The organism is Streptomyces sp. P9(2023) (genome assembly GCF_032436795.1).
Taxonomy (GTDB): domain Bacteria; phylum Actinomycetota; class Actinomycetes; order Streptomycetales; family Streptomycetaceae; genus Streptomyces.
In genome coordinates, this window is the sequence record NZ_JAUPWM010000001.1 from 1 (window position 1) to 110,738 (window position 110,738).

Genomic DNA, 110,738 nt, shown 5'->3' on the forward strand with positions numbered 1-110,738 from the left:
CCGCGGAGAAACCGATGAAGGACTTCGAGACACAGAACGTGGGCACCTGGACCACGTACGGCGCCCACCAGCTCGCCCGAGACATCGAACTGCCGGAGCTGGACGGGTGGGTCTGGGACCTACCCGAGGCCGGGTTCGGCATCGAGGTCTTCGGCGACGTGAAGGGGCTGCGCGTGCTCGACCTCGGCAGCGGACTCGGCCGGCACGCCGCCCGCATGGCCGCCCCTGGGCGCGACGGTCACCGCCGTGGACTCCTCCCCGACCCAGCACCAGCGCGCCGCCGTCCGCTACCCCGACACACCCGGCCTCCGCCCGGTCTGCGCCGACGCCGTCGCCCACCTGCGCGACACCGAACCGTACGACCTGATCTACTCGGTCAACGGCGTGCCCTTCACGGACCCGCGCCGGCTCCTGCCCGCGCTGGCCAACGGACTCAGGCCCGGCGGGCGCTTCGTATTCAGCGCGCTGCACACCAACTCCCACGGCACCGCCCCTCGGCCTCCGTGGTCGCACGGCCCGAGGTTCTGCGGCTGCCCGGCACCACCGAGGAGCACTCCGTGCACATGTGGGTCCTCACGCGGCAGCTGTGGGAGGACCTCCTCATCGAGCACGGCCTCATCCTCGACTCGGTCACCACGATCGACGCCCCGCAGCCGGACAACGCCCTCTCGTACCGGCTGTACATGGCCCACCGGCCGGAGCGGTTCCGAGCCGTCCCCGTAAGACCGCGCCTCCCCCGCGGAACACGGCGCTCGGGGTCGGCGTGATCGTGCACGGCCCGGACGGTGTCCTGCTAACGACTCCTAACAAAAGGAGGCTTCTGAACCTCCAGGAATGATGGTGTGTCAGTCCTCGTTGATGCTGGCCGAAGGGGCGAGCCAGTCGAGATGAGGAAGGCCGCCGCTGGGATTTCCTGGAGCTGGGCTTCGGCTCGGGGATGACCTGCTCGCGACGGCTGCGGGACTGGAACGAGGCCGGGGTCTGGCAGTGCCTGCACGAGCTGCTGCTCTCCGAGCTGCGGGCCGCAGACCTGCTGGACTTCTCCCGCGCGGCGGTCGACTCCAGCCACATCCGCGCGATGAAGGGCGGGCCGGCCACCGGCCCGTCCCCGGTGGACCGGGGCAAGGCCGGCAGCAAGCACCACCTGATCGTCGAGGCGCACGGCATCCCGGTCGCCGCGATCACTACCGGCGGCAACCGAAACGACGTGACCCAACTGATCCCACCGATCCAGGCCGTCCCGCCGATCAGCGGCAAGCGCGGCCAGCCACTGCGCCGTCCCAAGCACCTGTACACCGACCGCGGCAATGACCATGAGGTCTACCGGAACAAGGTCCGCCGGTTCCAGATCACCCCGCACATTGCCCGGCGCGGCACCGGGCACGGCTCTGGCCTGGGCGTGTACCGCTGGGTCGTGGAAGGAGCGATCGCGCTGCTGCACTGGTTCCGCCGCCTGCGTATGCGCTGGGAGATCCGCGACGACATCCACCACGCGTTCGTCACCCTTGGCTGCGCCGCCATCTGCTGGCGACGACTGCGCACCACACTTTGTTGAGAGTGAAGGCGGGCGATCGCCGGAGGGGACGGCCTGCTCGATGCGTCAGAACGCGTACGTAGCAGTCGTACCCGAGCAGCCTCACACCCGGGATCTCAGCACGTCGACCTCACAGCCCGGCGCGAACGGGTCGAAGCCGTGCTCGATCAGCCAGCGAACTGCCAGCAGGCTTCGCAACGACCACCAAGCGTGGATCACGTCGAGGTTGATGTCGGTGCCATAGCCGACGAGGACGTCGTCGAGGTGCTCCTCGTGTCCGAGCGTGAAGGTGGCGAGGTCGTACAGAGCATCACCCTGGCCCGCCTCGGACCAGTCGATAATGCCCGTCACCTCGTCGCCATCGACGAAGACGTGCGCGATCTGCAGGTCGCCGTGCGTGAACGCCGGAGCCCACGGCCGGAGCGCGGCCTCGGCGACCCGGCGGTTACGGGTGACCAGGTCAGCGGGCAGGAGGCCGTTCGTCACGAGCAACTCGCACTCGTCGTCGAGTTCCGCCGCCAGCGCGACGATGCTCCGCCCGGCCCGGCCGGGCCGGGGCGGCAGCGGCGCGTCGTGCAGCTTCCGGATTACGGCGCCCGTCGCGGCCCACGCCGCCGACGACCCGGTCGACGGCCCGCCGAGGCGCCCAAGCGTCGTCCCCGGGAGCGCAGCGATCGCGAGCACGGGCGGCTTGCGCCACAGGACCTCCGGGGTCGGGACCGGCGCGAGGGACATCGCCTCGACCTCGACGTCGATACGCGCCTGATCGGCGTCCACCTTCAGGAACACGTCGCCGACGCGCAGGGTCGCGCGCTCGGAATGGGCGACGACGACTTTGACCTCATCCATGGGCGACCAGTATCCCGGAGGTGATCGCCGACGTTGCCAGATTTATCGCATGCGATTACGCAGCTGACCGCGTCCCGCTACCCGACAGCCTCGTGCGCGACACTGCCCCTTGACCAGGTCAAGCCCACTACTTTTGTTAGGAGTCCTAAGGCCTGTTACGACAGTGGATCTTGAGTGACGAATGATCGTGGTTCATGGCACGGGGATATCTCACGGATGCACAGTGGGCGGTGTCGGAGCCGTTGTTGCCCAAGGGAGCGAAGGTGGGACGACCGCCCATCTGGCCCCGGCGGCAGCTGATCGACGGCATGCGGTTCCGGGTCCGGACCGGTGTTCCGTGGTGGGACGTGCCTGCCGAGTACGGGCCGTGGGGCCGGATCTACGACGTGTACCGCCGATGGCAGCGGGACGGCACCTGGCACCGGATCCTCATCCGGCTCCAGTCCCCGGCCGCCGCGGAGGGGGCGATCGTATGGGACCTGAGCGTCGACTCCACGGTGTGCCGTGCCCATCAGCATGCGGCCAGGGCTCGCAGCAGGGTGACCTTCAGAAAGAACCACCGGGCGGTGTCTCTGACGAGCCCTGTGATCACGGGCTTGGACGTTCGCGCGGTGGGTTCACCACCAAGTTGCACCTGGCTGTCGAGCAGGGCCAGAAGCCCATGTCGATCGTGGTGACCGCTGGGCAGCGCGGGGACTCGCCGCAGTTCGAACCGGTGCTGGAGAAGGTCCGCGTGCCCCGCATCGGGCCGGGTCGGCCACGCGTTCGCCCTGATCGCGTGCGGGCTGACAAGGCGTACGCCTCCCGGACGAACCGGACGTACCTGCGCCGCCGCGGGATCTGCACCATCCCGGACAAGGCCGACCAGGCGCGCAACCGCCAGAAGCTCGGCTCCCGTGGCGGTCGGCCTTTCGCATTTCGATGCGGTGGATTACCGCGAGCGCCATGCGCTGGAGTGCGGGATCAACCGACCAAAAAGGCACAGGGCAGTGGCCACGATGTACGACAAGCTCTCCGTCCGCTACGAGGCGACGGTACTGGTCGCAGCCGTGAACGAGTGGCTGGGACCAGCACCGTCGCAACGGCCCTCAGACGACGTCGAATTCGTTGCCCTCGGGGTCCTGCATGGCGGCGGCGTAGAGGCCCATGTCCGGCTCATCCTTGATCCGCAGCACGGTGGCACCAGCTTTGACCAGCCGTTCCACCGTAGCCTTGACCCGCTGCGTACGGACGTCCAGTGGAACGTCGCGGCCCCCACCGACCTTCAGGTCGAAGTGCCACCGGTTCTTGGCGACCTTCGGCTCCGGAACCTGCTGGAACCACACCCTCGGGCCACGCCCCGCGGGATCGATGATCGACTCCGGAATATCCCCAGCCCCGGCCGGCAACTCTGCCTCGGGCACCCCCACCGCCGCCCAGTAAGCACGCCACGTGGCGTGCCCGCCCGGCGGAGGCTCAGGCACATAGCCCAGGGCCTCGACCCAGAAAGTCACCATTCTCTGCGGATCGGAGCAGTCGATCGTCAGCTGCACTGTCATCTCCATGCTCGGAGCATCCCAGGCAGGTCTGACAGACGATCCACTTCGCAACAGGCCCTAGTCCGGCGGGTGCCGCCAGCCCCGCTAGAGCTAGTGGAAACCCTCCAAGCCCGGCTGCACATCGTTGTGCCAGGTCAAGATCACCGTGTTCATCCGCATGGCCGCAGACTTGCAGGACGGGGTGGCCGCGACGGCCTCCGCGGCCAAGTCCGTAACGACACTGGGACACCAAACGTGAGCGAACGCGTCATTGCGCCCAAGAGCCGGGGCTTCCTGTTCCTCGACTCCCACCCTGGCGGCTGCCGACAGCTGGTGGACGACATATGGCAGGCCGTCCCCACCCCGGCCCCCGCCGGGGGCGAAGGGCCGGTTGCCCTCGTCATCGGCTCGTCCGCCGGGTATGGCCTGGCCGCAACGATCGCGGGCCTGGCCCGGGTCGGGATCCGTGGCATCGGCGTGTGCTTCGAGAAGCCGCCCGCGCGGCGCACCGGCACGGCCGGCTGGTATCGCACCGCCGCCACAGCCCGGCTCGCCCAGCAGCATGGGCGGGACATGGTCTTCCTCAATGGCGACGCGTTCAGCGACACGATGAAGGAGCAGGTGGCCGACCTCCTGGCCGAGCGGTTCGGGGGACGACTCGACTACCTGATCTACTCGGTGGCCGCGCCTCGCCGCACCGACCCGGACACCGGCAACGTGTCTGCCTCGGTCCTCAAGCCGGTCGGCTCGCCGTACACCACCAAGACCCTCGTCTTCGACGAGCACGGCACCCCGGAGGTCAAGGAAGTCACCACCGAGCCGGCCGAGGGCGACGACATCAAGCAGACCGTGGCGGTCATGGGCGGCACCGACTGGGAGCGGTGGATCACATTCCTGGGCGGCCGGTCCCTGCTCGCCGACGGCTTCACCACCGCCGCCCTGTCCTACATCGGCTCGCCGCTCACCGCGGCGATCTACCGGCAAGGCACCATTGGCGCCGCGAAGTCTCATCTGGAAGCCACCGCACGCACGTGGGACGAGCGCCTCGGCAAGACCCTCGGCGGCCGGGCCGTGACCTCGGTCAACGCCGCTGCCGTCACCCAGTCCTCCACCGCCATCCCCGGCATCGCCCTGTACGTCGGGCTGCTGCGCGGCGTCCTCGGCGACGCCATGGTGACCCCGATCGGCCAACTGGTGGAGCTGTGGGACCAGCTGACCGGCTCCCGCCCCCTCGACCTCGACGACGAGGGCCGTGTCCGCCTCGACACCTGGGAGCTCGACCCCGCCGTGCAGAACGCTGTCGCCGATCGCTGGAGCACCGCCACCAGCGGCACCATCACCGAACTCGCCGACCTCGACTGGTTCAGCGACGAGGTTCGCCGCCTCTACGGCTTCTCCGTCCCCGGCGTCGACTACACCGCCGCCGTTGAAACCGACGTCCCCTGGCCCACTCTCACCATCTGACCCGCGCCACGAGCGCACCGATCGCGTCGTAGGACGCCTCACCCGAGCGGCTACCTCCCAGCCTGCGCGCCTCGCTCGCAGCTCAACACGCAGAACTTGGCAGGGAAGCAGTCCGAGACCATCGCACGGACGTGATCGAGCTCCAGGACCTGCGTGGACGACGAGGTGCTCGCCCAGGTGCTTTTTCCGCTTCGACCGGCACGGTGACCGGTTGTGGGACCAGGCCAAGGCCTTGCTGGACCACGAGCACGCCCCGGATGCGGATTGGGCAGGTCCCCGTACCCTTCGGGATCTGCGCCGCGCCCAGCAACGTCAAGGCCGGCGAGGCACGCTTGCCCATTCCGCATCCGCTGCCTGGGCTGTGACCACGTCCGCACCGATCCGTCCTACCTGCCGGAGCATGAGGGCCGCGCGTCACAGACACTCCGCAGTCGACTGCATGGCGCTCGCAGATCGCTGCCGCAGAAGACGCAGACGAGTCGTCCTCGCGCACGATGTTGTGCTCCTGGTAGCCGGGGCACCGCCGGAACATCACCTCGTGGGTGAAACCGGAAGGCCGCCCGAGCTCTACGTCGTCCAGAGCACGAGCGACCTCCGGCCAGGAGCTGACGTCCGGGCGGTACCCGGTGGACTGGTTGCTGACCTCGCCCACGGCCCACCGGTCTGCCTAGCGCATGAAGCCGATCTCGCCGGCACTCAGAACCATGTCTCCGCCGGCACAAACCACGTGCTCGCTTCGCCGCGGCGCCAGCCTAAGCACACCGTCCGCGCCGACCACGAAGGTGAACGGTTCGGCCGGCGCCGCCGCCGATCGCTCAGCGATCCAGCCGCCGAGGTCAGCCGCCGAACTGATCCAGCACCTAGGCTCCCGTCGGCTTGCCACGCGCCAACTGCATGCCTTACATCCCTCACGCTGTTACGGGGCTCTGAGCTGCGGTGAAGGCGCCGGAACCCGAGATGAACCAGGGTGCCGAGCGCGGTCGCGTCGAAGATCACGCGGATCCCTGAGACCTGGTAGTCCCGCAGCGCCGACGCTGTGGCGTGAGCGTCAGGCCATCGAACGCAGCCGGTCCAGTTCGCTGCCGATCGCGTCCCGCAGCGCGTCGTGCTGGGGGCCTAGCCTGAACCGCTCGTCACTCCACCGGTCACTCGGATACAGCCACACCGGTTTGCCCACCAGGTCGGCCGGCTCCCACTCGAACCGCGGCCAGACATGGGCATGCAGGAACGGGTCGGTGTTGCCGAGGATCTCCAGGTTGACCCGACGAAAGCCGGGGTCCAGCCGCCGGCAGGCCCGCTCAACCGCTTCTCCGAGCTGATCCATGTCGGACAGAAACGACAGTCGCTGGGCCCTCGGCAGGTCGGAGAGCCGTTGAACACCCAGTTCGTCCGCCAGGAGAACGGAGTACCCGGGTAGGAACTGAACGTCGCCGATCACCGCGAAGCCCGACCCGAGCCGCCGCAGCACAGTCGGGTTCTCCCCACGCAGAGCGGCCCCGATCCGGTCCCTCCGCCAGTCATCGTTCATGGCCCAGACGCTACCCGCGGGTGATCAACACCTGCTCTTCGCCCCGGCGAGCATGCATGGGCTCCGCCGGCCGTAGGCTCGGCGGAGCCCGGTGATCGCGAACGTCAGCTGGTGGCCAGTGTGATCAGCGCGCACTTCGACGTTCGTCAAGCGCCAGGTGGTGGAGCTGGGCCCACCACCTGGCCGTGCTCCACTCGGAGAACCGCAGGTAGGCCGAGGCGGCACCGACCGGTCTTCCCTGGCGACGCATCACCCGTTCGCTTCCTGGTTCAGTACGAGAAGATCGGGTGCCCCGCGGCTGGGCGGGTCCAGTGGTGGCCGGCCTGTAGGTGGGCGAGTACGGCCCGCTGGGTGTCGGTCTCGGCGGTCAGCGCCAGTGCATCGCCCAGGTCCCACACGTAGCGTCCGAAGGCGTACTCGATCGCGTCACGGTCGCCGCCCGTCAGCCCGAGCTGGTCCTGGGCGGGATGGAGGTCATGCCTGCGCGTGAAGGAGCCGAGCTCGGCGACGAACCGGCGCAGGTCGTGGTCCTCGGGCAGGTAGTCGTTCAAGTCCGGGTCGACCATCCAGCCCTCGACGTTGACGGTGAGTGCGCTCTGGCCCCATCGGATGCCCTGTCCGTACTCTTGCGGCAGGCGGCGGAAGAACGCGTGAACGCGATCCGCCCAGGCCTGGTCCGGTACGGTCGTCAGCGGATGCGCTCCGTGGGGGACGCGCACATCCACCTGGCCGTTCCACGCCAGGCAGTCGAGCTGTTCCAGCCGGTACAGACGCCCGCAGAAGGCAGCCATCACGTAGTCGTGCTGGACCAACCCGCCGTGGCCGCTGTCCCCCCGCCGGTAGACGGCAATCTTCTCCCCCAGGATCCCCAGAGTCGCCGCGGATGTCTCGGCCGGCACCTTGATCAGGCGGTGGAACCCCCTCACGGCAGGGGCGGCGGCCAGAAAGGCCACGACGTAGAACCACCAGCCCGCCGAACCGTGGTCACGCATGACGGGGCCGACGGGGATGTTCAGGCTGTTTCCCATCCGGGACCGGATCAAACTGAAGATCCGCTCCAGCAGCCAGAGCCATGAGGAGTCGACATCGGTCACGGCATCGACCGCGGCAGCGATGTCGGCGTGATCTTCCTGGGGAATCTCCAATTCTTCCATCAAAGCGATCAATTCGTCGCCCTCAGGTATGTCGGGTGACAGGAACGGTCCCGTCACCTCCTCCAGCGCCTCGGTCCACCCCCGGAACTCCTCGCCCAGCCCCAGCGCTTTCCTGATGTCGGCAGCCGTTAGCAACTGGCGGTCCGCTTGTGTCCACTTACCCACCTTGCTGCGCAGCTCCCGTCGCGCGCTGGGACGCCAGCCGAGCGCGGACCGCACCTCCTCGCGGAAATCGGCCTCCGCGGCGGCCTCAGCGTCCTGGTCGCCCTCCTCGCGGGCGGCCATCCAACGCTCGCGCCATTCATCAAGCCACACCATGTAGTAGTGCTCCGCCTGAGCCGAACTGGCGCCGGCGAGGAAGTAGGTGAGTTCTTGATGCAGATCCTTCCCCCAGTGGTCGGTGTCGGCGATCTTCACCAGCGCGCTCACCGCCCGCCGCGCCAACTCGGCATGGGTCGATGCGATCCCCGTCGTGTCGTCCGTCGATGTCATCCGTGTCTCCCAAAGTTGGTGGGTGTCGGTGCTCCCGTCCGGTCGGAGCACGTCTTCTGGTTCCGAGTTCATCCGCGCAGACGACCGAAGAGCACACCCGCGACGAGCACGAGAGGACACACGAGTGCGGCAGCGGCGAGCAGCGACGACCGGGTCCTCGGCGCGGTCCGAGCAGGAGGCCCGGCCGACGGTCGGGCTGTGGTCGTGGGACCGGAAAAAGGGGCGCCGGCCTGCGCGTTCAGACCCTGACGGGTGGCCAATTTCGCTCCGGTGGTATCACGTGCGCTGAGGGCCACCCCGGCCGAGCATGCCCCTGGACCTATTATCGTCGCCAGGACGATAATAGGTGATCTCGTGGCACGAGCGAAACGCCGAATCCGTTCGGACGACGGGCCGTCCGAACGCACAACAGGCATCGACGCAGCCACGGCTGACGAACGGCATGGGGGCCGATCAAGACGATGTCAGGTCGACGGGAGCAGACGACCGGGCCCCCCGGGGCGTCTTCGTCTGGACGGATATCGTCCTGACATGACACAGGGGTTCGATCTTGCCGCGTCGCTCGCCAGAGGCGTCGAAGGCCGCGGTGGCGCATGGGCCTTCGTCCAGAGCTTCGCCGCCCACTGGGCCGGCGCCGCCCTGGGAAACCATGACGGATGGACGGACGCCGATCTCGACGCTGCCGAGGAGAGGCTGGGTGTGCGGCTGCCGACGGCGTTGCGCGAGGCGTATCTGCTGTTCGGACGTCGGCAGGATCTCACCAGCAACCACGATGTACTGCTCGGCCCTGCAGAGCTGTTTGTCGATGACGCCAACGAGGCCCTGGTCTTCCGTCACGAGAACCAGGGATCCGCCTCCTGGGGCATCCTCCTCGACAGCCTCCAGGATGACGATCCTGCGGTGCTCATCCGGCTTGACCTTGCCGACAAGAGCGCCGAGCGGTGGGAGGGCTGGCTGGAGCGTCTTTCCCTCTGCTTCGTCGAGATCATCTTGTCGGAGTCCCTGCAGGCCGACGAAGAGCTCTGCGACTTCCTCGACCCGGGTGGCGACAGCCTCGAACTGCTGGAGACGACCTCCGTCCGACTGCCGTTCCCGGCCTACCCCATCGGCGAAGAGACCCGGTGGTTCCTTGGCCAAGACGTCCTTCTGCGCGATGACGACGGCGCGGCCATCCTGGCCCGCGGCCGGACGGCAGAAAGCCTTGACCGCGTTCGTGACCTGATCCCGGGCGACTGGCTCAACGACTATCGCTGACCACGTCCCAGAGCCATGCCGACACAGGTGCCCGCGTTGGAGTCAACCCGAGCTCTGGTGAGCGGTACTGACCTTCGGTCACCGCTCCTCCCCCTGCACGCAGGCGGCGTGACTCGACGGTTCGGCCGGACTGGCAGCCTGCGCCACGCATCTGCGCGCCGAGCCGGATCTTCCCGCGGGTGCCTTCGAACCCGACGCGCCGCCAGGATTCGGCGGTGCGCGCCCGGTCCGTGCCGTGGGAACGCAGCGCACCGGCGAGGACGGTGACCGTGTCGTAGCCCTCGAAGGCGACGAAGCAGGGCGCTTCGGCAAGCTGCCGGCGGAGGGCCGTCTCGACCCACGCACCGAGGAGGCTGAGGCACTCGGGCAGGTAGCGCAGGAACGGGATCGCGGCACCGTCGTCGCCCAGCAGCGTCGCCCGTTCAGCGAACTCCGGCCGCCCGGCCGGAGCCCCGATCAGGATCTCCGCGAGGTGCTGGTCGCGGCGGACGGACGTGACGATCGGCACGTCCGGCTCCGGATGGCCGACCAGAAGAAGAAGGAGGAGGGCTGTCGCGCGATGGTCGACGATGGCGTCGCACACGGCCGCAGGGGTGAGCGCGCTCATGTCGAAGTTCGATGACGGTGCCGCTGAGTACCGCAAGAACGCGTCCGCCGCGGCACCACCGACAGGTCCTCGTCCAGCACCGGTCTCCCGGCCGTTGAACGGAGATCGCAAGGACGCCCGCCTGGGTCACCTCGATGGGCGGACCCCGACCCCTGATCGTGATCCCGGAATCGGCATGCCCGTACTGGACCGGCTCCCCGCGCAACTACCCCGATGAACGTGAGCCATCGACCGGGCGCGGCGCGGCGGCGGCAGTTCACGCAGCGGCAGTTCACGCAGCGGCCGGAAGCGGGTGAGCCGCGTCGGCCCGACTCGATCAAAGTCAATACTCAAGCTGAGCCTTGACCCTGACCCACGGGTCAAGGCTTAGCGTCCGGCCATGAACACGACTCATCGCCTTGTCTGCCTTGTCCGCCGCCCCGCTGGATTGCCGACCCCAGACGACTTCACCCTGGCACAGGCCCCCATCCCCCGTCCCGAGGCCGGCCAGGTGCTCGTCCGCAACACCCATTTCAGTGTCTTTCCGGGCCTGCGGACCCTCATCGGAGGCGAGACCCGCGATGTCCCGCTGCCGCCGCTGCACCCTGGCGACACCCTGTTCGGCCCTGCGATCGGCGAGGTGGTCGATGGGCCGCTGGAGAAGGGTCAGCTGGTGCTGCACCTTCATGGCTGGCGGGACTACGCGACGCCCGCCGCTGCCGAGTGCAGGCCGCTGGACGGCACCCTGCCCGACCCGGTGGCCCACCTCGCCCAGGGCTCCGCGGCGTACGGCGCGCTGACCCGGCTGGCCGAGGTCCAAGAGGGCGACACCGTGTTCGTGACCGGCGCCGCCGGCGCTGTGGGCACCCTGGCGGGCCAGATCGCTCGGCTGTTGGGTGCCGCCCGGGTGGTAGGCAGCACCGGCTCACCGGACAAGGCTCGGCGGCTGCAACGGGAACTCGGCTACGACGCCACCGTGCTGCGCGGAGCGGCCCCGATCGAAACGCAACTCGCCAAGGCAGCGCCGGACGGTATCGACGTCGTCCTGGACACCGTGGGCGGCGGACAGTTGACGGCCGCCGTCCATGCAGCGAACCGGGGCGCCCGGTTCGCCCTGGTGGGCGCGCTGGACGGTCAGCTGTCCCCAAACCGGGCGGGCGGGAGCGCGCCGACCGTGCTCGACACGTACCGGTTGCTGACCAGGGGCATCACGATCGCCGGCTACAGCGGCGCAGACCACCCGGATGTCGGGGCGGAGTGGGAGGCTCACTTCGGGGACTGGCTGCGGGCGGGCGACATCCGTTTCCCGTACACCCCGGTCCGCGGAATGGAGCGCGCCCCGGGGGCGTTGCCCCAACTGATCGGCGGCCGCTCCTTCGGGGCGACAATCGTGGAGCTGTAGGACAGGGTGGAGCGGGCATGCGGATCGGCGAGGCAGCGGCGGCGGCCGGCACCACACCGCGCGCTCTGCGCCTGTACGAGGCCCGCGGCCTGCTCCAGCCCCCGCCACGTACCCCGTCCGGCCAACGTGAGTACGGCCCCGCCGAGGTGGCCCGCGTCCGCGTCATCCGCAACCTTCTCGCTCTGGGCCTCACCCTGGAGGACCTCCGCCGTCGCGCCCACCGCCTGGACCTCCTCGTCCAGGATCCGTCGGCATCCTGTGGCAGCCGCCCCGCCGAGTCCAACGACGTCGTGGCCGATCGCCTGGCAACCCTGGACGCGGAGATCGCACGCCTCACACACCTACGGCAGGGCCTCGCCGCAGCCGCAGGTGGGCCGCAGGGTGACCCGGGCTCGCCGGCCGCCGGCAGCGGCAGCGCTTCCTGCGCTTGAGCTTGAGCTTGAGTGTTGATCACTGCACCCCGGGCCGCACGCCTCCCGAACTCCTCGACAGACGACTCCCCAGGACGTCGCCCAGCCACCTCGGGGATGTTCGGGGAGCGGCGGCGCGGGAGGTGCGCACCGCGCAGCCGGCGCCGCTGGCGACGCAGCTGTCACCTGGCTCGCCCTATGACTCAAGAGCTGACCCCACAGAACGCAGCCCCGGTCTGAGCACGCCCGGGTCCCACCCGGCCCGCTGTCGGCAAGCGCAGCAACTCCGGGGAGCAGCAGCTTCGAATTGCACCCACCGCGGTGGGCGCACAGTGGGCCAGCCGGATGGTCAGGGGCAGGAACGCAGATCCCGCCCCACTGCGATGGGGTGCACAGCGGGGCGGGACATACGAGGGGGCGGTCTCCCAGCCTGAGGTGTCGTGGCTTCGTTATGGGCAATTGGTGACGGTGTCGCCGGTGCTGGTGACGCAGGTGTCGTTGCCGGGTCCGCCGTTGACGGTGTCGGCGCCGTTGCCGCCGACAAGGGTGTCGTTGCCGGCTTCACCGTCGAGGGCGTCAGCGCCGTTGTCAGCGCTGATGGTGTCGTTGCCGGATCCACCGTTGAGGGTGTCTGTGCCGTTGCCGCCGCTGACGCTGTCGTTGCCGGATCCGCCATAGACGGTGTCGTTGCCGTTGCCTGCGCTGACGGTGTCGTTGCCGCCGAGGGAGCAGAGCACGTCGTTCCCGGACGTGCCGACGAGGTTGTTGGCACCGCTCGTGCCGAGGACCGTGCAGCCGTGGGCGTTGTTCACGGTGGTGGTCACGCTCTCGGTGTCGTTGCCCGGTGTGAGGTCGGGCTCCGTGGCGTCGGCGGTGGCGGTGTCGGTGAGAGTGCCCGTGGCCGTGGGTTCGACCTCGACGGTCACGGTGGCGCTGGTGCTGGTGCTGGGCGCGAGGGTGCCCAGGGCGCAGGAGGCGCCGGTGGCTGTGGTGGTGCAGGTGCCCTGGCTGGGCGTTGCGGACAGCAGTTGGCCCGGTCCGGTGAGGGTGCCAGCCATCGTGACGTTGGTCGACTGCAGGGCGGAGCTGGTGTTGGTCACCGTCACGGTGTAGGAGGCTTGATCACCCAGGCTGACCGTGGCCGGCCCGGACTTGGTGACCGACAGGTCCACCCCGGCCGTGCCGTTCTGATAGCGGGCCAGTGCGAAGTCGGTGCCGCTCCGGCCGGCCGCGATGATCTTTCCGTCGGCCTGCAGCGCCACCGCGAACGCCTCGTCGTTGGGGGCACCGAAGTCGGTGGTCACCTTGCCATCGGCATTGAAGGAGGCGTCCAGGCTGCCGTTGACGTCGTAACGGGCCAGGGCGAAGCCGCCGGTGCCGGACCCGCCGGCGGCGACGATCTTGCCATCGGGCTGCAGCGCCATCCCGTTAGCCCGGTCGTTGGCACCGGTGATGGAGGTGGTCACCTTGCCGTCGGTGTCGAACGAGGGGTCCAGGCCGCCGTTGGTGCTGTAGCGCGCCACCGCGAATTGCCCACCTGACAGCCCAGCGGCGACGATCTTGCCGTCGGCCTGCACCGCCATCGCGGAACCCGAGAACCCTGAGCCGAAGGCGATGGTCACCCTGCCGTCGGTGTCGAAGGAGGAGTCCGGGCTTCCATTGGCGTGGTGGCGGGCCAGCGCGAGGCGGCTGCCGCTCCGGCCAACGGTGATGATCTTGCCGTCGGCCTGCACCGCCACCGCGAACGCCTCGTCGGTGGTGCCGCCGAGGTCGGTGGTCACCTTGCCGTCGGTGTCGAAGGAGGTGTCCGGGTCCCCTGGGGCGGCCAGGGCGAGCCCGGGACACAGCATCACAAGCGCCGCGGCCATGGCCGCTACCGCCCCCATCCGGCTGTTTCTCGACCGCTGCCGGTCTGTGGCGCGTCTGGTGCGTCGTCTGCGCGTGACGGGCGGATCGGGAAACAACCTGGGCATGGCCATTCGAGCTGCCTTTCGCGTTTGCGCCGCCACTCATGCAGTCCCGGCGACGGCATGTCTCGCGGGTACCTCGGGCACCCACTCGGGGCCGATCCCAGGAGAGAGGCACATGCCGACCCGGGACGCTCACAACCACCGCTTTTCCTCACCAAAGCGACGGCGCGTCACGGGTTCGGCCAAGTGGTAGCGCCCCACGAGACCCACACCGCAAGGAGCAGTTCAACGGCATGCCTGGAGCCACTCGATCTGCCCTCCCAGGACGAACGCAGCGTCGACGCCCTCACCAGGCCGCTGACACCGCTCCGCCCACCTGCGCAGGCCGGATCGGCAACACTTCCCGGCCGGAGTCATCAAGCCCGGCGGCAAGCCTGCGACCGCCAATGGGCTCCACCCCGTAACCGGTGTGCTGTGCACGTACTTCCTCTGCGGGTACCTGGCGGGCGAGGCCACCAACAGCGGCGAAGCCGAGAACATGACTCATGTGAGTCCCGACAGACTCGGCGCCCCGCTCCACCCCCGTCGATAGCCCTGAGCTCTGTCGGGAGGATGGCCCTCGGGGTTTGAGGGTGGCGGTGGCGTGGCTTGCGGCAAGAGGGGCGACGCAGTGCGCACGGGCGCGATGGCAGGATGACGGCATGGTGACGAATCAGCCGTGGACGGGGCTTCACGGCGACCTGCTGGCGGCGAAGGCGTTGGTGTACGACCCGAGTGGTTTCACCTGCTCGCTGCCGGTGCCCGAACCGGAGAGTGCCGAGTACGCGGCCTGCGCGTTCACGCTCGATGGCCTCTCGGTTCGGTTCCGCATTGCCAAGACCACCCCGACGAAGGTGGGACAGTTCGTCACCGTGTGGCAGCGGTCTGAGGAGGGGCCGATCCGGCCTTTCGACGCCGACGACGGAGTGGACCTCTTCGTGATCAGCAGCCGCGACGACGACGGCTTCGGACAGTTCGTGTTCCCGCGCGAGGCGTTGTGCGAGCGCGACATCGTGTCCCGCGACGGCTCCGGCGGGAAGCGCGGATTCCGCGTCTATCCCCCCTGGGTGACCACGACCAACCGGCAGGCCCGCAGCACCCAGGCATGGCAGGTGAACTACTTCTTCGACCTCGGCCAGGACTTGCCTGCCGACCTCACGCGCGGCCAGGCCCTCTACCACCCATAGGTGCCCGCTGCGGAGCTGCGCCGCCGTACGGTGCGTCAGCTGCTCAAGGAGGATGTCGGTGCGCGAAACGCGGTGACCGAACGCCTGGAGGAGTGGCTGGGGAAAGCCCTGCATGACCCGAAGTCCTCAGCTGTGAGTGACTTCCTGAGCCGCAAAATGCAGCGGCGTCCAGCCCGCCGCGTCGGCTGCCTCCGGGTCGGCGCCCCGGCCGACAGCACCCTCAGACCTTCCGCGTCCCCGTCGGCCGCACCGTAGTGCACCGCTGGCCGTCCCAACCGATCCGGGTCCGTCCTGCCGCCCATCGTCACCCGGCTCGACCAAACAGATAGGTCCCCCGCACCACCATCGTCGGCCTGTCCTCACCAGATCAAGCCGAAATCGGCAGAGTCGAGGCGTGCCGGAAATTCCTGTGGCCAGGCGGCACGGCCGACGCACTCGGACTCTGGCGACAGTTCGTTCACAGCCCGCACCACAGGCTCTGCACCGAGTGGGTGAAGGACTGCTGCGGTCGTCGGCAAGGCTGCGGAAGTCCACTTGAACCCGAGAGTTCCTGGACGCCGTGATACACGGCATGTCCCGCCGCAGAACTCGCGAGCTTCGGAACCTCGTACATCAACTCGACGACTTGTACTGAGCACGCGTAGGCCGGACGTCAAACGACAAGCTCAGCTGTTCTGGTGGTAGCGGCAGTACGGGTCATCGCATGAGGTGGGGACTTCCCACCGGGTGCTGATCCGGTGCAGCAGCCCCCGCTCCGGGGGCTGTGCGGGCAGGGAGCAGATGACGTCGGTCGGCGTGTACACCGGCCGGGCGTCCTCCTCGATGTGTTCGGGGTCGGTGAAGTAGAACTCGACCCGGCGGTCCCACGGCGGCGTGATACGGGGTTTCGGCAGACCGTTGCCGCCGGGGGTGAGGCGCCACTGGGTGCCGAAGGCCCGGTTGTGGACCTCGCCGAGGTACCAGGCGGCCACCGTGATTTCCGCCTCGCCGGCGTTCTCGCGTGCCTGGGCCGGGCTCGCGTACGTGGCGCGGACCATCGCCTCCAGCCGGGTCAGGGAATCGACGGTGAAGTCCCACGGCCCCCACCCGTCCTGATGCCGCTTCCACGTCTCGAACGCCTGTTTCTGGGCGTGCAGCCACGCCGCCAGGGCCGGGTTGTTGGCTGCTTCCTCCTCGGCCTGCTTCTCCTCGCGCAGGTATGCGGTGTACTCCTCGGGGCCCATGTCGCGGGGGTCTGTCCATTTCATGGGGCGCGAGCCTAGTCCCTCACCCCGCGCGAAGGCCGCGCGACGGCCGCACTGCCGTCGAGGTGTGTGCGGGGTGTGACGATCCGGTGGAACAGGAGAGTTGACGGTCGTCGCAAGCCAAATGGTTTATGTGCGGGGCCAGTTGAGGCCCTAGTGTGGGCTGTCGCTCGCACGGCACCGATCGACCACGGGGGCCCGTGGTGCCACGCGGAGCGATGTGCCGATCTGGGCCCCCTGGGGGTTTCGCGTGACCCGAGCGATACGTTCCCGCCGGCGAAGCTGGTGGGCGAAAACTGCAATAGCTGTGGCCTGTGCCGGGGCGCTGTCCCTGACCGGTCTGCCGTCGCTGACGGCCGCGGACGCGGCGCCGAAGGCCCTCAAGCCCGGCAAACGCTGCGACGAGATGTTCAGCGACCTCTACGACTTCGCCGACGTCGTCGAGGGCTCCATGCCCGACGACGGCTTCGAACGCAACAAGTCCGACTGGGACGAGTTCGACTACGTCAACGGGCAGAAGCAGTGGGACGGCCTGAAGGAACCCACCCAGGCTGAGCTGGACGCCATATCCGACAACCCCGACGACTACAAGAAGGGCGACAAGCGCCGCGTCTGGGCCTACTGGAAGCGGGCCAAGGAAACCAGCCGGTGGAAGGGCGCTTCCTTCGCCGATTACCGGGACGACTTCTACATTCCCCAGGGCGGTCACGACCCGCGCGGCCGTGCCTACATGGCAAAGCTCGTCTACGACCGCGGGCTCGTCGGGCCGGACTGGATCTGCGAGAAGGAGATCGAGGTCTACGACCCCGACACCAAGCAGAAGTACGTGCGGCGCCTGGACGCGTACAACACGCGCACCGGTGAGGTCGTCGAGGGCAAGTCGAACGACAAGCCCGACCGCACGCAGCGCCCCAAAGACGTCGCCATGCTCAAGGACCCTGCCCACAAGGGCAAGAGCCTGACCTACGCCTACGGTCAGGAGCCCAAGGGCGGGGCAAAGAACCATGACGCAGAGCTGCGGAAGATCGACCCGAACCGGGTGAAGAAGGTCTACTACCGGTCCGACGCCGTCGAGAAGGCCCCCAGCGGCACCCAGAACGCGCCCACTCGCCGCGTCGACCCGTACATGAACGCCAAGCCCGGCACCGCCACCGGCTCGCGCGGCGGCGGCAACGACCTCATCAACAGGTCCGCCCCCACCCCCGAGGACATGAAGAAGCGGCTGGAGCGGATCGGGAAGATCCCCAGCATGGACCGGGGCATGAAGGGCCCGGGCGGCGTCGACTTCACCACGATGGACCTCCAGTACGTCGGAAAGCCCGTCAAGGGCCAGGGCCTGGACTACTCGTTCGCCGCGAACGAAGCCCCCGAAGGCCAGGAGATGGGCTGGGGCGGCAAGACCCGCGCCCAGTTGATCTCGGATTCGTTCTTCACCTGGCTGGCCCTCACCCCGGACAAGTTCTGGGTCAACCTGAACCCGGACGAGCCCGGCAGGGTCATGGACACCAAGTTCGGCAAGACCGACGCCGGCCGTGTCCTGCTGGAGGCCGACCTGGAGATGAAGCACGACTTCTCCGAAGCCGTGAACCCCGACAAGCACGCCGGGGCCAAGCGGTACTGGGACACCGCACCGCGCCGTAACGGGATCCCGTGCTTCCCCGGCGTACGCATGTGGATCAGCCCCGAGACGGCGAAGGTCCGCGAACAGGACGGCGGCATCTACATCCTGGACGCACCCCTCAAGGTGGACGTCCAGTGGCTCGACGTCGACTACACGGTGCCCGGCAGCACCGAGTGCAAGGACCTGTCCGACGCCGAGAAGAAGGCCATCGAGCGGAGCATCAGCACCAACGTCATGCCCGTCGTCGAAGACCGCATCAACAAGGACGCGGACTACGCCGACCTGCGCGCCGTCTACACCGCCCGCGTCGCCGCCGAGTACATCCGCCAGCAGGACGCCAAGCAGCCCACCGACTACCACAAGATCATCAACAGTGATGACGCCTCCGCATGGCCGCTTCGCGCACCGAACCAGGACTGGACCCGCGAGGGCGTCTGGAACCGGTACATGAAGAGCATCCGCGAAGGTATCGAGTGGTTCGAGCTCCGCTACGGCGGCAAGGTCTACAACCAGGGCGTAGGCGGCGTCGACTTCTCCAAGCAGCCGAAGCGGAACGTCACGCAGGTCGAGTTCCGCGTCGAACACCCCCACCGGCCCCGCCAGACCAAGACCTCGGTCAAGACCCTCACCAACGACACCCGCACCGACAACCTGCTCCTCTTCGGCGGCAACAGTGCAGGCCGCAACGACGAAGGCGACACCACGCCCACCCCGACGCCGACCCCGACCGACCCCGGCAAGCCCACCGATCCGCCGTCGTCACCGGCCCCCACCACCCCCGGCCCCGGTGACACCGGCAAGCCGACCCCGCCGGCCAACAAGCCGGACCCGGACGGCGACCTCGCCGACACCGGATCCGACTCCCCCATCGGCCTCATCGCAGGAGTCGCCGCCGCCCTCGCGGCCGCCGGTGGCGCCCTGATGTGGTGGATGCGCCGCCGCAGGGCTGCCCCGGAGTAGCCTGACGGCACAGCGAGATGTACGTGAAGGGCCCCACCCGAGGGCGAGGGTGGGGCCCTTCACGTATCACCTTGCCCGCCACCGTCCCCGGCGCGATGAGTCAGGGCACCCGCCATCAACGACGACCCCACCAGGCGCAACCTCCGCGACAACGGCGAAGCTCGCCGATAACAGCACAAAAAGGAACTGCCGTGATCGGGCAGCCGGCGGGCAAGCCTGGACAGCTCAGTGACGTCACGGTGCGGAAGTGGCGCTCGGGCGAGACGAGATGACCGCAGATGAAGCCCCTCATCGCGCTGCAAGCCGTCTCCTGACTGTCACCGGGCGACTGACAAGGTGTTGCCTTTCCGGATGCGATCGGTGGGTTTCCGCTGGTCAGGCATGAACCCTGTGGTGTCGAGGAAGAGTCGGGCCGTCGCGTTCGTCCGGGATGACACGGAGGTGGTCAGTGGCGTCTGTCATGGGCTTGCGGGAGGCTCGGGAGGTGGCTGCTCGGGTGCGAATCGACGAGCTGCGCGGAGAGGCGGAGCGCGTGCCGGGCGAGCTGGCGCTGGCCGAGGCGGTGCTGGACCGGCGGGTGGTGGCCCTCGCGGAGTTGGCCGAGGCCCTGTCGGCGTCGTAGCCCGAGCCGCAGGTCGAGGAGCCGTCGGTGCCGGTCGCGGTGAAGGTGCCGGTGCAGGGGTCGATGGTGCCCGTCTGGCGGGAGGGCCTGACCGCGGAGGCGCTCGCGCTTGACTACTGCTGGCTCGTGGGCGTGTTGGAGGGCGGAGGGCGGTCTGGAGGGGCTGCGGGCACGGGAGTTGGCTGGCCGGCTGGGGCTGGAGTTGGTGCCGGGGAAGGTCGAGGGGGTGCGGTCGAAGGCGAAGCGGCTGGTGGAGCGCGGCTGGCTGGCGGAGGAGTGGCCGGGGGGTGTTCACGCCGTGGCGGTCGGCCGGCTGACCCGCCCGGCGGCAGGACGGGCCCGGGGGCACCATGCTGGGTCATGGTCAAGGGCGGCGAGCAGGTGGATCCTTCGGCCGGTTGCGCCGGCGCCGCCGCGCAGGCTCTCAGGAAGCGGGAACCCGCTTGGTCCGGCGCTGGTAGGACAGGGAGCACACGCCGAGAGACAAGCCGATGGAGAAGAAATTAAGGAAGCCGATGACGAACACCACCGGGGACATGCCGGCGGTGTTCACCGTGGAGAGACCACCGGTCACGATCACCAACAGGCCGAGGCTCCCGTAAGGCACGAGGGTCAGCGCAGAGGCCCAGCCGGGTGCCAACAGCAGCCATCGCGGGACCCGCCGCCCGCGGAGACCGGGCACCCAGCGCGGGACGGCCTGGCCCCATGGCCGGGTGAGGGCACCGAGCAAGGTGATGCCCAGAATGGTGCCGACAGCGGTGAAGTCGATGCCGTGCCTCTCCAGCCACACAAGAAACTGGGGAGCTCCGTTCCTGGCGAACTCATCGGCGATATTCATCCCGGCCGGCTTGCCTGCTGCGCCACCCCATGACCAGTAGATCGATCTTCATCGCCACATAGGGAAGAGCTCCGGCAGCTCCCGCAATTGCTGCCCGGGTGACGGCCGGCGAAGGGCTGAGGTACCACGTGCTGAATTCGGTTCGACGACTCATGTCATCACTCTGCCGAGACGGCCGTACGAGAAGCGTCCACCCACGGCACGGCGTGGCCCTCCCCTCAACGGGGGAGGCACAGAACCTGCGGGTCTGACCCGCCCGGCCGCAGGACGGGCCCGGTGTCGGGCGAGGCGGTGTCCCATGAGCATGGTCATCGACCACAGGGCGACGCCTTCACTGCTGGCAGGAAGGGTCTCGTAGTCGCGGACCAGCCGCCGGGAGCGCACCAGCCAGCTCAGTTCTCGCGGGCCCAGTCGACCCGACAGCCGATGCAGCCGCCATCGGCCCACGCCGGCGTGATCTTCCGGTAGCGGGCGCGGAGCCGTTCCAGCATGCCGCAAGCGGCGTCGCGGTCGGTGGTGTCGGCCGCCGTGACCAGCACCATCAGCAGCAGGCCGAGGTGTCCACGATGACGTGCCGCTTGCGTCCGTTGATCGTCTTGCCGCCGCCAAAGCCCCGTGCGGCGGCCGTCACCGACGCGGGCGCCTTTCACCGACTGCGAGTCGATGATCGCCGCGGTCGGCTCCGCGTTGCGTCCCTCGCGCTGGCGGATCTGCCCGCGCAGTCGGTCGTGGAACTCGGCGATCGGCTCGCTGTCGCGCCAGCGGCACGGGCAGCTGGTCGCGCACGGCCGCCCACTCGGCGTCCGTCATGGCGGAGGGGTAGGACCGCACCCGCCCCGGGCCGGTCGCCCGCGTTGCCGTACACGTGCGCGAGGCAATCACACGATCGCGAAGGCGAGTCGGACTTCGCCGGCGCGAGCGCGTACAACGGCGACAACAGAGCCTCCAGGCACGTCTCCGGCTTCAGTACCCACGAGATGCGTCAGAGGCCCTGACCTCATGCACCGCCCACCGAAGATCACCCGGCCGGGAACCAGCGTTCGAACGCCAAGCACGCCCTTCGGTACACCAACGGCTACTGAGACCGCCCGGGAATCGGGCTCTGATGTCACATTCTCGGCAGCTGTCCTGTCCTACCTCCAGAAGCATCCACCGGAAGCCTGGAGGCCCGCTATGACCGCACGCATCTCGCTCACCCCGCCCCGCACCCTGCTGAACCGCTTCGGCTCCTGGTACTCCCGGCGGATGTACGGCAAGGTGCTCGAGCCCGGGCTCGCGATCGGCCACAACCAGAAGGTCCTGCTCACGTACGTCAAGCTGGAGCGCTCCGTCGCCAAGTGGAACGCGCTCGAGCCGGCCCTGAGGCATCTCGCCGTGATGGCCACCTCCGCCCGGATCAACTGCTCCTGGTGCATGGACTTCGGCCACTGGGAAGGCGGCGAACTCGGCCTGCCGCTCGACAAGATCGCCCAGGTGCCGCAGTGGCGGGACCACCGCGAGGCCTTCACCGAGCTGGAACTCCAGGTCATGGAGTACGCCGAGGCCATGACGGAGACCGAGCCCGGCGTCACCGACGGACTCGCCGAAGCGCTGCTCCGGCGGCTGGGCGAGGCCGCCTTCGTGGAACTCACCGCCGTGGTCGCCCTGGAGAACTGGCGCTCCCGGATCAACAGCGCCTTCGGCCTGACCAGCCAGGGCTTCTCCGAGGCGTGCACGGTACCGTCGCGTACGTGATCGAGATCGATGTCTTCGAACAACACCGACCGATGCTCTTCGGCATCGCCTACCGGATGCTCGGCAGCGTCGCGGACGCCGAGGACCTGGTCCAGGACACCTGGCTCCGCTGCAGCCAGGTGTCCGGCGAGGTCGCCAACCCGGGCGGCTACCTGGCCCGTACGATGAGGTCTTCGGCTTCTCGTACCGGGAGATCGCCGAGACGCTCGACCGCACCGAGACCTCGGTACGTCAGGTCGGCTCCCGGGCCAAGTCGCACGTCGAGGCACGCCGGCCGCGCTACGTGACCCCGGCCGAGGTGAGGCGCCAGGCCACCGACGAGTTTCTCGCCGCGTGCCTCGGCGGCGACCTGAACCGCATGCTGGAACTGCTCGCCCCCGACGTCACCGCATGGAACGACGGCGGCGGAAAGGTCAAGGCAGCCTTGCGCCCGCTGCACGGCGCCGAGAACGTGGCCCGCTTCTTCGCAGCCGTGCTCGCCCAGCCGATGGAGGACCCGCGCCTCGTGTCCGTCGACGTCAACGGCCGGCCGGGCCTGCTGCTCACCACGGCCGGACGGCCGGACACGGTCGCCTGCGTAGAGGTCGAGAACGGCCGGATCACCGAGATCCGGGTCATCCGCAACCCCGACAAGCTCCGCCACCTGTCCTGACCCGCCGCCACAGACGCTCTCTGCGGCCCTGACCGAACTGCACGAGATCCGCGCCGACCACCCCGCCCAGGTCACCCGTCTGCTCCCTGCCCGAACCTGGTGGTGAGGGCACCCGACCGTATACACGCTTGCCGCGGTCGACTGGGGAGCCTCAAGTGACGCCTACCGCCGGTCGGTCTGAGGGTTCAGCCCACCCGGCCGCCGGACATCACGCACCACCCGGGAGGGCCCTGCGCGTCGGCGCACCTTCTCCGCAGCCTCCGACGGCATGGTCCTCGCCACAGCCCGGACGGCCGTCTGTGGGCACGAGCGACGTCCTGCGGCTTGCTTCGCCGACACTTGTGGACAACCTCTGCGATACGGAGAACGACCAGGCGGCGGGGGCCGTGCTACCCCTCAGCCGGCCGCAGCTGTGCCCGGTGCGCCCGGGCCGTGGTCATCAGCGCGTCGAGGGTGTCCCTGGTCCGTACGAGGTCGGCGATGTGCGTGGAGAGCCGCTCGCGCTCCAGTGCCATCCGCTCAAGGGCGGAGTCGGAGTTCTCCTTGCTCGGCGCGTCGACGCAGGGCAGCAGTTCGGCGATGGTGCGGCTGGACAGGCCCGCGGCGTAGAGGCGCTGGATGAACGCGACCCGCTCGACCTCGTCGCTCGTGTAGTGCCGTTGCCCGCTGGGGCTGCGGGTGCTGGTGAGCAGCCCCTGTTCCTCGTAGTAGCGCACGGACCGGACGCTGACCCCGGCCCGTGACGCGAGCTCCCCGATCCGCATGATGCCCTCCCTGAGCCGTGTGCCCTGCCTAAGCCGTGTGCCCTGCCTCACAACAGCTTGCCTCTGACGTCAATGTCAGGTTTTAGCGTAGCGGCTGTGCCCGACGCACGGGCACGGACGGGTACGACGTACCGCGAAGGAGTCCTGACGTGACGACCCTCTTCACCAGCTACCGGCTCGGCGACCTCACGCTGCCCAACCGTGTGGTCATGGCCCCGATGACCCGAGTCCGGGCCGCCACCGGCGGCCTGGCGACCCCGTCGATGGCGGCGTACTACGCCCAGCGGGCCACGGCCGGCCTGATCGTCAGCGAGGGCGTGCAGCCGAGCGTGATCGGGCAGTCCAACCCGGGTACGCCGGGACTGCACACCGACGAGCAGGTCGCATCGTGGCGTCCCGTGACCGGCGCCGTCCACGCCAACGGCGGACGGATCTTCGCCCAGCTCATGCACGGCGGCCGGGTCTCGCACGCCGACACCACCGGCCTGCGGCCCGTCGGCCCCTCGGCGGTCCCCGCCGTCGGCGACGTGTTCACGCCGACCGGCCCGCAGCCCGCCCCGATGCCGCGCGCGCTGGCCACCGCCGAGGTGCCCGAGCACGCGAACTCCTACGCCCGGGCCGCGCGCCTCGCCGTCGAGGCGGGCTTCGACGGCGTGGAACTGCACGGCGCCAACGGCTACTTGATCTCGCAGTTCCTCTCCTCCAACGCCAACCTGCGCACGGACCGCTACGGCGGCCCGATCGCTCACCGGATCAGGTTCGCCGTCGAAGCGGCCGCCGCCACCGTCGAGGCCGTGGGCGGGGCCAGGACCGGCATCCGGCTCTCCCCCGGCGGTACGTTCTGGGGAGTCGAGGAAACCGACGTCCTCGCGCTCTACACGGCGCTGCTGACCGAACTGGCGCCGCTCGGGCTGGCCTACGTACACCTCGAAGCCACCGCCGACGAGGAGGTACTGGTCGCGCTGCGCCGTGCCTGGCCGGGCACCCTCGTCATGAACCCGGTGCTTCCGATGGGCCCGAAGCAGACCGGCCGCGACGACGCCGACCACTGGCTCGGCCTGGGCGCCGACCTCGTCAGCTTCGGCCGCGCCTTCCTCGCCAACCCGGACCTGGTCGAGCGACTGCGCGGCGGGCTCCCGATCGCCCCGGTCGACGAGGCCACGTACTACCAGGGCGGCGACGCGGGCTACCTCACCTACGCGGCCCACCAGTACACGGCTTGAGCCCGCGGCTCCGACTGCATCGCTTCTCCGGCCTGGACTTGGACCGGAAGCTGGATCGGTTCCATGAACGATGGCAGGCTGCCGACGGATCGCGTCGGCGGCTCGGCCAGGGCTACCCGGGGGAAAACGGCGGGTGACCGTGGCGGCGATCTGGAGAAGTGCCAGCAGTGAGTGGGCCTGCCGGCACCCGCCATCACGAGACGGGCGCGGCGAACTCCTCGTCCGCCGCCAGCGCGCGGAGGAGGCCAGTGCTGAAGGCTCATCCTCAAGGCGGGGGACGAGGGTTGTCGGTGTCCTGGGTGGAGGCGATGTGTTAGACGAGGTCGGTCAGGAGGTCCGCGAAGAGCTGCGGCCTGCCGAAGTATCCGACGTGTGAGGTGTCCAAGGTGTGCCCGTCGAAGGGGTTGTGCGGGGTCAGGGCGTCCGCTCTGCGGATCATGTAGTCCTGGACGGGCGGGGTGAGGCCCCGGTCCGCGGCGAGGCGGACGTAGGTGTGTGGGACGCGGCCCCACCCGTCGGCCCGGACCAGCGCCGCCGGTTCCATCACCGAGTGGTTCTCGTCCGGGTCCATGGAGTCCAGTAGCAGTCGGAACTGGTGGTCGGTGGCGTCGGCCGTGATCGGGGCCTTCAGCTGGGCGAAGAGCGCCGGGTCGGCATACGCGCTGCGCCAGTTGAGCCGGACCACACCGGGGTCACGTACGCCGGACACGGCGATTCGCGCCGCCGCCGCGTCCAGCAGGTTGTCGTCGGTCACGTCCCATGGGTCCGTGAGCATGGCCGGGTCGCTCAGGCACAGCGCGGAGAGGTAGATCACGCGGTCGAGCAGCTCCGGTGCGGCGTTGGCGACGGCGCTGATGGTCAGTCCGCCGAGGCTGTTGCCGACCAGCACGGTCGGACCCGATTCCGCGAGCCGGCGCAGAGTGTCCACGACATGACGCACGTTGTCCTGCAATGTGACACCGCGCAGTGGGGATGGGGCGGAGGCCAGGGCCCTGAGGTCCTGGGGGTACCGGTAGTAGGCCGTCGGGCTGTCGGCGGTGATCCCGTGGCCGGGCAGGTCCACGGCGTACGAACGGTGTCCGCGCAGGGCCAGTTCGTTCTGCAATGGGCCCCAGGCCTGGGCGTTGCTGGATCCGCCGTGTACGAAGACGAAAGTGGGGCGCATGGTCACGCGCATGGTGAAGATCCTCGTCATCCAGAGGTGAGCGGTGGACGTGTGACCTGGCGTCGGAGGAGTCCGACACCGCGGTCAGCGCGTCGACCGGGTGCGCGTGGCGTGCCAGTTGTGGATGACGGAACGCATGGACCCGACCGTAACAGACGGCCTCGGGTGGTCGGCGCCCGCTCTTTGAAAGTGAAGAGTGCATCGCGGCCCGGAGGTCGGTGACACGCGTACTCAGTGCGCTCGCCCCAGCCGCGCGCGGATCAAGGCGGCCAGTCGCTGCCACGCGGCGAACGATGGACGTGTCCTGGATGAGCGCGGTGATCTCGGAGCGCGTATCCCCGCGCAGGGTCGGCCAGGGGGCTTGGCCTGGTCGCGGAACAGGGTGATCGCGTGGCCCGGGTGGGTGGCGAACACGAGGATCCGCAGGTCGCGTTGCAGGTCCACCATCGACTACGCGCCATATGCGCGCAGACTCCGTGCAGAAAGCCGGGGAGGGGGCCTGGGGCGTCGCGCCACGGGCGTAGTACCGCTGACTCGTGCCGTGCCCGGCTTCTCCGCTGTGTTCGCCCTCGTAGAGCTCCACGGAATCGAGCACGGCGTGCAATTTCATGCGCGGGAAGTCGTGGACCAGTGTGCCGGCGAATTCAACGGCGTCCGTGGGTTCGGTGAGCACAATGCCCCCGAAGACACTGCTTGACGACACTGATGTCAGGCTGGTGCGGGCCGACCAGTTGCGCGGGTCGCACGAGGGTCAAGACGGTTGACCAGCTCTGCGGCTTCCTTGAGAAGTCGATCCGGCTTACAGCACTTGCCGAGTCCCCTTGACCTCAAGTTGAGTTGAGGTCGTAACGTCATGTCATGTTGATCACCGCGGGATGACAGGAGAAGACCTCATGATCCTCGTGACAGGGGCCACCGGAAATATAGGAAGCGCCCTCGTGAAGGAGCTCCAGGCGTTCGGCGCCGGACCGGTGAGGGGGCTGACTCGTGACGCCGCACGGGCTGGGTTTCCGGAGGGGGTCGAGGCCGTTGAGGGCGACTTGGCTCAGGCTGTCTCGCTGAAGCCCGCGTTGGAGGGGGTGCGTTCGCTGTTTCTTGTGTCCCGTATGGGCTCGGACGCCGACATCCTCGATGCTGCCAGGCGGGCGGGTGTGGAACATGTGGTGTTGGTGTCGTCCATTACCGTCCAGACCCATCCGCACCTGGGTCCCGCCGGCGAGAACCTGGCTGTCGAGCGTCTGCTCAAGGACAGCGGCATGGCGTGGACGATCCTGCGGCCGACGCAATTCGCCTCGAATGCGTTGTGGTGGGCGGGAGCGATCCGCGAGCACGAAGCGGTCCGCGTGCCCTATGCGGACATCGGCCTTCCGACTATCCACCCTGCGGACATCGCATCGGTTGCTCGGGCGGCGCTGACCGAGTCCGGTCACCGAGAGCGGACGTACGCGCTGACCGGTCCGGAGCGAGTCACGGCCCGGCAGCAGGTCGGGGCCATCGCGGGAGTACTGGGGCGGGATGTGCCGTTCGCCGAGATCAGCCGACAGGAGGCCCACCGTCAGATGGCGGGCTTCCTTGGCGACGAAGCCGCTGACGCGGTGCTCGACCTGACAGGCGGCGACGTCAACGAGGAGCTGCTCATGGTGCGAGACACCGTTTCCCAGATCACCGGTATCCCGGGCAGGACGTTCCAGCAATGGGCCTCGGAGAACGCCGCCGCTTTCCGCTGAGCCGTCCGAGCCGGGGCACATTCACCGTCCACGGTGGGGCGGCCAGCCGCCCGTCGGACGGCCGGCCAGACCGTGCTGGTTTGAGAGCGCGGATCAGTTCCTGTTCGCCGCCCTCGCAGCGTCGAGTTCGACCTCCCGCCCCTCCAGGGCACGCGCCGGCTTGGTGGTGTGCTGCTCGAGGAAGGTCCCGTCAACGCGCGCTGATCGCGCGATGTGCGCGACGGTCAACGCATGCCGTCGCTTGTCCGGTGCATTCCGAGAGCGTCGATGTGATGCGTGGCACTGTGCGGGTGCTTCGGGTCGGGCATGCGTGATCATGACCGGATGGACGCTCGTTTCCTTGGTATCGCTGAGCTGGTCGAACCCCCGTCCGTGGCGGTCGTGGTCGACGTCATGCGTGCTTTCACGGTGGCTGCTTGGGCCTTTGCCCAGGGGGCGGAGAAGATCGTTCTTGCCGAGTCGCTGGACGAAGCCCTGGCGCTGAAGGCCTGCCACCCGGATTGGGTGGCGCTCAAGGACGGTCCGTCGGCGCCCGGGTTCGACGCCGTCAACTCGCCGGGCCTGCTGCGATCTGTCGACCTCGGCGGGCGGACCGTTGTGCAGAAGACCACGGCAGGAACGGTCGGCGCCCTTGCGGTCAAGGAGGCGTCGCTGGTGCTGTGTGCCGGCTTCGTGGTGGCGGAGGCGACGGCTCGGCTCTTGCGGATGCGCGAGTGCGACCGTGTCACGTTCGTGGTCACTGGCGAGGATGGGCGGGCCGATGAAGACCTGGCGTGCGCCCAGTACATCGCTCGCAGGGCCACCGAGGCCGGGACCGATGCAGCCGAGTACCTCCGCCGCGCCGGCGAGTCGCGCGCGGCCACCGAGCTGGCGGAGGGTGTGCGTCAAGGAGTCCATCCTGACGACGTCGCACTCTGTCTTGAGCTCGACCGGTTCCCCTTTGCCCTGGTGGCGACCTTGGAAGACTCGCTCATGGTCCTCCGTCCGTACGCAGTGCCTTCGCCGACCGACGGGGCTTCGATCTGATCGCCGGTCGGGGTCCAGCTCTCGCCATACGGGAGTCATCATCCGGGGACGCCTACACCGCCCGGACGCTGGTCTCGCCCCGATTCAGCCGTGCAGTGAGATGGCGTTCTTGGCGTGCTCGACAGATTCCTCCGAGGCGGGTCCGCCGGGATTCTCGGTGGCCAGGGCCTGGTTGAGGATGACGAAGGGGCGCATCCGCTGCTCGTAGCGGGCGTAAGCGGTGACGTGGTCGCCGTTGGTCTGGGCGAGGCAGTCGGCCAGGACGTGGGCGCCCACGAGGGCCAGGCTGGTGCCCTGGCCCGAGAGGGGGGAAGGGCAGTAGCCGGCGTCTCCGAGCAGGGTCACCCGGCCCCGCGACCACTGGTCCATTCGGATCTGGGCCATGGCGTCGCAGTAGAAGTCGGGCGCCTTCCGGGCGGCCTCGGCCAGCCGCGTCCCTTCCCACCGCAGGGACGCGAGCTTGTCCACGACGAGCTGCCGGAGGGCGCCGCCCTCGCGGAGGTCGTCGGCGAGGGGGGCCGACTCGAAGCCGAAGGCGATCCTGAGCTGGGTGTTGCGGCGTACGGGCATGATGCCGAAGCCCATGTCGCCGTCCCGCAGCCACATCTGCCAGTCGTCCAGGCCGAGGAAGTTGTCCGCGCTGAACACCGAAAGGTAGCTGCCCAGGTGGTGGGCGAAACGCTCCTCCGGACCGAAGGCCAGGCGCCGTACGGTGGAGTGGAGGCCGTCGGCCCCGACCACGAGGTCGAAGGTGCGGGGCGGACCGTGCACGAAGTCGACGCGCACGCCGGTCTCGTCCTCGTCGAGCGCGCTGATGCTGTCGCCGAAGAGGTACTCGACGTCTGCGCGCGTGTGCTCGTACACCATCCGTACCAGGTCCTCGCGCAGCAGCTCGATGTCTTCGCTGTCGAGCCGGCCGCTGCTGTAGGTCGCCTCGGTGGAGCGGTCGACCTCGTGGCCTTCGGGATCGAGGATCGACATGCCGCGCATCCGGGTCCGTACGCGGCCGGCCTGCTCCAGCAGGCCCATCCGCTCCACGACTTCGAGCGCGACGCCGCGGATGTCCACGGCCTGGCCACCCGGGCGCCGACCTGGAGCGCGTTCGACGACGGTGGGTGCGAAGCCGTGCCGGCGCAGCCAGTAGGCGAGGACGGGCCCGGCGATTCCGCCGCCGGAGATGAGTACGGTGCGCATGAGTAGCTCCTTCGCTTTGTACGATGTACGCGTTCTGAACGTACGACGTACGCGCCCCCCATTCAACTGGCCAAATACGGGGCCTGTACTAGGACATGAGCCCTCCGCGCGGCGCTGCCGCTGGTACCCTCTGCACTAGTACAGGAGAGGAAGGCGGCAGGACGTGACGAAGACCACAGGCGCAGCCGGTGATCCCCCCTACCTGCGCATCGTCGCCGCGATCCGGCGGCGCATCGCGGACGGTGAACTCGCCCCCGGGGACCGGGTCCCCTCGACCCGCCAGATCGCCCGGGAATGGGGCGTCGCGCTCGCCACCGCCACCAGAGCCCTGACCACCCTGCGTCTGGAGGGACTTGTCGAGGCCCGGCCCCGGATCGGCACGGTCGTCGCCGGAACGTCCCCCGCCGCGCCGGCCCGCAGACGCCCGTCGCCCGCCCCGGACCCCGAGCAGGAACTGAGCCTCGACCGGATCGTCCGTACCGCCATCGAGATCGCCGACGCCGAAGGGCTCTCGGCGCTCTCCATGCGCGGCGTCGCGGCCCGGCTCGGCGTCGCGGCGATGTCGACCTACCGGTACGTCCCGAGCAAGGAAGACCTCGTCCTGCACATGGCCGACGCCGCGTTCGGCGAGGAGTCCTACCGCGTGGACGCGCCCGAGGATTGGCGTACCCGCGTCGAGCTGGGTGCCCGGACCCTGTGGGGCCTGTACCGGAAGCACCCGTGGCTGGCCCAGCTCGGCTCCCTCACGCGGCCGTTGCTCGTACCCAATCTGCTGGTCCACGGCGAGTGGATGCTGGGCGCCCTCGACGGCCACGGCCTCGACCCCACGACGCTGTTCGACATCCACGTACTGCTCTACAGCCATGTCCAGGGCCTGGCGGTGCACCTGGAGATGGAAGCGCACGCCGAAGCCGCCACGGGCCAGTCGGAGGACCAGTGGATGGACAACCGCGCCCCCGCACTCCAAGAGCTGGTGGATTCCGGCCGCTTCCCGACGTTCACCAAGGTGGTCGGAGCCTTCAAGGACGGTTACGACCTGCGTCTCGACGCGCTCTTCGAATTCGGCCTCAAGGCGCTCCTCGACGGCCTGACTCCCCTCGTCGAAGGTGAGGAATCTGTCGCGAAGTCGTAGCTCAGCCTGCGAGCGGACCCCTACATCTTGTGGACCTCCACGGAGAACCCTTCTGCAAGGACGGAGTTCAGGTGCTCCGCATGCGCACCCAGCCATTGGCGAGTATCAGCGAACTGTGCCGTCAGTTCGACGAGCACGTAGTCCTCGGAACCATCGGTCGACCCACCACACACGCAGCAACGAAGGCGCCGGCTCACCGCGCCCGTCCACTCCGGTCCGTTCCCGCCCACTGCGACCGTCTGCTCATCAACATCCACTGACGCATCGTTCCAGACGCGCTGCAGCAGCACCCATCCAACGTTGACGGCCGCCTCAGCCCTGCTGTTGACGCGCTTGATCACCGCAGCGAAGGCGGCCGGCTCGACAGCCGCGAGCGGGTCGGCTTCGCACGCCTCCGAAAATTCACGTACTTCGACGGAACGTTTCGCTCGGACGGCTCCTCAACAGGGCGACGGAATCCACTCGCCGGCCTAGGAGGACCCATGCTGTACCGGCCCGACGCCCCCGCCCCGACCCCGAGCGCGCCGACCCGCGCCGCGGTGCTCGTCGCCTCTGTGCTCGCAGTGGACGCTCTGCTCCACCTGTACTGGACGACGGGAGCCACCTGGCCCGCGGCCGACGGCGGGAGCCTGTCGCACGCGGTTCTCGGTACGGACGTACCGTTTACACCGCCGATCCTGCTTCCCCTTGCCGCCCTGCTCCTCACCGCCGCCGCCTTCGTCCTCGCGCAACTTCGCCGGCCGGGCAACCCGCTACTCCGCGTCGGCACCCTGGCCGTGGCCGCGGGCCTCTCGCTGCGCGCTCTGGCGGGGGTCTACTGGCTGTTCGCCAAGGAGACCGGCACCACGTTCCACTGGCTCAACCTCATGCTCTACACCCCGCTGTGCGCCGTCCTGGCCGTCGCCGCCCTACGTGTGGCGCGGTGGAAGGATGCGTCCCGTGTCTGATGAGGGACCCGATGACCGTACGGTCCGGCTCGTGCGAGCCGCCCAGCGTGGCGACACCCTCGCCATGGCCGAACTCCTGGACGTCCTCGCCCCGTACGTGGGCCGCGTCTGCGCGCCCATAGCCCTGAGCCAGGGCGCGGACGCCGCACAGGAGGCCCTGGTGGCGGTCTTCAAGTCGCTACGCACCCTCAAGGACCCGGCCGCACTGCGCGGCTGGGTCCGTGCCATCGCCGTACGGGAGGCGATCCGCACCGCGCATCGCGCCGCCCGCACCGTACCGGCCGATCTGAGCGCGTTCCCCGCCCACGGTGACCCCCAACTCTCCGCCGACATCAGGGACGTACTGGACCGGCTCTCCCCCGAGCACCGCGCGGTGCTGATGCTGCGTGACGTCGAGGGCCTGGACGAGCGCACCGCCGCCGCCCTGCTCGGCGTACGCACGGGCACCGTCAAGTCGCGGCTGCACCGGGCCCGCGGCACCTTCCGGAAGGCGTGGACGTCATGAACGAGCCCTGGCCCATCACCGACCTCGACCCCGTACGCCGCCTGCACGCCCTGGCCGGCGGCATCCGCGGCGCCCACGTGACCGAGGCGCACGTCGACGCCCCCTTCGAACAGGTCTGGGCCCTGCTGGGCGACCTGGAGGGCACCTTCGGGCAGGTCGTGCCGGACATGGAGCGGCTGCGCGTCGTCCGTCGGCAGGGGGAACGCGTAGAGGCGCTGGCGCGCAGCAGGTACGGGATGCGGGCGCGACTGCGCGGGGTGCAGCGGCCCGGCTGGTGCTGGCTGCAGAGCCGGTTCCTGCTGATCGGCGTGGCGGCCGCGCCGGAAGGCCCGGCCACTCGGGTGGCGTTCACCGGGGGCGTACGGCTGCCTGCGCAGGCCGCCCTGATCCCCCTGGGCGTACGGCGTGAGGGCAGCCGCAGTGTTCAGCGCCTGACGGATCTGCTGTGAACCGGAAGGCGCAGGCTCGGGGTGTCCGGAGCCGGTCCACGACTCGAAGCCGAAGGGCTGGCCGGACCGACGGGTTACCGGTACCAGGACTCTCCGCCGCCCCCGGACCTGCCGTGCGACCGATCGGTGGTGCCGACCCGTAGCGTCCCCTACTGTCGGTCCGTGATGATCAAATCGGGCGAGCCGCGCAGGCTGGGGGTCCCGGCGCCCAAGGCACGGCTGCTCTTCGAAGCGGAGCAGCGGGAGAACGGGGGCGGGCCGGGGCGCAGGTTGCTCGTGGTCGACGGGGAACCTGCCTTCGCGCTCAGCTTCTGGTGCGGAACATGCCAGTTCCTGTTCCGCCGGTTGGAGACCGCCAGGCAGACGTTGTCGCTGGAGAGCGTGCAGGAGCGGCTCACCGGCACGCTGGCAGATCCGGACGACGGCGGCGTGATCGATGCGTTCGGCGCGTTGCTGCCGGAGGGCGAGTACCTTCCGATACTGCTCCGCGTGGAGCCCCGTCTGATCATCCCCGGCCAGGAAGGCGACTACTTCAGCAACGAGCAGGTGGCCACGTGGGGGCTCGACCCGTTCTGGGGCCTCCCGGAATATCCGCACACGCCGTACTACCGGTCCTTCGAGACCGCAGTCGACGCGTCCGCTCACCTCTATGAATTCGTCGTGCCTATGGTTCCCCCCACGTGGAACGCGAGGGAGCGCGTCGAGGAGTACGTCGAACTCATGGGCCGAGGAACGGTCCCGACGGCTGTGGCGGTCTCCACTCTGGACGTGTGCGAACCCGCCTCCGGCCAACCGGACGACCACTATCGGCACTGGGGCCTGACGCACTTCCTCCTCGACGGCCACCACAAACTGGAGGCCGCGGCCACCGCCGACCGCCCCGTGCAGCTCCTTTCGCTGCTGGCCCTGGGTGAGGGCCTGGCCGCATCCGAGGACTGCGCCCGGCTGCCCGCGCTGCGCGCTCAACTCCGCTCAGTTCGAGCCACCGGAACCTGAACCCCGTGGCGAGGAAGCGCCGGTAGCCGGCTCCGCCGGGACGCGCAGTCACCAGCCCTCATACCCCACGCCGGCCACCACCAGTCGCCGGTGGAGACCGGGCTACACCATCGTGGACACCGTGCCCCGGCTGCCGAGCAGCGACTTTCCGTAGATCTCGGCGGCTACTTCGGGGTTGAGGACGGCGTGGCGGCTGGCGGTCTCGATGTCGCGCCAGATGCGTTGCAGTGGGTTGGACTCGGCGAAGCTGGAAGCTCCCTGGGCCGAGCACACGATGCGAACCGCCTCGCGTGCGTGGACCGCCGCCGCTCCTGCGTCCATGCGTATCCGGGCCCGGGCGTCGTAGTCGGGGAATACGCCAGCCTGCGCGGCCTCGTCGATGTCGGCGGCCGCGCGGTAGGCGTGCAGTTGGGCGGAGTCGGCGAGCGATGCCGCGTGCGCGGCGGCGAGCTGGATGGTGGGAGCCTCGGCCTGGGAGGCGTAGCTCGTCATGGTCAGACCTCGCTGCGGGGCCCGCTCCATCAAGACATCGACAGCTGCTGCGGCCAGGCCTAGTTGGGGTCCGGTCAGGACTACGGCGGCGGCCGGGACGAACGGGGCCCGGTAGAGCGCCTCGTCGGTGAAGGGGGTGGCATAGCGGCCCTCGACCGCGTCCGGGACGGAGTGGAAGCGGTGCGCGGGTACGAAGAGGTCCTCGCCGACGAGCGTGTTCGACGCGGTTCCGCGCATGCCCGTCACGAACCACGTGTCCTCGATGGTCAGTTGCGACATCGGCGCGAGCACGATGCCGACGGCGTCCGGCGTGCCCTCGCTGTCCGGGCGGGTGACCCCGAGGACCGCCCAGTCCGCGTGGGCGCACCCGGAGGCAGGGGCCCAGCGCCCGCTCACCCGGTACCCGCCCTCGACCAGGCGCGCGGTACCCGAGGGGGTCACCACGCCGGCGACCCGGGCTTCGGGCGTGTCGGCCCAGACGTCGTCCTGGGCCTGGGCGGGGAAGAGACCGACGAACCACGCGTTGGCATTGAGCAGTGAGGTCACCCAGGCGGTGGAGCCGCAGGCTCGCCCGACCTCACGGCCGACTTCCAACAGGGTGCGGTAGTCGGTCTGCAGACCCCCATAACGCGCGGGCTGCATCAGCGAGAGCAGGCCCGCCTCGGCCAGGGCGGCGATGTTCTCCGCCGGCACCCCGCGCTCGCGGTCGGTCGGTTCGGCGTTGCCGGCGAGCAGCGGTCGTAGTTCGGCGGCGCGCTGTACGAGGTCGGACCGCAGCTCGCGCGCGGCGTCCGTCGTGCGGGGGGCGTCCATGATGATGCTCATCGTCGTCACTCCGGTTTCGGTGTCGGGGGGCTGTGCGGGCGGGTACGGGTCAGCTCGCTACAGCGAGGCCGGAGTGCGTGCCGAAGACCCTGCGGGCGTAGATCAGTGGGGCTGTGGGGGTCGACTCGGCCTCTTCGACGGCTACGACGAGCAGGACGTGGTCACCGCCGTCCACATGGCGTTCGACGCGTCCCGCGGTCCATCCGGCGGATTCGGGCAGGTAGGGCAGTCCGGCGCGGGCGGTCCAGGTGACAGCCGTCGAACTTCGTGCCCGGTCCGCGTCGTCGACGGGCGAACGTCGACGCCAGTTCCTGCTGGTGAGAGCCGAGGATGTTCACCCCGACCCGGTGGCCCGGCTGGAGGTGGGCGAGGAGGCCGGAGGCACGGTCCAGGGCGAAGCTCACCAGCGGCGGGTCGAGCGAGAGCGAGGCGAAGCTCGACACCGTGCTGCCGTGCGGTCGGCCTTCGGCGGTCATCGCCGTCACCACGGTGACCGGGGCGCACACCCCGCTCATCAGCTCGACGAATGTCTCTCGGTCGATCATCATGTGCCTCCCGTTGGGCTTGAGTCCGTCCGTCAGTCGGGATGGGTGGTCTCGTGGGCCACCGCGTCCCTCATCACGTAGTGAACTCCCGCTCCCGGGTGGTCGCTTGGTCTGCGGGATCAGGATCCCGGTCCCCCGTTGGTCTGCCGGCTCACCCCACCTCGTCGCGGGGCAGGAGGACCGCGTCCCCCAATTCCTCGGCCAGTGCCAAGGCGGTGTGGAGGGCGAAGCGGCCCTCGTCGAGGTCGCGGCCGAGGACCTCCTGGGCCCGCTTCACGCGGTACGTCACCGTCCCCCTGGCCACGTGCAGGCGTCGGGCCACGTCCACGAGGCTGCGCTCGGCGGCGAGGTAGCGGTACAGCGTGGTCCGCAGTGCCTCCATCGACGCGGTACGCGCAGCGAGCCCGCCGAGTTCACGTCGTACGAAGTCACCGGCTGCGTCGAGATCGGTGGCCAGGAGCGCGACGGTGGCGACGTCGGCGTAGGCGGTCGCATGCCTCGGAACCCGGCCGGCCTCGCGCCGCAGTCGCTCGACCCTCTCCCCGCGCGTGGCCTCGTCGTGGGAGCGACGGAAGCCCGCGACGCCGGCGCCCGGGGTCCCGAAGGCCGCCTGTGTCCGCTGCCGGGACAGCGCCCCCGCGACGGCCTCCCACGAACCGGTCCCCCCGGTCCGGTGCGTGCCGTCCGCCGGCACCGTGCCCCACGCCCACAACCGCCCCGAGGCCACGGGGACGACCAGCGGCGTGGTGGCGCCCCGGGCTCGTAGCGCCTCGATCGCCGCCGCCTGGAGCGTGGAGTTCTTGTCCGGCGAGTCCGACCACACCACCACTGCCTCGTGGGTGCGCCGCAGGTCGTAGCCGAGGACACGCGACGCCTCGCCGACATCCGTCGTCGTGGCGTCGGTCGTGCCATCACTCAGCAGGGAACGCACGATGTCGGCCCGTGCCGCGGCTGCGCCGGTGCTCCACACCTCGTGCTCCGCGAGGTACGTGCGGATCATGACGTCGGCGTGGTCGTCGACGTACGAGAACAGCTCGCGGGAGATGGCCGTGACCTCGTCGACCGCCGCCTCCGGGTCGACCAGCTCGGCGCAGGCCCGCAGGAACGCCTCGGTCGTCGCCGCATGCCCGATCCGGACGCCGTGCAGGACCTGTTCGAGCGGTACGCCCCGGTGAACGTACTCGCGGATGCCCTCCAGGGTCGCCTCACCGACGGGTGGGGCGGCGGCCGGGCCCTCCACCAGTGTGAACAGCGCCCGCAGGGTGGTTGCCTCATTGCCCCGTCGAAGCATCTCGACCCCGGCCGGGCCACCGCCGAGGGCCGGCACCTCGCCGACGATCCGGCGCACGACCGCGGAGCTCAGTTCGATCGCCCAGCACACGGGGTCCGCGCCGACGCGCTCGACGGCGTCCTCGACGATCGCGCGCGGAGAAGCCGCTCGGTCGATGCCGACCTCACCTCGCGGGCCCAGCCGCGCGATCCAGGCACGCCGCAGCGACCGACCGGTGGTGTTCGTCATGGTGGTGGGCTCCTGGGTCACGGGCGGGGGTGCTGCCGCCTTCGAGGTGGGCGGAGTTCGCTGGCCGGGCGGATGTGACGCCATACTCGATCCGGCCCGAGGGGCTCATCAACTGCCCCTTCCCGAAGCCGGTGGCGACCTCTTCCAGGGTCGCACCGTGCGCCCGGCGCAGCCGCTTCAGCTCAGCTCTTGGGCCAGGCCGACGACGATCCCCTCGGGGCCGCGGACGTAGCAGAGGCGGTAGGTGTTCTCGTACTGTGCCAGCTCGCCGACGAGTTCGGCGCCGTGTGCGCGCAGGCGGGCGATGACGTCCTCGATGTCGTCGACGGCGAACATGACGCGGCGAATGCCCAGCGTGTTCGCCGGCGCGTCCTTCGGCTCGGGGCTGATCGCCTTCGGCTCGTGGAACATCGCCAGCTCGATGCGGCCGGGACCGTCCGGGGTCCGCAGCATGGCGACCTCCTGCCGGACACCGCGGAGCCCGATGACACTCTCCACCCAGGGCCCCTCGGCCGGCCCCCTGCCCTGCAGTTCCATGCCCAGTTCGACGAAGAACGAGACAACCTCGTCAAGGTCCTCGACAACGATGAGGACGTTGTCCATCCGCTGGATCGTCATATTGCGCCTCCATGAGTGCGGTACGGCCACGGCGGCCGTCGCCATCCGCCCCTGGGACGGAGCCGAAGCGCCGTTCTCGACCTCCTCCGCCCCACGCGGCAGAAATGTCGGGCGACGATGAACGCCGAACGGCGTGGCGGCTGACGGCATGGGTAGGGCGTACTAGCCTCCCGGCATGCGTCCTACCCGCATGCGCCCTCGCCCCCTGCGTACCGCCCTGGCCCTCGCCGCCTGTGTGGTGCTGGGCTCCCTCGCCGGTGCCGCCGCCCTTCCCGGACCCGCAGGCGCCGCCGTCGGCACCGGTACCAGCACCGGCACCGGCAGGGCGACCGTCACCGTCGGGTCATCGCTCCCTCTCCTCGCCGACGGAGCTCCGCCGGCCGTCGTCGCCCATCGTGGCGCGTCGTCGCTCGCGCCGGAGAACACCATCGCGGCACAGGAGATCGCGCGGCGTTCCGGGGCCGGCTTCATCGAGAACGACGTGCGCCTCAGCCAGGACGGCGTACCGCATCTGATGCACGACGCCACCGTGGACCGCACCACCGACGGCACCGGCGCCATCGCCACGCTGAGCTCCGCGCAGTTGCACTCGCTCGACGCGGGGTCCTGGTTCGCGCCCGTCTTCGCCGGCACTCGTGTCCCCACCCTCACCGAGCAACTCGCCGACCTGCGGACCCGCGGCGGCAACCTCCTCCTGGAGATCAAACGGGCCGACGACATTCAGCAGGTCGCGGCGATCATCGACATCGTGCGGGTCCAGGAGATGACCGAGCGCGTCCTCATCCAGAGCTTCGACCCCCAGCACCTGCGCTGGGTCCGCACGCTGGCCCCCGACATTCCTCTCGGCCTGCTGCGCAACACCCTGGACCCCGACCCCGTAGCCGTCTCCGAAGAGCTGCGTCTCGCCCTGTACAACCCCGCCGGAACCGCGCTGGAGAAGAACCCCGGCGTCGTCGACCAGCTTCACCAGGCCGGTGTGGGGGTGTGGGTGTGGACCCTCGACACCGCCGAGAAGTGGGACCGGCACACCCGGTACGGCGTCGACGGCATCATCACCAACCGACCCGGCGAACTCATCGGCTTCCAGCACCCACGGAACACCTCCGGCGTCCCCCGGACGGGTCCCGCCGGGATGCCGCGTTGAGGGTTGTACGGGAAGGCTGGCCTGACGGCTGTCCATGAAAGGTGGGGACGATGGCGACAGGCGCGGCGCATGCTCGGCTGTGGGCCCGGGGTGCCGTGCTGGCCGTCATGGCGGCCGTCGTCGTGCTGCTCCTGGAAGTGGGCGGGGGCGGGATGGTGATCGTGGTCGGTGGGTTCGTCGGGCTCGTCGTCTCCGCCGCCGGGATGTGGTGGATGCTCGCCCGGCGGGGGCCGCTGCGCTGGCTGGGGGCCTTCCTCATGGTCGGCGCGCCCGTCGGCGTGATCGTGCTGTACGTGCGCGGTGGTCTGTGGGTGACCGCGCTCGTCGTCGTCGGGCTCTGGGCTGTGGCGTTGGCGTGTGGGCGGGCGGCTCTGCGGCGGCCGCGCGAGGGCCATGTCATGCGGGGAGAGGCCCGGCATGCTCCCCGGCGGGCCGTCATCCTGATGAACCCCGCGTCCGGGGGTGGCAAGGTGGCGCGGTTCCGGTTGGTCGAACGGGCCGAGGGGCTCGGGGTCCGGGTGATCCTGCTGGAGCCCACCAGCCCCGTGGACGTCGGTCATCTGGCCCGCACCGCCGTGTCCGAGGGAGCCGACCTGCTCGGTGTCGCCGGCGGGGACGGTACACAGGCGCAGGTCGCCGCTGTCGCGGCCGAGCACGATCTGCCGTTCCTCGTCGTCCCGGCGGGTACCCGGAACCACTTCGCCATGGACCTCGGGCTCGACCGGAACGACCCGTCGCTGAGCCTCGGCGCCCTCACCCATGGCGAGGAGCTCCGTGTCGATCTCGGTGAGGTCAACGGGCGGCCCTTCGTCAACACCGTGTCCTTCGGGGTGTACGCGCAGGTCGTGCAGCGTCCCGAGTACCGCGACGCCAAGGCCGGGACCGCGCTCGACGCCATGCCCGATCTCCTCCGTGAGAGCGGGCCACGGCTCGACGCGGTCACGGACGACGGCCGGCATCTGCCGGCCCAGCAGGCGCTGCTCGTCAGCAACAACCCCTACACGCGGCCCGATCCCTTCACCGGGCGCCGGCCCCGTCTCGACCAGGGTGAGCTCGGTGTCATCGGCGTACGTGTCGAGAGTGCGGCCGGCGCCGCCGACATGGCCCTGCGGGGGTCGTTCTCCGACAGCCTCCACGTCCTGACCGCACACCGGGTCGACGTGACCGACGGCGACGACACCATGCCCGTCGCCGTCGACGGCGAGGCGCTCACCCTCGCCACCCCCGTGACCTGCACCATCCGTCACCGCGCGCTGCGCGTACGCGTCCCGCGCGACCGGCCAGGGGCACCGCCCGCCGCCCCTTCCGTCGACTGGCGGCGGATCTTCACCCTGGCTTTCCCCGGGAGGGGCGATGAGTAGTCCGAGTGACGGCGAGCCCGTCGGTATCGCCGCCGTTCTCACCGATCTGAGGGCCGTCGACGGTGCCCTCTACGCCGCCGTCGCCGCGACCCCCACGCCCACGCTCGACACCGGTCTGCGGCGGCTGTCCGCCGCGGCCGACCACTCGAAGCTCTCCTTCGGGATCGCCGCCGTGCTCGCCCTCTCCCCCGGCCGCGCACGGCGCGCCGCCGTCCTGGGCGTCGGCGCGGTGGCCATGGCCTCGATCTCCGCGAACCTGCTCGGCAAGCGTCTCGTACGGCGTCCCCGGCCGGACCGTGAAGCGGCTCGGGTGATCGTGGCCCGGCATGTACCGATGCCCACCTCCGCCTCGTTCCCCTCCGGGCACACCGCCTCGGCCGTCGCCTTCGCAACCGTCGTCGGCGCCGTCCTGCCGCACACGGCGCTGCCCCTGACCGCGCTCGCCTGCGCGGTGGGCTACTCCCGGGTCCACACCGGTGTCCACTACCCCGGCGATGTGCTGGCCGGGGCGCTGTTGGGTGCCACTTCGGCCACCGCCGTCCTCACGCTCGCCCGCGTACAGGCCACGTGACCGACTCTCGCGGGCGTACAGGCGGCCGCAGAACCCATTCGCTTTGCATGGTCATGCGTTCTGATGCATACTCTTTCTATGTCTAAGGTCCTCACCTCCCTTCCTTCCGGCGAGCGGGTCGGAATCGCCTTCTCCGGCGGGCTCGACACGTCCGTCGCGGTCGCGTGGATGCGCGACAAGGGCGCCGTCCCGTGCACGTACACCGCCGACATCGGCCAGTACGACGAGCCGGACATCGCCTCCGTGCCCGGTCGCGCCAAGACCTACGGCGCCGAGATCGCCCGCCTCGTCGACTGCCGCGCCGCGCTGGTGGAGGAGGGCCTGGCCGCGCTGACCTGCGGGGCGTTCCACATCCGCTCCGGCGGGCGCGCCTATTTCAACACCACTCCGCTCGGCCGCGCGGTCACGGGCACGCTGCTTGTACGGGCGATGCTCGAGGACGACGTGCAGATCTGGGGCGACGGCTCGACCTTCAAGGGCAATGACATCGAGCGGTTCTACCGGTACGGGCTGCTCGCCAACCCGCACCTGCGGATCTACAAGCCCTGGCTGGACGCGGACTTCGTGACCGAGCTCGGCGGCCGCACCGAGATGTCCGAGTGGCTGCTCACGCACGGCCTGCCCTACCGGGACAGCACCGAGAAGGCGTACTCCACCGACGCCAACATCTGGGGCGCCACCCACGAGGCCAAGATCCTTGAGCACCTCGACACGGGCGTCGAGACCGTGCAGCCGATCATGGGCGTACGGTTCTGGGACCCGTCCGTCGAGATCGCCCCCGAGGACGTGACGATCGGCTTCGACCAGGGCCGCCCGGTCACGATCAACGGCAAGGAGTTCGGCTCCCCCGTCGCCCTCGTCATGGAGGCGAACGCGATCGGCGGACGCCACGGCATGGGCATGTCCGACCAGATCGAGAACCGGATCATCGAGGCGAAGAGCCGCGGGATCTACGAGGCGCCCGGCATGGCGCTGCTGCACGCGGCGTACGAGCGGCTCGTCAACGCCATCCACAACGAGGACACCCTCGCCCAGTACCACAACGAGGGCCGGCGCCTCGGCCGGCTGATGTACGAGGGCCGGTGGCTCGACCCGCAGGCGCTGATGATCCGCGAGTCGCTGCAGCGCTGGGTCGGCGCGGCCGTCACGGGCGAGGTGACCCTGCGGCTGCGGCGCGGTGAGGACTACTCGATCGTCGACACCACGGGCCCGGCGTTCAGCTACCACCCGGACAAGCTGTCGATGGAGCGCACCGAGGACTCCGCGTTCGGCCCGGTGGACCGGATCGGTCAGCTGACGATGCGTAACCTCGACATCGCCGACTCGCGGGCGAAGCTGGAGCAGTACGCCGGGCTCGGCCTGATCGGCACCGGAAGCCCGGCGATCGGTGCCGCCCAGGCGGCCGCGACCGGGCTGATCGGCACGATGCCGCAGGGCGGCGCCGAGGCGATCGCCTCGCGTGGTGAGGTCTCCGCCAACGACGAGCTGCTCGACCGTGCCGCGATGGAGTCCGGTACCGACTAGTCCGTACCGATCGGTCGCGTACCGATCGGTGGCGTACCGATCGGTGGCGTACCGAACCGGTCGCGTCCCGGCTGATCGCGTACCGGCTGATCGTCCACGCTCGCCCAAGGGCGCTGTCGCCCGGCTGTTGCCGGCAACAGCGCCCTTGCCGGGTCTACGCCCGCTTCTGGCGCCGAGCGCCGGGCAGGCGCCAGCGGCGTGGGGGCTGGTCAGGCAGCCAGCCGAAGGCGAGTGAGCTGCCGACGAGGCCGAGGAGCAGGCCGATGAAGAATCCGCCGAGGTTCGACGTGACCCAGGTCGCGAGCGAGGCCAGCACGGCGACGATCGAGTAGAACAGGCGCTGGCGGGGGTTGAAGAGGACCAGCGCCCCGCAGACGACCATGATCACCGGGAGGACGTAGCCGGCCAGGCTGTCCGCGCCCGCCGTGAGGATGACGGAGATACTCGCCCGTTGGGTGAGCAGGATCTCGGCACCGCCGAGCATGATCAAGACGCCCGGAGCGAACGGGCGGCGGTGACGCCACGCGGCGAAGGCCCGCCAGGGCCCGCGCCTGTGGTGCCGGCCGCCGGTGGCCGGCGGTGTCATCGTCAGCAGCCCTCGGACGAGAAGCTCATGTGCAGGTCGGGCAGGGTGAAGCGGGTGGCCGTGGTGGCGTAGTTCTTCTGGTACACGTCGGTGATCGTGACGGTGTCGGCCTGCTGGCCGAAGCTGCCGAGCGGGCCCTTGACCGGGGGTTTGTCGAAGGTGCTGGCGTCCCCGCCGATCTCGATGTTGTCGAACGCGGCGACCTTGCCGGAGATCTCGGTGGAGTCCGTGGTCAGACCGGAGGCCTTGACCGGCGTTCCCCTGTTGCCCGCCGTGATGAGCAGGTGGGTGCCGCCGAGTTCCACGCTCTGGCAGAGGTTGGTGAGCTCCGCCTGCCGGATGGCGGTGACGATGACCAGGATCTGACCGCCGGTGTCGCCCGCGTTGGGGCTGCCCTCGGGCATCGTGTCCAGGGCTCCGAACTGGCCGAAGCCGGTGCCCGTGAGCTTGTCGGCCTTGACGACGAACGGCATCCCGGAGATGGCGAACTGGGCGGCGAGGGCGCCCTGCGCGGTCAGGACGACGAGGGTTCCGGCGATCGCGCACGCGGGGACCGCCATCAGGCCGGCGCGCCGGAAGCGGACGCGGCCTCTGCGGCGGGGCTCTTCGGCCGCGGGTAAGGACTCGGTGGGGGTGGGGTCTTCGGACAGAGCCATGAGGTGCTCCTGACAGTGACGAGGAAACAGACCTGTGGCGGCGATGTCCTGGCGCGGACGGCGGATCCGGTCGATTCCCGTGCCCGCCCGGGTTTTCCTCGCGTCGTGCGTCACGTCTCGTGCGGAGGCGGCCGCGTGGCAGGGAACCGCCTGGACCGTAAACCCGTCGTTACCGCCCAGTCAACTAGTGTGCGAATAAAGGCGCAGTTGATCGATCGTTCCGCAGGTCTCAGGGGTGGGTGAACGGGGCCACCACGACGTGCACGAGGGTGTCCAGCAAGTGCGGAAGCCGGTCCGTGCGGTCCTCGTCCACCGCCCGATGCACCGCCGCATGGACCGCGCCGACGACCGTGTCCACCAGCTCCTCCCGCGCCACCCCCTGCGGCCCCGGCGGCGCGTCCACGAAGAACCGTCGGAAACTGGCCAGAAGTTCGGCCCGCGCGCGGCGTCCGGCGGGCCCCGCCGACTCGATCTCGACCACCATCCGCGCGAACGCCGGCGTCTGCGAAAGCAGCGCCAGTAACGTCCGCAGTCCGGCCCGTACGGCCGCCGGCCAGGACGCCCCTCCGCCCGCCTCCTCGTACGCCCGTTCCATGGCCCGTACGACCATCTCCGTACCGCTCCGGTACGCGGCCAGGACCGCGTCCTCCTTGCCCGTGAACAGGGCGTAGAAGACCGGCCGGGTCACTCCGGCGGCCCGGCAGATGTCGCTGATCCGGGCACCGGCGTAGCCGTGCGCCGCGACCATGCGGGCCACCCCGTCGAGCAGCCTCTCGCGCTGCCGCGATGCCACCTGTTCCGGAGTCAGCCGACGAGGTCCGGGGCGCAGGGAACGCTCCGGGTCGCGGCCCGTGCGGGCGCCGGGCAGCGCCTGCCACTCCTCGGTCGGACGAGCACCCTTCACCGGCCACATCCCCCAGGGCTGTTGACGTCACATACTCGACAGGTTTACAACCCTGATGGGTTTTCCTCTCGTGCGGCGCACAGCACGGCGCAACACCGCACCGGGCACCGCACCGAGTATCACGCTCTCGTCGCCTCCCGCGACAGCACTGGGCCGATCCGTGGCGCCGGATCGGTCCGGCCAGGGATCCGCCTTCGCTCTCCCCCACCGTCGAGCCGCAACCTTCCCCCGCCACCGGCCGCCGCCGAGGGCCCGCCCTCACCGGCCGCTGCCGAGGGGGCCACCCACGCATACCCGCCGCCGGGTGATGTCCCCCGCATCCCCCGGCACAGCTCCACCACCCTCACCGTGGAACGAAAGGACCCCCACCATGGACAAGCGTGCCTTCTTAGCCTCCGCCGGTGCCGCTCTCGCCGCCGTCCTGGCCGTCACCCACCCGGCCACCGCGGCCGGCAGCGTCCTGACGACCGGCAGCGCGAGCGGTCCGGCCGTCGCGGTCGGCGACGTGCTCGCCGCCTCGCTCGCCTCGGGCACCACCGCGAAGATCGCCACCACGTCCGGCGGCAGCACCGGCATCACCTGCACCTCCTCGGCGTTCAACGCGACCGTCACGAGCAACCCGGCGGCACCCGGCACCGCGACCGAGACGCTCAACTCCCACACCCTGAGCACCTGCACGACCAACATCGTGGGAGCGACCGGTGTGCAGAGCATCACGGTCAACAACCTCCCGTACACGACGTCCGTCACCTCGGGCGGCGCGCTGACCGTGAGCGCCGGAAGCGCGGGCCCGATCCAGACCACGCTGAAGATCAACACCATCCTGGGTGTGACGACCTGCGTCTACCGGGCCACGAGTCTGACGGCGACCCCGTCCAACGCGGACAACTCGCTCGCCTTCGCCAACCAGCAGTTCACCAAGGCCAGCGGGCCGGGCACCTGCCCCGCGAACGGCTTCTTCACCGCCAAGTACGGTCCCGTCTCGGACACCACGCAGGCAGGCGCGCCCGTCTTCGTCAACTGATCCCCGAGCCGAGATAGGACCGGGCTCGGGCCGCCTGGGCGTGGTCGCCGAGGCGCTCCAGGGCGTCGCCGATCCGACGGAGGGGGTCCCGGGCCGGGCCCGCTTCGTCCAGCATGCGAATGAGGGCCGCGCGGGCATGCTCGACGCGGCCCTGTCTGCGGGCGAGCTCGATCCAGGTGAACGGGCTCGCCGGAGGGAGGCCGTCCAGGCTCCCGGTCAGGGAGCCCGGATTCTCAGGGTCCACGACCGGGAGCCCCGGCGCGAGGACGATCTCGCGCAGGGACGGCCGGTAGGACTCCTCCAACTGGTAGGCGCACAGTTCCCGGGAGTTGAGCAGGACGTGATCCGGGTCGGTGCGCCGGGTGGCGGACTCGGCCAGGGCGTTGAGCTCCACCAGCGGCCGGTCGGCCGGCAGGCCGAGGCCGTGGAGCAGCGCGGCCCGATGTGCGTCGAGGTCGGGGGCGAACTCCTCGCGGGCCTCGTCGTCCCCTTCCCGTACGGCGGCGAGCAGGCCCTCCTCGTCCAGCTCGGCGGAGACGTTCTCGCACCAGGCGGGCAGCCGGACGAGGATCTCCAGCGCCTCGCCGACGGAGTCCGCGAGCAGTGACGCGTACCCGTCGGAAGAGGCGTGGAGCACGGCCGTTCCGCCGCAGAGGAAGTACGTGCCGCCGGTGTCGTCACCGGCGATCGCCTCCAACGACGCGCCGGACGCCAGGTGGACCTCCTCGACGTGGTACGCCCGGCCGATGTCGAAGTCGAAGGGGAACGCCGCCAGTTCGGCCAGGTCGGGGCGGGTACGCAGGAGTTCCAGGACGCGGTCGGTCATGCGTACGGACCCTAGACGACGGTCAGGCGCCACCTCTGGTTGGCCGCTCCGGTGCAGGACCATATCTGGGCCCGGGTGCCGTTCGCGGAGGAGTGGTCGGTGGCGTCCAGGCACTTGTCGGCGCCCACGTTCACGAGGTCGGCGGAGGCCGGTTCGTGGCGCCAGCGCTGGGCGCCCGTGCCGTTGCAGGTGTAGAGCTGGACCTTGGCCCCGTCCGCCGTCGAGCCGCCCGTCACGTCCAGGCACTTGCCGAGGGCGCGCACGGTGCCGTCGGGCTGGATCGTCCAGTTCTGGGCGGCCGAGCCGTTGCACTGGTAGAGCTGGACCGGCGTACCGTCCGCGCTGGAGCCGCCCGCGACGTCGAGGCAGGCGCCGCCGAGCCCGACGAGGGACTGGGTGGCGGACTGGCCACCCGCCCAGGTGAAGGTGGCGGAGGTCTTGCCCGGGAGCGTGTACGTGTAGTGGCTCGTGCCCCAGTTGACGGTCATCTGCTGCGCGGCCGTCGAGTCGTTGTAGGCGATGAGCGCCTTCGAGCCGTCGGGGTTGCGCCAGGCGACGTTGGGGACGGTCGAGCTCCCGGTGGAGGCGATGCGGTGGGCGCCCGGCCGGACGAACTTCGTGAGGTGGCCCATGGTGTAGTACTCGACCGTGTAGTCGACCTGGCCGTGCCGGGAGTCGCCGTTGTGGACGGTGATCAGTCCGTCGCAGACGCCGCAGCCGCCGTTGTGCGGGCCGCGGTTCTGGTCGACGGCGAGCGACCATTTGGTGACCGACTTCGCCCAGTTGCGGGTGTAGTCGATGATGTTCATCATGTCTTCGCGCTGCTGGTTGGCGATCCAGGTGCCGCCGGAGTGCTCGGTCTGGAAGGCGTCCAACTGCGGGTAACGGTCGTGGATCTGGGTCTGCTTGGCGATGTCGCCGCCGTAGCCGTGCCACGCGACGCCGCCGAAGTTCGGGTGGCTGCGTACGGCCGCGTCGTCGACCGTCTGGGCGGCGTAGGCGTCGTACGTGTCCCAGTTCCAGTCGTGGGCGAGGACCTTGGTGGGCAGGCCGGCGGACTGGAGCTTCGGCAGCAGCTCGCTCTTGGTGAAGTAGGCGAGTCCGGAGCCGTTCCAGCTCATCGACGGGTAGCCGCCGCAGCAGGTCGGTTCGTTCTGGGCGGTGACGTAGTCGACGGGGATGCCCTGGTCGCGCCAGCCCTGGAGGTACTTGACGAAGTAGTCGGCGTACGTGCCGTAGTTCTCGGCCTTCAGCCAGCCGCCGTTCAGCTGGCCGCTGTCCTTCATCCAGGCGGGGGCTGTCCAGGGCGAGGCGACGAGGGTGAGCGCCGGGTTGAGCTGCTTGGCCTGCTTGGTGAGCGGCAGGACGTCCTGGAGGTCGTGGGCGAGGGAGAACCGCGCGAGGGTGGGGTCGGTCTGACCGGCCGGCAGGTCGTTGTACGTGTAGCCGAAGCGGGCTAGGTCCGAGCCGCCCATGGGGTTGCGGACGAAGGACAGGCCGATGCCGTCGGTCGGCGAGAAGAGCTTGCGCATCGTCTCGTCCCGGGTCGCCTGGGACAGGGCCCCGGAGCCCTTCATCAGCCAGGCGGCGGTGTCGGTGAAGGAGGCGCCGCCGCCGCTGAAGGTCTGGTAGCGGGTGTTCTCGTCGACGGTGAGGGTGGTGCCCGCGCCGCCGTTTCCGGCCTGGAAGGTGATCGGGGTCTGCTGCTGGAGTCCGCGGGTGACATGGCGGCCGCCGGTGTCGTCGGTGGTGGTCAGCCAGACGTTCACCTGCTCTCCTGCGGCGTGCGCGGTGCCGGCGGAGAGGCCGGTGATTCCGGCGACGCCGGTGAGGCCCGATGCGGCGAGTACGCCGGCGAGGAGCGTTCTCATCAGCCGGCCACGAGGCGGCCGGGGGCGGAGGCGGGGGCGGAGGCGGGGGCGGGGGTTGTTGTGCGTCGAACGGAGCATGTGAATGCCCTTCTCGGCGGGGGTGGGGGACCCGAGAGATGACGTGGACTCGGCGCACGCGCGCCGTCCTGGCTCGGCCCGAGTCGAGAGTGAACTGGGGTTGGAGGCGGGCGTCAAGGTGTCGCGCATTCATATCCTGAACGCAGGGCGGGAGTTGGATGCGGCGGAGGGGAGTTTGAGGCGTTCACGGCGTGAAGTCTTGACGGCGGGGCGGGGTGGCGGTTGACTCACCGCACCGCGCCGGAACCGGTTCCGGGAGCGGTTCCGACACCGATGTCAGTCCCCCCGACGCGGAGGCCCCCGATGCGTGTCACGATCGCCGACGTCGCACGTCAGGCGGGTGTCAGCAAGACGACGGTCTCCCGGGTCCTGAACACCCGCACGGAGGTGGACTCGGCGACCGCCGCCCGTGTTCGTGAAGTGATCAATGTACTGGGGTACGTCCCCAGCTCGGGCGCCGTCGGTCTCGCACGCGGCTCCAGCCGGACCATCGGCATGCTGACGCCGTCCCTCACCTGGCCGTGGATGGGCGAGGTCCTCCAAGGTGTCGTGGACACCGTCGAGGCCGCCGGGTACGGCCTGCTGCTCTTCACGTGCAACCGGGGCGCCGACTCCGTCCGGCACTTCGCCGGTCAGGTCTCCGCCCGGGCCTTCGACGGGCTCCTCGTGGTCGAACCGGAGAACACCCTCGACACCATCGAGGCGATGCACCGGCGTGGTCTGCCGGTCGTGCTCATCGACGACCGTGGACAGCACCCCGCGTTCCCGTCGGTAGCCACGACGAACCGCGCGGGTGGCGCGGCCGCCGCCCGTCATCTGCTCGGCTCGGGCCGCACGAGGCCGCTGGTCGTGACCGGCCGGCGGGACTTCGGTTGTGTACGCGACCGGCTGGCCGGGTTCCGCGAGGTCCTGCCGACCGAGCTGGTCGTGGCGGGCGAGTTCACGGAGGAGACCGGGCGCTCCGCCGTCCGGCGCGCTCTCGACGGGGGCTGGGACTTCGACGGCGTCTTCGCGCACAACGACCTGATCGCGGCGGGCGTGCTGCGCGCGCTGCGCGAGGCCGGGCGGAGTGTCCCGGACGACGTGGCCGTCGTCGGCTTCGACGACATTCCCATGGCCCGGCACACCGAACCGCCGCTGACGACCATCCGCCAGCCGATGCACCGGATGGGTGAGACGGCCGCGCGCATGCTCCTCGCCGGGCTGGGCGGTGAGCCGGTCACGCGTGAACCGGTGGTGCTGCCCACGGAACTCGTCGTGCGGCGCTCCGCGTGAGCGCCGTTCCCGTACGTAGCCCCGCGCCCGCATGTCCCCTGTAGGTCCCCCTGCTTGTCCCCTGTTTTGTCCCCTGTTTGTCCCGCTGTCCCCGTACAAGGAGCCGCAATGCCACGAACCACGGCGGTGATCGCCGTCACCGCTCTGCTCGGCACTCTGCTCACCGGAGCGACGCTGCCGAGCGCCGCGGCCGACGAGCCAGGGCCCGAGCCCGCGCCGGTGGCCGTCGACCGGTTCGAAGGGGAGATCCCCTTCGCCAACCCGCCCGCCGAGGGCATCTTCACGTGGGGCAGCGACGCCGACGACCCGCCGAAGCTGCGGATCGCCGAGCGGGCCGACGCCCCCGAGGGTACGAAGGTCCTCGCGGGCGACTACGACATCAGCGGCTGGGGCGGGTTCAGCCACGACTTCGCGTTCGACAGGCCCGCGCACGACTGGACGGCGAACAAGGGCATCCGCTTCTGGTGGTACGGGCAGAACACCGCTCCCCTGCCGCCCGGGTCCGGCAAGCGCGTCAACTTCGAGATCAAGGACGGCGGGGCGAACGGCGAGGCGTCCGAGCTGTGGACGACGTCGTTCACGGACGACTGGGAGGGCTGGCACCTCGTCGAGATCCCGTTCTCCGACTTCCAGTACCGCGCCGACTACCAGCCGGTGGGCGGCATCGACCAGGTCCTCGGACTGAACGAGATGTGGGGGTACGCCCTCACGCTGCCGCCGGGCTCGCCCGGCGCCTTCGCCCTGGACGGCGTGGAGCTGTACGGGAAGGCCGAGCCGGCCCTGACCACCAAGGTCGTCACGGACGCCGCCGTGTACCCCGTCGATGAGGGCGGGACCGCCGAGGTGAAGGTCTCCGTCGCCACGACCGGGTCCGCTCCGCTCGCCGAGCCCGTCACCGTCACGTACGCCACCGAAGGCGGCACCGCCGAGTCCGGTACCGACTACGCGCCGGTCACCGGGTCCGTGACCTTCCCGGCCGGTACGGCCTCCGGTGAGACACGGTCGATCTCCGTGGTCACGAAGAAGGATCGTTCCGCCGAATCGGCGGAGACGATTCCGCTCACGCTCGGCGTCACGGGCGCCAAGGCGCCCGCGGAGAACCCGCAGGTCGTCGTGGACGCGCACGGTCTGCCGTATCTGAACGCGAAGCTGCCGGTGCAGAAGCGCGTGGCGGATCTGCTCGGGCGGATGTCGCTGGCGGAGAAGGCCGGCCAGATGACGCAGGCCGAGCGCAACGCGCTGCGCTCCCCGGGCGACATCGCCTCCTACGACCTCGGCTCGCTGCTTTCGGGCGGCGGGTCGGTGCCGTCGCCCAACACGCCGGCGGCCTGGGCGAAGATGATCGACGCCTACCAACTGCGCGCGCAGGCGACCCGTTTCCAGATCCCGTTGATCTACGGGGTGGACGCGGTGCACGGCCACAACAACGTGGTCGGCTCGACGATCATGCCGCACAACATCGGCATCGGGGCGTCCCGCGATCCGAAGGTCGCCGAGCGGACCGGTGCGGTGACCGCGAAGGAGGTGCGGGCGACCGGCATCCCGTGGGACTTCGCGCCGTGTGTCTGCGTGACGCGTGACGAGCGCTGGGGACGGTCGTACGAGGCGTTCGGCGAGGACCCCGCCCTGGTGACCGCCATGGAGACGGTGATCAACGGGATGCAGGGCGCGCGCGACGGCCGGGACCTGGACCGTAACGACAAGGTGCTGACCACCGCCAAGCACTTCGTCGGCGACGGCGGGACGGAGTTCGGGTCGTCGACCACCGGCTCGTACACGATCGACCAGGGCGTCACGAAGGTGACCCGGGAGGAGCTGGAGGCGGTCCATCTGGCGCCGTTCGCCGAGGCGGTGGAGCGCGGGGCGGGCACGGTCATGCCGTCGTACTCCTCGCTGGACGTCCTGGGCGACGACCAGGGACCGGTGAAGATGCACGCCAACGCGGAGATGATCAACGGGGTCCTCAAGGACCGCATGGGCTTCGACGGCTTCGTGATCAGTGACTGGCAGGCCATCGACCAGATCCCGGGCGACTACCCGAGCGACGTACGGACGTCGGTCAACGCCGGACTCGACATGATCATGGTGCCGACCAACTACCAGGACTTCACCCGGACCCTGAAGGACGAGGTGACGGCCGGGCGCGTCGGCCAGGCCCGGATCGACGACGCGGTGGCGCGGATCCTGACGCAGAAGTTCAAGCTGGGTCTGTTCGAGCGGCCGTACGCGGATACCACCCACCTGGACGAGATCGGCTCCCCCGCGCACCGCGCGGTGGCGCGGGAGGCGGCCGCCAAGTCCCAGGTCCTGCTGAAGAACGACGGCGCGGTGCTGCCGCTGAAGAAGTCACAGAAGGTGTACGTCGCCGGGTCGAACGCCGACGACATCGGCAACCAGGCGGGCGGCTGGACGGTCAGCTGGCAGGGCTCGTCCGGTCGGACGACGACCGGTACGACGATTCTGGAGGGGATGCGGAAGGCCGCGCCCGACACGGAGATCGCGTACTCGAAGGACGCCTCGGCCGCGACGGACGGGTACGACGTCGGTGTCGTGGTCGTCGGTGAGACGCCGTACGCGGAGGGCATCGGGGACGTCGGCAACGGCCACGACCTGGAGCTGTCCGCCGCCGACAAGGCCGCCGTCGACAAGGTCTGTGCCGCGATGAAGTGCGCGGTGCTCGTGGTGTCCGGGCGGCCGCAGCTCATCGGTGACCGGCTGGGTGCGATCGACGCGCTCGTCGCGTCGTGGCTGCCGGGCACGGAGGGCGACGGCGTCGCCGATGTCCTCTACGGTGCCCGCCCGTTCACCGGGCAGCTGCCCGTCACCTGGCCGAAGTCCGCGGCTCAGCTGCCGGTCAACGTCGGTGACGCGGCCTACGATCCGCAGTTCCCGTACGGCTGGGGCCTGACCACGCTCGGCCGGGCTCCGGCCGGCGGGGACTCGGCCCTGAAGGCCATCGCCGTCGCGGCCAAGGTCCTTCAAGCGGTCGGGCGCGGCTCCTCGGCCGAGGGCCGGGAGCTGGTGGCGAGGGCACGGGTGATCGTCCAGGAGCGGATCGGACAGCACGTCACGGAGGCGACGGCGAAGCCGTTCGCCGAGGCCGACCACCTGCTCGTGACGGGTGATCTGACCGGCGCCGTGGCGAAGCTGCGGGTCGCGTACGGGGCGGCCGACTGACGTTACGCGGGGCCGGTGGCGTGCCTAGTGCCACCGGCCGACGGTGAGGGTGCCGGTATCGCGGCGGACTTCCGCGATACCGGTGCCATTGAAGTGGGCGGGGACGACGAGTTCGCGTTCCGTCGCGGCCCGTTCGAGGACGCGGCGGCGGCTTGTCCCGGCCGCCGCCGCGTCCAGGCAGAAGCAGCTGTTGCACGAGGGCCTGAGGATCTGTACCGGGCTGTGCAGGAGGTCGCCGACGAAGGCCGCCCGGTCGCCGCCCGAGGCGACCCTCAGGATGGCGGAGCCCGGGGTGTGGCCGGGGGCGGATTCGAGGGTGAGGTGCTCGTCGATGCGGTACGCACCGTCCCAGAGCACGGTCTGACCGGCGTGGTGGACGGGGGCGATGCTGTCCTCGTAGACGTACCGGTCGTCCTCCCGCCTGCCGGGTCCGTGAATGTTCCCAGGGCCGTAGAACGCGTCGTCGGCGGCCGGGACGAGGTACTGGGCGCGGGGGAAGGTCGGGATCCATTCGCCGTCGGAGGCGGTGGTGTTCCAGCCGACGTGGTCGGCGTGGATGTGGGTGTTGACGACGATGTCGACGTCCTCCGGCTGGATTCCGGCCCGTGCCAGGCCGCCGAGGAAGTCGCCCTGCCAGTGGTGGAACTGCGGTGAGCCGGGCCGCTCGCGGCCGTTGCCCACCCCTGTGTCGATGAGGACGGTCCGTCCGGCGCTGCGGAGGACCCAGGTCTGGAGCGCCATCACGGCGTGGTCCGTGGCCGGGTCCCAGTGGTCGGGGGCCAGCCAGCTCTCGTTGTCGCGCCATACGGCGTCATCGGCGTCCGGAACGAGGTGCCGTGCGGGCGCGAACGCGCCCCGCCACTCGACGACCCGGATGACCTCGACGTCTCCCAGCATCAGGTGCGGGGCGCTCTGCGTGGTGTTCATGCCGTCGACCCTAGGGAGGTCGTGGTGAGCATCTCAATGTCCGTACTGCTCTGCTGAATACGTTTGCGGCTCACTGGCGAGACCAGGGATACGCTGGCGTCATGGATGTGGTGAGTGACGTGATCGCGGCCGTACGGATGGGCCAGGCGGCGTCCGACCGGGTGCGGGTGAACGGGAGTTGGTGCGCGCGGTTCGCCCCGTACGACGGCGCCGGCTTCCATGTCGTGCTGGAGGGCGGCTGTTGGCTGCTGCCCGACGGCGGCGCGCCCGTGGCCCTCGCCGCCGGGGACGCGGTGCTGTTGCCGCACGGAACGGGCCATGTGATCGCCGACTCCCCCGCCGACGCGGAGACCGTCGCACGGGCCGTGCCGTTCGAGCGGTGGATCAAGCCGCCGGGGCGTGCGGACGCGGCAGGTCGTGGCGGGGAGCCGGGGGTGGAGATGCTGTGCGGCAAGTACCGCCTCGACCACAGCCGCGTCCATCCACTGATGGCGGAACTGCCCACCCTCGTCCACCTGCCGAACCGGGTGGGTGACCATGCCGAACTGCGGGCCGCGATCGACCTGTTGGGCGGTGAGCTGGGCGCGGACCGGCCCGGGGCGGGGATCGCCGTTCCCAGCCTCGTCGATCTCCTGCTCGTCTACATGATCCGGGCCTGGGTGGCCCGGAACAGTGGCGGCGCGTGGTCGGCGGTCCTGGGCGACCCCGTGACGGCGGCCGCCCTGCGGGCGCTGCACGCCGACCCCGCCGCGGCGTGGAGCAACGACCGGCTGGCCACCGCGGCGGGCGTCTCCCGTCCGACCCTGGCCCGCCGGTTCACCTCACTGGTCGGGCGGCCGCCGATGGCGTATCTCACCTGGTGGCGGCTGACCTTGGCCGCGGCACGGCTGCGCGACACCGAGGACTCCTTGGCGGCGATCGCCCGCCGCGTCGGTTACGGGACGCCGTACGCGCTGTCGCACGCCTTCAGCCGCGAGTTCGGTACGACGCCGGGGCGGTACCGGGCCTCGCGGGCGGAGGGTCAGGGCGCGGCGAGGTAGCCGGCCAGGGTCTCGCGGCCTCGGCGGAGGTCGTCGATACGGGCGTCTGCCGCCGCCAGTTCGCGGTCCAGGATCTCCCGTAGGTCGACGCACCAGTCGAACTCCGGCAGCTCGCCCCGGGCACACGGCAGCACGGCCCGGATCACGTCCGTGGTCAGGCCCGCGCGCAGGAGGGCACGGACCTGCCGGACGGTGGTCTCGGCGTCCTCGGCGTATGCGCGGTAGCCGTTCGGGCCCCGGTCGGCCGCCAGCAGGCCCTGTTCCTCGTAGTACCGGAGCAGCCGGGCGCTGACGCCCGTACGTCGTGACAACTCTCCGATCAGCATGTGACCTGCCCGTTCATGTGCGCGCTTGACCTTCGCATCGGTGTGAAGGCTTAACGTCCCTTCTCAGCAGGACATTCCGCACACGGGAGAGATCCATGACCACAGTGAGCCTTGGCAACCGCTCGTTCCTCTTCGTCCTCGGGAGTTCCCGGGCCGACGGCAATACGGAGATACTCGCGCGCGCCGCCGCCGAGCAGTTGCCGGACGACGTAGGCCGTCGCTGGGTGGATCTGTCGCGGCTGCCGTTGCCCGATTTCCAGGACGGCCGGCACGAGACCGAGGGGTGGCCGGCCGAGGAGAACGAGGAGGTGCTGCGGCAGGCGACGCTTGAGGCGACCGACATCGTCCTCGCCTCGCCGCTGTACTGGTACACCCTCTCCGCCCAGACCAAGCGCTACCTCGACTACTGGTCGGGCTGGCTGTCCGCGCCGGGCTCGGACTTCAAGGAGCGGATGGCGGGGCGGACCCTGTGGGGCGTGACGGTGATGGCGGACCGCGACGACGTCGTCGCCGGCGGGCTCGGCACCACGCTCAACCACACGGCCGCGTACCTGGGGATGCGGTTCGGCGGGCTGCTGTGCGGCAACGGCTCGCGGCCGGGGCAGGTCAGGGACGACGGGCCGGCGCTCGTCCGCGCCAAGACCTTCTTCCAGCGGGAGGCTCCGCTCGCCCGGTTCCCGTACGAGCAGGGCTGAGCGGTCGTCCGGGGCGGGCGCCCTGGGCGATCGTCCAGGGTGTCGTCCGGGAGCGGATGTCCAGCACGTACGCACCCGGCCTTCCGGATTCGTTCATACCGCAGTCATTCCGCTGCCCGGTGGCCGGTTCGGCGGGTCCCGTATCCATAACGGGTCTGGTCCGAAGCGCGCGGTGTCCACGCCTTCCCCCGGTGGCCACCGCTCCCGTCGAAAGGATCTCCCGTGGATCGCAGGTCTGTTCTCACCGCCGCCACCGGGGCGGTGACCGCGGTCGCCGCCGCCCAGATACCGGCGAGTGCCGCGATGCCCGCCCAGGGCAGTCCGAGCGGGCGGCCGGGCCGGCCGGTCGCCACGTTCAACGTCATCAGCGACATCCAGGGCGACCTGCGGGACCTCGGGGTCGCCCTGGAGGACATGCACGCGATCAACCCGGGCAGCGCGGGGCTCGCCATCGCGGGTGACATCACTCCGCGCGGCTACGACGCCGAATACGCGGCGGTCACGGCCGAGTTGGCCAAGCACACCCACGCGCCCGCCGTCGCCTGGGCCATCGGCAACCACGAGTTCTACGTGCCCAAGTGGAGCGATCCGTCGACGCTCGCGCAGGCGACCTGGCCCAACGGGACGACCGAGGACTCGCTCTTCCGCAGCTTCTACGATTTCGCCGGCCGCAACACGGTCTACGCCGAGCACTCGTTCGGCGGGATCCCGGTGCTGAGCCTCGGCACCGAGAAGTACATGCACTACCACGACCCGCAGCTCTGGGACGAAGTGTGGCTCAGCGACGCGCAGTTCAGCTGGCTGGAGGAGCGGCTGGCGTACTGGGCGCGGCGGCGGAGGCCGGTCATGGTCATCACCCACCACCCGCTCCCCAACACGGTCTCCGGCAGCCACAACCGGCTGTACTCGCGGGACTATCTCCAGGCCGACCGGCTGCTCGGGCTCCTCGGCCGGCACCGTGACGTGTTCCTGTTCTGCGGGCACACCCACTGGGATCTGGGGCTGTCCGACTGGTACGTCCGCCGGGTGGTCACGGGGACGGCGAACCTCGACGGTTTCTCCGTGGTCAACACGGGTGCGGTGCAGACGGGTTATACGGACGACGGCAAGGGCGGGGAGGTGTCGGTGCCGGGCACGTTCAACCAGGGTCTCCAGGTCGAGGTCTTCCGCGACCGGGTCGTGGTGAAGGCCCGCGACTTCGCGAAGGGCGCGTGGCTGAAGCAGATCACGGTCCCGCTGTCGACCTCGATGTGAGGCGTGGGCGTGGCCCGGCGCGTACGTGTTCGCGCCGGTCACGCCCCGTCCCAGCCGGGTCAGCAGGTCGCGCGTACGTAGCCCGTTTCGCCCGCGGGACGGACGTCGGTGTCGCGCAGGACGACGGAGAGCGTCCGGCCCCAGCGTTCACAGGCCCGCGCCAGGCCCTTCGGTTCGTACTCGATGACCAGCACTCGGTTGTCGAAGGCGGTCGCGTACGGGCCGCACTCGTCGTACTGGCCGCACTCCTCGGCGACCGCGAAGTCGAAGCCGATGGCCCGGCCCCGCTGGGCGAGTTCGGAGGCGTTCTTCTGACCGATCGCCAGTCCGGCTTCGTGGGCGCGGGCGACGATCAACGTGGCGAAGGCCAGGTCGTGTTCGGGGGTGAGGCGGCCCTCGGAGCGTTCGTGGGAGTCGAGGTTGTCGGCCTCGACGGCCTGGTAGCCGGCGGCGGCGCAGCCGTCGATCCAGTCGCCGACGATCGCGGCGAGCCGCTCGCGCTTGGCAGGTGTGGAGATGTCGAAGAGGGCCTCGTCCCAGTCCTGGTCCATGACCGGCGATCCGTCGTCGTTGGTCAGGAGGAGGTCGGGGTGGTTCTGCTGCCACCAGTCGGTGGCGTCAGGCTGGGCCTGGAAGGCGTTGACGTAGCAGATGTTGTAGAGGCCTTCGGCGGGCTTGGCCGTACGGTCGCGGGAGACCGCGCCGACGCCGGGAGGCGGCGGGTACGATCCGCCGATCTGGTAGTCGAAACCGACGTGGGGCTCGGGCGGGACCACCGAGCGGGCGGTGGCCGACGGGGAGGAGGGGGCGGAGTCGCCGCCCTCGCCGTCACCGGGCGACGCGCATCCCACGGCCGTAGCGGCGAGCACTCCGGCCAGGGCGAGGGCCGACAGCGCGCTGCGCAGGGGGCGGGGTAGGCGGGCGATCACGGTACGGGCTCCAGGTCGTCGCGGGCGCTTGCGTGCAGCCATACCGTACGACCCCACCGTGCTCGGGGCGCGCCGGCCTGCCGGGCAACCGGTCGGCGACCTGGAGCACCCGCCCGTCAGGGCTCCAGCCGAAGGGGAAGGTTGGCGCTCCGAATGAACTCGACGGTGACGAAGACGAGCGGCGCGTCTCCCGTGTTCTCCAGGTCGTGGAGGAGGAAGTCACCCGAGCCGAAGGTGAAGTGCCGGGTCTCGCCCGGGGTGACGACGGTGCCCGGGGTGCGGCCCGCCGGGCCGCCGGCCTGGAGGGCGGCGAGATCGTCGTCGCCGTCGTCTACTCGCTCACCGTGGGCGCGCTGCCGCCCGTGCTGCGCGTCTGGCACGGCGAGCATCCCGCGGTGCGGGTGAGGCTGCTCGAGTTTCCGCACACCGACGCGCTGCGGGCGGCGAGCGCCGGGGGCCGGGCGGACCTCGCGATCGGTCCGGTGCCGGCGGACTGGGACGGGGCGGTACGGGAACTGGGCACGGAGGAGTTCGTGGTTGTCCTCCCCGCCGACGACGACCCGCCCGCCTCCGCTACCGCCTCCGCCTCCGACCGGGTGTGCCTCGCCGACCTCTCCGATCGTGAGTGGGTCCAGTACGCACCGGGCAACGGCCTCGCCGGGCTGGTGGACGCCGCGTGCGCCGAGGCGGGCTTCCGGCCCCGCACCTCCGTATGCACGGAACAGACCGCCGCCGCACCACTTCTCGCCGCGGCCGGGCTCGGCCCCGCCCTGGTTCCGGCCAACCTCCTGCCGGAGCACTTCGCCGGCCGGCTGCTGCGACCCGACCCGCCGGTGCGGCGCGTTCTCGCCGCCTACACCCGCCCCGCTCCGGACCCGCTCGCGACCGCCTTCATAGACACGCTGGCCACGTACGTCCGGGTCTGACGGCACCTCAAACCCGATCACCACCCACATATCTGAACAGAAATCATATATGCGGATCGCGTTCAGGGCCTTGCGCACCCCCCTCGACCGTCTCTACTCTCCGCCGCAATGGTTAGGAATATTTCCTAACTATTGGCTGAACACAGCGACTTGAGCTCCCCCATCGCTTCGCTTCCCCATAGAGCAGCACTCACCCCGAGGACGTCGGATGTCATACGCACATCAGCCACGCCCGGCACACAGAGGTCACCCGCACCGATGGCGTCGCCCGCTGGCGGTCGCCGCCGCCGTCGCCACCGCGCTGACCGGCATCACCGGTCTGGCCGGTGCCACCACCGGAGCCGTCCCTGACGACCGCGTCGCCACCACGGCGGCCGCCGCGATACCCGACCTGACCAGCGCGAACCGGCGCGCTCCCCTCGCGGGCCTGCCCGACTGGAGCAAGGCCGGGTACCGCGGCGGGGCGGCGCTGCCCGGCACCGCCGAGGCCAACCCGGACGCGAACTGCCACATCACGGCCGCGGAGCTCGCCTCCCAGTACAACGTGCGCGCCGACGGCAGCGACGCCACGACTGGTCTCCAGCAGGCCGTCGACGCCGTCAGGGCGAACTGCACCCCGTCGGCCGGCTACACCAAGCTGTCCTCGATCACCCTGCCGGCCGGGCGGATCGTGGTGACCCGTCAACTCGCCCTGGACGCCGACTACATGGTGCTCCGGGGCGCGGGCTTGGGGCAGACCACGCTGGCCTTCCGCCCCGACGTGAACACCCGTTACGACACGCTCACCGCCGACGGCAGTGACTGGGACGAGGAGGGGATGACCCACGGGGCCGGCAAGGGCGGCTGGACCTGGCCCGGCCGCGGTCTGCTGCGGGTGCAGACCCGTGAGGTCTCTCCCAAGTACGCGAGCGACTTCGCCTCCGCGCCGGCCAACCGCAAGGACATCTTCGAAGGCAGCGTCAACCAGCACTGGGCGAGCGGTGTCCCGCTGCGCGAGGGGTCGGCGGTCGGCTCCACGCAGGTCAAGCTCGCGACCAACGCGGACATGTCGCGCTTCAAGGTCGGCGCCCATCTCTGGGTCGGAGCGGCGAACACGGCGAAGTTCTACCAGTCCCAGACGGTCACGGACTCGTCCAAGTACGTGAACCTGCACCCGCCGAACACATCGACATCAAGGAGGGCACCCAGAGCGGGGTGATCCGCGGGAACACCTTCAACGGCACCGGGATCGCCGGCCAGAACTCGGCCGACTCGTGGGTCGACGCCAAGGGTGTCGACTATCTGATCGAGAACAACACCGGGACGTTCTCCGCGCCCGGCACGCTCGCGAACGGGTACGAGACCCACAACCCGTCGACGACGCCGTCGTTCCTGAACGGCTGCGGCAATGTGTGGCGCAACAACCGTTCCGACCTCGGTGGTGTGGGTGCGTACACCATCAAGATCACGTCGACGTCGAAGTGCAGCGCGAACCCGAACGTCGTCTACTCGTCGAACACGGTCACGAACGCCACCAGTGGTCTGACGAACGTGCCTGTCACGCCCTGACCCCGACGCGGGGTTACGACGCTTCGGCCGTCGCCTTGATGCGGCGGCCGAACGCGTCGGCGTCCTTGCGGGCGGCGGAGAGGGCGAAGCCGACGAGGAGCTTGCCGAGTCCGTGGCCCTCCAGGACGTTGAAGATCCGGACCCTGGTGCCGCCGTCCGGGAGGGGTTCGAGGTCGTAGCCGCCCTCGCGGGCCATGACGATGTTCTTGGAGGTCTCGGCCCAGCGGAGGCGGCGCGGGGCGTCGAACTCGGTGATGCGGAACTCCCGCGACGTCGTCATCCCGGCGTCCTTCACCGTGGAGCGGAAGACGGTGCCGAGTGCCGTCGGGCCGTCGGGGACGCGTTCGATCTTCTGCACCCGGGGGCTGAACTTGGGGTCGTTGCGCCCGTCGGCGAGGAACGCGAAGACCTCGTCGATGGGACGGTCGACGTCCGTCGTCGCCTCGAACTGTCCGGACATGTACCCAGCTCCCTGATGTGTCGTCCCTGCCGTGACGGCGAGCGTACGGGAGTGGAGGGCGGCCCGCGCCCGGGCCGCGCCGGGCGGGTGACGGTGAGTCAGCGGGTGGTCCACCGGACGCGGGGCGGGCGCACCGCGGCGCAGAGCGGCAGGCCGCAGGCGTCGGTCAGGCCGAGCCGTGCCTCGGCGGCGCCTCCCTCGACGGCCGGGGCGGGGAGGTCGTCGAGGAAGAGTTTGGCCCGCCGGAACATGGTGAAGGTGCCGCCGGGCGGCCACTCGCCCCAGGTGAGGTAGAGGAACCGGGCGCCGCGCCGGCCGTGGACGTGGGGGCCTCGGAAGTCCCGGGTGCCGTCGGGCGCGAGCACCGTGTCGACGGTGAACTCCCAGGCGGCTTCGGCGGCGTCCCCCGGCACCGCGCCCTCGGGCTCGCGTCCGCGTTGCACGGCGACGTGGACGTTCTCGTACCCTCCGCAGGCACGTCCCGGCAGGTCGTCGGCGACGATGCGCAGGGCGAGCGGTGTCCTGGCGGCCGTGCTCATTCGTTGCCCACCACCGCGCGGAGGAGGCCGGGGAAGGACTCCTCGAACTCCTCGCGGCGCAGCCCGTTCATCCGGGAGGTGCCGATGTAGTGCTGCCGGATGAGGCCGGCCTCGCGCAGCACGTGGAAGTGGTGGGTGGCGGTGGACTTGCTGACGGGCAGGACGAAGGCGCCGCAGTTGAGATCCTGGTCCGCGGCATAGAGGGTACGCACGATCTGCCGGCGGACGGGGTCGACGAGGGCTTCGAGCACCTGTTGGAGACCGACCGCGCGGACGTCCGGGTGGGGCGGAACGCGGTCCTGTCCGCTGCGTTGTGGTGTCACCATCGACTGTCGACCTCCCGCGGTCATCGTAGGGCCACGCGGGGACATTCCCGGACGCCGAACTGTCGCCGCCCCGGCGGTCGGGCGGCGAGGGCCTTGATGAGTTCGGCGCGCGTCATGGTGGAGCGGCCCGGGAACTGGGCGTCGGCGGCCAGCTCGTAGAGGTCGGACTTGGTGAGGTCCTCGAGGTCGCGGCGGCCTCCGCTCTTCCGTGACCTGGCGGGCGCGCGGTCGCGACGGGTTTTCCGGGGACCATGGGCGTCCTCCACGCTGCGGCGCAGAACCTCCATCAGGTCGACGACGTTCGTGGACTCGGCCGCCGGTTCGGCCTTCTCCACGGTCTCCCCCGCCTGCTTCGCCTTGATCAGCGCGGCCGCCTTCTCCTGGAAGGTGTCGTGGTACTCCTCCGGGTCCCAGTCGATCGACAGCGCCTCGATGAGCTGCTCGGCCATCTTCCGTTCCTTGGCCTCGGTCTTCAGCCGTCCCGGCAGGGTGGCGATCTCCTCGTGCGGGCCGCGGATCTCGTCGGCCCAGTGCAGGGTGTGGCAGGTCAGCAACCCCTGCTCCGCCTTCACCGCGACCAGGTACTCGTGCTGGCGCATCACGAACGTGGCGATTCCGGCCCGGTTCGCCCGCGACATGGCCTGCTCCAGCAGGCGGTAGACCTTGCCGTGTTCGTCACCGCGCGGGCCGAGGTAGTACGTCCGGTCGAAGAAGATCGGGTCGACCGCGTCCAGGTCGACGAACCCGGTGATCTCCCGTGCCTTCGCGCGGCCGGGCGCGATCTCCTCCAGTTCCTCAGGCTCCACGAGGACGTATTCGTCACCGGTGTCGAAGCCTTTGACGATGTCCTCCAGGGCGACTTCCTCGCCTGTCCGCTCGTTGACCCGCCGGTTACGGACCCGGTCGGAGGTACAGCGCTCCAGCTGGTGGAAGTGGATGGTGTGACTGTCCGTAGCCGTGTAGAGCCCGACCGGCACGCTGACCAGCCCGAACGTCAGAGTTCCCGACCACACCGGCCGCGCCATGACCACCACCCGCCTCGCGGAGCTTCTCCCGACGCCCCGCGAGTTCCCGTCTACGGCTCCGCCATGCGGGTAGGCGCAGCAGGGGCGCCGAAGGAGGAGGGATGGGGTCATGGTCACAGGTGGCGAGGTTCCCCGTGTGGTCGTCGGAGTCGACGGGTCGCCGGCTTCGCACGAGGCATTGCGCTGGGCCGCGGGGTACGCGGGTCTCGTCGGAGCGACCGTGGCCGCGGTGTCGGCCTTCGACCTGCCCGGCGCCGTGGGCTGGTCCGCTCCGGCCATGGACGCCGAGTTCGACGGGACGCTGGCCAGACAGGCTCTGACCGAGGAGGTCCAGGAGGTACTCACCGAGGCCGGCGATGTGCCGCTGGAGACGCATCTGGTGCGGGGCAACCCGGCCATGGCGCTGGTCGAGGCGTCGGCCGACGCCGAGCTCCTCGTCGTGGGCAGCAGGGGCCGGGGCGGCTTCGCCAGCCTCCTGCTGGGCTCCGTCAGCCAGCAGTGCGCCGCACACGCGTCCTGCCCGGTCGTCATCGTCCCCTCGGAGTCCGTCAGCCGTGCGGGGACTGCCACGACGCCCGCCAAGGACCAGGCTCGCCGTGTGGTCGTGGGCATCGACGGCTCGCCGACGTCGTACGAGGCCCTCCGGTGGGCGGCGCGCCACGCGCGGCTGATCGGGGCGACGGTGCACGCGATGGCGGCCTACGACGTGCCCGGAGCCGTGGGACGTTCCGCTCCCCCGGCGGCCGCGGCCCCCGACGACAGGGAAGCCCGCCACGTCCTGTCCGAGGAGATCCGGACCGTTCTCGACCCGATCGGTGCGGTCCCGCTGGCCGAAGAGGTGGTGCCGGGCAACCCGGCCAAGGCGCTGATCGGTGCGTCGGCCGGTGCCGCGGTCCTGGTCGTCGGCAGCCGGGGCCGGGGCGGCTTCGCCAGCCTCCTGCTGGGCTCGGTCGGCCAGCAGTGCGCCACGCACGCGTCCTGCCCGGTCGTCATCGTGCGTCCGGACGCTTCGGGCTGAGAGCCGGCCGTGCCGGGCGCGGGGCGTGCCGATGACGCGATGCATACCGGTCGGCGCCTCGGGAAAGCGCTGGGCAGGGCCGACCTCAAGTGACGCTGCGAGGCGAATCGAGTCATGGCCGAGAAGAAGATCATCACGGTGTTCGGGGCGACCGGGCAGCAGGGCGGAGGGCTCGTACGGGCCCTTCTGGCCGACCGCGACGAGGAGTTCGCGATCCGCGCCGTCACCCGCGACCCCGACGGAGAAGGCGCCCAGGAACTCAAGCGTCTCGGCGTCACCGACATCGTCCGGGCCGACATGGACGACCCACCCACTCTCGCCCCGGCACTTGAGCACACGTACGGCGCCTACGTCGTCACGAACTTCTGGGAGCACATGTCCGCCGAGCGGGAGAAGACGCAGGCCCACGCGGTCGCCGACGCCGCGTCCCACGCGGGCGTGCAGCATGCGATCTGGTCGACTCTGGAGGACACGCGCGCGTGCATCCCCCTCGACGACGACCGGATGCCCACGCTCCAGGAGCACTACAAGGTGTCCCACTTCGACGGCAAGGCGGAGGCGGACCACTACTTCACCGACGAGGGCGTACCGACGACGTTCCTGCGCTCCGCCTTCTACTGGGAGAACCTGTTCGGCGTCTTCGCTCCCCAGCGCGGTGACGACGGCGCACTGCGGCTGGTCTTCCCGATGGGCGACAGCCGGCTCTCCGGGATCGCGGTGGACGACATCGGCAAGACAGCACTGGCCGTCTTCCGGCGCGGTACGGACCTGATCGGCGCCACGGTCAGCATCGCCGGCGAACACCTCAAGGTGGCCGACATGGCCGCCGCGCTCACGGAGGCCCTCGGCGAGCCAGTGCGGTACCGGCCGCTGACAGCGGACGAGTACCGCGCACAGGGTCATCCCGGCGCGGACGAGACGGGGAACATGTTCCAGTACTACGCGGAGTGCGAGGAGCGCTTCACCGCCGCGCGCGACCTCGCCGCCGTACGCGACCTCAACCCCGGCCTCCAGGACTTCGCCACCTGGCTCGCCGGACACCACGACCGGCTGCGGACGGCCTGGCCGTGAAGGGACCGTCGACACGGCCCCGTCTCACAAGGAGGCGAACGATGAGCTTTCCCCTGCCCGACACCGTCGACGCCCTCAAGGGCATGATCGGCCGCGAGGTCGCCTCCCTGCGCGCGGCGGTGCGCCGCACCGCGGAGCGCCCGATCGCGGGCCCCGGCGGGACGGAAATGGCGTCACCGCTGCAGTCCCTGTCGGTACTGCCGGCCACGGCCGAGACGGACGGGGCCTCGCGGTGTCTGTGCAGTAGTCACGCGCCGGGCGACAGCGGGGCGTGTTCGTTGCTGCCCGCGATCCCGGCCTCGGCGGTGCTGCTCGAACCGGTGTGGGACGAGGCCGGGGCCGTACTGGACTTCCGTATCGTGGCCGGCAACCGCGTCCGGTCGGTGGAATGGCTGGAGGCTCCGCACCGCCAGGTCGGACAGCGGTTCCTGGAGGCGCGCCCGGGCGCGGCGCACTCGGGTCTGCTGGCCGCCCTGGCGGAGGTGGTGGACACCGGCAGGCCCCTGGACGGACGGGTGGTCGACTACACGGAGCAGCGGCTCGGCCGGATCCACCGGGCTCCGCTGCTGTACACCGCGGCCCGGTGCGGTCTGCAGGTGCTTGCGACGTGGCGGCCCGTGCAGAGCCAGGCCGAGCTGCTGACCATCGACGCGCAGTACCTGGCGTCGATGGGGTGGGGGAACTGGGATCTGCTGTCGGGGAAGGTGACCTGGTCGGAGGGGCTCAGCCGGATCTTCCACGCGGATGTGCGCATGCCGTGGTCGCTGGAGCAGTTGTGCGACGCCTTGTTGGCCGACGACCTGACGGCGTTCTCCGAGTTCCTCGCCTCCGTGCTGGCGGGCGAGGAGCCCGCGTGGACCCGGATCCGCTTCCTGGTGCTCGGGGAGCTCCGCACGCTCGACCTGCTGGGGCGGCCGGTGGCCGGGACCGACGGCAGGCCGTGGGCGGTCAATCTGGTGGCCCGCGACCTCACTCCGCAGATCCGCAGCCGGCGGCGGCTGGCCGAGACGGAGCGGGAGTCGGACCGGCTGCGGCGGCAGACGGAGGCGGAGCGACGGGTCGCGGACGCGCTGCGCGAGGCGATCCTTCCCACCCATTCGGAGGCGCTCGCCGCTGTCGGGCTGACCGTGGCGGCCTCCTACCGCCCCGCCGAGCCGGACGCGGCGGTGGGCGGGGACTGGTACAAGTGCCGGCTGCTGCCGGACGGCCGGGTGCTCGTGGCGATCGGCGACGCTTCGGGACACGGTCTGGACGCCGTGGCCCGGATGGCGCAACAGCGGCACGCCTTGGCCGGCCTGGCGCAGACGGGCGCGTCCGCCGGCGAGATCACGACGTGGCTGAACGAGTTGGTGTGCAGCGATCCGGCCGGGCAGACGGCCACGGTGGTGGCCGGACACATCGGCGAGGACAAGCTGCTGCGCTGGGCCGATGCCGGGCATCCCGCCCCGCTGCTGCTCCGCGACGGCGCCGTGGAGCCGATGGGGACCGAGCAGCGCGGCCCGCTCCTCGGTGCGCTGCCCGGGTACGCGTACGAGACCTCGTCGGCCCCGTTGCTCCCGGGCGATCTGCTGGTGCTCTACACCGACGGCATGGTCGAGCGGAGGGACGAGGACGTGACCGTCGGGATCGACCGCCTGGCGAACGCGGTCGCCGACTCCTCCACGCTGGAACCGCAGCAGCTCATCGACACCCTGGTCGCCGATCCCGAGCTCGCGGGCCACGAGGACGACGCGTGCGTCCTGGCGATCCGGGTGGACTGAGCGTCTGTCAGGACGGTGGGGTGGTGAAGGTGACGGACGCGGTGGGGGTGGTGACGTCGGCGTCGCGGCTGAGGGCCCAGGCGGCGACCCGGGAGACGGTGGCGGCCGGGACCGCGTCGGCGATTCCGGGGGCCGCCGGTATGTCGTGCGTGGCGTGGGCGTCGTACGGGACGACCACGCGGTAGCCGCGCGCCAGGGCCGTGCGGGCCGTCGCCTGGACGTACATCTCGGACATCATGCCGCAGACGACGAGCGAGCGTACGCCGGCGTCGGTCAACAGGGCGCCCAGTGAGGTCCCTTCGAAGCTGTCGTCCCTGACCTTGCGGATCACCAGCTCGGCGGGGCCGGGCTCGACACGATGGTGGAGTTCCCAGCCGGGGGTGTTCGGCTCGCAGTCCGCTGCGGGCGGGCCGTCGTTCTGCACATGGACGACGAGCGCGCCGGCCGCGCGCGCCCGGGCGATCAGCTCGCCCGTACGGTCCAGGAGGCTGTCCGCCTCCGGTACGGCGCCGGGGCCGGTGACGAAGGCCGACTGGACGTCCACGACCAGCAGGGCTTCCGCGGGGTTCTCACGAAGTGTCATGGCGCCATCCTGTCCGTCCGCGCAGGGGCGCTTCCACGGGATTTCGGGTACGGGCAGCGGGCGCCGCCGCGCGATTTCCGCCCCCGCGCCGCTGGATCCGGCCAAAGCTTGCACACCGTTCAACTCGCACTTGCACGCCGTGCAAGCATTCTCTTACGGTGTACGAGCCAGACCGGTTGAACACCGTTGAAGTCCGAGGTGCCCGGCATGCCAGGGCACCCTTCCGACTGGGGGAACACCATGACCATCGCTTCGTCCGCCCAGACGCCCGAGCCCCGCGGGTTGCCGACCGCCCGCCCCGCCGGCTGCCCGTTCGACCCGCCCACCGAGCTGGCGGAGGCGCGCGAGCGGGAACCGATCAGCCGACTGGCCTTCCCCGACGGCCACGTGGGCCGGCTGATCACCAGCCACGCCCTCGTCCGGGCGGTCCTCGCCGACTCCCGTTTCAGCTCGCGGTACGAACTGCTGCACTATCCCTTCCCCGGCGGCCCCGAGGGCGTGCTGCCGCCGGCGCCGGTCGGCGACATGACCGGGATGGACGCGCCCGAGCACACCCGATTCCGCCGGCTGCTCGCGGGCCGGTTCACCGTCCGCCGGATGCGTCTGCTCACCGAGCGGGTCGAGCGGATCACCGCCGAGCACCTCGACGCGATGGAGCGCCAGGGCCCGGGTGTCGACCTCGTCCCGGCGTTCGCCCAGCCCGTCCCGGCGCTGATGATCTGCGAGCTGCTCGGGGTGCCGTACGCCGACCGCGAGACCTTCACGGGGTTCGTGCGCGACCTGATGAGCGTGGACGCCACCCTCGAGAGGCAGATGGCCGCCATGACGGGGCTGCAGGAGTACATGTCCGGGCTCGTGCTCGCCAAGCGGGCCGAGCCGACCGACGACCTCCTCAGCGACCTGACGAGCAGTGACCTCACCGACGAGGAACTCAGCGGCATCGGCGCCTTCCTGCTCGGCGCGGGCCTCGACACCACGGCCAACATGCTCGCGCACGGCACCTTCGCCCTGCTGAGCCACCCGGACCAGCTCGCGACGCTGCGCGCCGACCCCGGCCTCGCCGACCAGGCCGTCGAGGAGCTGATGCGCTATCTGAGCATCGCCCACACCATGGTCCGCGTCGCCCTGGAGGACGTCGAGCTCGACGGCCAGGTGGTCAAGGCCGGTGAAACGGTGGTGCTCTCGGTCGAGGCCGCGAACCGGGACCCCGAGCGGTTCGCCGACCCCGACGCCCTCGACGTGCGCCGCAAGGCGACCGGCCATCTCGGCTTCGGGCACGGCATCCACCAGTGCCTGGGCCAGCAGCTCGCCCGCGTGGAGATGAGCGTCGCCCTGCCGGCGCTGCTCACCCGGTTCCCGACCCTGCGGCTGGCCGTCCCGGCCGAGGACGTACCCCTGCGTGCGGGCATGAACATCTACGGCGTCCACAGCCTGCCCGTCACCTGGGACAAGGAGTAACGCCGTGGAGCTGAGCGTGGAACGCGAACGCTGCCAGGGCGCCGGGATGTGCGCCCTCACCGCGCCCGAGGTGTTCGACCAGGACGAGACCGACGGCCGGGTCGTCCTCCTGGAGCCCCGGCCCCCGCACGAGCTGCACGGGGCGGCCCGCGAGGCGGCCGGTCTCTGCCCCGCCGGCGCACTCACGATCACCGAACCCGACGGCCGCCGCGCCCCGTTCCGTAGGGAGTGACGGGCGGGCGCGGGAGGGAAGCCGGTGGACCGAGCGCCCGCCACAGGGCGGGAGCCGGTGGACCGAGCGCCCGCCACAGGGCGGGAGCCGGTGGACCGAGCGCCCGCCACAAGGGCCTGTCCACCACCTCTGGCCTGCGCCTTTCCCGGCGTGATCCGGCGCACAGACCGGCCGGTAGGGGTACGGCCACGTGCTAGCGTCCGCGACCGTGACAACCGCCCTCGGCGGGCCGGGGCCCGCTTCCCCGACGGGTCCCGCCGACGCCTGCCCGTACGGTGGAGCGACCGGCTCCGAGAGCTCGCCGCTTCTCCCGCTCGACCGGTTGGACCTGTTCGGCGAGGACTTCGTCCGCGACCCGTTCCCCTGGCTGGACACGCTTCGGGCCGAGGCGCCGGTCCATCGGGACGCGACCACGGGGTTGTGGCTCGTCAGCCGCTACGAGGACGTCCGCCGGGTGCTGCTCGATCCGGAGGTGTTCCGGCCGGACAACGCCCAGCACGCGGTGACCCCGTTGAGCGTTCCGGCGCTCCGGGTCCTCGCCCGGGCCGGCTTCCGGCTGCGGCCCGCGCTCGCGAACAACGCGACCGGGAGCCACGCCGGGCTGCGCCGCGTCGTCACCCGGTTCTTCAACGCCCGGCGGGTCGCGGCGGCGGTGCCGGTGATCGAGCGGGTCGCCGGCGAACTGCTGGACACCGTACGGGCGGAGCTCGACGAGCAGGGCGGCAGCGACCTCTTCGGCACGTTCGCGCACACCCTGCCGTGCCGGGTCATGATGGAGCTGCTGGGGATCGACGGTCTCGATCCCACGACCCTGGTGCGGTGGAGCGACGCCTCGCTGGAGCTCTTCTACGGCCGCCCCACACCGGAGCGGCAGCTCGAACTGGCCGTTCTTGTGGGTGAGTTCCACCGGTGGCTGACGTCGGTCGTGACCGACAGGTCGGCCCCGCCGGACAGTTTCGTCGGCGCGCTCGCCCGCCACCGTCTGCCGGACGGCGAGCCGGTGGACGTGGCGACGGCGGTCGGTGCGTGCTTCTTCGTGTTCATCGCCGGGCAGTCCACGACCGGCCAGCTCATCGCCACGGTCCTGCGCGGCGCGCTGACCGAACCCGGCCTGTGGCCGCGGGTGGCGGCCGAGGACGGACTGGCCGAGGCGTGGGTCGAGGAGGTGCTGCGCCGGGAACCGCCCGTGACGACCTGGCGCCGGGTGACGGCCGAGCCGGTTGACCTGGGAGGCGTACGGCTGCCCGCCGGCGCCGAGTTGTTGCTGATGCTCATGGGCAGCGGCTCCGACCGGGAGGTCTTCGACGCCCCGGACCGGATGCTCCCCTTCCGCGCCGATGTCCGCCACCACCTGTCCTTCGGCGCGGGCCGCCACCGCTGCCCGGGCGCGTCCCTCGCACGTACGGAAGCCTCGGTCGCGCTGCGCGCGGCGGCCCGCCGGCTTCCCGGTCTGCACCTCACGCCGGGGGCGCCGCCCCCGCCCGTCCTGGACCTGCTCTCGTTCCGGGCGCCGCTCGCCGTGCGGGTGAGCGACGCCCCGCGCTGAGGACGGCGGCTGGGAGATCCGGGGATCAGGCCGGCAGCCGGGCGCAGCGCCGGCAGGCGCGGGCCGAGGGGGCCGTCAGGGCGTGGGAGGCCGCGGCGAGGGCGCAGGCCAGGACGATCACGGGCCAGGCGGCCGTCATGAAGGCGGCGACGGCCAGGGAGAGGGTGGCCACGGCCATGGACACGCTGGCCGTGGTGCCCGTCCACGCGACCAGGAGCGGAAGCCGGTGCGGGGTGGGCAGGTGGCGTGCGAGGGGGCCGGTGGCCGCAAGGGCGGTCGCGGCGAGGAGCGCGGCGACACCCGCGACCACGGCCAGCGACTGGGCCGTGCGGGGCAGCGGTCCGCCCTGGCCGGTGCCCATGGCGAGGAGCGCGTACCAGCAGGCGAGCAGCAGCGGGGCGGCGAGGACGACGGAGCGCGCGGTGTGGCGGGCCTGGGCGATCGTCAGTTCGCGCTGGCAGACGGGGGCGAGCTCGGCCGGGGTGCCGAACTCCCGTACCGCCAGCCGGACGGCGTCCTCGTAGGACGCTCCCTCGTGGGTGTGGGCCGCCACGGTGTCGGTGAGCCCGTCACGTACCTCCTCGACGAGGCGCACGGTGGCCCGGCGCGGGCCGTGCAGGGCGCTCCTCAGCTCCTCGACGTACGCGTCGACGGGGTCCGAGGCCTTCGTGAGGGCGCTCATGTCGCGGTTCCGGGGCGGACGGGGGCCGGATTCAGGACCGAGCCGATCGCGGCCGTGAACTCGCGCCAGGCGGCCCGCTCCCCCGCGAGGCCCTCGCGCCCGGCGTCGGTCAGTTCGTAGCAGCGCCGACGGCGTTCGCCGACCGAGTCCCAGCTGCTGCTCAGCAGCCCGATCCGCTCCAGCCGGTTGAGCGCCGGGTAGATCGTGCCGGTACGCAGATCCAGCACGCCTCCGCTGCGCTGCTGGACCGCGGTGATGATCGCGTACCCGTGCAGCGGCCCCGGTTCCAGCACGGCCAGCAGCAGTCCGTCGAGGTGCCCTCGCACCGCATCCGCTCTCATGAGTAGGCAGCCTACACATCAGACGAGTAGACGTGCTATCTATTGGCAGCCAACATATAGCTCTCTGCTGGAGGGGCCCGCGGTGACCAAGCTGCTGCTGTCCATACACGTCCTCGCGTCGATCCTGGTGGTGGGACCGATCACCGTCGCCGCGTCGATGTTCCCCCGCTACGCGCGCCAGGCCTCGCCGTTCGCCACGCTGCTGCACCAGATCTGCCGGGGGTACGCGGTCGCCGGCGTCGCCGTCCCGGTCTTCGGGCTCGCGACCGCGATCCAGCTCGGCGTCCTGACCGATGCCTGGCTGCTGACGTCGCTCGCGCTCACCGCGGTCGCCGCGGCCGTCCTGGCCCTGGCGATCCTGCCGGGCCAGCGACTGATGCTGGCCGGCGTCGCGACTGGAGGCGGGGAGGGGGGCGACGCGGGCGGCGCCGATCCGGGCGGGGCCGACGCGGGCGCCTCGCGTGCGGCCGCCTCCCGGCTCGCCATGGTCACCGGCGTCTTCAACCTCCTCTGGACGGTCGTCGTGGTCCTCATGATCGTCCGCCCTGGTTCGACCACGGGGGCGTGAGGCCCGTGCGCACCCTTCGTATCGCGGCGGCTGCCGAGGCGGCCTCCCTCGTGGCCCTCCTGGGCAACCTCCTGACGACGCATACGCCTGCCGTCTCGTCGCTCGTCGGTCCGCTGCACGGCACCGCGTATCTCGTCACCATCGCGGCCGCCTGGCCCACTCCCGGCGCCGCCGCTTCGGGCGCCCGCCGGCTGGCCGTCATCCCCGGGATCGGCGGGCTGCTCGCTCTGCGTCGACTCCAGGGCGGCGGCCGAGCCGTGTAGCCGCGCATGGTTGGCTGGCCGGCGACACCCACCCCCGTCCGCACGAGGAGCCGCCATGCACCCGCCGCACCGCAACGCCCAGCCGCCGACCGCTCAGGCCTCGCTCGGGGCCGGTGTCGTCGTGACCGACGAGGCCGGGCGGGTGCTGCTCGGCCTGCACCCGAGCGGCACGTGGGAGCTGCCCGGCGGGAAGGTCGACCCGGGCGAGTCGATCGAGCGGGCCGCCGTCCGCGAACTCGCCGAGGAGACCACGCTCGTGGCCGACGATGCCGACGTCGAGGTCATCGGGATCCTGTTGGACACGATGACGTCGACGGAGGTCACCCGGTTGACGGCGGTGGCGGTGGTACGGGCCTTCAGCGGCACCCCGACCGTCGCGGAGCCGGACAAGATCGAGCGCTGGGAGTGGACCGCGCCCGACCGCCTCCCCCTGCCGCTGTTCACCCCCTCCGCCCAGGCGCTCCGGACGTGGCGGCCGGAACTGCCCATCGAGGAGGCGCCGTTCCACCGCTACCGCGTGGTGCGCCAGGGCTGACGGTCACACGTGCGCGATCAGTGCGTACCGCTCGTCGTCCACCCGCTTCCCCCAGAGATCGTCGTCGGCTGCTCCGTCGAGCGGCTCGACACGGAGCCGGGAGACGAGCGGGCGGACGGCCGCGGCGAGGTCGTCGGCCCCGATGCCGCCGTTCCACGGCAGCGATTCGGCTCCGGCGACGTACGGCACCCCGCTCTGTCCGGACTCCCGCCAGCGCCCCTCGACGAGGACCAGCCGGCCGCCCGGCCGCAGCCGGTTCACCCAGGCGCGCAGGGCGGCCTCCGGATCGGGCAGGGTCCACAGCAGATGCCGCGACAGGACGACGTCGAACCGTGCCGCTCCGGTCGGCGGGTCCATCGCGTCACCCGGCAGGAAGCGGCAGGCGAAGCCCGCGTCCGTGAGCTTCGCACGCGCCTGTTCCACCATTTTCGGGGCCAGGTCGATCCCGGTCACCCGGTGCCCCGCCCTGGCGAGGAGTAGGGACAGCGAACCCGTACCGCACCCGACGTCGAGGACGTCGGCCGGTCCGGACGGCAGCCAGGCGTCGAGGAGCGCGGCCCACGCCCCTCGGGTGCGGTCGGCCCGCAGACCGTGGTCCGGTTCGTCGTCGAAGGCCGCCGCGGCGGCGTCCCAGTAGGCGGCGATGGCCGCGGTGCGATCCGTCATCCGCCGATCTTCGCAGGGGCCACTGACAGCGGGCCGTGTCACGACCAACCAAGATCGCGGAACTACTCGCGTAATTGATTAGGTTCGGTGTTGAATACCGTCGAGGCGGGCCGCTCGGGGCACGCCGTCGCACGGAGGAGCACGAGCCATGCACACCGGTCCGTACGCGCGTTATGTCGCCCTGGGCGACAGCCAGACCGAAGGGCTCGGGGACGGTGACGACGGCACGGGCCTGCGTGGCTGCGCCGATCGGCTGGCCGAGTCGATGGCGGTGAGCAGTCCGGGACTGACGTACGCCAATCTGGCGGTGCGGGGCAGGCTCGCCGGGCAGGTGCGGGCCGAGCAGCTCGGTCCTGCGCTCGCGTTGCGGCCGGACGTGGCGACCGTGATCGCGGGGATGAACGACCTGCTCAGGCCGCGCTTCGACGCGGACGACGTGGCCGGTCATCTGGAGGCGATGTTCGCCGAACTGACGGCCGCGGGCGCGCGGGTGGCGACGGTGACGTTCCCGGACGCCGGGCGGATCATCCCGCTCGCGCGGCCGGTCGGTTCCCGTGTCACCGCGCTCAACGCGCGGATCCGCACGGCGGCGGCGCGGCACGGCGTGGCGGTCGCCGAGACCTTCCACCACCCGGTGGTGACCGACGCCCGGCTGTGGAGCCCGGACCGGCTGCACGCCAGTCCGCTCGGCCACGCGCGCATCGCCGCCGCCGTGGCCGAGGCACTGGCGCTGCCCGGCAGCGACGACGCCTGGACCCTCCCGCTGCCCGCGAACCCGGGCCCGCGGCCGTCGGGCCCACGCCGGGCACTCGACGAGGCGCGGTGGGTCGCGGGCTTCCTCGGCCCATGGGTCGGCAGGCGCCTGCGCGGCCGCTCCTCCGGGGAGGGCCGCACGGCGAAGCGCCCCGACCTGGCGCCGGTACGCGCGGCATAGGACGCCAGGAGGGCGCCGGGAGAGCGTAGGAGGGCACCGGGAGAGCGTCAGGAGTCGGAGCGGTCGGCCTTGGCGGCCTTCTCCGCGTTCTTCTCCTTGATACGGACCGTTTCCTTGCGGACCTCGGCCTGGGTGGCGCGCTCCTTCTGGAGCCACTCCGGGTCTTCCTGCTTCAGCGCCTCGATCTGCTCGGTGGTGAGCGCCTCGGTGATGCCACCGCGGGCCAGGCCCGAGATGGAGATGCCGAGCTTCGCGGCGATCACCGGACGCGGGTGGGGCCCGGTGCGGCGGAGCTCGCGCAGCCACTCGGGCGGATCGGTCTGGAGGGCGTTCAGCTCGGTGCGCGAGACGACACCCTCCTGGAACTCGGCGGGGGTGGCCTCGAGGTACACACCCAGCTTCTTCGCCGCGGTCGCGGGCTTCATCGTCTGGGCGGTCTGGTGCGACGTCATGAGTCAAGGGTATCGAGCATGTGAACTACCTCTGACCACGACGGGTAACCTGGCGGAGTGACTGGCCAGGAAGAATCCCCCGCGTTCCGGCTCGCGTACGTACCGGGAGTGACGCCCACGAAGTGGGTGCGGATCTGGAACGAGCGGCTGCCGGACGTCCCGCTGACCCTCGTCCAGGTGCCGGCCTCCGAGGCCTTCGAGCTGCTGCGGGGCGGTGGCGCGGACGCCGGATTCGTACGGCTGCCGGTGGACGGTGCGGATCTCAGCGCGATCCCCCTGTACGCCGAGACCACGGTCGTCGTGATCCCCAAGGACCACGTGGTGGCGGCGGTCGAGGAGGTCTCGCCCGGGGACCTGGCCGAGGAGGTCGTGCTGCATCCGCTCGACGACACCCTCGACTGGGAGCGCCCGCCGGGGCTGCCGGCGATCGAGCGTCCGGCGACGACGGCCGACGCGATCGAGCTCGTCGCGGCGGGGGTGGGACTGCTCGTGGTCCCGCAGTCGCTCGCGCGGCTGCATCACCGCAAGGACCTCACCTACCGTCCCCTCTCGGACACCCCCGAGTCGCGGGTCGCGCTGTCCTGGCCGCAGGCCGAGCCGACCCCGGACCTGGTGGAGGAGTTCATCGGGATCGTCCGCGGCCGGACGGTGAACAGCACCCGGGGCCGGACGCCGACTCCCCCGCAGCCCAAGGCCAAGGCCAAGGCGAGCGACAAGGCCAAGGCGCAGGCGAAGCGTCCGGACAGGAGCACCGGGGGCAGGCCGGCGGCCAAGAGCGGCGCGAAGGGTGCCAAGGGCGTCAAGCGCGGCGGCAGCAAGCCCGGCAAGCCGCGCCGCAGGTCGTAGCCTCCGCCGCCTGGCGGCATAGCCGAATGGCCATGGGCGCCAGGACGATTCGGTCTTGGACAGGCGAGCGCATCGGCTGATTTCCTGGCGCCATGAACGACGACACGCACACCTTCCCCCGGCGGTCCGTCCTGCGAGGCGCCGCCGCCGGCGGGGCCTTACCGTTCCTGCCCGCCGCTGCGGCCCAGGCCCAACCTGCCGCCCAGGCCGGCACCCCCGCTCCCGGCTCCGCGTCGCTGCGCTGGCTGGGCACCGCGGGCTGGCGGATCGACGTCGGCGGGCGGACGGTGCTCTTCGACCCGTATCTGACCCGCTTCAAGACCGGCCTCTTCGAGAAGCCCTTCGACCCGGCCACGCGGATCGCGGAGACCGACGCCGAGCTGGTACGGGAGTTCGCCGGGAACCCTGAGCTGATCCTGGTCAGCCACTCCCACTGGGACCATGTCGCCGACGTCCCGTACCTCGCCAAGAAGACCGGCGCGCGGGTCCTCGGCACCGAGACGACCTACCATCTGCTGGTCGCGCTCGGCGTGGATCCCGGTCAGGTCTCCGTGGTGAAGGGCGGCGAGGTGCTGGACTTCGGCCAGGGCCTGGTGGTCGAGGTCGTGGCGAGTCTGCACAGCCGCAACAAGCAGCACTCCTACTTCGCGCCGGGCACGCTGACCGGGCCGCCGGCCGCCCCGCCCACGACCATCTCCGACCTGCCCGAAGGCGACACCCTCGCTTTCCAGGTGACGGCCGGCGCCGACGGGCCGAGCCTGTGCCTCATGGGCGCAAGCGACTTCGCCGAGCGGTCCGCCGAAGGGCTCCGCCCTGATGTGGCGATGGTGCCGGTCCCCTCCAGCGCCTCGACCCATCGCTACGTCCCCAGGCTGCTGCGGGCCCTCGGCCATCCGGCTGTCGTCGTGCCCGTGCACTGGGACAACTTCGAGACGGACCTGCGCGATCCGGTGGTCGCCGACGCCACGATGGACCTGGCCGGACTGATCCGCCAGGTCCATCTGGAGTCGCCCGGGACGCGCGTCGTGGTCCCGGACTACCGCACGGTCTACGGCGCGGACCTGCGTCCCCGCCACTGAGCCCCGCGACCCCGACGCGCACGGGCCTACCGATCTCAGCCGAGGCGGATGTGGTCCACCGCCCAGTACCAGTTGTTTCCGGCGTCGTACATCCGGAACCGGAGGGTCACCGTCCTTGCGTCGGCCGGGACGGCGAACTCCTTGCCGACGGCGGTGTTCTCGGCGTCCGGTGAGCCGGGGCCGTACTGCAGGAGGACCTGCTCCTGGCCGGTGTCGAAGACGGCGCGGACCTCGGCCTTCTGGTTGCCCTCCTGGCGGTAGTGGGAGTCGAAGTCGAGCCGCAGCGTCGTGGTGCCCGCCGGGACGGGGACGGCCGGGGAGACGAGGGTCGAGTCGAACGTGCCCTTGGCCGCGGGCGATCCGGTGTCGTCCCAGTCGTCCGGGTCGGCCACGGCGACGATGCCCAGGCCGCGGGTGAAGTTGGGCCGGTTCTGGGAGCCGCCCGACCAGGCGCGCCGGGTGTGGAAGGTCCAGCCCTGGAACATGGGCGTGCCCTGCGGCATGGCGGCGGCGTTGACGACCGACCAGCCGTCGGGGGCGGTCGCCGTCCAGCCGAGCACCTGGCCGCGCTTGACCAGCCTGCCGGCGAGCGGCTGGAAGTCCTCGCCGAGCAGGTGGCCGGTCATGACGGGGGCGATCCGGGCCTGGACCTCTCCTTCGGCGAGGCGCAGTCCGTCGGTGGCTCGGGCACGGGCGACGGCGAGCAGCCGGGCGGAGCCGTACGGCTCGGCATCGGCCGGGGCGGTGACGTCCCAGCTCGCGGAGTACGAGGAGCCGGCCGCCAGGGTCTGCGGCGGGGTGTCCGCGACGGCCTTGGCGGTCCAGCCGGCCGGGACGGTGAACCGGGCCCGGACGTCGCGGAGTTCGACGGGGCCGCGGTTGGTGACGGTGGCCGTGAAGCGGGCCGTGCCGCCGCCCGCGACGACGGGCTCGTCGCCGTCGGCCGTGGTGACCTCGACGGCGAGCGCCTCGGGCAGACCCATCGCGGGGTCGGTGACGCCGGCGTTCCGGTCGGCGCAGCGTCCGGCGAAGCGGCGCAGGTAGAGCGGGTCGTCGGCGGCGCCGACGGCGATGTCGTACCAGCGCTCGTCGGGCACCCGCACGGTCACGGTGCGGTCGTCGCGGGCACCCACGCGGACCTCCTTGACTCCCCCGCCGTACGCGAGGTCGCCGACGAGGACCGTACGGGCGCGGCGGCCCCGGTTCTTGATCTCGATCTCGATCTCGGGGCGGCGGTCGTCGTGGTCCTCGGAGAGGCGGACCTCCAGGGCGTCGTCGGCGGCTCCGCGCAGGTGCCAGAGGTATCCGTTGGGGCCGTGCACACGCAGGTCGTAGCCGTCGGCGGCGGGGCGGCTGCCGGACAGCTCGGAGCGGGCGCCGACGGTGTAGAAGTCGGGGCGGCTGCCGGGCTCGGGGTAGACCTGGAAGACGGCCGCCTGGCGGCCCTTGTTACGGAAGTCCAGCTCGATCCGCCCGTCCCGGACCTGGGTGCGGAGGGACAGGGCGTACGGCACGGCACGGGCGGGGCGGGTGCCGCGCTGCTGCTTCGGGAAGAACTGCGGGGAGGGTACGGCGATCGACGGCTTGCCTGCGGCGGCCTGGCCCTTGGCCACGTTGCCGCTGGTGTCGGGGAGTTCGGGCCAGTCGATCTCCTCTCCGGAGAAGTCGAAGACGGAGGTGAGGTCGCCGGTGACGGCCCGTCGCCACTCGCTGATCTGGGGCTCGTGGACGCCGAAGCGGCGCTCCAGGAACTTGATCACGGAGGTGTGGTCGAGGACGGAGGAGTCGACCACACCTCCCCGGGTCCAGGGCGAGACGACGAGCACGGGGACGCGGATGCCGAGGCCCATGGCGTGGGGTCCGGAGACGAGCTTCTCGCCGGCGGGCAGGGTCTCGGACCAGCCGAGGGTGCCGTCGGCGGCCTTGACGCGGTAGCGGCCGTCCTGGGCGACGACGCGCATCGCGGTGGAGCCGTCGGCCTTCTGGACACGGACCACGACCTCGCCGTCGACGGACATGGTGGCCTTGCCCCGCTCGGCGGAGAGCGGCGGGACCGGGGGCATGCAGTGGTCGAAGAAGCCGCCGTGCTCGTCGTAGTTGAGGATGAAGACGGTCTTGGCCCAGACGTCCGGGTGGTCGGCGAGGGCCTCGACGAGGCGGGCGGTGAGGTCCTCGCCGTTCGGCGGCGCCCAGCTGGCGTGCTCGGAGAGCGCCTCGGGGGCGACGATCCAGGAGACCTGCGGCAGCCGGTCGGCGGCGATGTCGGCACGGAAGGCCTCGACGAGCGCGTCGCCCATCTTGTGGCCGTCGTTCTCGTCGGCGGCCGCCCCGACCCGGGCCATGCCCTTCTCGTACAGCGGCTCACCGGGCTTGGCCTGCTGGAAGGGCTTGAACCAGGCGAGGGCGTTGTCGTCGTAGTTGTCCCGGGCCTGGTACGTCTTCCAGCTGATACCGGCCTGCTCCAGGCGCTCGGCGTAGGTCGTCCAGGTGTAACCGCCGGGTATGTAGCTGTTGTTGTAGACGACGGTGTCGTTGACGGTGCCGCCGCTCGTGCCCGTCATGAAGTGGTCGCGGTTGGTGTTGGTGTTGCACTGCACCGAGGCGTGGTACTGGTCGCAGACGGTGAACGTGCTGGCCAGGGCGTTGTAGAAGGGCATGTCGGCGGGCTCGTAGAAGCCGTGGCCGAGCCAGCCGCTGGAGCGGCCGGTGACGTAGCCGTCGGCGCGGCCGTCGCTCCAGAGCGGGAAGGAGTCGACGAAGCCGAAGGCGGGTGCGCCCTGACGGTAGGCGTTGGTGTGGGCGGCGTTCATCGCGAAGGGGACGAGATAGCCTTCGGCGCGGGCCGGGTCGGGCTGGTGGAAGACGGACCGGCCGTTGGAGCCGCGGATCGCGGTGCGGTCACCGAGTCCCCGGACGCCGGGCAGGGTGCCGAAGTAGTGGTCGAAGGAACGGTTCTCCTGCATGAAGACGACGACGTGCTCGATGTCCTGGAGCCGGCCGGGGCGGGCGGGGGCGGCGAGCGCCTGACGGACGCTGAGCGGCAGGGCGGTGAGGACGGCCGCACCGGCGGCGCCGCCGAGAATCGTGCGGCGGGAGACGTCGGGGGACGGGGGCATGACAGGTGCTCCTTCGAGTCGCGCTTCGGGACCTCACTTCGGTCCAGACCCGTTATGTGTAGGTGATGTGGGGGTCCGGGTTCCGGGTGTCCGGTGAACGGCAGACGAACACCCTCCGCGCTACTCGGGGGTACGGGATCCCACCGGAAACGCCGTCGCCCCCGGCGGGTGGCCGGGGGCGACGGCGGTCGGCGTGCGCAGCGTCCGATCGGATATTGGATATTGGACATCGAATATTGGACATTGGATGTCGGATGTCGGATCACATGGTGGTCACCAGGCGATCGGCAGCCGTTCCGGGATGCGCTTCATGAAGCGGGTGCGCCAGACGAGTTGATCGACCGGGACCGCGAGGTGCAGGTCGGGCATCCGGTCGAGCAGGACCTCCAGGGCGATCTCGGTGTGCCTCTTCCCGAGGGCCGTGGCCGGGCAGTAGTGGCCGCCGCCGCCGAAGGAGAGGTGGGCGCCGGCGTTCGGCCGGTCGATGTCCACGGTGTGCGGGTCGGGGAAGACCGCCGGGTCGGTGTTGGCTCCCTCGACGAGGACGAGGAGGAGTTCCCCCTTCCGCACCTCGACGTCCCCCAGGGTGACGTCTTCGAGGGCGAGGCGCGGCAGCCCGTCGGCGATGGAGAGGTTGACGCGCAGGAGTTCGTCCACGGCGGCGGGGATCCGGTCCGGTTCCTTGCGCAGCCGCTCCCACACGTCGGGGTTCTGGAGCAGGGAGAAGACGGCCATGGTGAGGAAGCCCATGGTGGAGATCACGCCCGCGCCGAAGAAGGTGACGCCGACGGTCGCGAGCATCTCGTCCGTCAGATGGGCGTACTCGGGATTGCCGCGCAGGGCGGCGAGTTCGGCCATCAGCCCGGTGGTCGCCGGGTCGTCCAGCCGCTCGACCATGTACGCGATGTCGCGGTCCCAGTTGAGCCGGGCGCCGGTGACGGGGCAGGCCGAGTTCATGAACGCGATGTCCAGGCTGGCGGCGAGGCGCGGCGCGTCGGCCTCCGGTATGCCGAGGATCCGGCAGTGCAGGTTCTCGGCGTACGGGTTGGTGAACCGGCCGCGGAGGTCGACCGGCGGTCCGTAGGCGAGGAGTCCGTCGACCAACTGGCCGGCGTGGTCGCGCATCCAGTCGGTGAGGCCGTCCGTCTTGGGGTTGATGGCCTTGAGGACGGCCTTGCGCAGTCCGGCGCCGGTGATGTTGCCCATGTTGTTGACCACCTCGGGCGGGATGGTCAGCGCGTACTGGCGGGGTACGCCGGGGGCCGAGGTGTCCTTGAGCGAGAACCTCGGGTCTTCGAGGACCTGCTTGCAGAGCTCGTAGGACGAGACCAGCCAGGCTTCGTCGCCGGCGATGGTGCGGACCCGCTTGACCGGCTCGGCGCGCAGGGACTCGATCTCGGGCGGCAGTCGGTCACCGCGGGCGGAGAACGGGAAGTCGAGCAGCGTGTCAGTGGTGGTCATCGTGGTCTCCGAGGGTCGGGGTGACGATGGCGTGGCCCTGGTTGCGGGAGGCGCGCAGTCCGGAGCCCCGGGAGTAGAGGAGTTCGGCCATCGGCAGGAGCTGGTGGTAGCAGTTGAGGGAGGAGGGCACGTCGAGAATCGCGGGAGTGTCCAGAAAGAGCGGTGCCTCGGCGCAGACGTACTGGAGGCAGACCTCGCGCTGGCGGGCGGTCGGGGTCTGTCCGCCGAGGACCTTCGAGGCGAGGAAGGCCTCGACCAGCCGGTCGCAGGCGGCGAGGAACTCGGCGTCGGTGGCGAGCAGGTCGTCCAGGTGTTTGCGCAGCTGCCGGTAGGCGGGGATGTCGAGGAGCGCGGACATGGGGCGCCCCCGGAGCCGTTCGCCGCCGGGGTCGGTGGCGGCGACGGCGTTGTTGACCTTCGCGCGGACGCCGCGGAGGTTCTTGACCGCTTTGCGGCGGGCTTCGTCCGGCGGGTAGCCGAGAGCCTCGTACATGTCGGCGACGTGCAGGTCGGTGTAGATGAGGTCGACCTGCTGGAAGGAGCGGAGTCCCCAGTCGGCGAGATCGGCCACCCGCTGGGCGGAGAAGTATCCGTTGCCCGGGGAGATGCCGATGACCGCGTGGTCGCCTTCGGTGTGGATCACTTGGCAGTGCTGCGTGTACGGCTGGACCTTGAAGCTGTCGGTCGCTGTCGTCGTCAAGTGAGGAGATGTCCTTCGGGCCGCTAGTCCCGTCGGGGCCTTGTGCCCCTGGTGTGGCGGCGACGGCATGAAGTTACCGGCGATCTCCACAGAGTGACAATTCTGCGAGGTAGGTGGCCGGATACCTTCGGTACGTGACGGGATTTGACGCATGATCCGGGGTGGAAGCGATGAGTTCCGGTCACACCGGACGGGCCGCACCGCTGACCGGACACCTGACCGGCCGTCACGCGACGGCGGCGGCCACCCGGCCGCCGAGGTCGATGCCGGCGACGGCGCCGCTCGCGTCGCGCGAGAAGAGGCCCCGCCGGCCCGCGAGTCCACCGGCGGTGACGATGAACTCGTCGCCGTCGCCGGGCAGCAGGCCCATGGGGCCGCCTCGTAGTCCGCAGGCATCTCGAAGTCGGCCGCCGCCCGGATCTCCGGCTCGATCACGGTCCCGAGGGTCAGCCCCGCCCCGTCGGTGGCGACGGTCAGGTCATCGCGTCGCTCGGGAACGATCACCAGCTCGGCGAACTGGCCGTTGGACGAACCGCCGTGCTCGATCGTCCGCACGCCGTTCACCTCGCGCAGGAACCAGCAGATGCCGAAGCCGTCACCGACGTTGCCGCCGCGCAACTCGACGGTACGCTCCCGCATCCGGTGCAGCTGCTCGGTCGGCAGGAGCCGCTCGACGTTCTCCGTACGCCCGTCGCCGAGCTGGAACTGCGCCCAGCGCAAGACGTCCGCCGCCGGGGTTGTTGCCCCGGCGAACCGCCGGGTCATGACGTCGGCCATGCCGAAGAAGCTGTTGGAGAGACCCAGCAGCTCGCACACGAGCGAGGCGATGGCCCGCTCGTACGTCAGACCCGTGACGTTCTCCAGGAGGCGGCCGAGCAGGTTGAACCCGGCCTGGCTGTACGAGGCGCGCTCGCCGGGCCGGCCGATGAACTCCAACTCGGCCGTCTTCACCACGAAGGCGGCCAGGGCGTCGTCGCCGTCACCGGTGTTCACGTACCGGCGGACCGGCGCGTCCGCTCGACCCGGCCGTCGGCGACGAGGCGCATCAGGCGCGGTGGCGGTGAAGGTCTTGCTCGCCGAGCCCAGCTGGAAGGGGTCTCCCGGCCGTCGGCCCACATCCCCACGGTGACGCCGGGGATGGCGTGTTGGGTGACGGTCCGCCCGACGAACTCGGCCAGCGCGGCCGGGGACTTCTCGACGCTGTCGGCGCTCTTGAGGCTGGTGACGCTCATGGTGTGGTCTCCGTATCGGGTGTCGTCGTTCTCGATGACCACGACGATGCCCGGGCGCGCCGACAGCGTGCCGACCCGGCGCTGACAGCGCCTGACCGGCCGCGGCGGGCGCTGTCAGCGAGCCTGATCACCGCCCGATCTCGGCCGCAGGGCCCATGACGATCACCGGTTCCCTGGCCGGGTCAAGGGCGCGCAGGAACTCGCGCATGACGTCGGCGGTGAGGGAGACGCACGCCTGCGTGGGGCCGCCATGGTCGACGTGCACCCAGACCCCGCCGCCCCGCTCCAGGCCGAGCGGCCGCTCCTTGTTCAGGGGGGTCGTGCCGGGGACGCGGTTGTAGTCGATGGCGACGACGTAGTCGAACGAGCCCTCCAGCGGTTCGCCGAGGAAGCCGACGCCCGGGGAGACGAACTCCTCGTCCTGGTCGTACGGCAGCTTCGCCCCGGGGTCGGGCAGCCGTCCGCCCGCGTCGCCGAGCCGGAACACCCCGGTCGGGGTGCGCAGATCGCCGGCCCGGTGGTCGTCCGTCCAGCCGCGCAGGGCGTTGTGCGCGGGCCAGGGCCCGGCCGTACGGTTCCACTTCCCCGCGCCGTCGCGCTCGTAGAGCGAGGCCGTGGCCACGTTGGAGTCCTGGGTACGGCCGGTCACGACGAACACCTGGCTCGTACCGTCCGGGATCCGCGTCCGCGTCACGGGGCCGACGCCGGGCGGGACGGAGGCCGGGACGGTGCCAGGGGACGCCGGATCGCCCGCCGAGGCGGGTGGGACGGAGGAGGCGGACGAGGCTTCGGGGCCGGCGTTCTTGGCGGCAGCCGCCCGGGCGCCGGGTGGAGCCTTCGGCTCGGGTTGCTCGTGCGACAGCTTCACGTAGCCGATGAGCGCGAGGGTCGCGCACAGCGCGGCGGTCAGCACGCGCGGCCCGGGACGGACGTTCCTGACAGGCATGGGGCAGCATCCTCCGACACTGGCGGACGGCAATGCCGCGATACGTACCCGGTCCGCGACCCCGCCTGTCGGGTGAGCCGCGCACTCACCCGACCGGGGCAGAAGGCGGACCGCCGCACGCCCTGCTGACGGCTGCTCAGCCGACGGCGGACGTCTCGTCGAGCTCCCAGGCGTGGCGCTTGAAGTCGCGTACGAAGTCGGGGTGGTCCTCCCAGTTGCGGGCGACACCACGCAGGACGTCCCAGTTGTGTTCGAGGGCCTGGTCGATGATGTTGCGGAGTGCCGGGTCGGCCGCCGCCCGCTGCTCGGCGAGGCCCTTGACGGCGGCTGCGGCCTTGACGGTGCCGAGGAGGGCGCGCAGGGCGCGGGAGGTGTCGTCCATCCCGAATCCGTGGTCGCTGCCGTTCTCGGGGTCGAACAGCGGCCGGAGGCGGTCCTCGATGAACGCGGTGATCCGCTCGAAGTGCCGGACGTCCATGGGTTCTCCGTCTCCAGCCGCTCCCCTCCCGGGGCGCGGCCTGTCGCCTGTTGCGCTGCCGCGCAGCGTTCTGTGTACGCCCTGATTATCCCGTGCGGGTCACGGGAGCGACGGCGGGGCCATGCGTACGTCGTGCCAGAGCGCGTGCGTAGTGCTCGGGCCCTCGGTGCGGTCCTTGGGGACGTCCCAGACGTGGACGGTGGGCGCGGCGGGGTCGGTGACCGGGGCCCAGCCCGGGTCGCCGGTGGCGGCGAAGGCGGCCCACGCGTCGACCATCCGGCGGGACAGGGCGTGGTCGTCGGCGTCGACGGGGCCGCCGGTCAGGAACTCGACACCCGTCGCGTCCAGCGTGCCGAGGGCGAAGGGCACGTCGGCCGCGTGCCAGGCACGCACCGGGCTGCCGCCGTCGGGGCCGGTACGGCGCCGGTCGAAGCGGGAAACGAAGGTACGACCGCCGCCGACGCGGGCGTGGGCGGCGGCGCGGGTCCGGGCATGGGCTTCGGCGAACCGGGCGGTGGGGACGGCGAAGACCGCGTCGCTCGCGAGGGCGAGGTAGACGTCGAGGACCGGGGCGTCGGGCATGAGGGCCCGGTAGGCGGCGACGAGGCTCGTGGGAAGGCCGTAGTCGGCGGCGAACCGGTCGAGGCCGACGTCCGTGGTGACCGACGGCATGCTGCCCACCCGGTGCATGAGCCAGTACTCCTCGGTGGTGTGACAGACCAGGAGGTCGACGTGGGCCGCCGGCGCGTCGAGCGGGTCGCGGGTGAGCAGGGCGCCGTCCAGGACCGGGCCGTAGAGGACGGTGTCGTAGTGGAGCGGCCCGGCCGCCGGATCACCGGCGTACCGTGCCACCACCCGGTCCGAGGCGTCGACGAGGGCCTGCGGCGTCGCGGAGAGCAGGCCCTGGGCGGTCGGGGCGATCCCCGCCGCCTCCGCCACCTCACGGGTCATGCGCTCGGCGAACTCCGGCCGGAAGAACGCGTCGGGGACGCTGTGCGCGATGGCGCGCCGGAAGAGGCCGTCGGCCCGTGCGCTGCTCATCAGAGAGGCGATCGAGCCGCCGCCCGCGGACTGTCCCGCCACCGTGACGTTCTCCGGGTCGCCGCCGAAGGCCGCGATGTTGGCGCGCACCCACTCCAGCGCGGCGATCTGGTCGAGCAGTCCCCGGTTGTCGGGGAAGCCCGGCACATGGCCGAAGCCCTCGAAACCGAGACGGTAGTTGCAGGTCACGACGACCGTGCCGGCCCGGGCCAGGGCGGACCCGTCGTAGTCGGGCTGGGCGGAGGAGCCGAAGGTGTAGGCGCCGCCGTGGATCCAGAGGATCACCGGCAGTGGAGCGGAACTCTCCGTCGGGGACCAGACGTTGAGCGTGAGTACGCCCTCGTGGTCGGGGTGCCAGACCGGGGAGCCCGGCAGCTCCGCCGACTGCGGTGCGACCGGTCCGTAGCGCGTGCAGTCCCGCACCTCGTCCCAGGGTTCGGCGGGCCGCGGGGCCCGGAAGCGCCCGGCGCCGAACGGCGGTGCGGCGTACGGAATGCCGAGCGTGATCCGCAGCCCGTCGGTGACCGTGCCGCGCACCGGTCCGCTGTCCGTCACGACGGTGTGGTGGTCGGCGCCCGCACGCACAGGTGGATCTCCTTCTCGGTGCCGTCGGACCCTCCGCGCGGCAGCACACCCTCGCACGGGCGGCACAGGCCGGACAATCGATTAAGGATCTTGACTGGGGACGCTGCCGGAGGACGGATCGAAGGCCTGGTCCGGGGAAGCGTCCAAGGCCGGGTCCGGGAAAGCGTCCAGGGCCGGGTCCGGGGCCGGGCCTTCGCTGTCCAGCGGCTGTTCGGCCCAGATCACCTTGCCCTCGGCCGTGTAGCGGGTCCCCCAGCGCCGGGTGAACTGGGAGATGAGGAAGAGCCCCCGGCCGCCCTCGTCGGTGGTACGCGCGTGGCGGAGGTGCGGCGAGGTGCTGGAGGCGTCGAAGACCTCGCAGATCAGGGTGCGTTCGAGGATGAGGCGCAGCCGGATGGGTCCGGAGGCGTGCCGGATGGCGTTGGTGACGAGCTCGCTGACCACGAGTTCGGTGGTGAAGGCGAGCTCGTCCAGGCCCCACGCGGCCAGTTGGCGGGCGGCCATCACCCGGGCGCGGGCGACGACGGCCGGGTCGGCGGGCAGGTCCCAGACGGCGACCCGTCCGGCCGCTAGACCGCGGGTCCTGACGAGGAGGAGGGCCGCGTCGTCGGTGTACGGCCTGCTGGGCGCCAGCTCCTCGACGACGCTGCGGCTGAGTTCGTCGAGCGGCAGGTCCCGGGACTCCAGGACCCGGCGCAGGCCTTCCTTGCCCGCCCCCGGCGCGGCGATCAGTCCGTCCGTGTAGAAGGCGAGGACGCTGCCCTCCGCGAGGGACAGCTCGACGGATTCGAAGGGGAGCCCGCCGAGGCCGAGGGCCGACCCGGGCGGGAGTTCCGGGAAGGTGACGGTGCCGTCGGGGGCGCGGACCGCGGGCGCGAGGTGGCCGGCGCTCGCCAGGTCGCAGCGCAGACTGACCGGGTCGTAGACCGCGTACAGACAACTGGCCCCGACGCCCGCGGGGTTCGCCGCGCCGGCGAGGTCCGTCGCGGTCCCCTCGCGGGTCACCTGGACGACGAGGTCGTCGAGGTGGGCGAGGAGCTCCTCGGGATTGAGGTCGAGGTCGGCGAGGGTCCGTACGGCGGTACGGAGCTGGCCCATGGTGGCGGCGGCCTCGATCCCGTGGCCGAGGACCTCGCCGACGACCAGGGCGACCCTGGCGCCCGACAGCGGGATGACGTCGAACCAGTCACCGCCGAGGCCGGACAGTTCGTCGGCGGGGCGGTAGAAGGAGGCCGCGTCGACGGCCTCCTGGGCCGGGACGCCGTGCGGCAGGAGGCTGCGCTGGAGCACGAGCGCGGCGGCGCGCTCGCGGGTGTAGCGGCGGGCGTTGTCGAGGCAGACGGCGGCGCGGGCGACGAGTTCCTCGGCGAGCCGTAGATCGTCCTCGTCGAACTCCTCGTCCCGCCGTGCGCGCAGGAACGTGGCCACCCCGAGGGTGACGCCTCGGGCGAGGATCGGCACGACGATCGCCGTATGCGGTTCGAGAGCGCCGGCCGCCGGCGCTTCGGGTGTCTCGGACGGGCCAGGGGCGTCTGACGGGCCCGCCGCCTCCGCCAGGTCGGCGGGCTCCGGCGGGTTCACGCCCTCCTGGCCCTCCTCGGGCTCCGCCACGGGCATCGGGATCGGGAGGGACGCCTGCCGGGTCGCGGCGTCCAGCCGGGCGGCGCGCCAGGAGCGGCCGTGGGCCAGGGAGGCGATCTGCGGCGAGGACGGCAGGTACGCGCACGGCTCGCCCGGCTGTGCGAGCACCTCGACCCCGCTCCCGCGGACCGTCTGCACGCCGGCCCGCACCAGCCGTACGGCGGTGGCGGCGGCCGTCGGCCCGGGGGACGGCTCCGCGCCTCGGAGGACCGTGTCCAGGAGGTCGACGGCGACGAAGTCGGCCAGTCCTGCGACCGCCACGTCGGCGAGGTCCTGGGCGGTGCCCAGGACGTCCAGGCTGCGGCCGATGCGCTCGCTGGCCCGGGCCATGAGCGCGAGGCGGAGCCGGGCCCGGTAGCGGTCGGTGATGTCGACGACCCCGTAACAGACGCCGAGGGCGCGGCCGTTGTCGTCGTCGAGCCGGACGAACGACATGGCGTGGGCGTGGTCCCGGCCGGGGTAGGCACGGGTGCGGCCCACGTGCTCGTACGCGACGACGGGTTCGCCGGTGGCGAGCACCTGGCGCATCTTCGACTCCACGACCTCGGCGTTCATGCCGGGCTGGATCTCCGCGAGCCGCTTGCCGCGCCGCTGTTCGACCGTGCCGCCGCCGAAGTGCTCCAGCGCGGTGTTCGACCACACGCACCGCAGCTCGGTGTCGACGAAGCAGAGCCCGATCGGCATCTGGGTGACCATACGTTCGAGGAGCGCGGGACCCATGGTCCACTGCCGCGACGGGGCCGCGCCGACGGCGACGACGAGCCAGCGGGCGGGGCCCGCCTCGCCGGGCAGGGGAAGCACGGTGACGTCGACGGCGATCGTACGGCCGTCCCGGTGGCGGGCGAGCAGGACGCCGGACCAGCCGCCGTCGCGCGCCGAGACCGTGAGGATGCCGGGCAGCCGGCCGGTCTCGTCGCCGGCGAGGAGGGAGTCGACACGCCGGCCGCTCAGTTCCGCCGCGGGGTAGCCGAGCAGCCGCTCGGCCGCGTAGGGGCGTCCGACGACCGTCCCGCCCTCGTCGAAGAGGAGAACGACGGAGTCTGCGACGCCGAACACCGCCTCGTGCGCGGTGGTCTCTGTGTCCTCGGGTCTCCCCACGGCCGTCGGCTCCGTTCTCACACCCCCACCCTGCCTGTCCCTTCTATCACACTATGCCCGGAGAGTTACCGTTACGGTTCGCTTTGCCGTCACCCGCTCGGCGGACAGTCCGGGTTCCCGAGCGGCCCGAGAGGTTAGTCAGGTCTCAACGACCGACGAACCGGGAGGCGGGCTCCGTGACTCGACCGAAGATTCTCGTTGTGGGCGCCGGCTTCGCCGGGATCGCCTGTGTACGACGGCTCGAGCGACGCCTGGCCACGCGCGAGGCACAGGTCTCGCTGCTGTCACCCTTCTCGTACCAGCTCTATCTGCCGCTGCTCCCCCAGGTCGCGGCCGGCGTGCTGACCCCGCAGTCGGTCGCCCTGTCGCTGCGGCGCAGCAGGCGGCACCGCACGCGGATCATCCCCGGCGGCGCGGTCGGCGTGGACACGAAGGCGAAGGTCTGTGTCGTACGGACGATCACGGGTGAACTCGTCGGCGAACCGTACGACCATCTGGTGCTCGCGCCCGGCAGTGTGACCCGCACCTTCGACATCCCGGGGCTGAGCGAGCACGCGCGGGGCATGAAGACGCTCGCCGAGGCGGTCTACATCCGCGACCACGTGATCGCCCAGCTCGATCTGGCGGACGCGGGCCAGGACGAGGCGGAGCGCGCGGCGCGGCTGCGCTTCGTGGTGGTCGGCGGCGGATACGCGGGCACCGAGACGGCCGCCTGTCTGCAGCGGCTGACCCACAACGCGGTCCAGCGCTATCCGCGCCTCGACCCGGCGCTGATCAAGTGGCATCTGGTGGACCTGGCGCCCAAGCTCATGCCCGAGCTGGGCGACAAGCTGGGCGCCGCCGCGCTGGACATCCTGCGGCGGCGCGGGATCGAGGTCTCGCTCGGCGTGTCGGTCTCCTCCGTGGACGACGAGGCGGTGACGCTCACCGATGGTCGGGTGCTGCCGAGCCGCACGCTCATCTGGACGGCGGGCGTCGCCGCCAGCCCGCTGATCGGCACGCTGGAGGCGGAGACGAACCGGGGCCGGCTCGTGGTCGGGCCCGACATGGTGGTCCCCGGTCTGGACGGTGTGCACGCCCTCGGCGACGCCGCCGCCGTACCGGACCTGGCCAAGAACGAGGAGGGGGCGATCTGCCCGCCGACGGCGCAGCACGCGATGCGCCAGGGCAAGCAGGTCGCCGACAACCTCGTCGCGACCCTGCGCGGCGAGCCGACCTACCCGTACCACCACCGGGATCTCGGCCTGGTGGTGGACCTGGGCGGGCGGGACGCCGTCTCGAAGCCGCTCGGGATCGAGCTGCACGGCACGCCCGCGCAGGCGGTGGCGCGGGCGTACCACTGGGCGGCGCTGCGGACGAATGTCGCCAAGACCCGGGTGATGACGAACTGGCTGCTCAACGCCGTGGCCGGGGACGACTTCGTCCGTACGGGATTCCTGTCGTCCCGGTCGGGGACGCTCAAGGACTTCGAGTACACGGACGCGTACCTCACGCCCGATCAGGTACGGGAGCACACCGCGGCCTTGCGCGCCCGGATCTGAGCACCGCGGCCCGGACCGGCGGGGTCCTCAGAGCCAGCCGTTGCGGCGGAAGCTGCGGTGGAGGAGGAGGCAGGCCACGGCCATCACGCCGACGACGAGCGGGTAGCCGTAGGTCCAGCCCAGCTCGGGCATGTGCTCGAAGTTCATGCCGTAGACGCCGCAGACCATCGTGGGCACGGCGATGATCGCCGCCCAGGCCGTGATCTTGCGCATGTCCTCGTTCTGGGCGACGGTCACCTGCGCCAGATGGGCCTGGAGGATCGAGTCGAGGAGCGCGTCGAAGGACGTGATCTGTTCCGCGATCCGGGAGAGGTGGTCGGCGACGTCGCGGAAGTACGGCTGGATCTCCGGCGTGACCAGCGGCAGCGGCTGCGCGGCCAGGGCCTGCAGCGGGCGGTCGAGCGGGGCCACCGCCCGCTTGAGTTCGAGGAGTTCCCGCTTGAGCTGGTAGACGCGGCCGGCGTCGCCGCGGGAGACCTGCTCGCTGAAGACGGCCGTCTCGACGGCGTCTATGTCGTTCTGGACCGCGTCTGCGACGGCGAGGTAGTCGTCGACGACACGGTCGGCGATGGCGTGCAGAACGGCCGCCGGCCCCTTGGCGAGTTGTTCGGCGTCCGCCTCCAGCGCCTCGCGCAGCGGGCCGAGCGAACCGTGCCGCCCGTGCCGGACGGTGATGACGAAGTCCGGTCCGGTGAAGACCATGAGCTCACCGGTGTCGACGACCTCGCTGGTGGCGGTGAGCTCCTCGTGCTCCACATACCGGCAGGTCTTGAAGACGGCGAAGAGCGTGTCGTCGTACCGCTCCAGCTTCGGCCGCTGGTGGGCGTGGACGGCGTCCTCGACGGCCAGCGGATGGAGCCCGAACAGCTCGGCGAGCCCGGCGAACTCCTCGACGGACGGCTCGTGCAGCCCGATCCAGACGAACCCGTCACCGGACTTGCGGACCCGGCGCACCGCCTCGTCCGCCGGGCATGCCCCGCGCTGCCGCGCCCCGTCCTCGTACACCACGCAGTTGACCACCGAGCTGCCCAGCGGTGAGCGGGCGGGGTGGCTCAGATCGACGGTCCGGCGGTAGGCACGGCGGACCGTGCGCTTCAGATTGCGGATTATCGGCACGTGGGGCTCCTTGGAACGATCAGCGGCCAGTGTGCCACCGACCGCTTATCCACCATGGACGGGACTCCTGACAAATGTCACGGGTTCCGATGAGCAAGATCCTCCTGAGGGCGGAGGGCGTGCGGGGAGACGGCGACCAGGATGGAACGACCGTCACCATCGAGGGAAGCAGGAACCATCCATGACTTCGTCCCGCAGGGCTCCCCGTTCGGTCGTCGCCGCGGCGACCCTGGTCGCGCTCTCCGCCACGGCGTTACCGGCACAGGCCGCCGTCGCCGGGGAACCCGGCTCCCGCACGGCCGTGTCCGCCATGGCGGCCCACGACGCCCGCCACGGTCTCGACCGCGCGGCGCTGCGCGGCTCGCTCGACGCCTTCCACAAGGCGGGGATGTACGGGGCCTATTCGGCGGTCCGCAACGGTCCGGCGCGGTGGCAGGGGGCCACCGGCATCGCCGATGTCGACAGCGGCCGCCCGACCCGGCCCGACTTCGAGCACCGGGTCGGCAGCATCACGAAGACGTTCACGGCCGTCGCCGTCCTCCAGCAGGCGGGCGCCGGGCGCATCGACCTCGACGCTCCCGTCGGCCGCTACATCCCCGACGTCGTGCCCGGCGAGCAGGGCCGGCAGGTGACCGTACGGATGCTGCTCAACCACACCAGTGGCATAGCCGACTACGTCCTGCCCGCCTTCCCCGGCATCCTCGAGAACCCCGGCAAGGCCCTCGACGAGAACCGGCTGCGCCGCATCGCTCCGGAGGAACTCGCCCGGCTCGGCCTCGCCGCCCCGCCCGTCGCGGAGCGCGGGACGCACTCGTACTCCAACACCAACTACATCCTGGCCGGGCTGATCCTGGAGCGCGTGACCGGCCAGCAGGCCGAGGCGTACATCACCCGGAACGTCATCCGCAAGGCCGGGCTGCGCCACACGTACTTCCCCAGCTCGCCGTCCATCAAGGGGCCGCACGCGAGGATGTACGAGTCGTTCTTCGGCCTGATCGACCCGCCGCGCGACTACAGCGTCGCCGACATGTCGTGGGCGGGCACGGCCGGCGCGCTCGTCTCGACGACGAGCGACCTCAACGACTTCTACCGCCAGCTGCTCAGCGGCCGGCTGCTCGGTGCGGCGCAGCTGCGCGAGATGAAGACCACCGTCCCCGCGTACGAGACCGAGCCGGGCGAGGAACCGCTGATGCGCTACGGCCTGGGCATCTACACCCTGAAGATGCCCAACGGCGGCTGGTACTGGGGTCACGACGGCGCGGTCTTCGGCGCCGGTACCTGGGCGCTGTCCAGCGAGGACGGCCGTCGCCAGGTCGCCATCGGCTACAACCTGATGAAGTACCAGCGCTTCGACGAGCAGGGCAAACCGCTGCCGGATCCCATCACGGAAGCGCTCTACGCCCATGTCGACGGCGCCCTCGCCGGCCGGCCCACCGCCCCGCTCGGTGTCGCGCCGCAGCGGACGCGGCCGCTGCCCACCCTGCCGATCGGCCCGGACGCACTCCACCAGGCGTCCCTCCGATAGGCGTCCCGCCGGTAGGTGCCGCCCCTGGACGGCACGCTCGCTCCGTGAGCTCGGACCGGCCATGCCCCCCTCCTTTCACACGAGCCGGGGCCATGCGCCATCATCTGCGGTCATGAGAGCTCTTGTGGGTGTCGAACTGCCGGGATTCCGGGCCGTGGAACCCGATGTGTGGGTCAGTGACGCGGGCGACGTGCTGTCGCTGCACTTCTTCGGGCTACGCCCGGATCTGCCCGCGTCGCTGGACGACGGCCCGTCGCTGCGGGCCGGGCTGACCCGGCTCACCGCGGACGCCGGCGGCGGGCTGATCGAGGCCTCCGTGAAGACGCTGGGCGAGCTGCCCGCGCTGCGCCAGATACTCAAGCTGCCGCTGCCCGGGCAGCCCAACGGGCAGGTCTTCATCGGCAGCTTCACCGTGCCGCGGGCGGAGTGCAGCACCGTGGTGAAGATCCAGGCGCCCGAGCGCGGGATGACGGGCATGCGCGAGGCGATGGTGATGGCCCAGGTGGGTCCGGACGCCTTCTTCCGGGCGCATCCCTACGCCCCGGAGGTCCAGGGCGGACTGCCGTTCCACGCCGCGGACCACACGCGCTACGACACCGACTTCCCCGACCACCCCCTCACCCGGGTCAGGAACACCCTCGCGGCGCTCGCCGAGGGCGTGCGGGTGACCCCGGAGTTCGCGACGCTGGCGCCGTTCGCGGGCTGACGGAGAGCGGGGGGCGTCAGCTTGCCGGATTGCGGGCGTCGTCGACTTCACCAAGATGATCGCGCCCGCCACGCACCCGTCGCAGTCATCGAAAGTCGCTTCCCGACGCGACGAACGGCTTGCCTGACGTCACGGAGCCGACGGTCCCCACGAGAGTGACGAGACACGCCGCCGCGGCGACCCAGAGAAGGACCCGTCCGAGGCCGTCGAGCCAGCCGACGGCGGCCGCCGTCGAGGTGGAAAGGCAGGCGACCGCCGTCATCCCCATCGGGAAGACGGTGGCCCAGCGTCGTACGTCGTAGCCCGGGCGGGGCCGCAGCAGCTCGGCGCCGAGCAGGACGGCGTACCAGCCGAGATCGGCGGCCAGCACGATCAACGTGGTCGTCCGCAGGGCGGTGTGGCCGGCCGAACCCGCCCAGACGCCGGTGGCGAGGAGCTTGGAGCCGGCAAGCGCGGAGATGGCGAGGGCGCCGCCGGCGATCCACTGGTCGCCGGCGCCCCGGGTGACCTGCCGGAGGTCGAACCGGAACAGGGCCACCGGATAGAGCAGCAGCCCGAGGACGAAGAAGGCCGCTCCCGTCCGGGCGAGCCAGTCGCCCGCCGACGGGGCGAGGGCGGCCGCCAGGACCACCAGGCCCTGGGTGGCGACACAGATCAGGAAGACGCCGCCGGGCATCCGGCGCCGCAGGTGGGTCAGCACCGCCGCGAGCAGCACCGCCCACAGCACCGCCCCGAGGGCAAGGAGCACGGCGGCCGGGTCGGTCCACCCGAGGAGCACCACGCGGGCACCGAGCACGGTGGTGGCGGCCACGGCGGTCAGCGCGGGCGGGGTGTCGGCCTCGGCCACCCAACGGCGGCGGCTGCACAGCAGCCGGGTGGCGAATTCGCACGCGAGCAGCGCCCACAGGGCGCCCGCGAGGCCGAGCAGTACGCGGGACACCGTTTCGGCGCCCGTCAGATGGAAGCCGACCGAGAGGATGCCGGTGGCCAAGACCGCGGAGCCCGCCGCGGGCGGCAACTCGGCCCACCAGCGGGCAGCGCGCTCGTTCATGCCCCCCATCGCAACGGCTGCCCGCCCGAGCCGCCACTCGGACGGGCGCCGTCGGCCGGTCAGGCGTCTGCCGGTCGGACCTCCGCCGCCGCCAGCAGGGTCTCGGAGGTGATCAGTGCCGTGGAGCCCGGCGCCGTGCAGGCGTGCGCTCCGGAGACGGCTCCCAGGCGGGCACAGGTCAGGACATCGTGCCCGGCGAGGCTGCCGTAGAGGAAACCGCTGACGAACGCGTCGCCGGCGCCGTTGGTGTCCACGACCGGGGCGTACGGGGCGACCGCCGCGACGTGGTGCGGCGTGGAGCTCCCGTCCCGGGTGAGGACGTAGGAGCCGTCCGCGCCCGCCGTGGCCACGACCGTCCGGGCGCGGCCCTCGCGCAGGATCTCCCGCATCAGCGCCGTCGTGCCGTCGCCCGCGCCCTCCGCGCTGAGGAAGACGAGGTCGGAGCGGAGGGCGAACTCCCGGTGGTGGTCCGCCAGTCCGTCCCAGTCGTGGAGATCGGTGGAGACGGTGACGCCGAGCTCCTCGATGTCGTCGTAGAGGAAACGCGCGAAGTTCATGATCGAGACGTGGACGTGGCGCGCGCGGCGCAGCCGGGGCAGGTAGTGCTCCCGGGGCATACGCAGGTCGGCCGGGTCACGGCCGTCGTAGAAGGACATCCGGCGTCCGGTCGCGTCCACGAGGTTCACCGCGCGCCGGGTGCCGGCGGGCGAGATCACCGGGTGGAACTCGACGTCCCCCTCGGCCATCCGGCGCCGTACCAGTGTGCCGATCCAGTCGTCGCCCACGCAGTCGAGCAGGGCCACCCGCAGGCCGAGGGCCCGGGTGCCGAGGGCCACGTTCCCGCCGGTGTGCCCGGGCCACTCCTCGATCGGTCCGACGTGGACCGAGTCGGCGAGGGGGACGGGCAGGGCGTCGACGCGGATGACCGTGTCCACTCCGCTGCCGCCGACCACCACGACGTCGTACCGGTCGTTCTGTTGACTCACTGCTGCCGCCTCTCGGGTCCCGCCGCGCCCAGTATGCGCTGCCGGGGCGCCGCGCCCGGGGGAGGGGCCGGGGCGCGGGGCCTGACAACGGGTCCGGTGCGGGGGCCGGGCAACGGGCCCTGGGCAAGGGCTCGTCAGGGGCTCGTATACGGGTCGTCAAGGGGGCCGGTGAGGCCCGTCGGCGGGCCTAGCGTGCCTGTCATGGACCCTTCTGAGCACTCGTCGGCTGTCGACGGTCAGGCCCCGGTCGCGCCCCGCGCGCACGGCACGTCCGCAGCGTCCGCCCCGCTCGAAGTTCACGACCCGCACGAGGTTCTCGACGTTCACGACGTTCTCGACCCGCACGAGGTTCTCGACGTTCTCGAAGTTCACGACGAGGAATGGGCCGGTGAGGCCCGCGCCGCGGCCGGATGCGCGGCCCTCCTCCTCGCCCTCTCCCTGACGATCGACGCCGGCACCGGCGCGCTGGCCACGGCCCGCGCCGTGCTCTGGATCGGCCTCGCCGCCCTGCTGTTCGTCATACTCCTGCCCGCGCGCGTGTCGGCCGCCCCCGGCCGGCTCACCGTCCGCGGCCTGTGGGCCCGGCACACCGTCCGCACCGACCGGCTGTGCTCCGTGCGCTGGTCGAACGGTGTCGCCCAGCGCCTGGTCCTGCGCGACACCGAGGACGGCCGGGCCGAGATCGACCCGCGCGTGCTCGTGGCCAACCCGGCGCTCTGGCACCTCCTGGCGACGGACGCCCGCGGCTCGTCGGCCCGGGGCACGCTGCTCTGCGGCGCGACCGCACTGGACCAACTCTCCCGGCGTATCGACCGGGAGACCGCGGAGACCGTCTTCAAGGTCTCCGGGCTGCGGTAGCGGCGAGCGGCCGGGCCGGGGAGTCAGTCCTGGTACTCCGGGCAGGTCCGGTCCAGGAGGCGGAGCATCGCCGCCCAGGCCAGGTCGTACGCGCCGTCGTCCTCGAAGTCGGACGTCGCCTCGCCGGTGAGCTGGCGGGCGGTGTACTCGCAGACCTCCGCCGGCGGGACGGTCAGCGGGACACCGCTCGCCTGGGCGGCGAGCTGGATCTCGCAGGCCCGCTCCAGGTAGTACATGCGCAGGAACGCCTGGGCCGCGCTCTCGCCCACCGTCAGCAGGCCGTGGTTGCGCAGGACGAGCGCGGGGTGCGGGCCGATGTCGGCGACCAGGCGGCGCTGTTCGTCGAGGTTGAGGGCGACGCCCTCGTAGTCGTGGTAGCCGACGCGGTCGTAGAACTCCATCGACATCTGGTTCAGCGGGAGCAGCCCGCCCTCCTGCGCGGCGACGGCGCAGCCTGCCTTGGTGTGGGTGTGCAGGACGCAGTGCGCGTCGGGGCGGGCGGCGTGGATCGCGCTGTGGATGACGAACCCCGCCGGGTTCACGGGGTGCGGGGTCGGTTCGACGGGGTTGCCGTCGAGGTCGATCTTCACCAGGTCGGAGGCCGTGATCTCCTCGAAGAGCAGCCCGTAGGGGTTGATGAGGAAGTGGTGCTCGGGGCCGGGCAGCCGCAGCGAGATGTGGGTGAAGATCAGGTCGGTCATCCGGAAGTGGGCCACCAGCCGGTAGACGGCGGCGAGTTCCCGGCGCAGTCGAAGCTCCTCCGCGGTCCGGCTCTGCGTGACGGCAGTGGTCATCGGGCGGCTCCTTCGAGAGGCACGGGGGTGCGGGTGGGGTCGACGACGGGGGTGAGCGGGCGGCCCGTACGGTGCCAGACGATGACGTTCTCGGCCGGTCCGCACACGTACGCGCGGCGCGAGGTGTCCGACAGGAAGGCGCTGTGCGGGGAGAGCTGGACACGGGGGTGGCGCCGCAGCGGGTCGTCCGCCGGGGGTGGTTCGACGGGGAGCACGTCGAGCGCCGCGCCCGCCAGCCGGCCCACGTCCAGGGCGCTCACCAGCGCGTCGGGATCGACCAGTTCGCCGCGCGCCACGTTGACCAGGAAACCGCCGGGACGCAGCCGGCCGAGCAGGGTCGCGTCGACCAGGCCGCGGGTGGCCGGGGTGAGCGGGACGTGCAGGGAGAGGACGTCGCTCGCGGCCGCCAGTTCAGCCAGGTCGTCGTAACGAGCGATGCCGGCCGGCCAGTGGGCGGGGTCGGCGTGCGGGTCGTGGGCCGCGACGTGGCCGAAGACCGGGGCCGCGAGCGTCGCGAAGGCGCGGGCGATCCGGCCGAGTCCGACCAGGCCGAGGGTCAACTCGCTCGCCCGGCGGGGCAGTCGGGCCTGGGCGGTGAACTCCGCGTTCCAGCCGCCGGAGCGGACGACGGCGTCGGCCTGCGGGAGCCGGCGGACCATGGACAGCGTGGCGGCCAGGGCGTGGACGGCGACGTCCTCGGTCGCGGCGTCGGGGAGGTTCGCCACCCACAGGCCGCGGCGACGTGCCTCGGCCGTGTCGACCATGTCGTACCCCGCGGACATGGTGGCGAGGATCCGGAGCCCGGGGAGCCGGTCGAGGAGCGCGGCGTCGATCCGCGCGTAGCCGACGATCAGGGCGACGGCGTCCCGGGCGGCCTCGGCGAGGGCGTCGGGGTCCCGTGTCCCGGCGACGCGTACCGCGAATCCCGCCTCGGTGAGCAGCCGGGCGCCCGGCTCGGGGTCCAGGTCGTCGGTGTCGGTGAATACGGCGACGGGCTGCTGCACCCGACCCCCTTCCGGTCGCACGGCTCCAAACGGCCGATCCGTCGGTTGATGACGTCATGAACTTACGTTTCATCCGTACAGGCTGTCCAGTGGCGCACGCCTCGCTCGCCGGTGACCCACGTCACGAACGGGCCCGCCGCACCGGGCGGTGGTCGAGAATGGCCTCGGACCCGGGCTCGGCAGCCGCTCGGGCCGCCGAAATCGAGGAGATCACCGGGTGGACCTGGACCCCATCGACCTGGCCGTCGTGCGCGCGCTGCAGTCCGACGGGCGCCTGGCGTACGAGACGCTGGCCCAGCACGTCGGCCTGTCCCGGCCCGCGACCCGGGCCCGCGTCCAGCGGCTACTGGAATCGGGCGCGGTCCGGGTCGTCGCCGTCGTCCACCCGGCAGTCCGTGGACTGACCGCCACGGCGCACCTCTCGATCGACGTCGACGGCGCGGCGGAGCCGGTCGCGCGGGCCGTCGCGGAGCTGCCCGAGGCCCCTTTCGTCAGCCTCACGGCCGGGCGGCACGCCATCATGACCGAGCTGCGCACCGAGGGGTTCGAGGCCCTGGAGCGGGCCATCGAGCGCGTGCGCTCGGTGCCGGGCGTGGCGCTGGTCGACCCGCTGATCGGCACCCGTCACCTCAAGGACCCGTACCTGCTGGCCGACGAGCCGGCCGCCCCGGACCTGGACGACATCGACCTGCGGATCCTCGACGCCCTCGAACTGGACGGCCGGCTCCCCTTCGCCGAGCTGGCCGAGCGGGTCGGGCTCTCCCCCGGCGCCACGCGCGCCCGGACCCTCCGCCTCCTCGACGGAGGGGTGGTGAGGGTGCTCGCGCTGGTCCGCCCGGAGGTGCTGGGGCTGGGCCACGCGTGCGGATTCGCGGTACGGGTGGAGGGTGGCCGGGAGCCCGTGGCACGGGAGTTGGCCGCGCGCGACGAGGTCACGTTCCTGTCGGCCTGCCTCGGACGCGCGGAGCTGGTCGGCACGATCACGGCGGACTCGCTGGGCTCGGTCCGGGCGGCCCTCGACGCGATGCGTGCCCTGCCGGGCGTGCGTACGGTCGAGAGCTGGATCCACCTGGAACTGGTCAAGGAGCGCTACGACCTCGGCGCGCCGAGCGTGTAGACCCGCTCGGCCGGACCGCTCGACGCGCCGAGCGCGCAGACCCGGGCGGGGCGTCCGAAATAGGGGTAATCATTCCTCTATGGATGAAAAGCCGGTTGTGGTCGGTGTGGACGGGTCGGAGCACAGCGAGCGGGCTCTGGCGTGGGCGCTGGCCGCCGCGCAACAGCTCGGCGTTCCCCTGGTCGTCGCCCATGTCCGCTCCGAGGCGCTCCAGCTGGGAGAAGCGCGGATCTCCTCGCTCGGCGAGAGCCCGAACATCCCCGACACCGTCCTCAACGGCGTCGCCGCCTGGATCGAGGGGCAGGACACGCCCCGGGTGCCGGTGCGGTACGAGTCGCTCGACGGCACGGTGCCCGACGCGCTCCTCGACTCGGCCCGGACCGCGCGCCTTCTGGTGACCGGCTCCCGTGGGCGCGGCGGCTTCGCGAGTCTGCTGCTCGGCTCCGTCAGCCGGTCCCTCGCCTCGTCCGCGCCGTGCCCGGTCGTCGTGGTGCCGCACGAGGCGCGGACCGTGACTCCGGAGGACGGCGCGGAGGCGGGCAGGGTTCTCGTGGGACTCCACCCGGAGGAGACCGCCGACGAGGTCCTCGACTTCGCCTTCCATGCCGCCGAGCAGCGGGGCGTGACCCTGGAGGTGGTGACGGCCTACCGGCTGCCGCCGTCGCCGGTGATGCTGGTCGGGCCGCCCGCCCCTGCCCTGCAGGTGCCGCCGGCGCTCCCGCTGGACGGCGACACCCCCGAGCTCGTACGGGACACCGTCCGCCTCCAGGACGAGCGGCTACGGCCCTTCACCGAGCGGTACCCGGACGTCACGGTGGCCCCCACCGTCGTACCGGCGGACGCGGCGGGCCGACTCGTCGAGGGCTCCCGCAGTGCGGACCTGGTGGTGGTGGGCCGCCACCGCAGACACCGGGTCACGTCGCTCCTGATCGGTTCGGTCGCCCACGCCGTCCTGCACCACGCCCACTGCCCGGTCGCGGTGGTTCCCCCGGCCGCCGCCTCCTGAGCCACTCCATCTCAGCTCAGGAGGCTGGGCGTCGCGCGATCCAGGACGGAGGCGATCCGGTTCCAGGTCTCCTCGTCGCGCGCGACCGCCGGCAGGGTCTCACCCTCGCCCGTACCCCAGGCCGCGGCGAGCCCCACCGGGTCCTCGCCGGTCGCGGCGGAGGCGGCGAGTGCGGCCGCGCCGAGGGCGACGAGTTCGGTCGCGGCGGGGACCACCAGGGACCGGCCCGAGAGGCGGCGGACCGTTTCCCGCCAGGCGCGACCCTGGGCGCCGCCGCCGATCAGGCGCAGCGGACGGTCCCGTACCGCCGCGTCCGAGGGGTCGAGGCCGCAGGCGGTGAGGAGGTCGTCGAGGGCGCGCAGCACGGTGAACGCGGCGCCCTCGTAGGCCGCGCCGAGCACGGCGCGCGGGGTCGTGGTGTGGCGCAGCCCGGTGACGAGCCCGGTGGCGTGCGGCAGGTCGGGAGTGCGTTCGCCGTCGAGGTACGGCAGGACCACCACCCCGTCGCCGGGTGTGGTGTCCTCGCGGTCGAGCCCGAGCAGCCCGGCGAACCGGTCCACGGCCAGCGAGCAGTTGAGGGTGCAGCCGAGCGGCAGGTACGTACCGTCGGCGGCGGCGAACCCGGCCACGCCGGCGGCCGCTGGGCGGGTCCGGGTGGCGGCGAAGACGGTGCCCGAGGTGCCGAGGCTGACGACGGGATGGTCGAGGAGTCCCGCGCCGCCGAGCCCCAGGCCGACGGCGGCGGCCATGTTGTCCCCCGTACCGGCGGCGACGGCGACGGCGGACGGCAGTCCGAGCGCGCGGGCGGCGGCCGCGGTGAGCGTGCCGACGCGGGTGGCGCCGCTCGGGGCGACGGCGGGCAGGAGGGCCGGGTCGAGGCCGAGGAGCCCGAGGATCCCGGGGTCGTAGGCGGCGGTCGCCGTGTCGTACCAGCAGGTGCCGGAGGCGTCCCCGGGGTCGGTCACGGCGACTCCGGCGAGGCGCTCGGTGAGGAAGTCGTGGGGCAGCCGGACGCCCGCGGTCGCGGCCGTGACGGCGGGTTCGTGGCCGCGCAGCCACTGCCAGGTGGTGGCGGTCATGGAGGCGACCGGCACCGAGCCGGTGCGGGCGAGCCAGCGGTCCGGGCCGCCGAGGGCGGCGGTGAGCTCGGCGGCCTGTGGCGCCGACCGGGTGTCGTTCCAGAGCAGGGCGGGACGCAGCGGGCGCCCCTCCGCGTCGAGGACGACGAGGCCGTGCTGCTGGCCCGCGACGGCGATGCCGGTGACGGCGCGCGCGGGCACGTCGGCGGCGGCCAGCGCCGCCGCGACGGCCTCGCGCAGCGCGGACCACCACTGCTCGGGGTCGCTCTCGCGGGCTCCGTCCGCCCCCGTGACCGTGTGCGGAGCCCGCCCCAGGCCTCGTACGGCGCCGGTGTCCACGTCCACGACGGCCGCCTTGGTGGACTGGGTCGAGCTGTCCACGCCGATCACGACCGGGGATGCGGTGCGCGTCGCCGCCATGGGTCTCACCTTTCGTCGAACCGCGTGACCACTCTGGCGCGGGACCGGCCCGTGCCGTATTAGTTATCTCAGAAAACAAATAGAGGGACCAGGCCTCGCCACGGCCCTCTTTCCCCATGGACCACAGGAAGTGGGACAGACCATGACCGAGCTCTTCTCCCCCACCCCCGACGACCGTTTCACCTTCGGCCTGTGGACGGTCGGCTGGCAGGGCCGTGACCCCTTCGGCGAGGCCACCCGCCCCGCGCTCGACCCGGTCGAGTCGGTCGAGCGGCTCGCGGAACTGGGGGCGTACGGCGTCACCTTCCACGACGACGACCTCATCCCCTTCGGCGCGTCGGAGAGCGAGCGCGAGGCCGTGGTCAAGCGCTTCCGCGCGGCCCTGGAGCGCACCGGCCTGCGGGTTCCGATGGCCACGACCAACCTCTTCACCCACCCGGTCTTCAAGGACGGCGCCTTCACCGCCAATGACCGGGACGTGCGCCGGTACGCCCTGCGCAAGACGATCCGCAACATCGACCTCGCCGTCGAACTGGGCGCCACCACCTACGTCGCCTGGGGTGGCCGCGAGGGCGCCGAGTCGGGCGCGGCCAAGGACGTCCGGGTGGCCCTGGACCGGATGAAGGAGGCCTTCGACCTCCTCGGCGAGTACGTCACCGAGCAGGGCTACGCGCTGCGCTTCGCGATCGAGCCGAAGCCGAACGAGCCGCGCGGCGACATCCTGCTGCCGACGATCGGTCACGCGCTGGCCTTCATCGAGCGCCTGGAGCGGCCCGAACTGGTGGGCGTGAACCCGGAGACGGGCCACGAGCAGATGGCCGGGCTCAACTTCCCGCACGGCATCGCCCAGGCCATCTGGGCGGGCAAGCTCTTCCACCTCGACCTCAACGGCCAGTCGGGCATCAAGTACGACCAGGACTTCCGCTTCGGGGCCGGGGACCTGCGTCAGGCGTTCTGGCTGGTGGACCTGTTGGAGACGGCGGGGTACGAGGGCCCGCGGCACTTCGACTTCAAGCCGGTGCGGACGGACGGCTTCGACGGTGTGTGGGAGTCCGCGAAGAACTGCATGCGCAACTACCTGATCCTCAAGGAGCGCGCCGCGTCCTTCCGCGCGGATCCCGAGGCTCAGGAGGCGCTCGTCGCCTCCCGGCTGCCCGAACTCGCCGTTCCCACCGCCCCCGACGGCCTCGCCGGCCTTCTCGCGGACACCGGTGCGTACGAGGACTTCGACGTGACGGCCGCGGCCGAGCGGTCCATGGCCTTCGAACGGCTCGACCAGCTCGCCCTGGAGCACCTCCTCGGCGTACGCCGCTGACACAGCCCCGGGGCCTGCGCCCTCATCGGAGCACCCGGTGATCCACATCACGTCGGCGTACCGATGAGTTCCCGGTCGCCCTACGGTCTTCCATTCAAGATCACAGCGCACCTGAAGGGACACCACCGACATGACCGAGACCGCCAAGGGCCCCGCGAGCTACTTCCCCTCGATCGAGAAGAAGTACGGCCGCCCCGTCGCCGAGTGGAAGGAGCTCATCCGCACCTCGCCGCTCACCAAGCACATGGAGCTCGTCGCCTGGCTGAAGACCGAGCACGGCCTGGGCCACGGCCACGCCAACGCCCTCGTCGCCCACACGCTCGCCGAGTCCACCGGGCGCTGACGGCGTGCCGCGGGCCGGGCGCTAGCGGGTGTCGCCCTCCCAGTCCCAGTGGTGGTCGTCGCCCGCCCGCGGGCCGTACCGGGCGTGGCCGCCGGGGCCGTAGGCGCCTATCTCCGTGGCGAGGTCGGCACCCTCCTCCACCTGGTGGCGCGTCCAGCCGGTGACGTCGAGAAGGAGGCCGTCCAGGGGGCCGGCCACCAGCTCGCGGTAGTCGTGGCCCGGTCGGGGGCCGGGGTCCGGGTCGTCATGGTCGGCGCCGTACACGCGGCCTCGCATCAGCTCGTCCATACCCCGCAGCATCGCACCCGGCACTGACACCCGCCGGTCACGCGGGTCCGATCAGGCGCCGACAGTGCCGTCGACGCCCTCGCGCAGGAAGTCGGCGTGGCCGTTGTGGCGGCCGTACTCGAGCAGCACGTGCACCATCACCATCCGCAGCGAGACCTCCGTGCCCCACCTCGGCTGGTGTCCGGTGAGGTCGAGGGAGGCGGCCTCCCGTTCGATCCGCCGCGAGTCTGCACCTCCGCCTCCCAGGCCCCGAAGGCCTCGGCCCGGGTCGACCGGCTCGCGTCGTACGCGGCCTGGAAGTCGATCTCGTCCGACCAGACCATCGGGGCCGCGCCGTCCTCGAAGACCCGGTGGAACCAGGCCCGTTCCACCTCCGCCATGTGCCGGACGAGGCCGAGCAGCGACAGCGTGGACGGGGGCATCGACCGCTGCCGCAGCTGCTCGTCGTCGAGCCCCTCGCACTTCATCGCGAGCGTCGCGCGGTGGTATTCGAGAAAGGCGCGCAGGGTCTCGCGCTCGTCTCCGAGGTGGGGCGGCGAGACGCGCGGGTCGGTGGTCACGGGTGCTGCTCCTCGTCAAGATCCGTAGCGGGCCCCGAACTTACCCCGCGAGGGCGGCTCGCCGGTACGCCCCGGGCGAGGTGCCGTGGGCGCGCTTGAAGGCGTGCGCGAAGGCGAACTCGGAGGCGTAGCCGACCTGTGCGGCGATCGTCCGCAACGGGTCGTCGCCCGTCTGCAGGAGCCGGGCCGCGGTGGTCATGCGCCACCAGGTCAGGTAGCCGAGCGGCGGCTGTCCGACCAGCGCGGTGAACCGGCGGGCGAAGGGTGCCCGGGAGAGTCCGGCCTCGGCGGCGAGGCCGGCCACCGTCCACGGTGCCGCGGGGTCGCGGTGCAGGGCGTGCAGGGCGGCGGTGACCGGCCCGTCGTTGAGCGCCGCCGACCATCCCTGGGTACTGCCCCGGGCGGCCTCGCCGGCGAACCAGGTTCGCAGGACGTAGAGCAGGAGGAGGTCGAGGAGGGCGGGGACGGCCGCGTCCGTGCCCAGGCGGGGTGTCCGTACCTCCCGGGCCAGCAGGTCGACCGCCGCGTCGAGTTCCGGTCGGCGGTCGCCCCGCGCGGGCAGGTGGATCAGCTCCGGCAGCGACCGCAGCAGCGGATGGGTCCGGGCCGGGTCGAGCCGGTACGCCCCGCACAGAAGGGTGGTCGACGGTCCGTCGGACCCGGTGCGGTCGACGTGGTCGGAGGTGAAGGCGGCGGAGAGGTCGGGGTCGCCCGGGGCGCAGGCGGGCTCGCTGACGGCGGTCCCGTCGGCGTCGGTGAGGGTGAGTCCACTGCCGTGCGGCAGGAACACGAGGTCCCCCGGGCCGAGTCCGACCGGCTCCGCGTCCGCCGGCCCGACGAGCCGGCAGCTGCCCTCCAGGACGATCTGGAAGCGCGTGGGCGCTCACCATTCCGCTCGGGCTCACCCTTCCCGGGCGGGCGCTCACTCTCCATGCCCGGGCGCTCACTCCCCGGGTGGGCGTCCACGCTCCGCCGTCAGCGAGGCGACCAGTACGCCGGCCAGGCCCGCCCACACCACAACGCCGGCCCCGCCGACGGTCGCCCAGCCCACCGCGCCGAGCACGCACGCCGCCGCAAGGCCCATGCCGAGCGCTCGACGGTCGCCGGCGAAGGCCCAGACGCGCCGCCCGGCGCCGGGCGTACGCATCTCGAGCACCGCCGCGCGGCAGACCAGCGCCACGGCGGCGACCACCGCGGTCATCACGGACGGATCCATCGCACCGCCTCCCCCGCCCATGCTCCCGCAGACCCGCCGAGCCCGCACGGAAGTAGCCCGCACTCTCCGAGCACCGTGCGGTCCCCCGCCCCCGAAGGCCGACGAGCCCCGAGATGCGAGGCCCCTCGGCCGGGGAGCATGCTGGCTGTGTGATCCCGCACGGCCTGGCCGGACAGGACCCGTCGGCCCAGAACGACGACGCGCCCGGGAGGGTGGACACCGACGGGAGGCTGCTCGACGCGCTGCCGCTGGTGCTCGCCGAGACGACGCTGCGGACGATCGAGGCGGTCGGCGGGTACGCCGGCGGTGTCTATCTCCGCTCCGGAACCCCGGGGCTGCTGCGGATGGCCGTGCTCGCCGGGCTGCCCGGCCCGCTGTTCCGGCCCTGGTGGCGGATGCATGTGAACCGGCCGTTCCCGATCGCCGAGGTCCACCGCTCGGGGCAGCCCGTGTACCTGGCCGACGTCGAGGAGGCCATGCGGCAGTTTCCGCAGTTCGTGGCCAGTCTGCCGTTCCCCTTCGCCTCGCTCTACACACCGATCGTCAGCGGCCGGGAGCGTTTCGGAGTCCTCGTGGTACTCCGTACCCCGAGCCCCGGTGTCCAGGTGAACGCCCGGGACCGGAACCGGATGGCGCGCGAGGCCCAGCAGCTCGGGGCGGACCTGAAGGGGCTCACGGAGGCCGGTACGGCGGTGGAGTGGCCCGGTGAGCCGGTCGGCGTCCAGCTCCCCTCCCGCGGCACGAAGCCGGTGCGGATCGGCACCTTCGACTGGGACCTGGACAGCGGCAAGGTCATCGCCGACGACGGGCTGCGGGCGATACTCGGCGACGACGACACCGTCCCGGGGACGATCGAGGCGTTGACCGCGCGCCTCGCCCCGGAGGACTCGTACGCGCTGTGGACGATGGCCCGCCGGGCGGCTGAGGCCGGTTCCCGCGTCGCACGGCGCATCCGGCTCAAGGGTCCCGACGGCGGGCTGCACCTGCTGGAGGTCTCGGCCCGTGTCACCCCGGGCGGTCGCGCCGGACGGCTGACGGGCTCGCTGGTCGACCTGGGCACCGGCCTGGTCGGCTCCGACGCCGTCGACCGGCTGCCCCGGGCGATCCTGGCGATCGACCGGCTTGGCCGGGTCACGTATGTGAACCATCTCACCGAGGCGCTCCTCGGGCTCTCGCGTGCCTCGCTCGCCGGGCGGACGGTGTGGGAGGTCCTGCCGTGGTTCGGCCAGCCCGCGAACGAGGAGCACCTGCGGGGCGTACTGCTCTCCGACGAGCCGGTGCACTTCCTGGTCCACTCGGCGGAGCGGGAGTGGCTGTCGGTGTCGCTCTACCCGGGTCATGACGGGGTGACGCTGGTACTCGTTCCGGAAGGTGATCCCGACTACAAGCCCGGCTCGGTCTCCCAGCCGGACGTCGGGCTCGGTTCCCCGGCGGACAAGGCGTCGGCGCTGTACCGGCCGGTGGCGCTGGCGATCGCACTGACCGAGGCGGTCACGGCCCGCCAGGTGTCGGCGGTGGTGACCGACGAGCTGCTGCCCGCGTTCGGCGGCCGGCAGCTGGCGATCTATCTGCTGAGCGACCGGCATCTGTACCTGGCGTGGGAGACCGGGTTCCCGAAGGGCTTCCTGGAGCCCTTCGACGGTGTCGGCCTCGACGCCCACATGCCGGGTGTCGAGGCGCTCACCACCGGCCGCCCGTTGTTCTTCGAGTCGATCGACCAGATGAGCCGGGCCTATCCGGATCTCCCGCTGGACGCGCTGTCCGGGGCGCGGGCCTTCCTGCCGCTGATCGCCTCGGGCCGGCCGGTCGGCTCCTGCATCCTCGGCTTCGACCGGCCGCGCGGATTCAGTCCGGAGGAGCGTACGGTCCTGACGGCGCTCGCCGGGCTGATCGCCCAGGCCTTGGAGCGGGCCCGCAGGTACGACAGCGAGTCCGCGCTCGCCCAAGGGCTCCAGGACGCGCTGCTGCCCTCGCGGCTGCCGGTCCGCGACCATGTCGACACGGTGGCGCGCTATCTGCCCGGTACGCAGGGCATGGACGTGGGCGGCGACTGGTACGACGTGGTCGAGACCGCGCGGGGACTGCTCGCCCTGGTCGTCGGCGACGTCCAGGGCCACGGTGTCGCCGCCGCGGCGACGATGGGGCAACTGCGCAGCGCGGTACGGGCCTTCGCGCTCGCCGGGCACGACCCGGAGGATGTGCTGAAGGGCACCAACCGGCTGCTGATCGACCTCGACCCCGGTCAGTTCGCCAGCTGCTGCTACGTGGTGCTCGACCCGGCGACGGGACGGGCCGAGGCGGTCCGTGCCGGGCATCCGCAGCCGCTGCTGCGGCGCCCGGACGGCACGACGGACGTCCTGGAGCTGACGGGCGGGCTGGTCCTGGGGATCGACCCCGAGGCCACGTATCCGGTCACCGCACTGCAACTGGATCCCGGCGCGGTGCTCGCCCTGTACACGGACGGTCTGGTGGAGCGGCCCGGGCGGGACATCGACGAGGGGGTGGAGTGGCTGCGCCGTACGTTCTCCGGCACGGGTTCGATCCCGCTGACGGAGACGGCGGACCGGCTGATCCGGGACGCCCGGCAGGCCGGGGACCGGCCGGACGACATCGCCCTGCTGCTCGCCGCCCGGTGGACGGAGTGATCGCTCTCACGGAGTGAACCTTCTCGCGGAGTGATCGCCCTCACGGAGTGGTCGCCGTCACCCGGTCGGCCCCGGGCACTGGTCGGCCGGGCCGGGTCCGGGGAGGCTGGTCCAACATCGAACAGGCAGTCCGAGGAGGACGCGTGCAGCAGGACAAGCAGCCGGAGTACCGCCCCGTGGTCTTCCGCGACCGCACGGCCGGGTTCGCCTTCCTGACCCGGTCGACGGCGACGAGCGAGCAGACCATCGAGTGGGACGACGGTGAGACGTATCCCGTGGTCGACGTCGAAATCTCGTCCGAGAGCCACCCGTTCTACACGGGCAAGGCGCGGACGGTGGACTCCGAGGGCCGGGTCGCGAAGTTCGAACGCCGGTACGGGGAGGACTCGGCCTCCTGACAGGGCCGCGCCGGGAACGACCGACCGCCCCCGCATGGTGCTCGGCGGGGGCGGTCGAGGGTTGAGGTGCTGATCAGCCCTCGATGACGCCGGACTTGGCGATGACGATCTTGGCGCTGGTCCTGCCGGACTGGGAGCCGAGGCTCTCGATCTTCGTGACCAGGTCCTGACCCTCGACGACCTCGCCGAAGACGACGTGCTTGCCGTCCAGCCAGGAGGTCACGATGGTCGTGATGAAGAACTGCGAGCCGTTGGTGTTCTTGCCCGCGTTCGCCATGGACAGCAGGAACGGCTTGTCGTGCGTGAGCTTGAAGTTCTCGTCCGCGAACGTCTCACCGTAGATGCTCTTGCCACCGGTGCCGTCGCCCCGGGTGAAGTCACCGCCCTGGAGCATGAAGTCCGGGATGACGCGGTGGAAGCCCGAGCCCTCGTATCCGAATCCGTGCTGGCCGGTGGCCAGCTCACGGAAGTTCTGCGCCGTCTTGGGAACGACGTCGTCGTACAGCTTGAAGACGATCCGGCCGGCGTCCTTGCCGTCGATCGTGATGTCGAAGTACACGTTGTTGCTCATGGGGACATCCTGTCATTCCCGCTCACTCGGCGCGCGCACGGGCCACCCGTCGGAGGGTCACGCCAGTCCGCCGACGTCGGGCGTCTGCGGGAGGCTGTCGGTCACCAGAGGCGCGGCACCGTCCACGAGCGGGGTGATCGGGTTGTCGTTCTGGAGGAGGCCGGTGGGGCCGACCGCGCCGTGCTCGGCCGCGGAGGCGTGCGGCGGCGGGGTGACGAGGGCCGTGACGACACCGGCGGCGAGGGAGGCGATGGCGAGCATGCTGCGCTTCTTCATGCCCTGGTCAACTGTCGAGCGGCGCCGGGGTTACGGCCTGCGGCCGAGGTGAGCGGAATCGCCGGGAAATCGGCTCGCCTCCGCCCGCTCCCGGAGAAGCGACTCACTTCCTGCCCGCCCCCGGGAGGCCCGCTCACCTCCCGCCCGCTCAGAAGTCGGCCGCCGTCTCCACGTACACGGTCCTGCCGGAGCGCCGGGCGCGGTCGATCTCGGCGAGTCGGGCGAAGCTCCTCGACGTCATCTCCCGCTCCCACTCGGCCAGGGTGCGCACCCGGAACTCGCTGTGCTCGCCCGGGTCGAGGACGACGCCCGCGATCTGCTCGTCCGTCAGGACACCGCCGTCGAAGATGAAGCCGATGTGGTTGGCGGGCCACTCCTCGCCCCGGTCGGAGACGAAGTGGGTGCCGAGGAGCCTCGGCTCGCCCCGGAAGACGATCCCGGTCTCCTCGTGGCACTCGCGGACGGCCGTCTGCCA

General features: G+C 71.3%; 108 protein-coding genes and 7 pseudogenes (1 of these 115 running past the window's edge). 57 read left to right on the forward strand and 58 right to left on the reverse strand.

Features of this window, described 5'->3' with window-relative positions:
• Positions 1–119 precede the first annotated feature (119 nt).
• Positions 120–242 (reverse strand): hypothetical protein, encoded by a 123-nt coding sequence (locus tag Q5762_RS00005; protein WP_315889768.1) that lies wholly within the window; start codon positions 240–242, stop codon positions 120–122.
• A 4-nt stretch (positions 243–246) separates the two neighbouring features.
• Here Q5762_RS00005 and Q5762_RS00010 point away from each other — a divergent pair.
• The 3 genes and pseudogenes from Q5762_RS00010 to Q5762_RS00020 form a co-directional block, all read left to right on the forward strand.
• Positions 247–399 (forward strand): annotated as a pseudogene (locus Q5762_RS00010) (methyltransferase); the annotation flags it as partial.
• 104 nt (positions 400–503) lie between these two features.
• Complete coding sequence (locus Q5762_RS00015; protein ID WP_315890259.1) at positions 504–767, forward strand: hypothetical protein; 264 nt, start codon at positions 504–506, stop codon at positions 765–767.
• Positions 768–895: 128 nt separating this feature from the next.
• Positions 896–1,555: pseudogene (locus Q5762_RS00020) on the forward strand (IS5 family transposase); the annotation flags it as partial.
• An 81-nt stretch (positions 1,556–1,636) separates the two neighbouring features.
• On the opposite strand, the gene Q5762_RS00025 reads toward Q5762_RS00020, so the two are convergent.
• Positions 1,637–2,383 (reverse strand): phosphotransferase, encoded by a 747-nt coding sequence (locus Q5762_RS00025; RefSeq protein WP_315889769.1) that lies wholly within the window; start codon positions 2,381–2,383, stop codon positions 1,637–1,639.
• Between the two features lie 194 nt (positions 2,384–2,577).
• On the opposite strand from Q5762_RS00025, the pseudogene Q5762_RS00030 reads away from it, so the two are divergent.
• Positions 2,578–3,447, forward strand: a pseudogene (locus Q5762_RS00030) (IS5 family transposase); the annotation flags it as partial.
• A 24-nt stretch (positions 3,448–3,471) separates the two neighbouring features.
• Here the strand turns inward: Q5762_RS00030 and Q5762_RS00035 are convergent.
• Entirely contained in the window at positions 3,472–3,927 is a 456-nt protein-coding gene (locus Q5762_RS00035) for a VOC family protein (RefSeq protein ID WP_315890225.1), read from the reverse strand.
• 228 nt (positions 3,928–4,155) lie between these two features.
• On the opposite strand from Q5762_RS00035, the gene fabV reads away from it, so the two are divergent.
• Positions 4,156–5,364: an enoyl-[acyl-carrier-protein] reductase FabV gene (gene fabV / locus Q5762_RS00040; RefSeq protein WP_315890226.1), complete on the forward strand. Its 1,209-nt coding sequence runs from the start codon at positions 4,156–4,158 to the stop codon at positions 5,362–5,364.
• A gap of 386 nt (positions 5,365–5,750) precedes the next feature.
• Here fabV and Q5762_RS00045 read toward each other — a convergent pair.
• The 3 genes and pseudogenes from Q5762_RS00045 to Q5762_RS00055 form a co-directional block, all read right to left on the reverse strand.
• Positions 5,751–6,247 (reverse strand): annotated as a pseudogene (locus Q5762_RS00045) (hypothetical protein).
• A 165-nt stretch (positions 6,248–6,412) separates the two neighbouring features.
• Positions 6,413–6,892, reverse strand: a complete 480-nt coding sequence (locus tag Q5762_RS00050; RefSeq protein ID WP_315889770.1) for a diadenosine tetraphosphate hydrolase — start codon at positions 6,890–6,892, stop codon at positions 6,413–6,415.
• Between the two features lie 269 nt (positions 6,893–7,161).
• Positions 7,162–8,538: an acyltransferase domain-containing protein gene (locus Q5762_RS00055; protein ID WP_315889771.1), complete on the reverse strand. Its 1,377-nt coding sequence runs from the start codon at positions 8,536–8,538 to the stop codon at positions 7,162–7,164.
• 531 nt (positions 8,539–9,069) lie between these two features.
• Here Q5762_RS00055 and Q5762_RS00060 point away from each other — a divergent pair.
• Entirely contained in the window at positions 9,070–9,792 is a 723-nt protein-coding gene (locus Q5762_RS00060) for an SMI1/KNR4 family protein (protein ID WP_315889772.1), read from the forward strand.
• A gap of 163 nt (positions 9,793–9,955) precedes the next feature.
• On the opposite strand, the pseudogene Q5762_RS00065 reads toward Q5762_RS00060, so the two are convergent.
• Positions 9,956–10,457, reverse strand: a pseudogene (locus Q5762_RS00065) (amino acid ABC transporter substrate-binding protein); the annotation flags it as partial.
• Between the two features lie 321 nt (positions 10,458–10,778).
• Between Q5762_RS00065 and Q5762_RS00070 the strand changes: the two are divergent.
• Together Q5762_RS00070 and Q5762_RS00075 are read left to right on the forward strand one after the other, a co-directional pair.
• A complete protein-coding gene (locus tag Q5762_RS00070; protein ID WP_315889773.1) occupies positions 10,779–11,780 on the forward strand; it encodes an NADP-dependent oxidoreductase in 1,002 nt (333 codons plus the stop codon).
• 17 nt (positions 11,781–11,797) lie between these two features.
• A complete protein-coding gene (locus Q5762_RS00075; protein WP_315889774.1) occupies positions 11,798–12,211 on the forward strand; it encodes a MerR family transcriptional regulator in 414 nt (137 codons plus the stop codon).
• Positions 12,212–12,639: 428 nt separating this feature from the next.
• Here Q5762_RS00075 and Q5762_RS00080 read toward each other — a convergent pair whose 3' ends face one another.
• Positions 12,640–14,058, reverse strand: a complete 1,419-nt coding sequence (locus Q5762_RS00080) for a hypothetical protein (RefSeq protein ID WP_315889775.1) — start codon at positions 14,056–14,058, stop codon at positions 12,640–12,642.
• Between the two features lie 743 nt (positions 14,059–14,801).
• Here Q5762_RS00080 and Q5762_RS00090 point away from each other — a divergent pair.
• Positions 14,802–15,326: a MepB family protein gene (locus Q5762_RS00090; RefSeq protein WP_315889776.1), complete on the forward strand. Its 525-nt coding sequence runs from the start codon at positions 14,802–14,804 to the stop codon at positions 15,324–15,326.
• A gap of 665 nt (positions 15,327–15,991) precedes the next feature.
• On the opposite strand, the gene Q5762_RS00095 is transcribed toward Q5762_RS00090, so the two are convergent.
• Positions 15,992–16,573, reverse strand: a complete 582-nt coding sequence (locus Q5762_RS00095) for a hypothetical protein (RefSeq protein ID WP_315889777.1) — start codon at positions 16,571–16,573, stop codon at positions 15,992–15,994.
• Positions 16,574–16,877: 304 nt separating this feature from the next.
• Here Q5762_RS00095 and Q5762_RS00100 point away from each other — a divergent pair, with 304 nt between their 5' ends.
• Positions 16,878–19,151 (forward strand): LAETG motif-containing sortase-dependent surface protein, encoded by a 2,274-nt coding sequence (locus Q5762_RS00100; protein WP_315889778.1) that lies wholly within the window; start codon positions 16,878–16,880, stop codon positions 19,149–19,151.
• A gap of 496 nt (positions 19,152–19,647) precedes the next feature.
• A complete protein-coding gene (locus Q5762_RS00105; protein WP_315889779.1) occupies positions 19,648–19,773 on the forward strand; it encodes a hypothetical protein in 126 nt (41 codons plus the stop codon).
• Between the two features lie 424 nt (positions 19,774–20,197).
• Here Q5762_RS00105 and Q5762_RS00110 read toward each other — a convergent pair whose 3' ends face one another.
• Together Q5762_RS00110 and Q5762_RS00115 are read right to left on the reverse strand one after the other, a co-directional pair.
• On the reverse strand, positions 20,198–20,611 hold the full coding sequence (locus Q5762_RS00110) for a hypothetical protein (protein WP_315889780.1): 414 nt from the start codon (positions 20,609–20,611) through the stop codon (positions 20,198–20,200).
• A gap of 392 nt (positions 20,612–21,003) precedes the next feature.
• Positions 21,004–21,261 (reverse strand): hypothetical protein, encoded by a 258-nt coding sequence (locus Q5762_RS00115; RefSeq protein WP_315889781.1) that lies wholly within the window; start codon positions 21,259–21,261, stop codon positions 21,004–21,006.
• A gap of 523 nt (positions 21,262–21,784) precedes the next feature.
• Between Q5762_RS00115 and Q5762_RS00120 the strand changes: the two genes are divergently transcribed.
• Genes Q5762_RS00120 through Q5762_RS39900 form a run of 3 tightly spaced genes read left to right on the forward strand, consistent with a single transcriptional unit; the run spans position 21,785 to position 22,997 of the window.
• Complete coding sequence (locus Q5762_RS00120; RefSeq protein WP_315889782.1) at positions 21,785–22,345, forward strand: carboxymuconolactone decarboxylase family protein; 561 nt, start codon at positions 21,785–21,787, stop codon at positions 22,343–22,345.
• Positions 22,342–22,632, forward strand: a complete 291-nt coding sequence (locus Q5762_RS39895; RefSeq protein WP_399494078.1) for a sigma factor — start codon at positions 22,342–22,344, stop codon at positions 22,630–22,632. Before Q5762_RS00120 ends, Q5762_RS39895 begins: the two co-directional genes overlap by 4 nt.
• Before the next feature lie 11 nt (positions 22,633–22,643).
• Positions 22,644–22,997 carry a nuclear transport factor 2 family protein gene (locus tag Q5762_RS39900; RefSeq protein WP_399494080.1) on the forward strand — a complete coding sequence of 118 codons (354 nt, stop codon included), beginning with the start codon at positions 22,644–22,646 and terminating at the stop codon, positions 22,995–22,997.
• Between the two features lie 389 nt (positions 22,998–23,386).
• Here the strand turns inward: Q5762_RS39900 and Q5762_RS00130 are convergent, their stop codons facing one another.
• Complete coding sequence (locus Q5762_RS00130; protein ID WP_315889783.1) at positions 23,387–23,761, reverse strand: MerR family transcriptional regulator; 375 nt, start codon at positions 23,759–23,761, stop codon at positions 23,387–23,389.
• Positions 23,762–23,910: 149 nt separating this feature from the next.
• Between Q5762_RS00130 and Q5762_RS00135 the strand changes: the two genes are divergently transcribed.
• A complete protein-coding gene (locus Q5762_RS00135) occupies positions 23,911–24,984 on the forward strand; it encodes an alkene reductase (RefSeq protein WP_315889784.1) in 1,074 nt (357 codons plus the stop codon).
• 313 nt (positions 24,985–25,297) lie between these two features.
• On the opposite strand, the gene Q5762_RS00140 is transcribed toward Q5762_RS00135, so the two are convergent.
• Positions 25,298–26,161, reverse strand: coding sequence for an alpha/beta fold hydrolase (locus Q5762_RS00140; protein ID WP_315889785.1), 864 nt, complete (start codon positions 26,159–26,161; stop codon positions 25,298–25,300).
• Positions 26,162–27,042: 881 nt separating this feature from the next.
• On the opposite strand from Q5762_RS00140, the gene Q5762_RS00145 reads away from it, so the two are divergent.
• Both Q5762_RS00145 and Q5762_RS00150 read left to right on the forward strand, forming a co-directional pair.
• Entirely contained in the window at positions 27,043–27,876 is an 834-nt protein-coding gene (locus Q5762_RS00145; protein ID WP_315889786.1) for an NAD(P)H-binding protein, read from the forward strand.
• A gap of 324 nt (positions 27,877–28,200) precedes the next feature.
• Entirely contained in the window at positions 28,201–28,902 is a 702-nt protein-coding gene (locus tag Q5762_RS00150; protein WP_315889787.1) for a 2-phosphosulfolactate phosphatase, read from the forward strand.
• Positions 28,903–28,986: 84 nt separating this feature from the next.
• Here the strand turns inward: Q5762_RS00150 and Q5762_RS00155 are convergent, their stop codons facing one another.
• Entirely contained in the window at positions 28,987–30,096 is a 1,110-nt protein-coding gene (locus tag Q5762_RS00155) for an FAD-dependent monooxygenase (protein WP_315889788.1), read from the reverse strand.
• Positions 30,097–30,259: 163 nt separating this feature from the next.
• Here Q5762_RS00155 and Q5762_RS00160 point away from each other — a divergent pair, with 163 nt between their 5' ends.
• Positions 30,260–31,228: a TetR/AcrR family transcriptional regulator C-terminal domain-containing protein gene (locus Q5762_RS00160; RefSeq protein ID WP_315889789.1), complete on the forward strand. Its 969-nt coding sequence runs from the start codon at positions 30,260–30,262 to the stop codon at positions 31,226–31,228.
• A 20-nt stretch (positions 31,229–31,248) separates the two neighbouring features.
• Here the strand turns inward: Q5762_RS00160 and Q5762_RS00165 are convergent, their stop codons facing one another.
• A complete protein-coding gene (locus tag Q5762_RS00165) occupies positions 31,249–31,569 on the reverse strand; it encodes a hypothetical protein (RefSeq protein ID WP_315889790.1) in 321 nt (106 codons plus the stop codon).
• Positions 31,570–31,710: 141 nt separating this feature from the next.
• Here Q5762_RS00165 and Q5762_RS00170 point away from each other — a divergent pair, with 141 nt between their 5' ends.
• From Q5762_RS00170 to Q5762_RS00185, 4 genes are all read left to right on the forward strand, one after another.
• Positions 31,711–32,175, forward strand: coding sequence for a DUF3995 domain-containing protein (locus Q5762_RS00170; protein ID WP_315889791.1), 465 nt, complete (start codon positions 31,711–31,713; stop codon positions 32,173–32,175).
• Complete coding sequence (locus tag Q5762_RS00175; protein ID WP_315889792.1) at positions 32,159–32,680, forward strand: RNA polymerase sigma factor; 522 nt, start codon at positions 32,159–32,161, stop codon at positions 32,678–32,680. The genes Q5762_RS00170 and Q5762_RS00175 overlap by 17 nt, the downstream gene beginning before the upstream one ends.
• Positions 32,677–33,129 (forward strand): hypothetical protein, encoded by a 453-nt coding sequence (locus Q5762_RS00180; protein WP_315889793.1) that lies wholly within the window; start codon positions 32,677–32,679, stop codon positions 33,127–33,129. The genes Q5762_RS00175 and Q5762_RS00180 overlap by 4 nt, the downstream gene beginning before the upstream one ends.
• 165 nt (positions 33,130–33,294) lie before the next feature.
• On the forward strand, positions 33,295–34,125 hold the full coding sequence (locus tag Q5762_RS00185) for a hypothetical protein (protein ID WP_315890227.1): 831 nt from the start codon (positions 33,295–33,297) through the stop codon (positions 34,123–34,125).
• Positions 34,126–34,227: 102 nt separating this feature from the next.
• Here Q5762_RS00185 and Q5762_RS00190 read toward each other — a convergent pair whose 3' ends face one another.
• The 4 genes and pseudogenes from Q5762_RS00190 to Q5762_RS00210 all read right to left on the reverse strand — a co-directional run bounded on the left by Q5762_RS00190 (position 34,228) and on the right by Q5762_RS00210 (position 38,124).
• Positions 34,228–35,442, reverse strand: a complete 1,215-nt coding sequence (locus Q5762_RS00190) for an acyl-CoA dehydrogenase family protein (RefSeq protein WP_315889794.1) — start codon at positions 35,440–35,442, stop codon at positions 34,228–34,230.
• A 49-nt stretch (positions 35,443–35,491) separates the two neighbouring features.
• Positions 35,492–35,990, reverse strand: a pseudogene (locus Q5762_RS00200) (flavin reductase family protein).
• A 148-nt stretch (positions 35,991–36,138) separates the two neighbouring features.
• On the reverse strand, positions 36,139–37,506 hold the full coding sequence (locus Q5762_RS00205) for a helix-turn-helix domain-containing protein (RefSeq protein ID WP_315889796.1): 1,368 nt from the start codon (positions 37,504–37,506) through the stop codon (positions 36,139–36,141).
• A gap of 177 nt (positions 37,507–37,683) precedes the next feature.
• Positions 37,684–38,124 (reverse strand): VOC family protein, encoded by a 441-nt coding sequence (locus tag Q5762_RS00210; RefSeq protein WP_315889797.1) that lies wholly within the window; start codon positions 38,122–38,124, stop codon positions 37,684–37,686.
• A 175-nt stretch (positions 38,125–38,299) separates the two neighbouring features.
• On the opposite strand from Q5762_RS00210, the gene Q5762_RS00215 reads away from it, so the two are divergent.
• The 4 genes from Q5762_RS00215 (at position 38,300) to argG (ending at position 42,724) form a co-directional block, all read left to right on the forward strand.
• Positions 38,300–39,268, forward strand: coding sequence for a glycerophosphodiester phosphodiesterase family protein (locus Q5762_RS00215; RefSeq protein WP_315889798.1), 969 nt, complete (start codon positions 38,300–38,302; stop codon positions 39,266–39,268).
• A 50-nt stretch (positions 39,269–39,318) separates the two neighbouring features.
• A complete protein-coding gene (locus Q5762_RS00220; protein WP_315889799.1) occupies positions 39,319–40,629 on the forward strand; it encodes a diacylglycerol kinase family protein in 1,311 nt (436 codons plus the stop codon).
• Positions 40,622–41,200 (forward strand): phosphatase PAP2 family protein, encoded by a 579-nt coding sequence (locus tag Q5762_RS00225; RefSeq protein ID WP_315889800.1) that lies wholly within the window; start codon positions 40,622–40,624, stop codon positions 41,198–41,200. Before Q5762_RS00220 ends, Q5762_RS00225 begins: the two co-directional genes overlap by 8 nt.
• Before the next feature lie 78 nt (positions 41,201–41,278).
• The gene (argG, locus tag Q5762_RS00230; RefSeq protein ID WP_315889801.1) at positions 41,279–42,724 is read left to right on the forward strand and encodes an argininosuccinate synthase; all 1,446 of its coding nucleotides are present in this window, start codon (positions 41,279–41,281) and stop codon (positions 42,722–42,724) included.
• A 154-nt stretch (positions 42,725–42,878) separates the two neighbouring features.
• Here argG and Q5762_RS00235 read toward each other — a convergent pair whose 3' ends face one another.
• From Q5762_RS00235 to Q5762_RS00245, 3 genes are all read right to left on the reverse strand, one after another.
• The gene (locus tag Q5762_RS00235) at positions 42,879–43,310 is read right to left on the reverse strand and encodes a DUF6114 domain-containing protein (protein WP_315889802.1); all 432 of its coding nucleotides are present in this window, start codon (positions 43,308–43,310) and stop codon (positions 42,879–42,881) included.
• 2 nt (positions 43,311–43,312) lie between these two features.
• A complete protein-coding gene (locus Q5762_RS00240) occupies positions 43,313–43,966 on the reverse strand; it encodes a DUF6230 family protein (protein WP_315889803.1) in 654 nt (217 codons plus the stop codon).
• 229 nt (positions 43,967–44,195) lie between these two features.
• On the reverse strand, positions 44,196–44,870 hold the full coding sequence (locus tag Q5762_RS00245) for a TetR/AcrR family transcriptional regulator (protein WP_315889804.1): 675 nt from the start codon (positions 44,868–44,870) through the stop codon (positions 44,196–44,198).
• Between the two features lie 370 nt (positions 44,871–45,240).
• Here Q5762_RS00245 and Q5762_RS00250 point away from each other — a divergent pair, with 370 nt between their 5' ends.
• Positions 45,241–45,894 carry a Tat pathway signal sequence domain protein gene (locus Q5762_RS00250; protein WP_315889805.1) on the forward strand — a complete coding sequence of 218 codons (654 nt, stop codon included), beginning with the start codon at positions 45,241–45,243 and terminating at the stop codon, positions 45,892–45,894.
• Here Q5762_RS00250 and Q5762_RS00255 read toward each other — a convergent pair.
• Positions 45,887–46,720 (reverse strand): hypothetical protein, encoded by an 834-nt coding sequence (locus Q5762_RS00255; RefSeq protein WP_315889806.1) that lies wholly within the window; start codon positions 46,718–46,720, stop codon positions 45,887–45,889. The genes Q5762_RS00250 and Q5762_RS00255 overlap by 8 nt on opposite strands.
• An 11-nt stretch (positions 46,721–46,731) precedes the next feature.
• Positions 46,732–48,591, reverse strand: a complete 1,860-nt coding sequence (locus tag Q5762_RS00260; RefSeq protein WP_315890229.1) for a ricin-type beta-trefoil lectin domain protein — start codon at positions 48,589–48,591, stop codon at positions 46,732–46,734.
• 381 nt (positions 48,592–48,972) lie between these two features.
• Here Q5762_RS00260 and Q5762_RS00265 point away from each other — a divergent pair, with 381 nt between their 5' ends.
• Complete coding sequence (locus Q5762_RS00265) at positions 48,973–49,944, forward strand: LacI family DNA-binding transcriptional regulator (RefSeq protein ID WP_315889807.1); 972 nt, start codon at positions 48,973–48,975, stop codon at positions 49,942–49,944.
• Between the two features lie 108 nt (positions 49,945–50,052).
• Positions 50,053–53,121 (forward strand): glycoside hydrolase family 3 N-terminal domain-containing protein, encoded by a 3,069-nt coding sequence (locus tag Q5762_RS00270; protein ID WP_315889808.1) that lies wholly within the window; start codon positions 50,053–50,055, stop codon positions 53,119–53,121.
• A gap of 24 nt (positions 53,122–53,145) precedes the next feature.
• On the opposite strand, the gene Q5762_RS00275 is transcribed toward Q5762_RS00270, so the two are convergent.
• Positions 53,146–54,048, reverse strand: coding sequence for an MBL fold metallo-hydrolase (locus Q5762_RS00275; protein WP_315889809.1), 903 nt, complete (start codon positions 54,046–54,048; stop codon positions 53,146–53,148).
• 101 nt (positions 54,049–54,149) lie between these two features.
• Here Q5762_RS00275 and Q5762_RS00280 point away from each other — a divergent pair, with 101 nt between their 5' ends.
• Positions 54,150–55,088 (forward strand): AraC family transcriptional regulator, encoded by a 939-nt coding sequence (locus tag Q5762_RS00280; protein ID WP_315889810.1) that lies wholly within the window; start codon positions 54,150–54,152, stop codon positions 55,086–55,088.
• On the opposite strand, the gene Q5762_RS00285 is transcribed toward Q5762_RS00280, so the two are convergent.
• Complete coding sequence (locus tag Q5762_RS00285; protein ID WP_315889811.1) at positions 55,070–55,414, reverse strand: MerR family transcriptional regulator; 345 nt, start codon at positions 55,412–55,414, stop codon at positions 55,070–55,072. The genes Q5762_RS00280 and Q5762_RS00285 overlap by 19 nt on opposite strands.
• 95 nt (positions 55,415–55,509) lie before the next feature.
• Between Q5762_RS00285 and Q5762_RS00290 the strand changes: the two genes are divergently transcribed.
• On the forward strand, positions 55,510–56,109 hold the full coding sequence (locus Q5762_RS00290; RefSeq protein WP_315889812.1) for an NAD(P)H-dependent oxidoreductase: 600 nt from the start codon (positions 55,510–55,512) through the stop codon (positions 56,107–56,109).
• A 222-nt stretch (positions 56,110–56,331) separates the two neighbouring features.
• Positions 56,332–57,363 carry a DUF4073 domain-containing protein gene (locus tag Q5762_RS00295; RefSeq protein ID WP_315889813.1) on the forward strand — a complete coding sequence of 344 codons (1,032 nt, stop codon included), beginning with the start codon at positions 56,332–56,334 and terminating at the stop codon, positions 57,361–57,363.
• Positions 57,364–57,422: 59 nt separating this feature from the next.
• On the opposite strand, the gene Q5762_RS00300 is transcribed toward Q5762_RS00295, so the two are convergent.
• Positions 57,423–58,289, reverse strand: coding sequence for an endo alpha-1,4 polygalactosaminidase (locus Q5762_RS00300; RefSeq protein WP_399494253.1), 867 nt, complete (start codon positions 58,287–58,289; stop codon positions 57,423–57,425).
• A 119-nt stretch (positions 58,290–58,408) separates the two neighbouring features.
• Entirely contained in the window at positions 58,409–58,672 is a 264-nt protein-coding gene (locus Q5762_RS00305; RefSeq protein ID WP_315889815.1) for a hypothetical protein, read from the reverse strand.
• Between Q5762_RS00305 and Q5762_RS00310 the strand changes: the two genes are divergently transcribed.
• The 3 genes from Q5762_RS00310 to Q5762_RS00320 all read left to right on the forward strand — a co-directional run bounded on the left by Q5762_RS00310 (position 58,637) and on the right by Q5762_RS00320 (position 60,766).
• Positions 58,637–59,218, forward strand: coding sequence for a LysR family transcriptional regulator substrate-binding protein (locus Q5762_RS00310; RefSeq protein ID WP_315889816.1), 582 nt, complete (start codon positions 58,637–58,639; stop codon positions 59,216–59,218). The two genes, Q5762_RS00305 and Q5762_RS00310, sit on opposite strands and share 36 nt — an antisense overlap.
• Positions 59,219–59,426: 208 nt before the next feature.
• Positions 59,427–60,416, forward strand: a complete 990-nt coding sequence (locus Q5762_RS00315) for a hypothetical protein (protein ID WP_315889817.1) — start codon at positions 59,427–59,429, stop codon at positions 60,414–60,416.
• Positions 60,413–60,766, forward strand: a complete 354-nt coding sequence (locus Q5762_RS00320) for a hypothetical protein (protein WP_315889818.1) — start codon at positions 60,413–60,415, stop codon at positions 60,764–60,766. Before Q5762_RS00315 ends, Q5762_RS00320 begins: the two co-directional genes overlap by 4 nt.
• Before the next feature lie 13 nt (positions 60,767–60,779).
• Here the strand turns inward: Q5762_RS00320 and Q5762_RS00325 are convergent, their stop codons facing one another.
• From Q5762_RS00325 to Q5762_RS00340, 4 genes are all read right to left on the reverse strand, one after another.
• The gene (locus Q5762_RS00325) at positions 60,780–61,226 is read right to left on the reverse strand and encodes an SRPBCC family protein (RefSeq protein ID WP_315889819.1); all 447 of its coding nucleotides are present in this window, start codon (positions 61,224–61,226) and stop codon (positions 60,780–60,782) included.
• A gap of 98 nt (positions 61,227–61,324) precedes the next feature.
• Positions 61,325–61,765: a DUF5990 family protein gene (locus Q5762_RS00330; RefSeq protein WP_315889820.1), complete on the reverse strand. Its 441-nt coding sequence runs from the start codon at positions 61,763–61,765 to the stop codon at positions 61,325–61,327.
• A complete protein-coding gene (locus Q5762_RS00335; RefSeq protein WP_315889821.1) occupies positions 61,762–62,091 on the reverse strand; it encodes a helix-turn-helix transcriptional regulator in 330 nt (109 codons plus the stop codon). Before Q5762_RS00335 ends, Q5762_RS00330 begins: the two co-directional genes overlap by 4 nt.
• Positions 62,092–62,111: 20 nt before the next feature.
• Positions 62,112–63,116 carry a Ku protein gene (locus tag Q5762_RS00340; RefSeq protein WP_315889822.1) on the reverse strand — a complete coding sequence of 335 codons (1,005 nt, stop codon included), beginning with the start codon at positions 63,114–63,116 and terminating at the stop codon, positions 62,112–62,114.
• A gap of 109 nt (positions 63,117–63,225) precedes the next feature.
• On the opposite strand from Q5762_RS00340, the gene Q5762_RS00345 reads away from it, so the two are divergent.
• The 3 genes from Q5762_RS00345 to Q5762_RS00355 all read left to right on the forward strand — a co-directional run bounded on the left by Q5762_RS00345 (position 63,226) and on the right by Q5762_RS00355 (position 66,965).
• On the forward strand, positions 63,226–64,134 hold the full coding sequence (locus Q5762_RS00345; RefSeq protein WP_315889823.1) for a universal stress protein: 909 nt from the start codon (positions 63,226–63,228) through the stop codon (positions 64,132–64,134).
• 114 nt (positions 64,135–64,248) lie between these two features.
• Positions 64,249–65,205: an NmrA/HSCARG family protein gene (locus Q5762_RS00350; RefSeq protein ID WP_315889824.1), complete on the forward strand. Its 957-nt coding sequence runs from the start codon at positions 64,249–64,251 to the stop codon at positions 65,203–65,205.
• A 41-nt stretch (positions 65,206–65,246) separates the two neighbouring features.
• A complete protein-coding gene (locus Q5762_RS00355) occupies positions 65,247–66,965 on the forward strand; it encodes a PP2C family protein-serine/threonine phosphatase (RefSeq protein ID WP_315889825.1) in 1,719 nt (572 codons plus the stop codon).
• 7 nt (positions 66,966–66,972) lie between these two features.
• On the opposite strand, the gene Q5762_RS00360 is transcribed toward Q5762_RS00355, so the two are convergent.
• The gene (locus tag Q5762_RS00360; RefSeq protein ID WP_315889826.1) at positions 66,973–67,548 is read right to left on the reverse strand and encodes a cysteine hydrolase family protein; all 576 of its coding nucleotides are present in this window, start codon (positions 67,546–67,548) and stop codon (positions 66,973–66,975) included.
• Positions 67,549–67,788: 240 nt separating this feature from the next.
• Between Q5762_RS00360 and Q5762_RS00365 the strand changes: the two genes are divergently transcribed.
• The 3 genes from Q5762_RS00365 (at position 67,789) to Q5762_RS00375 (ending at position 70,784) form a co-directional block, all read left to right on the forward strand.
• Positions 67,789–69,006 carry a cytochrome P450 gene (locus tag Q5762_RS00365; protein ID WP_315889827.1) on the forward strand — a complete coding sequence of 406 codons (1,218 nt, stop codon included), beginning with the start codon at positions 67,789–67,791 and terminating at the stop codon, positions 69,004–69,006.
• Positions 69,007–69,010: 4 nt separating this feature from the next.
• Entirely contained in the window at positions 69,011–69,238 is a 228-nt protein-coding gene (locus tag Q5762_RS00370) for a ferredoxin (protein WP_315889828.1), read from the forward strand.
• A gap of 208 nt (positions 69,239–69,446) precedes the next feature.
• Positions 69,447–70,784, forward strand: coding sequence for a cytochrome P450 (locus Q5762_RS00375; RefSeq protein WP_315889829.1), 1,338 nt, complete (start codon positions 69,447–69,449; stop codon positions 70,782–70,784).
• Between the two features lie 25 nt (positions 70,785–70,809).
• Here Q5762_RS00375 and Q5762_RS00380 read toward each other — a convergent pair whose 3' ends face one another.
• The gene (locus Q5762_RS00380) at positions 70,810–71,466 is read right to left on the reverse strand and encodes a permease prefix domain 1-containing protein (protein ID WP_315889830.1); all 657 of its coding nucleotides are present in this window, start codon (positions 71,464–71,466) and stop codon (positions 70,810–70,812) included.
• Positions 71,463–71,807: a helix-turn-helix transcriptional regulator gene (locus Q5762_RS00385; protein ID WP_315889831.1), complete on the reverse strand. Its 345-nt coding sequence runs from the start codon at positions 71,805–71,807 to the stop codon at positions 71,463–71,465. Before Q5762_RS00385 ends, Q5762_RS00380 begins: the two co-directional genes overlap by 4 nt.
• 82 nt (positions 71,808–71,889) lie before the next feature.
• On the opposite strand from Q5762_RS00385, the gene Q5762_RS00390 reads away from it, so the two are divergent.
• The 3 genes from Q5762_RS00390 to Q5762_RS00400 are packed head-to-tail and all read left to right on the forward strand — an operon-like array spanning position 71,890 to position 73,173.
• The gene (locus Q5762_RS00390) at positions 71,890–72,375 is read left to right on the forward strand and encodes a hypothetical protein (protein ID WP_315889832.1); all 486 of its coding nucleotides are present in this window, start codon (positions 71,890–71,892) and stop codon (positions 72,373–72,375) included.
• Positions 72,376–72,380: 5 nt separating this feature from the next.
• Positions 72,381–72,638, forward strand: a complete 258-nt coding sequence (locus Q5762_RS00395; protein ID WP_315889833.1) for a hypothetical protein — start codon at positions 72,381–72,383, stop codon at positions 72,636–72,638.
• A gap of 55 nt (positions 72,639–72,693) precedes the next feature.
• Positions 72,694–73,173, forward strand: a complete 480-nt coding sequence (locus Q5762_RS00400) for an NUDIX domain-containing protein (RefSeq protein ID WP_315889834.1) — start codon at positions 72,694–72,696, stop codon at positions 73,171–73,173.
• A 3-nt stretch (positions 73,174–73,176) separates the two neighbouring features.
• Here Q5762_RS00400 and Q5762_RS00405 read toward each other — a convergent pair whose 3' ends face one another.
• Positions 73,177–73,839: a class I SAM-dependent methyltransferase gene (locus tag Q5762_RS00405; RefSeq protein ID WP_315889835.1), complete on the reverse strand. Its 663-nt coding sequence runs from the start codon at positions 73,837–73,839 to the stop codon at positions 73,177–73,179.
• Between the two features lie 148 nt (positions 73,840–73,987).
• On the opposite strand from Q5762_RS00405, the gene Q5762_RS00410 reads away from it, so the two are divergent.
• A complete protein-coding gene (locus Q5762_RS00410) occupies positions 73,988–74,773 on the forward strand; it encodes an SGNH/GDSL hydrolase family protein (RefSeq protein ID WP_315889836.1) in 786 nt (261 codons plus the stop codon).
• A 47-nt stretch (positions 74,774–74,820) separates the two neighbouring features.
• Here the strand turns inward: Q5762_RS00410 and Q5762_RS00415 are convergent, their stop codons facing one another.
• A complete protein-coding gene (locus Q5762_RS00415; protein ID WP_315889837.1) occupies positions 74,821–75,225 on the reverse strand; it encodes a DUF5997 family protein in 405 nt (134 codons plus the stop codon).
• A gap of 57 nt (positions 75,226–75,282) precedes the next feature.
• On the opposite strand from Q5762_RS00415, the gene Q5762_RS00420 reads away from it, so the two are divergent.
• Together Q5762_RS00420 and Q5762_RS00425 are read left to right on the forward strand one after the other, a co-directional pair.
• Complete coding sequence (locus Q5762_RS00420) at positions 75,283–76,071, forward strand: LysR family substrate-binding domain-containing protein (RefSeq protein ID WP_315889838.1); 789 nt, start codon at positions 75,283–75,285, stop codon at positions 76,069–76,071.
• A 92-nt stretch (positions 76,072–76,163) separates the two neighbouring features.
• The gene (locus tag Q5762_RS00425) at positions 76,164–77,150 is read left to right on the forward strand and encodes an MBL fold metallo-hydrolase (protein ID WP_315889839.1); all 987 of its coding nucleotides are present in this window, start codon (positions 76,164–76,166) and stop codon (positions 77,148–77,150) included.
• A gap of 35 nt (positions 77,151–77,185) precedes the next feature.
• Here the strand turns inward: Q5762_RS00425 and Q5762_RS00430 are convergent, their stop codons facing one another.
• The 8 genes from Q5762_RS00430 to Q5762_RS00465 form a co-directional block, all read right to left on the reverse strand.
• On the reverse strand, positions 77,186–80,266 hold the full coding sequence (locus Q5762_RS00430; protein ID WP_315889840.1) for a phosphocholine-specific phospholipase C: 3,081 nt from the start codon (positions 80,264–80,266) through the stop codon (positions 77,186–77,188).
• 273 nt (positions 80,267–80,539) lie between these two features.
• Positions 80,540–81,727, reverse strand: a complete 1,188-nt coding sequence (locus Q5762_RS00435) for a cytochrome P450 (RefSeq protein WP_315889841.1) — start codon at positions 81,725–81,727, stop codon at positions 80,540–80,542.
• Positions 81,714–83,513, reverse strand: a complete 1,800-nt coding sequence (locus Q5762_RS00440; protein ID WP_315890230.1) for a tRNA-dependent cyclodipeptide synthase — start codon at positions 83,511–83,513, stop codon at positions 81,714–81,716. Before Q5762_RS00440 ends, Q5762_RS00435 begins: the two co-directional genes overlap by 14 nt.
• On the reverse strand, positions 83,417–83,659 hold the full coding sequence (locus Q5762_RS00445) for a hypothetical protein (RefSeq protein WP_315889842.1): 243 nt from the start codon (positions 83,657–83,659) through the stop codon (positions 83,417–83,419). The genes Q5762_RS00440 and Q5762_RS00445 overlap by 97 nt, the downstream gene beginning before the upstream one ends.
• Positions 83,660–83,786: 127 nt before the next feature.
• Complete coding sequence (locus Q5762_RS00450) at positions 83,787–84,605, reverse strand: hypothetical protein (RefSeq protein ID WP_315889843.1); 819 nt, start codon at positions 84,603–84,605, stop codon at positions 83,787–83,789.
• 136 nt (positions 84,606–84,741) lie between these two features.
• On the reverse strand, positions 84,742–85,083 hold the full coding sequence (locus Q5762_RS00455; protein WP_315889844.1) for a hypothetical protein: 342 nt from the start codon (positions 85,081–85,083) through the stop codon (positions 84,742–84,744).
• 99 nt (positions 85,084–85,182) lie between these two features.
• On the reverse strand, positions 85,183–86,709 hold the full coding sequence (locus Q5762_RS00460; RefSeq protein WP_399494100.1) for a carboxylesterase/lipase family protein: 1,527 nt from the start codon (positions 86,707–86,709) through the stop codon (positions 85,183–85,185).
• Between the two features lie 81 nt (positions 86,710–86,790).
• Positions 86,791–89,448, reverse strand: a complete 2,658-nt coding sequence (locus tag Q5762_RS00465) for a SpoIIE family protein phosphatase (RefSeq protein ID WP_315889845.1) — start codon at positions 89,446–89,448, stop codon at positions 86,791–86,793.
• Between the two features lie 176 nt (positions 89,449–89,624).
• On the opposite strand from Q5762_RS00465, the gene Q5762_RS00470 reads away from it, so the two are divergent.
• Complete coding sequence (locus tag Q5762_RS00470) at positions 89,625–90,989, forward strand: FAD-dependent oxidoreductase (RefSeq protein ID WP_315889846.1); 1,365 nt, start codon at positions 89,625–89,627, stop codon at positions 90,987–90,989.
• A gap of 27 nt (positions 90,990–91,016) precedes the next feature.
• Here the strand turns inward: Q5762_RS00470 and Q5762_RS00475 are convergent, their stop codons facing one another.
• Positions 91,017–92,105 carry a magnesium and cobalt transport protein CorA gene (locus Q5762_RS00475; RefSeq protein ID WP_315889847.1) on the reverse strand — a complete coding sequence of 363 codons (1,089 nt, stop codon included), beginning with the start codon at positions 92,103–92,105 and terminating at the stop codon, positions 91,017–91,019.
• A gap of 181 nt (positions 92,106–92,286) precedes the next feature.
• Here Q5762_RS00475 and Q5762_RS00480 point away from each other — a divergent pair, with 181 nt between their 5' ends.
• Both Q5762_RS00480 and Q5762_RS00485 read left to right on the forward strand, forming a co-directional pair.
• Complete coding sequence (locus Q5762_RS00480; RefSeq protein ID WP_315889848.1) at positions 92,287–93,630, forward strand: serine hydrolase domain-containing protein; 1,344 nt, start codon at positions 92,287–92,289, stop codon at positions 93,628–93,630.
• Between the two features lie 112 nt (positions 93,631–93,742).
• Positions 93,743–94,336, forward strand: coding sequence for a hypothetical protein (locus Q5762_RS00485; protein ID WP_315889849.1), 594 nt, complete (start codon positions 93,743–93,745; stop codon positions 94,334–94,336).
• 85 nt (positions 94,337–94,421) lie between these two features.
• Here Q5762_RS00485 and Q5762_RS00490 read toward each other — a convergent pair whose 3' ends face one another.
• Together Q5762_RS00490 and Q5762_RS00495 are read right to left on the reverse strand one after the other, a co-directional pair.
• On the reverse strand, positions 94,422–95,396 hold the full coding sequence (locus Q5762_RS00490; RefSeq protein WP_399494103.1) for a tellurite resistance/C4-dicarboxylate transporter family protein: 975 nt from the start codon (positions 95,394–95,396) through the stop codon (positions 94,422–94,424).
• A gap of 50 nt (positions 95,397–95,446) precedes the next feature.
• Positions 95,447–96,373: a PfkB family carbohydrate kinase gene (locus tag Q5762_RS00495; RefSeq protein ID WP_315889851.1), complete on the reverse strand. Its 927-nt coding sequence runs from the start codon at positions 96,371–96,373 to the stop codon at positions 95,447–95,449.
• A gap of 201 nt (positions 96,374–96,574) precedes the next feature.
• Here Q5762_RS00495 and Q5762_RS00500 point away from each other — a divergent pair, with 201 nt between their 5' ends.
• Positions 96,575–97,231 carry a hypothetical protein gene (locus Q5762_RS00500; protein WP_315889852.1) on the forward strand — a complete coding sequence of 219 codons (657 nt, stop codon included), beginning with the start codon at positions 96,575–96,577 and terminating at the stop codon, positions 97,229–97,231.
• A gap of 23 nt (positions 97,232–97,254) precedes the next feature.
• On the opposite strand, the gene Q5762_RS00505 is transcribed toward Q5762_RS00500, so the two are convergent.
• Positions 97,255–98,025: a class II aldolase/adducin family protein gene (locus tag Q5762_RS00505; protein WP_315889853.1), complete on the reverse strand. Its 771-nt coding sequence runs from the start codon at positions 98,023–98,025 to the stop codon at positions 97,255–97,257.
• The gene (locus Q5762_RS00510; RefSeq protein WP_315889854.1) at positions 98,022–99,029 is read right to left on the reverse strand and encodes a C-terminal binding protein; all 1,008 of its coding nucleotides are present in this window, start codon (positions 99,027–99,029) and stop codon (positions 98,022–98,024) included. The genes Q5762_RS00505 and Q5762_RS00510 overlap by 4 nt, the downstream gene beginning before the upstream one ends.
• Positions 99,030–99,246: 217 nt before the next feature.
• Between Q5762_RS00510 and Q5762_RS00515 the strand changes: the two genes are divergently transcribed.
• Complete coding sequence (locus tag Q5762_RS00515; RefSeq protein ID WP_315889855.1) at positions 99,247–100,146, forward strand: Lrp/AsnC family transcriptional regulator; 900 nt, start codon at positions 99,247–99,249, stop codon at positions 100,144–100,146.
• Positions 100,147–100,225: 79 nt separating this feature from the next.
• Positions 100,226–101,152, forward strand: a complete 927-nt coding sequence (locus Q5762_RS00520; RefSeq protein ID WP_315889856.1) for a universal stress protein — start codon at positions 100,226–100,228, stop codon at positions 101,150–101,152.
• Positions 101,153–101,163: 11 nt separating this feature from the next.
• Here the strand turns inward: Q5762_RS00520 and xylB are convergent, their stop codons facing one another.
• Positions 101,164–102,651 carry a xylulokinase gene (gene xylB, locus Q5762_RS00525; RefSeq protein WP_315889857.1) on the reverse strand — a complete coding sequence of 496 codons (1,488 nt, stop codon included), beginning with the start codon at positions 102,649–102,651 and terminating at the stop codon, positions 101,164–101,166.
• Between the two features lie 142 nt (positions 102,652–102,793).
• On the opposite strand from xylB, the gene xylA reads away from it, so the two are divergent.
• Complete coding sequence (gene xylA, locus Q5762_RS00530; RefSeq protein WP_315890232.1) at positions 102,794–103,966, forward strand: xylose isomerase; 1,173 nt, start codon at positions 102,794–102,796, stop codon at positions 103,964–103,966.
• Between the two features lie 130 nt (positions 103,967–104,096).
• Complete coding sequence (locus tag Q5762_RS00535; protein WP_315889858.1) at positions 104,097–104,309, forward strand: DUF4287 domain-containing protein; 213 nt, start codon at positions 104,097–104,099, stop codon at positions 104,307–104,309.
• 21 nt (positions 104,310–104,330) lie between these two features.
• Here the strand turns inward: Q5762_RS00535 and Q5762_RS00540 are convergent, their stop codons facing one another.
• The 4 genes and pseudogenes from Q5762_RS00540 to Q5762_RS00555 form a co-directional block, all read right to left on the reverse strand.
• The gene (locus Q5762_RS00540; protein ID WP_315889859.1) at positions 104,331–104,597 is read right to left on the reverse strand and encodes a hypothetical protein; all 267 of its coding nucleotides are present in this window, start codon (positions 104,595–104,597) and stop codon (positions 104,331–104,333) included.
• A gap of 51 nt (positions 104,598–104,648) precedes the next feature.
• Positions 104,649–105,157, reverse strand: a pseudogene (locus tag Q5762_RS00545) (DinB family protein).
• A 40-nt stretch (positions 105,158–105,197) separates the two neighbouring features.
• Positions 105,198–106,022 (reverse strand): AraC family transcriptional regulator, encoded by an 825-nt coding sequence (locus Q5762_RS00550; protein WP_315890233.1) that lies wholly within the window; start codon positions 106,020–106,022, stop codon positions 105,198–105,200.
• Positions 106,023–106,100: 78 nt separating this feature from the next.
• Entirely contained in the window at positions 106,101–106,373 is a 273-nt protein-coding gene (locus Q5762_RS00555) for a hypothetical protein (RefSeq protein ID WP_315889860.1), read from the reverse strand.
• Between the two features lie 113 nt (positions 106,374–106,486).
• Between Q5762_RS00555 and Q5762_RS00560 the strand changes: the two genes are divergently transcribed.
• Positions 106,487–109,018 carry a SpoIIE family protein phosphatase gene (locus tag Q5762_RS00560; protein WP_315889861.1) on the forward strand — a complete coding sequence of 844 codons (2,532 nt, stop codon included), beginning with the start codon at positions 106,487–106,489 and terminating at the stop codon, positions 109,016–109,018.
• 143 nt (positions 109,019–109,161) lie between these two features.
• Complete coding sequence (locus Q5762_RS00565) at positions 109,162–109,416, forward strand: type B 50S ribosomal protein L31 (RefSeq protein WP_315889862.1); 255 nt, start codon at positions 109,162–109,164, stop codon at positions 109,414–109,416.
• A 73-nt stretch (positions 109,417–109,489) separates the two neighbouring features.
• On the opposite strand, the gene Q5762_RS00570 is transcribed toward Q5762_RS00565, so the two are convergent.
• The 3 genes from Q5762_RS00570 to Q5762_RS00580 all read right to left on the reverse strand — a co-directional run.
• A complete protein-coding gene (locus Q5762_RS00570; RefSeq protein WP_315889863.1) occupies positions 109,490–109,987 on the reverse strand; it encodes a peptidylprolyl isomerase in 498 nt (165 codons plus the stop codon).
• Between the two features lie 57 nt (positions 109,988–110,044).
• A complete protein-coding gene (locus Q5762_RS00575; RefSeq protein WP_315889864.1) occupies positions 110,045–110,263 on the reverse strand; it encodes a hypothetical protein in 219 nt (72 codons plus the stop codon).
• Between the two features lie 148 nt (positions 110,264–110,411).
• Positions 110,412–110,738, reverse strand: the 3' portion of a protein-coding gene (locus tag Q5762_RS00580; RefSeq protein ID WP_315889865.1) for an NUDIX domain-containing protein. The gene runs 174 nt beyond the window's last position; only the last 327 of its 501 coding nucleotides appear in the window; its start codon lies beyond the right edge, outside the window; the stop codon is at positions 110,412–110,414.

Excerpts from the sequence above, each read along its gene's own strand:
- Q5762_RS00380 (WP_315889830.1), bottom strand. The coding sequence starts at position 71,466 with ATGAGCGCCCTCACGAAGGCCTCGGACCCCGTCGACGCGTACGTCGAG.
- Q5762_RS00555 (WP_315889860.1), bottom strand. The coding sequence starts at position 106,373 with ATGGATCCGTCCGTGATGACCGCGGTGGTCGCCGCCGTGGCGCTGGTC.
- Q5762_RS00140 (WP_315889785.1), bottom strand. The coding sequence starts at position 26,161 with ATGCGCGTGACCATGCGCCCCACTTTCGTCTTCGTACACGGCGGATCC.
- Q5762_RS00070 (WP_315889773.1), top strand. The coding sequence starts at position 10,779 with ATGAACACGACTCATCGCCTTGTCTGCCTTGTCCGCCGCCCCGCTGGA.
- Q5762_RS00490 (WP_399494103.1), bottom strand. The coding sequence starts at position 95,396 with ATGGGGGGCATGAACGAGCGCGCTGCCCGCTGGTGGGCCGAGTTGCCG.
- xylB (WP_315889857.1), bottom strand. The coding sequence starts at position 102,651 with ATGGCGGCGACGCGCACCGCATCCCCGGTCGTGATCGGCGTGGACAGC.
- Q5762_RS00180 (WP_315889793.1), top strand. The coding sequence starts at position 32,677 with ATGAACGAGCCCTGGCCCATCACCGACCTCGACCCCGTACGCCGCCTG.
- Q5762_RS00430 (WP_315889840.1), bottom strand. The coding sequence starts at position 80,266 with ATGCCCCCGTCCCCCGACGTCTCCCGCCGCACGATTCTCGGCGGCGCC.
- Q5762_RS00330 (WP_315889820.1), bottom strand. The coding sequence starts at position 61,765 with ATGAGCACGGCCGCCAGGACACCGCTCGCCCTGCGCATCGTCGCCGAC.
- Q5762_RS00270 (WP_315889808.1), top strand. The coding sequence starts at position 50,053 with ATGCCACGAACCACGGCGGTGATCGCCGTCACCGCTCTGCTCGGCACT.
- Q5762_RS00255 (WP_315889806.1), bottom strand. The coding sequence starts at position 46,720 with ATGACCGACCGCGTCCTGGAACTCCTGCGTACCCGCCCCGACCTGGCC.
- Q5762_RS00090 (WP_315889776.1), top strand. The coding sequence starts at position 14,802 with ATGGTGACGAATCAGCCGTGGACGGGGCTTCACGGCGACCTGCTGGCG.
- Q5762_RS00285 (WP_315889811.1), bottom strand. The coding sequence starts at position 55,414 with ATGCTGATCGGAGAGTTGTCACGACGTACGGGCGTCAGCGCCCGGCTG.
- Q5762_RS00540 (WP_315889859.1), bottom strand. The coding sequence starts at position 104,597 with ATGGACGAGCTGATGCGAGGCCGCGTGTACGGCGCCGACCATGACGAC.
- Q5762_RS00535 (WP_315889858.1), top strand. The coding sequence starts at position 104,097 with ATGACCGAGACCGCCAAGGGCCCCGCGAGCTACTTCCCCTCGATCGAG.
- Q5762_RS00355 (WP_315889825.1), top strand. The coding sequence starts at position 65,247 with ATGAGCTTTCCCCTGCCCGACACCGTCGACGCCCTCAAGGGCATGATC.
- Q5762_RS00445 (WP_315889842.1), bottom strand. The coding sequence starts at position 83,659 with ATGAGCGTCACCAGCCTCAAGAGCGCCGACAGCGTCGAGAAGTCCCCG.
- Q5762_RS00250 (WP_315889805.1), top strand. The coding sequence starts at position 45,241 with ATGGACAAGCGTGCCTTCTTAGCCTCCGCCGGTGCCGCTCTCGCCGCC.
- Q5762_RS00235 (WP_315889802.1), bottom strand. The coding sequence starts at position 43,310 with ATGACACCGCCGGCCACCGGCGGCCGGCACCACAGGCGCGGGCCCTGG.
- Q5762_RS00025 (WP_315889769.1), bottom strand. The coding sequence starts at position 2,383 with ATGGATGAGGTCAAAGTCGTCGTCGCCCATTCCGAGCGCGCGACCCTG.
- Q5762_RS00095 (WP_315889777.1), bottom strand. The coding sequence starts at position 16,573 with ATGAAATGGACAGACCCCCGCGACATGGGCCCCGAGGAGTACACCGCA.
- Q5762_RS00155 (WP_315889788.1), bottom strand. The coding sequence starts at position 30,096 with ATGCGCACCGTACTCATCTCCGGCGGCGGAATCGCCGGGCCCGTCCTC.
- Q5762_RS00170 (WP_315889791.1), top strand. The coding sequence starts at position 31,711 with ATGCTGTACCGGCCCGACGCCCCCGCCCCGACCCCGAGCGCGCCGACC.
- Q5762_RS00225 (WP_315889800.1), top strand. The coding sequence starts at position 40,622 with ATGAGTAGTCCGAGTGACGGCGAGCCCGTCGGTATCGCCGCCGTTCTC.
- Q5762_RS00120 (WP_315889782.1), top strand. The coding sequence starts at position 21,785 with ATGACCGCACGCATCTCGCTCACCCCGCCCCGCACCCTGCTGAACCGC.
- argG (WP_315889801.1), top strand. The coding sequence starts at position 41,279 with ATGTCTAAGGTCCTCACCTCCCTTCCTTCCGGCGAGCGGGTCGGAATC.
- Q5762_RS00080 (WP_315889775.1), bottom strand. The coding sequence starts at position 14,058 with ATGGCCGCGGCGCTTGTGATGCTGTGTCCCGGGCTCGCCCTGGCCGCC.
- Q5762_RS00110 (WP_315889780.1), bottom strand. The coding sequence starts at position 20,611 with ATGAATATCGCCGATGAGTTCGCCAGGAACGGAGCTCCCCAGTTTCTT.
- Q5762_RS00345 (WP_315889823.1), top strand. The coding sequence starts at position 63,226 with ATGGTCACAGGTGGCGAGGTTCCCCGTGTGGTCGTCGGAGTCGACGGG.
- Q5762_RS00185 (WP_315890227.1), top strand. The coding sequence starts at position 33,295 with ATGATCAAATCGGGCGAGCCGCGCAGGCTGGGGGTCCCGGCGCCCAAG.
- Q5762_RS00290 (WP_315889812.1), top strand. The coding sequence starts at position 55,510 with ATGACCACAGTGAGCCTTGGCAACCGCTCGTTCCTCTTCGTCCTCGGG.
- Q5762_RS00055 (WP_315889771.1), bottom strand. The coding sequence starts at position 8,538 with ATGACATCGACGGACGACACGACGGGGATCGCATCGACCCATGCCGAG.
- Q5762_RS00505 (WP_315889853.1), bottom strand. The coding sequence starts at position 98,025 with ATGACCACTGCCGTCACGCAGAGCCGGACCGCGGAGGAGCTTCGACTG.
- Q5762_RS00405 (WP_315889835.1), bottom strand. The coding sequence starts at position 73,839 with ATGACGGATCGCACCGCGGCCATCGCCGCCTACTGGGACGCCGCCGCG.
- Q5762_RS00240 (WP_315889803.1), bottom strand. The coding sequence starts at position 43,966 with ATGGCTCTGTCCGAAGACCCCACCCCCACCGAGTCCTTACCCGCGGCC.
- Q5762_RS00360 (WP_315889826.1), bottom strand. The coding sequence starts at position 67,548 with ATGACACTTCGTGAGAACCCCGCGGAAGCCCTGCTGGTCGTGGACGTC.
- Q5762_RS00260 (WP_315890229.1), bottom strand. The coding sequence starts at position 48,591 with ATGAGAACGCTCCTCGCCGGCGTACTCGCCGCATCGGGCCTCACCGGC.
- Q5762_RS00145 (WP_315889786.1), top strand. The coding sequence starts at position 27,043 with ATGATCCTCGTGACAGGGGCCACCGGAAATATAGGAAGCGCCCTCGTG.
- Q5762_RS00350 (WP_315889824.1), top strand. The coding sequence starts at position 64,249 with ATGGCCGAGAAGAAGATCATCACGGTGTTCGGGGCGACCGGGCAGCAG.
- Q5762_RS00570 (WP_315889863.1), bottom strand. The coding sequence starts at position 109,987 with ATGAGCAACAACGTGTACTTCGACATCACGATCGACGGCAAGGACGCC.
- Q5762_RS00365 (WP_315889827.1), top strand. The coding sequence starts at position 67,789 with ATGACCATCGCTTCGTCCGCCCAGACGCCCGAGCCCCGCGGGTTGCCG.
- Q5762_RS00075 (WP_315889774.1), top strand. The coding sequence starts at position 11,798 with ATGCGGATCGGCGAGGCAGCGGCGGCGGCCGGCACCACACCGCGCGCT.
- Q5762_RS00560 (WP_315889861.1), top strand. The coding sequence starts at position 106,487 with ATGCGAGGCCCCTCGGCCGGGGAGCATGCTGGCTGTGTGATCCCGCAC.
- Q5762_RS00415 (WP_315889837.1), bottom strand. The coding sequence starts at position 75,225 with ATGACGTCGCACCAGACCGCCCAGACGATGAAGCCCGCGACCGCGGCG.
- Q5762_RS00060 (WP_315889772.1), top strand. The coding sequence starts at position 9,070 with ATGACACAGGGGTTCGATCTTGCCGCGTCGCTCGCCAGAGGCGTCGAA.
- Q5762_RS00325 (WP_315889819.1), bottom strand. The coding sequence starts at position 61,226 with ATGTCCGGACAGTTCGAGGCGACGACGGACGTCGACCGTCCCATCGAC.
- Q5762_RS00340 (WP_315889822.1), bottom strand. The coding sequence starts at position 63,116 with ATGGCGCGGCCGGTGTGGTCGGGAACTCTGACGTTCGGGCTGGTCAGC.
- Q5762_RS00275 (WP_315889809.1), bottom strand. The coding sequence starts at position 54,048 with ATGAACACCACGCAGAGCGCCCCGCACCTGATGCTGGGAGACGTCGAG.
- Q5762_RS00480 (WP_315889848.1), top strand. The coding sequence starts at position 92,287 with ATGACTTCGTCCCGCAGGGCTCCCCGTTCGGTCGTCGCCGCGGCGACC.
- Q5762_RS00500 (WP_315889852.1), top strand. The coding sequence starts at position 96,575 with ATGGACCCTTCTGAGCACTCGTCGGCTGTCGACGGTCAGGCCCCGGTC.
- Q5762_RS00130 (WP_315889783.1), bottom strand. The coding sequence starts at position 23,761 with ATGCGGATCGGGGAGCTCGCGTCACGGGCCGGGGTCAGCGTCCGGTCC.
- Q5762_RS00410 (WP_315889836.1), top strand. The coding sequence starts at position 73,988 with ATGCACACCGGTCCGTACGCGCGTTATGTCGCCCTGGGCGACAGCCAG.
- xylA (WP_315890232.1), top strand. The coding sequence starts at position 102,794 with ATGACCGAGCTCTTCTCCCCCACCCCCGACGACCGTTTCACCTTCGGC.
- Q5762_RS00175 (WP_315889792.1), top strand. The coding sequence starts at position 32,159 with ATGCGTCCCGTGTCTGATGAGGGACCCGATGACCGTACGGTCCGGCTC.
- Q5762_RS00520 (WP_315889856.1), top strand. The coding sequence starts at position 100,226 with ATGGATGAAAAGCCGGTTGTGGTCGGTGTGGACGGGTCGGAGCACAGC.
- Q5762_RS00215 (WP_315889798.1), top strand. The coding sequence starts at position 38,300 with ATGCGTCCTACCCGCATGCGCCCTCGCCCCCTGCGTACCGCCCTGGCC.
- Q5762_RS00210 (WP_315889797.1), bottom strand. The coding sequence starts at position 38,124 with ATGACGATCCAGCGGATGGACAACGTCCTCATCGTTGTCGAGGACCTT.
- Q5762_RS00205 (WP_315889796.1), bottom strand. The coding sequence starts at position 37,506 with ATGACGAACACCACCGGTCGGTCGCTGCGGCGTGCCTGGATCGCGCGG.
- Q5762_RS00425 (WP_315889839.1), top strand. The coding sequence starts at position 76,164 with ATGAACGACGACACGCACACCTTCCCCCGGCGGTCCGTCCTGCGAGGC.
- Q5762_RS00450 (WP_315889843.1), bottom strand. The coding sequence starts at position 84,605 with ATGCCTGTCAGGAACGTCCGTCCCGGGCCGCGCGTGCTGACCGCCGCG.
- Q5762_RS00035 (WP_315890225.1), bottom strand. The coding sequence starts at position 3,927 with ATGGAGATGACAGTGCAGCTGACGATCGACTGCTCCGATCCGCAGAGA.
- Q5762_RS00190 (WP_315889794.1), bottom strand. The coding sequence starts at position 35,442 with ATGAGCATCATCATGGACGCCCCCCGCACGACGGACGCCGCGCGCGAG.
- Q5762_RS00280 (WP_315889810.1), top strand. The coding sequence starts at position 54,150 with ATGGATGTGGTGAGTGACGTGATCGCGGCCGTACGGATGGGCCAGGCG.
- Q5762_RS00150 (WP_315889787.1), top strand. The coding sequence starts at position 28,201 with ATGGACGCTCGTTTCCTTGGTATCGCTGAGCTGGTCGAACCCCCGTCC.
- Q5762_RS00385 (WP_315889831.1), bottom strand. The coding sequence starts at position 71,807 with ATGAGAGCGGATGCGGTGCGAGGGCACCTCGACGGACTGCTGCTGGCC.
- Q5762_RS00400 (WP_315889834.1), top strand. The coding sequence starts at position 72,694 with ATGCACCCGCCGCACCGCAACGCCCAGCCGCCGACCGCTCAGGCCTCG.
- Q5762_RS00265 (WP_315889807.1), top strand. The coding sequence starts at position 48,973 with ATGCGTGTCACGATCGCCGACGTCGCACGTCAGGCGGGTGTCAGCAAG.
- Q5762_RS00335 (WP_315889821.1), bottom strand. The coding sequence starts at position 62,091 with ATGGTGACACCACAACGCAGCGGACAGGACCGCGTTCCGCCCCACCCG.
- Q5762_RS00220 (WP_315889799.1), top strand. The coding sequence starts at position 39,319 with ATGGCGACAGGCGCGGCGCATGCTCGGCTGTGGGCCCGGGGTGCCGTG.
- Q5762_RS00050 (WP_315889770.1), bottom strand. The coding sequence starts at position 6,892 with ATGAACGATGACTGGCGGAGGGACCGGATCGGGGCCGCTCTGCGTGGG.
- Q5762_RS00485 (WP_315889849.1), top strand. The coding sequence starts at position 93,743 with ATGAGAGCTCTTGTGGGTGTCGAACTGCCGGGATTCCGGGCCGTGGAA.
- Q5762_RS00455 (WP_315889844.1), bottom strand. The coding sequence starts at position 85,083 with ATGGACGTCCGGCACTTCGAGCGGATCACCGCGTTCATCGAGGACCGC.
- Q5762_RS00315 (WP_315889817.1), top strand. The coding sequence starts at position 59,427 with ATGTCATACGCACATCAGCCACGCCCGGCACACAGAGGTCACCCGCAC.
- Q5762_RS00575 (WP_315889864.1), bottom strand. The coding sequence starts at position 110,263 with ATGAAGAAGCGCAGCATGCTCGCCATCGCCTCCCTCGCCGCCGGTGTC.
- Q5762_RS00435 (WP_315889841.1), bottom strand. The coding sequence starts at position 81,727 with ATGACCACCACTGACACGCTGCTCGACTTCCCGTTCTCCGCCCGCGGT.